Genomic DNA, 110,119 nt, shown 5'->3' on the forward strand with positions numbered 1-110,119 from the left:
TCGCTGTAGCGGAACTGGATGTGGTTCACGTCCAGCCGCCCGCTCAACGTGCCCGGGTCAACCTTGTCAGCTGGTGACTTCCGGCTGCATGTCCAGGATGGGCTTGGCGCGTTCGTAGTAGGGAACCGCTTCCAACAACGCTGGTGAAGGCATTCACCTGCTTGATCGCCGCGTTCAGGAACTGGCCAAACGCGACATTGAAGGCGACGAACGTCCCGGTGGCGAACGTGCTGCCGCCCAACCAGTAGCCGATGGCGGCAAAGAGACAGATCGAACTCAGCAGCGGAAAGATCGACTCGAAGACCATGAGGCCATTGTCGATCGTGCCCGCCTTGTAGGTGTACATCTGCTGCTTGGCGTAGACATTCGACCAGACGCCCATGGCATTGGCTTCGGCCCCAGCCACGCGCAGCTTGGTGACGCCGTTCAGAAGCTGAAGTTCCACGCCCGACACCTCACCCTGCGCGTCACTCACCTTGCGCCGTGTCCGCAGTTGGAAGAAGCTGACGCTCAGCGTCACCATCAGGATGATCAGCGCCAGGACGACGGCGACCAGCGCCAGTTCCACGCTGTAGTAGAAGAGCAAGGCAAAATTGACCAGGGAGAAGAGGCCGCTGACCATGGCGGTTACGGTCGCATCGCTGAGCAACTGGCGAATACGGCTGACGCCATAGGCGCGATTGGCCAGATCGCCGGCGGTGTACTGGCGAAAGAAACCGGCCGGCAGCCCCAGCAGGCGGTCCCAGACAGCGGACGACAGTGCTGCTGTGCTCCGGGTTTGCATCCGCAGCACAGCGAACTGCTGGGCGATAGAAAAGAGCATGGCGGCAATGGATGCCGCCACCAGGACGACGCCCAACGCCAGCAGATCGCTGCGGCGCCCGCTGGGAATCACCGTGTCCACCAACCAACCGGTGGCAATCGGCACCAACAAGCCGAGCAGCGCCAGTGCCAGCCCAAAGACGAAGATGAGCGTGAGGTCTCTACCCAGACCGCGCAGGGAGAAACGGATCGTATCGCCGATGGTCACCGGTTCGTCGTGGAGCCGGCGGTAGAAGGTGTAGGCATCGTCCTGCAGCTTTTCGGCGAAGTCGGCATCGATGCGCGTGTGCTGCAGGGTGCGCGGGTCGACGGCGTCGTAGCTGGAGGTGGAGTGGGGCAGCAAGGCCACCGGCGAGCCATCTTTGAAGTAGCCGAGCAGCGGACCGCTGTCCCCGCGCCACCAGTCGGAGATCAAGCCGCACCCGGCGTGAACGGATGCGCGACGCAAAGGTAATCTGGGAGAGCGGGTCGCGGTTGGCCAGCACCCGCTCGGCCTGCGTCGGCGGTGAAAAGACAATGCCCAGGGTATCGCCGACCAGTTGGCAGGCTGTCAACAGCGCCGAGCCATCGGCGGCGGGGATCGCAGGGGCGACCGCAGGGGCGCTGACCTTGCTGCGGTGAGGCAGTCGCATGGCTTGGGCCAGTTCGTGCGCGGCCGCGGTAATTTTTGTCTGGACAAGGGCGGTGCGCTCGGCAAGCTGCGCCTGGGCATCGGCGAGGATCGCCAGGTGCCGGCGTTGAATGCCGCTGGCCAGGATTGGCTGGAAGGCCGCCAGCGCCGACGCAAGCGCAGCAGTGCGAATCAGGTCGAGCGTGCTGCAGACATGCAGAGTGGCTGCTGCGCTGGCGCGGATCCACACATCGCTTGTGCTGTCCAACTGGGCCAAGGGGAACCAGTTATCGGCGGGGAGGGCCGGCTGCGTGGCGTCGCCACCGATCTGTACGCTGCCCGTCTCAGTGCGCATCCACACAACGCGCGCACCGGGGACGGCATCCGCACCTGCCCGGAGCGTGACCGTGTTGCCAGCCTCCAGCGAGACCGCGGTGCTGGGCGGTACATCTTCGACGAACACACCAGAGAGCGCGCTGAGCCAGGCGTCGATGCCAGCCGCCAATTCCGCCTGCAAAGCGGGATCGGCTTGAACCGTCGTCAGCCAGGCCCGATCCAGTTTGCTGATCGTCGTGTTGACCGTCCCAACGGCCAGCACGGCGAAGGTCTGGGTCGCGTCGGCGGCCACCTGGGCAATGCCCATCAGCAGGCCACCGGCGGTTACTTGTCCGATAAACTCGCGGGCGCCGGCAACGGCATTGTCCTTGACCGGCACGGAGAAGAGGTCGACGGCGCCGTCGATCACGACCAACACCTGGTTCGGGTCGATGAGCAACACGGGACGATTGCCGCCCATGGCGATGGGCGCGCTGGCCTGCGCCGCCACCGCGGCCAGGGTGTTTTCTGTGGTCGATGACGTCACATCTGCCGGTGTGCTCATGCGTCACGCCCCTGGTCTGCTTCGGCAGGCGCCGGTGAATCCGCCGCCGCACTGTCTGCCGGTTCAGCCGGCGCGCCAGACGCCGGGACGCCGGCTGCGCCGGGCGGGTCGGATGCTGCGCCGGGCGGATCAGCCACACTGTCGGCGCCGGGTGCTGATGCAGCGGCTGCGCTCCCTGCTGCTTCGACCGCTGCACCTTGCGGATCAGCCGCACTGTCCGCACCGGGTGAAGCCGCATCCTGTTGGGTGTCCTCGGCGGTCTGGGCCTGGATCAGGTCACGGTAAGGACCGGCGATCTGGTACATCGCTTCGTGCGTGCCCCGCTGCACTACTTTGCCGTGCTGGAGCACGATGATTTCGTCACAGTCGCGAATCGTGCTCAGGCGGTGAGCGACGATCAGGCAGGTGCAACCGCGCCGGCGCAGGTAGTTGTCGATTTCTGCTTCGGTGGGCGGGTCGAGGGCACTGGTCGCTTCATCGAGGATCAAAATCGATGGATTGAAAACCAGCGACCGGGCGATCTCCAGGCGCTGCGCCTGACCACCGCTGAAGTTGGCGCCGCCTTCGGCCACGATGCTCTGGTAGGCGCCGGCCCGCGCCGAGACGGTGTCATGGATGCAGGCATCGCGCGCCGCTTGCAGCACGTGCTCCTGTGGTACGGTGGGATCCCAAAGGGTGAGATTATCGTGCACAGTACCTTCGAAGAGAAAGATGCTCTGGTCGACTTTGGCCAGCGAGTTGGTCATCACCTGGAGGGGAATGGCGCTGCGCGGCTGGCCGTCGAACAAGATGTCGCCCGACCAGGGCATGTACAGCCCCACCACGAGATTGGCGATGGTCGACTTGCCGCTGCCGGAACCGCCGATCAGGGCGACGCGGCTGCCGGGTTCCAGTGCGAGGTCCAGGTTCTCGATGAGGGCCGGTCCGAACGGGTCATAGCCAAAGGTGACATTGCGCAGTTCCAGCCGCCCGGTGAGCTTGGGCGTAACCGCGGCGGCCTGGGGGGCCTGGCTGCCGGTCACGGTGAGCATCTCATCGGCCGGGGTCTGCAGCATGTCGTCCAGGCGGAGGACGGCACTGGTTGCCTGCTGGTAGGTGCTGCCGAGATCCAGCAGGTCGCCCATCGGGGCAAGAAAACTGACGGCCAGTGACTGAAAGGCGACGAGCATACCGACCGTGAAGTCGCCGTCCATGATGCGCAGACCGCCGAGGACCAAAATCAGCGCCACGCTCAGCGACGAAAGCAGCGCCGGCACGGCGTTGAGAATCTGGATCGGGACTTGCAGCCCCTGCTGGGCATTGTACACATTGGCCTGCAGCCCAGTCCAGCGGGCAAAAAAGTCAGATTCGCGTCCGGTGGATTTGAGCGTCTCAATGGTCTGGATGCCGTTCATGGAGACGCCCTGCAGCTTGCCGCTTTGCTGGAGCAGCCGCTTGTTAGAGTCAGAAATCAGGCGTGAGATGAAACGCAGGATTACAATGTTCAACAAGCCGAAGGCGAGCACCACTGTCGTCAGCACAATATCGTAGTAGAGCATCATCCCCAGGTAGAAGACGGCCATGATGATGTTGACCGTGGCCATCGTCAGTTCTTGGGAAAGCACCGCGGCCACCGTATCGTTCAGGCTGATGCGCGAGCTGATCTCGCCACGGTAGCGCTGGGTAAAAAAGTCGATGGGCAGGCGCAGCACATGCCAGAAGAAGTCGGCCGACATGCCCAGCGAGAGTTTGGTCTGCAGCCGCAGCAGATACTGGGTCTGCAGCCAGGTCAGGGCGCCGCGCAGCAGCGCCGTAATCAACATGCCGGCCAACAACAAGATGAGCATGTTGTTGGTCTGGCTGCCCAGGAACTGGTCGATGAAGACCTGGGTGAAGAGCGGGGTGAGCAGCAGGGGCAGGATGAGGCCGATGCTCGCAAGCAGGACAAACGCCAATGAGATCTTGCTGCCGTGCAGGCGCGCCGTCAGCGCAGCCAGGTTATTCGGCGCTTTCCCACCCTTCTTGAAACCCGGTCCCGGCGCCAGGGTGATGGCCCGATTGTCGAACAGGCTCTTGAAATCGCGGCGAGTGTAGGTCTTGGCGCCGCTGGCAGGGTTGTTGACGTAGACTTCGCTGGCGCTGTACCCCTCCACGACTACGTACTGGCCGCCTTCACCGAGCGCAATCAGCGGCGCGGGCAGGGTGAGAACCTCGGCGGTGCTGATGTCGTTGTACAGTTCGGCCGTCATGCCGAAGCTGATGGCGGCCTTGACTACATTCTCCGGCGCAGCGCCATCGCGGCCAGTGCCGCAAGCCTTGCGCAGGATGTCCTGATCCATGTAGAGGCCGTAGGCGCCGAGGACGATGGCCAGGGCAACGGCGCCTGATTCCGTCGTCTCCATCTGAACGATGGTCGGCGTGCGGCGGCGTTTCTGCGTGCGGAGCGCGGGCGCCGGCTGAGCCGGCGCTTTGGTGCTGGTAGGTGGAGCAGGTGCGTTAGCCATAGCAGTACCCGGTTACTGGCCCAGCGGCAAGAAATACTCGATGGGGCGACTTTCGCCGATAATGATGCGAGCTTGAGTTGCCGTACCGTTGCGCAACTCGTAATTCGGCCCCTTCGACGATGACCAGTTGTACCCCGAAGGCGTGTCGGCAGTATCCAGGTTGACGATCAACCGCAGGACAGGGCCGCCTTCACCCAATTGTCGGGAAGCGGCGACCGCGGCCATGGCGCCGCCGAGCAGGTCATCCTGGGTGATCGGAAATTCGGAGATGGCATTCACAACGCCCGTCAAGTAGCCGTAATTGTCGGTATCCACCACCGAGGGCGCAAGCTGCACTTTCATGCCTGGCGTGATCTGCTTGCCGGTTGACAATGGCACATAGACAACGCCGAGCAGCGGCACCGAGGTATCCTCAATTGTCATGATCGCATCGCCTTGCTTCACGGGAAAGCCGGGCGGAATATTGATGCCGGTGACAAGGCCGTCCTGGGATGCCTTCAAATCCACGACAGCACCATCCGCGCTGAGCAGCGTTGCGACCACGTCGCCAGCCTTCACCTGTTGATCCTCAGTGACTGCAACCGTCTTGATGGAGCCGTCCGTCGGCGCCATGATTTTCTGCACGTCGGCGCGGAGGAGCATCCCATCGCCGGGTACAATCTGCGGGATGACGCCCACGATGCTCCAGACCAGGATGCCGACGACGACGGTCAGCAGGGCGAGCAATCCAATCCAGATACGCGGCCCCGTGACGCGGAGCAGGTCGTCGAGGCCCAGGGGCGACGCCGGCGCACCCGGCGGTTTTGATGGTTTCTGGTCAGACGGCTTTTGTGCCGGTGGCTTCTGCCCGGTCTGCGGCTGCACGCCAGCCGGCATGGATGGTGTCGCGCTCATACGCCCTCCCCCCTCAATCCTGCGGTTGCGCCGCACCTCATACGGGCGGCAATCATTCTATGCTGGTGTTGCGTGCGCCTTCGGTATAGGCAGAAAGTCAACCAGGCCGCGGCGATGCACCACGATGCCGAGCTCTCTCGGCGAAAGCGACGAGTTGCGCATAGCGGGCTTCGCGCAACGCCGGTGTGCTGTTTTCATTCTGCCAGTCGACCCTGCCGCCGACCAGCCCGTATGCCGCCTGTTTCTCGTCCAGCGTCGTGCCCTCGCCGATGTAGCAGATGCTGGGGAGAATCGAATCGATTGACGCATGATTGCGTTCCAGGAAGTCGAGTGACGCCTGAAAATCGGCTTCGGTTTCGGTCGGATAACCAACGAACATATAGCAGGTGACGTAAATGCCCGCGGCGTGCGTGTCCCGCAAATTCTGCTCGATGCGCGCCACGTCTGCAAGCTTCCGCATATCTTTCAGCACCGGTGACGAACCGCTCTCCAGTCCGTACCAGAGGCGCATGCAGCCGGCATCGCGCATGGTCTGCAGCAGCTCCGCGGTGTTCTTGGGGCTGAGAATTGCGTTGGCATGCCAGCGGATATCCAGCCCCTGTGCGATAACAGCCGTTGTCCAGCCGGTCAACTGCTTGATCTTGCCATTGATCAGCGAATCGACAAAGAGGAATTCACGGGCGCCGTAGGTCGCAATGTTGTGCTGCAGTTCGTCGACGATGCGCTGCGGGGACTTGGCAGCGGAAGCCGCCATGCAGAAAATGGCGCGAGCAGAACGTGCAGTTCTGAACGCAGCCGACGCTGCCCAGAATCGGCAGTTCGAGGCGCCCGTTGCGGGCATAGCGCGCCAGCGCCATCTTTGAAAACGCAGGATAGGGCAGCGCGTCCAGGTTATGATTGACAGCATTCTGCGGCGCAGCACCGTTTGACTGCTTCGTGACAACCGCCGGCATGTCGATCTGCTCACGCCCCTGATCCAGCGCCTGCAGCAACTCCACAAAGGGCTGTTCACCTTCACCCACCACGACAAAGTCCACGGACTTTTTGGCGATGAAGCGGGGCCAGCCCACAATGCATTCGGGGCCGCCGAAAACCGTCTTCACGGTTGGGTCGAGCCGCTTGACGGCCTTGGCAACGATCAGGCTGACCGCCGCCGAAACTGCCGTGACCGAGAAACCGACAACCGTCGGTGCATCGCGCAGGATGATCGCGGCCCATTCGTCCGCCAGTTCCTCCATGATGCACTCCCGCTCTGACTCCAGACCGTACCAGTTCAGCACATTCCAGAAGTCAGCCGGCACACCGCGCGCGTGCAGAATCTCCTGGAACTCCAGGTTCAGATCCCAGCAGGCAACCGGATAGCCGTGCAGTTCGGCATAGGCGGCAATGCTGGGCAACGCCAGCGGGATCGTGTTGCGCGAGGCAAGCGGACAGGCCACCAGGGCAACCCTTTGACGGCTGGCAACAGTTTGGAAATCCATCTGTGTTCCTTTCAGTAGAGCCTTGCCAGGGGTGTACACAGAACCTGATGTGATTGCCGACCGGCCCCGGACGCACGCGCACGGCCCGGTCAATGGTGGCACACGTGTAGTGTAACATACTCTGTCAAGCACGGACGCGGGCGCGGGGCAGTCTTTGCGCCGGGGGATCAATCCCCGGCGCTGCTCACCGCAGCAGTCTATACGGCGTCGCCTCTGCCGCCGGCGAGTTGCGCGTCGCGAGCACGGCTTTGCAGGCTGCACAACTCCGCCGCGTCAGGATAAGCCAGCACCGCTGCATCCAGGATGCTGGCGGCGATCCCCGGCTTCTTTCGTTTCAACATGGCTTTAGCCACATTGTACAGGTAGAGCACCGACTGCTTGCGCAGGGTCCGATGGTCGATAGTGGGAAAACCCCTGCCCTGCAGAACGGATTCCACCAGGGCGTTCAGACAGCCGATTTGCTGCAAATAAACGGGTGTCAAGTGACCTGAACCGCGCACTGGGTATTTCTGCACCGTGCAGGTCTCGACTGCTTCGTACATGGCAGTGTGGCGGCGATCCATCTTGTGGAAAGGGTCATAGACAATGTAATACTCGATATCACGTTGGCACATCTCCGCAGTAACCGCCCAATTGAATGTGATCGCTTGCGATTCGGCGAGATAGCGGCTATCGAAGTTATCGGCAATCGAATACTGCGGGGAGAAGGCGAGCACCCGCCTGCAACCTAGCAACTTGGCAAACTGCATGGCGCCATACCCCCCCATTGATGCGCCCAGTGCCACCCGCAACCGGTGGTGGGGCGCCGTCTGATGAAGGTAGGCATTGAGTTCATCCAACAGCACTGTGCTGATCGACTGAAACCAGTTGTTCTGCTTGGCCATGAAGGCCACGACATCAAATGCGTTTCTGGTCAGCCACGATTCAGCGTAGCCGGTGTCGGGAAGCGGCTCGTTGGTCTGCCGGTGATATGAAAAGACGAACGCCACCTGGTGGTTCGCGACCGTGGCGAGATTGACAGTTACGCGCAGTTCCTCATCTTCGTGAAAGACGATTCGCGTCATGCGATAGCCCGTGTAGAGTGAACAAGCGCACAGACCGCATCTACAGATAGCGCATGGACGATCAATGACGATCTCATCGCCCAACTACACCAGGATGCGCATAGTGTACCAGGTACATTGCACGAACTAAAAGTGCGCGTACACGACAGACCCACCGGCCTGAAGCACACCGCTTCATCTCAAGCTGCGGACGTCTTGCCCTGCAAGCGGGCGAAAATCCCTTGCCCGCGCGCCAAATGGACAAACCGTCGATGATCTGGTACCGTATCTGGTCTGGTGCATGGATTTAGCTTGACAAACAGGGAATATGAAGATGACGAATCAGAATGGAAAGCAGAATGGTCCCGGCAACGATGAAAAACTCACCGGCACCCTGGCGGTGAAGGCCGGACTGGCGCAGATGCTCAAGGGCGGCGTAATTATGGACGTCGTCACGGCGGAGCAGGCGCGGATTGCCGAAGAGGCCGGCGCCTGCGCGGTAATGGCGCTGGAGCGGGTGCCTGCCGACATTCGTCAGCGACGGCGGCGTGTCGCGCATGAGCGATCCGCAGATGATCAAGAGCATCATCGCTGCGGTCACGGTGCCGGTCATGGCTAAGGCGCGCATCGGCCACTTTGTCGAGGCGCAGATTCTCCAGGCGCTGGGCGTGGATTACATCGACGAAAGCGAAGTGCTGACCCCGGCAGATGAAGAGAACCACATCAACAAACACAAGTTCACCGTGCCCTTTGTCTGCGGCGCACGCAACCTGGGCGAGGCGCTCCGCCGCATCGCCGAAGGCGCGGCGATGATTCGCACCAAGGGCGAAGCGGGCACCGGCAATGTTGTCGAAGCGGTGCGCCACGCCCGCCAGATGAACCGCGACATCCGCCGCCTGCAGACCATGGACGAAGACGAAATGTTCACCTTCGCCAAAGAGATCCAGGCGCCCTATGAACTCGTGGCGCAGACCGCGGCGCTGGGCCGGCTGCCGGTGGTGAACTTTGCCGCAGGCGGCGTCGCCACACCGGCGGATGCCGCGTTGATGATGCAGTTGGGCGTGGACGGCGTCTTCGTCGGCTCTGGCATCTTCAAGAGCGGCGACCCGGCCAAGCGCGCCCGTGCCATCGTCATGGCCGTGACCCATTACAACGACCCGCAGGTGCTGGCCGAAGTGAGCGAAAACCTGGGCGAGCCGATGGTCGGCATCAACATCGACACGCTGGCTGACAATGAGAAGATGGCGGCGCCGCGGGTGGTGATTTGTGAGGGAGGGTGAGAGGGTGAGCGATTTTACCCTCTCACCCCCTCACTCTTTCCTCATCATGACAGAACAATGACCACGACGATCGGAGTACTCGCCCTCCAGGGGGCTTTTGCTGAACACGCCGCCATGATCCGCCAGGTGGGCGCACAGGCCGTTGAGGTGCGCAAGCCAGAGCAGTTGATCGGGCTGGACGGTTTGATCCTGCCCGGCGGCGAGAGCACGACCATGGGGCTGATCGCCGAGCGTCAAGGGCATGGTGGACCCGCTGCGCGCCTGGGTGCACGGCGGAAGGCCTACCTGGGGCACTTGCGCCGGGCTGATCCTCCTGGCCGATCGGGTGACCGACCAGAAAGCCGGGCGGTCAACCGCTGATCGGCGGGCTGGATGTTACTGTCAACCGCAACTACTTTGGCCGGCAAACGGAGAGCTTTGAGGCTTTGCTCGATGCGCCGCAACTCGGTGAGGAACCGTTTCATGCCGTCTTCATCCGCGCGCCGGCCATTGTCGCCTATGGACCTACTGTCGCCGTCCTGGCCACTGTGCCAGGCCGCGACGCTGCGGTGGTGGTGGCAGTGCGTCAGGACAAGATTCTGGCCACCGCTTTCCACCCCGAACTGACCAATGATCCGCGCTGGCATCGTCTGTTTCTAGCGATCGTTGCGGGCGACGCCCGCGGTGGCGCATTAGCGAACAGCGTGGACTTCGTGAACCTGCCGCTGCTTCCCCCGCTGACTCTGAATTCCTGCGGCAGGCAATCACGGAAAGGAGCCGTCAATCGTAAGTGTCGCGTTATCTTGTCCGTTTGATGTTCGCAGCCTGGCTCGCGTCTTACCCCACTGACAGCCCTGGCAGCAGCGCCATCACCCGGCGCCGGAGTGGAACAGGCGGGGGGGGACGATGAAGAACCGTCCGGCAGCACCGCCAACCCAGATCTGGAGGCGGGCGCGCCCCAGCCGGTCGTCGAAACTGTCGTTGTCACTGAATATGTCACCGAAACCCGCTATGTGACCGAAACCATCCCTGTCCAAGTCATTGTTCCCGTCACCCAGACCGTCTATGTGACCGAGACCGTCCGCGAGGTAATTCCCGTGGTCGAAACGATCTATGTCACCGAGACTGTCCAGGTTCAGGAGATCGTGCCGGTCGTCGCGACCGTCTACGTCACGGAGACAGTGCGCGTGGATGAGATCGTGCCCGTGACCCAGGTAATCACCGTGGAACAGATCGTGCCGGTGGAACAGACCGTGCTTGTGACCCAGGTTGTGCCGGTGGAGCAGGTGGTTCGGATCGAGCAGATCATGCCGGTGACTGAAACCGTGCGTGTCGAAGTCATCGTGCCGGTGACGCAGACGGTTGTTGTGACCGACGTCGTCAAGGTCGAGCAGGTCGTGCCGGTGACACAGACGGTTGTTGTGACCGACGTCGTCAAGGTGGAGCAGATCGTGCCGGTGACTGAAACCGTGCGCGTCGAAGTCATCGTGCCGGTGACGCAGACGGTTGTTGTGACCGACGTCATCCAGGTCGAACAGATCGTGCTGGTGACGGAGACCGTGCCAGCACCTGCACCCACGCCCACCGCTGCACCAACCGAAACGCCGACAGCTACACCTACCGAAACATCGACTTCCACGCCCACCGCCGCACCAACCGAAACACCGACAGCTACACCCACCGAAACATCGACTTCCACACCCATCCGCCACACCAACCGACGGCCCCGACAGCTACGCCTTCACCCACAACAACAATTACGCCGGCCGCCGGTGTGACGACGACGGTTAGCGCCGCCGCAACCGGGAAGCCGACTACTACGCCAGCGCCTGCTGCGGCGCGCACGCCGCTGGCCCACACCTATGCCCCGCTCATGCCTTACGTCGCCAACTGGCAGCACCTGGCGCCTGGCTATTTCGAGCAGACGCCGCTCCCAGCCGGCGGTCTGGCGATGTACTATGCACCCTACGTGATGGACCGGGTCGTCGACTACCGCGAGCGGGTGAACAACCTGCCAGAGTGCACCGAGTGCATCGGCCGCATAGCGCTGCTGCGCGCCGGCGACATCGGCCGCCGGGTCTGGATCCAGGTGGGCGACGGCGCAGTGGAAGGCCCCTACTTTGTGACCGACGTCGCCGCGCGCCACGATATTCCTGGTCTGCTGCGGCGGGGCTGGGTGGTGGACGTGGACTGGGAGACCGGACAGCGCTGGCAGATGCGCGGGCCAATTCCAGTGACGGTCTACAGCGACCCGCCGAGTGGGTGGACGCCAGTTCCGACCGCCCAGGCGACATCCACCGCTACGCCCGCCCCGCCCCAGGTCGGCGCCACGCCGAGCCAGGTGGCACTGGAGGCAGGCGGCGCTGCCGTGCGTTAATCCATAATCCATAGTCCACACTTCTTTGCGGCGGCAGGTGATGCACCTGCCGCCGTTTTCTATTTCTCTCCGTTTTCTGGCATGTGACTTTAGTCGCAGCGCAGTGCCGGCGCCACATGTACCCTGTTGCCATGCAGACAGACTTCGGCACAGGAACAGGCGCCATGAACCCTTCCATCCAACCACAAATCGTCGCCAGCCGCTGCACCGGCTGCGCCCGCTGTGTGGACATTTGCCCAACGCAGGCGCTGGCGCAAATCGAGGATAAGGCCGTCCTGCTCTACCCGGACCGCTGCACCTATTGCACGGCGTGCGAAGATGTCTGCCCCACGGATGCGATTGCGCTCCCTTTCTTGATTGTCTTTGCCGACAATGATTACCAGCGCGGCAGGCAGCAAGAACAGTTCGCTTTTTCGGTCATAGGAACATCCAACCAAACCAAAAGGAGAAATCTGTATGCGACGAGTATTGTCAGTGCTGTTCATTGCCGTCTTCCTTACTGGCCTCATTACGGCCTGTGGCGGCGAAGAGGAAACGCCTACACCCGAAGCGGTCAATGTGGAGGCCGGCATGCCCGCGGAGGCCATGGACATTGCGGCTGCGCGCGGACTGACGCCCGACGACATCAACGCTGCGCTCAAGACCTACGTACCCAGCGGCAAGCTGGACGACTACTATCTCTTTTCGTCCGGCGGCCAGTCGGGCAACGTCGTCGTGATCGGCGTGCCGTCGATGCGCATCCTCAAGAACATCGCCGTCTTCACGCCAGAGTCCTGGCAAGGCTACGGCTACGGCGATGTCGGCTCCGAGGCCGTGCTCGACGGCGGCAATGTGGATGGGACGAAGATCCGCATGGGCGACACCCATCACCCCGCGCTGAGCGAGACGGCCGGCGACTATGACGGCCAGTGGTTGTTCATCAACGACAAGGCCAGCGCCCGCGTCGCCGTGATCGACCTGCGCGACTTCGAGACCAAGCAGATCGTCAAGGACCCCAACCTGATCAGCAATCACGGTTCGTCCTTTGTGCCGCCCAACACCGAGTATGTGATCCAGACCAGCCAGTATGCTACGCCGCTGGGCTGGGAGTACGCGCCGATCAGCGAGTACAAGGAGAAGTACCGCGGCTTGATCACCATGTACAAGTTCGACCGCGAAAAGGGCCGCATCGACATGGAGAACTCCTTCAGCATCGAGATTCCGCCCTACTGGCAGGATCTCTGCGATGCTGGCAAGTTGGTCTCCGACGGCTGGGGCTTCTGCAACAGCTTCAACACAGAGATGGCGACCGGCGGCGTCGAGTCGGGCAACCCGCCCTTCGAGGCCGGCGTCAGCCAGCGCGACACCGACTACCTGCACATCTTCAACTGGAAGAAGGCGGCGGAAGTGGCCGAGCAGGCCGGCAAGACCGAGGTGATCAACGGCATGCGCGTGATTCGCATCCCCACCGCGGTGGAAGAAGGCATCCTCTTCCTGGCGCCGGAACCCAAAAGCCCGCACGGCGCGGACGTCACGCCTGACGGCAAATACATCACGGTCGCCGGCAAGCTCGACCCGCACGTGACGATCTACTCCTTCGACAAGATCATGAAGGCCATCGAGGGTGGCAACTGGACGACCGACGACTTCGGCATCCCGGTGCTGGACTTCGACGAAGTGATGCTGGCGCAGGTCGAACTTGGCCTGGGGCCGCTGCACACGCAATATGACGACAAGGGCAACGCCTACACGAGCCTCTTCCTGGACAGCGCGGTGGCCAAGTGGTCGCTGGGCGGCGAAGACCCGGCCGGCTACAAGCTGTTGGAGAAGCTGCCGGTGCAGTACAACATCGGCCATATCTCCGCCGCGGAAGGCGACACGGTCAGCCCGGATGGCCAGTACCTGGTGGCGCTCAACAAGTGGGCCGTGGATCGCTTCCTGCCCGTCGGCCCGCTGAAGCCGCAAAACGAGCAACTGCTGGACATCGGCGGCGACGCCATGAAGGTGATCTACGACATGCCCATGGGCATCGGCGAGCCGCACTACGCCCAGATGATCAAGGCCGACAAGATCAATGCGTGGGAAGTCTACCCGGAGACGGGCTGGGATCCGATCGCCCAGGCGCCGTCGGAATTCGCCACGGCAAGCCGGCGAAGAACGCATCGAGCGTGACGGCAACAACGTGACGATCTTCATGACCTCGATTCGGTCGCACCTGACGCCAGAGCATGTGAACCTGAAGAAGGGCGACAATGTCACCTGGCACATCACCAACATCGAGACGGCGCCGGACGCCACCCACGGCTTCGACCTGGGCGGCCAGAACCTGAGCCTGAGCATCGAGCCGGGCGAGACCGCCACCTTCCAGTTCGTCGCCGACCATGACGGCACCTACGCCTACTACTGCACCGAGTTCTGCTCGGCGCTGCACCTGGAGATGATGGGCTACATGATGGTGGAGCCGTAAGGAGTGAGATTAGGAGATTGAGAGATGGGAGATTGGCTGGCCGCCACGGCCGATCTCTAGTCTCAATCTCTCAATCTCCAGTCTCCAGTCAATCTCTAAGAGAGGACCTGACATGTCATCGGATATGGAAAAATTCATCGGGCCGCGTGTGCCGGCGGATGAATTCAAGGCGCATCGAGCACGCTACATCATGCCCACGTTGCTCTTTGTGGCGGCGGCCGTGCTGCTGATCATCTCGATCCAGCAGCCGTGGTGGCGGCTCAAGCTGAACGCGCCGCAGTACCCGGCGGGGCTGTTACGTCACCGCCTACGTGAACCAGATGACCGGCGACGTCGCCGAGATCGACGGGCTGAACCATTACATCGGCATGCGCCCGCTCAACGAAGCGGCTGTCTTCGAGCAGTCGATTTCGGTCTTCGGCATCATTGGCCCTGGCCGCTGCTGATCCTGGCGGCGGCCTTTGTGCACACCAAGTGGGTGACGCTGCTGGTGCTGCCGGCGCTCTTTCTGCCGGTCATCTTTCTGGCCGATCTGCAGTTCTGGCTCGCCAACTTCGGGCTGAATCTGGACCCGGCAGCGCCGCTCTCCAGCAGCGTCGATCCGTTTATCCCGCCGGTGCTCTGGGTGGGCAAGATCGCCCAGTTCAGCACTGTGCCGCGGCTGTTGACCGGCTTCTGGCTGGCAGTGACGGCGTCCGCGCTGATCCTGGTGGGGCTGTTCTTTCACCGGCGGGCGTATAAGCCGCTGGTGGAGGCGCAAGCAGAAGGGTGCAGCGGCAGGGTAAGTACGCTGGTTGATGTGAATTGTGAATGCTGAACTGTGAATTGTGAATGATGGACGGGGCGAGGCACGCAGTGAAGACAAAGATGGCAGATCGAGTGAGATGGGCGGGAATTGCGCTGATGAGCCGTGATCTTGATGTCCGCCTCTGCGTTTTCTCTGCCGCTCCGCGTCTCTGCGTCAGATCGGGTCGTCAACCAAACAACCACGGAGACGCCGCAGTGCGGCCACGCCACCCTGCAAGACCGCATCGACGCGGCCGCAGCCGGGCGACACGCTGGTCGTGCTGCCGGGAACCTACGCTGCGCCGCTCCTCATCGACAAGCCGCTCACGCTGGAAGGCCAGGGCTGGCCGGTGATCCAGGGTGACGGCAGCGGCGACGTGGTGCGCATCACCGCGCCGGACGTGACGGTGCGCGGCTTTGAGGTGCGCGGGTCGGGCAAGTCGCTCGACCGCGAGGACGCGGGCATTCGCTCCTCCGGCGCCAACACGGTGCTGGAGAACAACCGCATCGAGGACGCGCTCTTTGGCATCTACCTGGAGCAGGCGCCCGACAGCATCGTCCGCGGCAACACGATCCACGGCATGGACCTGCCGATTTCGCGGCGCGGCGACGGGCTGAAGATCTTCTACAGCCCGCGCACGCTGGTCGAGGCGAACGTGATGCGCGACACGCGCGACGCGCTGCTCTGGTACTCGCCCTACAGCATCGTGCGCGGCAACGACTTCGCCGAGGGCCGCTATGGCCTCCACATGATGCAGTCCGACCATCATGTGATCGAGGAGAATATTTTCCGCAACAACTCGGTCGGCATCTATGTGATGTACGGCACAGGGTTCACGCTGCTGCGCAACTTGCTCGCCGACAACCGCGGCCCCAGCGGCTATGGCATCGGCCTCAAGGAAGCCAGCGACGTGCTGCTGGAGGGCAACCGCATCGTCAACAACCGCGCCGGCGTCTATTCGGACAGTTCGCCGCTGCAACCGGGGACGACCGTCACCTATCGCAACAACCTGATCGCCTACAACGAGATCGGGCTGGAGACTGCTCGCCAATACCCAGGCAAATCACTTTCAGGACAACATCTTCCTGGACAACGGCGAGCAGATCGACGTGGCCGGCGGCGGCGACCTGACGCGCAACGCATGGGCCACGGCGGGCCGCGGCAACTACTGGAGCGACTACGCCGGCTACGACGCCGACGGCGACCAGATCGGCGACCTGCCCTACACGTCCAAGAGCCTCTTCGAGAACCTGGCCGGCGCCCATCCAGAGTTGCGCCTTTTCCAACTCGGCCCGGCGGCGGACGCCCTGGACCTGGCAGCCAAGGCCTTCCCGATTTTTGCGCCGCAGCCCAAGATGGCGGACCCGGCGCCGCTGACCGCGCCGCCGGGCCTGCCACCTGTGCCGGGCATTGCACCGGCGCCACTTGTAGCCAATCTGACGCTGTCGCTGGCGCTGGTTGCCGTGGCAATGATTGTGCTGCTGGCCGGTTTGCGGCTGCGCCCACGCTGAAGAAAGCTGGAACGAGCTATGATTGCATTTACGCATTTGCACAAAACCTATGGAAAGTTCGTCGCCGTGGACGATCTCACGCTGGACGTAGCGCCGCAGGAAGCGGTGGCCCTGTGGGGCGTCAACGGCGCGGGCAAGACCACGGTCATCAAGTGCCTGTTGGGGCTGCTGCGCTACCGCGGGCAGATCCAGGTCAACGGCTGCGACGTGCGCAAACAGGGGCGCGCCGCCCGCCGGCTGATCGGCTACGTGCCCCAGGAACTCGCCTTCTACAAGGAGATGAGCACGCTGGACATGGCGCACTTCTACGCCCGCCTCAAGGCCACGCCATCGGCGCGCATCGCCCCGATCCTGGAACAGGTCGGGCTGGCGGAGCACACGGCCAAGCCGGTGGGCGCGCTCTCCGGCGGCATGAAGCAGCGGCTGGCGCTGGGCCTGGCGCTGCTGGCCGACCCGCCCGTGCTGGTCATGGACGAGCCAACCTCCAACCTGGACACTGCGGCGCGCAGCCAGTTGCTGCAACTGCTGGTGCAGGTCAAGGAAGCTGGGAAGACGGTCGTCTTTACGTCGCACCGCATCGAAGAGGTGGAAGCACTGGCTGACCGGGTGGCGGTGATGGAACGAGGGCAGCTGCAGTATCACCTGCCCGGCGAGACGAACTGGCGCGGCGCGTGGGGCTGCGCACCCAGGTCAAGTTCATGGCGCCGGCTGGTCAGCTCGATCGCGCGCTCGAAGTGCTGCGCGCAGATGGCCTCAACGCCCGCCGCAACGGCGTCGGTGTGATCGTCGACGTGGCGCACGGCGAGAAGGCGCGGCCGATCCACACGCTGCGCCAGGCCGACATCCACGTGACCGATTTCGAGATGGAGTAGAAGCAATGAGTATCAGTGCATCATCTGGACATTGGCGCAGAAAGAGTTGCGCGATGCGCTGCACAACCGCTGGTTCGTGCTCTATACACTGGCCTTTATCGGGCTGGCGCTGGCGCTCTCCTATATGTCGCTGGCCGGCGCGGGGATTTCCGGCTTTGCCGGCTTTGGCCGCACCGCCGCCAGCCTGATCAACCTGGTGCTGCTGATCATCCCGTTGATGGCGCTGACCGTCGGCGCGCAGAGCCTGGCGCACGAGGCAGGAGCAGGGCACACTGGCTTATCTGCTGGCGCAGCCGGTCACCCGCGCCGAGGTCTTCACTGGCAAGTATCTGGGGCTGGCGTTGAGCCTGCTGGCCTCGCTGGCGCTGGGCTTTGGCATCGCCGGCGTGGTGCTGGCGCTCAACGGCGGGGCCGGCTCGCCCACCGCCTACGTGAGCCTGACAGGGCAGACCTTTCTGCTCAGCCTGACCATGCTCAGCGTCGGTTTTCTGATTTCGGCGCTGACCAAGCGCGCCGGCGTTGCGATTGGCATCGGCCTCTTCCTGTGGCTGGCCTTTGTCTTTTTGGGCGACCTGGGGCTGATGGGCACGGCCATCACCATGCGCCTGCCCATCGACCAACTGTTGTGGCTGTCGCTGGCCAACCCGTTGCAGACCTTCAAGATGGCGGCGATCCTGGACATCAACGCCACGCTGGACTTGCTGGGGCCGGCGGGCATCTACGCCATGCAGGAGTACGGGGCGCAGTTGCGCTTCCTCTTCCTGGCGATCATGGCGGCGTGGATTGCGTTGCCCGGCGGCGGCGGCGTATCTGCGGTTCAACCTCCGCGGGGATTTGTAGAGCACTACACAGAGGGCGCGGAGGGCGCACAGGAGCTCAGAGAGTTTGTACTCTGGGCGCAGCGAGCGATTCACAGGTTATCCGCAGATGACGCAGATTTTCGCAGAGTGGGACTGCATTCATCTGCGAAAATCTGCGTCATCTGCGGATACTGTTGTATCTGCAGACGCAAACGAAAGGAGTGTGTAGGATGAGAATGGTTCTGCGATGGTGGTTGATGGGGTTGCTCGTGGTCCTGCTGGCGGCTTGTACACCCACGCCAGCCGCGCCCGCACCGGCCAAGATTCACTACGGTGAGACAATGTGCGCCGACTGTGGCATGATCATCAACGAGCCGAAGTTCGCCGGTTCGATTGCCGTCGAAGAGAGTCCGGGGCGCTATCAGAGTCTCCCCTTCGACGACATTGGCGACATGCTGGCTTATCTGCGCAAACACGCCGAGATCATCCCGGCAGGCGTCTGGGTGCATGACTACACCAGCGAGGAGTGGATCGACGCGACGACGGCCTATTATGTCGAAAGCGAGCAGATCAAGACGCCGATGGGCCACGGGCTGGCTGCGTTTGCGACGCAAGCCGCCGCCGAGACTTTTGCCGCCGAGGTGGACGGCAAGGTACTCGACTGGGATCACATACGGATCGAGCACGCAATGGCGGAGCATCATCATTGAGGGAATTTGGAGATAAAGAGATGGAGAGACTGTGCGATTTCGTGGTATCGTGCCCCCATAATCGCCTAGTCTCTCAATCTCCTAATCCCTATTCACATAATCAGATTCTTTTAGGAGAGAAAGACAATGTCGAAAAAGCTTTACCTCATCACAATGGTAGTTCTGGCAGTCATGCTGGTGGCCGGCTGTGGCGGCGAAGAGCCGAAGGCTGAACCCACGGCGGCGCCGGCTGCGCAGGAAGTTGCCGCTGCCCCGGTCGGCGATGCGGCGAACGGCGGGAAGATCTTTTCCACAGCCTGCGTCGCCTGTCACGGCCCCGAAGCCAAAGGCGTCACTGGGCTGGGCAAAGACCTGACCACCAGCGAATGGGTGGGCCAACAGAGCGACGCGCAACTGGTCGAGTTCATCAAGAAAGGCCGCGATGCCGCCGACCCGCTCAACACGACCGGCGTGGCCATGCCGCCCAAGGGTGGCAACCCGGCCATGAGCGAGCAGGAGATCGCCGATATCGTGGCCTTTGTGCGTTCGATTCACCAGAACTGATATGCTGCAACCTGGTCAACTCAACATCTATAGTCTGCGCAATCCGCAAGTGCGCGAAGCGCAGTTGGTGCGGCTGTTCGAGGGCGAGGAGATTCACGCTTACATGCTCGTGGTGCCGCCCGGTGGACACATCGAACGCCACAGCCACGAGAACAAGCACGAGATCTTCGACGTGTTGGAGGGCAGCGGCGTCATCGAAGTGGCGGGGCGCCCGGTGACGAGCGGGCCAGGTCGCTGCGCCTTCGTGCCGGCCGGCGTTGCCCACAGCCTGCATAATGACGGCGACGCGCCGTGGACGCTGCGCATCACTTGCCAGGACCGCGTCTACCCGCGCCACCTCGGCAAGCTGATCGGCGCGCTATACGAAAGCGCTTGGCGTGGGGATGAGATTGGCTAGACCGCAGATTTGGCGGATGAGGCGGATTTACGCGGATAAATCAGAAAAAGAATCCGCGTAAATCCGCTGCATCCGCGGTCTATGGTGTGAAAGTGAGGTGTATCATGGATCCGTTTGCCGGTTTCAACGACGATGGCAAGCCGCAGCCCTGGCAGATCGGCGGGCTGGACCCGCTGCCTGAAGAGGAGTGGCAGCGCATGCGTGGCTTTGTCGCGCTCAACGATGCCGAAGTCGGCGCCATGCTCACCACGGTGGAGGCGCTCTTCCGCCGCGGCCACGAACTGGTGGTGGGCACCTACGACTATCTGCTGCACAACCCGGAAACCGCGGCGATCCTGGGCTGGGAAGATGGCGCCGACCAGACACACCTGGCCGAACGGCGCCGCTTCTTCACGATCTGGCTGGCGCGACTGCTGGGCATGGACTTCAGCACCGACCTGGCGCGCTATCTCTTCCGCGCCGGCAAACTGCACGCCGCGCACGGCCCGCGGCGCACGCACGTGCCGCCGGTCTATGTGACCGGTTCGATCAGCCTGGTCAACGCCATCCTTTGCCCGCTTCATCATGGAAGAGATGCCCGGCCATCCGCAGGCGCCGCTGGCGATGGCCGGCTGGAACAAGGTGCTCACCATGCACCTGCACCTGATGCAGATGGGCTATCAGGCGGCGCAGGCGCTCGACGCCGGCGACTTTGCCGTGCCCTTCGTCATGTTTGGGCGCATGCGCACAGTGACGGGCGCCCACGACCTGCCGGTGCACGTGGCCGACGGCGCCGATGTGCAGCACGCCCTGCGCAAGTTCTTCAACTATTATCCGCAGGCGCGGGCCGAGGTCTTCGATGTGGAATGGGCCGGCGGCGAGCGCGTGGACAGCCACGGCACCCCCTGGTTTACGACGGAACGGCGCTACGCCGTCAAGCCGATGTGGCGCGTACTGCTCAACGGCAAGGACCTGAGCTTTATCGGCGGGCCAGAACTGGCCCTGCACCCCGGCGATGAAGTGCATGTCTTCCCGCCGGGGCGGTGAGCATGTGACGCATGACGAGTGGGGAAGGGTAATCCAATGAAAGCGTATACGTTGCTGCCCAATGTGGCAGCAGTGACCACGGAGATCGCACCGGACAGCATTGTGAGCCGCACGATCTACAGTGGCGCCGGGCTGAAGGTCATCTGGTTTGGCTTTGCGCCCGGACAGGAGTTGTCCGAGCACACTTCGACGCATGAGGTGGTGATCCACGTGCTGGCGGGCAGCGGCGTCATCGGGCTGGATGGCGACGAGATTGCCGCCGGACCAGGCACGCTGGTGCGCATGGACCCGCGCCTGCCACACAGCGTCGTTGCCACGACCGAACTGCGGCTGCTGCTTTACATGTTGAACTGACAGGTGACAGGTGATGGGTGATGCATCACCTGTCACCCCATCACCTGTCAAATCGCGAGCCGCCATGAACATCACGACTTCAATCACCCCACGCATGCGCCTGTTGCGCGCTGCGCTGCTGATAGCAGCGGTGGCAGGGCTGCTGCTGGGGATGTGGGCTGGGCTGGTGCGGCTGGGCTGGCCGTGGCCACCGCTCGCCCCAGTGTTGCCCATGCTGCATGGCCCACTCATGGCTTGCGGCTTCCTCGGCACGTTGATCGGCGTCGAGCGGGCGGTGGGCACGGGCAAGCACTGGGCGTACCTGGGGCCGGCGTTGGTGGCCTTCGGTGTGTTGCTGGCGCTGCTGGGTATGCCCGGCAATGCTGGCCCGCTGCTGGTGACGTTGGGGAGCGCCATCGTGACGCTCGTGTTGGTCGGCCTGGCGCGGCTGCATCCGGCCAACTACACGGTGACGATGGCCGTGGGCGGCGGCGCCTGGGTGATTGGCAACTTGCTCTGGTGGCTGGGCTGGCCCCTGTACGTCGTGGCGCTCTGGTGGATCGGCTTTCTCGTGCTGACCATCGCCGGCGAACGGCTGGAGTTGAGCCGCATGCTCAAGCTGACGCCCACGGTGCAACGCGTCTTTATGGCTGCTGCGCTGCTGCTTTGCGGCGGCATCGGCCTGGGCCTGGTCAACTACGCGGCGGGTACGCTGGGGGTTGGGGTGGCGCTGATCGGCATCGCAGTGTGGCTTGGTGCCTACGACATCGCCCGCCGTCGGCTCAAGGCGGGCGGCCAGGCGCGCTTCATGGCCGCGGCGCTGCTTTCGGGCTATGTCTGGCTGGGCATCGGCGGCGCGCTCTTTCTCTGGCATCCCGGCCAGATGGCCGGCCCCTACTATGACGCGGCGCTGCACAGCATCTTTCTCGGCTTTGTCTTCGCCATGATCCTGGCCCACGCCCCCATCGTCTTCCCGGCAGTGCTGGGCATCCCGATGGTTTACTCGAACCGCTTCTATGCACCGTTGGTGCTGCTCCACCTGTCGCTGCTGCTGCGCGTCACGGGCGACCTGGCCGGGTGGTGGCCGGGGCGGCTGTGGGGCGGGCTGCTCAATGCCATTGTGCTGCTCGCCTTTCTTGTCATCACAGTGACCTCGCTGCGCCCGCGGGCAGCATCCCGTTGAACCTATGCCGCCGATCACACGCCTCTTTGTCAGAAGTAGCCTGCTCTACCTGGTGGCCGCCTTGCTGGCCGGGGTGCTGCTGGCGCTGCGGCCGGCAGTGACGCTGCCGGCGGTGGTGGGCGGTTTGATGCCTGTCTATTTTCATCTATTCATGGTCGGCTGGGTGACGCAGTTGATCGTCGGGCGTCGCCTACTGGATGTTCCCCAAGTGGAGCCAGCGACACAGCCACGCGGCTATGATGCGCTGGCGTTGGCCACCTATCTGGCTGCTCAACGTCGGCCTGCTGCTGCGCGTGCGTGGCCGAACCGGCACAGACAGTGAGCTGCATGGCCTGGCTGGGGTTGGCTGATCGTGGCTGGCGGCGCTGCTCCAGTGGCTGGCCGGGATGGCCTTTGTGGCCAACACCTGGCCGCGCGTCAAGGAGAAATGAGCATGCCGCGGCTAAGCGTCTGGTTTGTGCGCACCGCCGCTGCTGCTATCTGGCCCTCGGCTTCACCTTTGGCGCACTGCTGCTGGCCAACAAGGGCGTCCCGCTAGCATCCGCTGACCTGGCGGCTGCTGCCCGCGCACATCGAGTTTCTGCTCTTTGGCTGGACCGTGCAGTTGGCGTTTGGCGTGGCGTTCTGGATTCTGCCGCGCTGGCAGACGCAGCGTGGCGACGTGCGTCCGGCGTGGCTGGCATTCGTGTTGCTCAATGCGGGGATCTGGTTGGTTGTGTTGGCGAGTTGGCTGGCGGCGCCAGCAGGGATGCTGGCAACGGGGCGCGTGCTTCAGGCTGCGGCAATGGCCGCCTTTGCCCTGCATGCCTGGCCACGGGTCAAACCGTGGATGGAAGAACAGGGATAACTGGCGTTACCTTCAACAGCCCAGCTTCGGTCAGCACTTGCTGGATCGTCTCCAGTGTTTTTTCGCCATAGGTGCGATCCTGAGCATCGTCGGGCAGTTTGGTTTCCATGTCGAAATAGTTGCCCTTGCCGTTATGATTGACCGGGCCGAGTGGGATCAGGTCGATCTTGCCCGCGCGCATGGCGCGGTTCCACGGCGACTGCGGCTTGATCTGCCAGCGTCCGGCGAATAGCAAGTGCCCCAGCGCCTGCAATTTGTCCTTTTCACCATATAGATGCCAGAGATGTTTGACATTGTAAAAACCGGGGTCATCGGAGAGCATCCCGCCGACCGAAATCTCGTAGACATCACCGACCATGGGCGCGAGGAAGGCTGCGGAGCCAATCGCAATCTGGCCGCCGCCGCTCCAACCCAGCAGCACCACCGGCTTGCGTTTGATTGGTCGATAACCGTGGCGAATCAGGCCACGCATGATCTCGCCGGCGATGCCCAGATTGTAGATCGGGCCGTAGCGTCGGTCGGCTGACACGAAGAGTTGGAAGATGTTGCGCACGTTGACGATCATGGCCAGGGCGCTGTTCGGATTTTTGAGCCGCAGCTTTTCCACCTGGCGCCACAGGCCAGCAAAGGCGCGCTGGCCGGTCAGCCCGTTGTTGGTGACGGAGTAGGGATAGATGTCGCTGATCACTTCGCAGTTGGTCAGCCGCTCTTCCAGCCCGTGAATGAACGGGTACTCCTCGTCGGGAATCGACGTGCCGGAAATCGCGCCGATGCCGGATAGATAAACCAGGTAGAAATCCTTGTTGGGTTCCTCGACGCCCTGCGCTTCGGCCAGGGCCTCCAGGCTATCGGGATCGGCTGGTTTGCTGCCGCTCCATGCCCACCAGCCCAGAGATTCGAGCGGCGCCAGCGCGGCGGCGACAATGATCAGGGCGAAAACGCCAAAGAGCAACGTGATGATCATGCCTGGCCTCCCTCTGGCGCTTGGTCGGCCAAACCCTGCCCGCCGCTGAATTCGAGCAGAATGTCCTGCGTGGTCGATTCGAGATCGGAGCCGGTCACCTTCCGGTAAAGCGCGTTGCGCAGCCGCACGACCGGCCTGCCGATCGTGTTCGTCAGGAGCAGCATGAGCAGCCAACTCAAGCCGACGCAAGCGATCGCCGCAAAGAGGCCGACGCGCAAAGTGAACTCCACGACCGTGATCATGATCAGCAACTGCCAGACGTTGAGCAGCTTGCCGATCGCCGGTCCTGTATAAGGGATCAGGATCAGAAAACCGAAGACCAACGGCGCCGTGCTCAGGCCGATCAGCGCCGCCACAATGATGAGATCCTTCGCTTCGACGTCAAACATCAGCCAGCCGATAAAGGCGATGGCGAGGCCCCAGATCAAATAACTGACCAGGAAGACAACGCCATTCGTCAGCAAACTGAAGAAAAAGCGCCCGCGGCGCACCCGATTCACAAAGAGGATGACGCTCTGGCCCAGAAACATAGAGACGCCGGCCAGGAACACAATTCCCATGATAATCTCTACGCCACGCGGGTGGATCACGGCGGCGGCATAGACGCGCTCGTCGAGGCGCAGCGCATAACCGATCGCCGTGAAGACGAGCATAATGTACTCAATGATTCCCTGTATCATGCGCCCTCTACAAACCCCCAGATACGCCCATGCCGCCACAGAAAGTGCTTGCACTTTTAACTAAATGATGCATGCAATCCTACACCACTCTTGCGGAAACCCCAATCAAGGTGGCCAACTCAAGGGCGCCGGCCGGTGAGCAGGAGTGTGCGGCTGGCCCAGGCAACTTGCTGCCCTGCAATCTGTCGGTGGAAGAGGTCACGCACTTGGGCCACTTCGGCGGGCGCCAACAGCCGGCCCAGGTGGTCGGCGTAGCTGGGGCGGTCGGCGCCGGCGGGTGTGAACCAGCGCACCAGCATTGCGGGCGTGATCGGCGTTGGCGTCGTCTCGTTCTCGACGGTGACGGTAGCCGTGAGACCCGCCGCGGCACAGGCGGCGCGCAGCGTCTCCTCGTCCCAGTTGACCAGCGGGTCGGCGGCGGCGATGTAGATCGCCTCCTCGGCCGCGACCACGCGCTGCGCCAGCTCCTGCACCCAGCCCGGCCAGGTCAACCAGCCCGTGCAGCCGCTGCGTGTAGCGTGGCACGCGCTCTGCCAGGACGAGAACGCCCTGTGGCGCCAGCAGCGCGGCCAGCAGCGCCACAACCGCCGCTTTGTCCGCGCTGTCGAGCAGGGCGTTGTAGCCGACAATGGCGTCGAAAGTGAGGTGTGGGGCGGTCTCCGAACCGTGAGCGTGAGCGATCGAAGCATACCAACTTCCCCCGGCCAGTTTCAGCAGCAGCGGCAGTTCGTCGAGGCTGCCTTCCATCACGGTGGGGCGTTCGACGGCGGGCAGTTTGTCCGCTGTCTGGCGCAGAGCGTCGGCATCGCGGCGGCTGCGCGCCAGGGCATAGACGCCGCCTTCCGGCACGCGGCGCAGCGCCTCCCAGGTGAGCAGGCCCGGACCCGGCCTTGAGATCGAGCACGACGCTGTGCCGCGCCAGGTCGCGCGGCGGCGAAGATGCGGTCGCGCAGGTCGCCCAGCCGCTCGCCCGCGCCGGAGATGGTGCGCTGGAGCCAGCGCTCGCGCACCGGGTCGTCGGGCGAGAAGGTGAGGACGTCGCCGTGCTCGTCGTCACTCTCCAGCATGGCGGCCAACTGCGCCTCGCGGCGCCGCGCCACCTCGGTGCGAATCTGCGCCTCGTAGCCCTGGTCGGAGGGCTGGTAAAAGACCTTGCCCTTGCAGCGACGTGGGCAGATACTGCTGGGCGACCCAGTGGTCGCGGTAGGCGTGGGGATAGAGATAGCCTTCGCCGTGGCCAAAGCCTTCGCTGTCGCGGTTGCCATCCTTGAGGTGGTTGGGCACGCCGCTGTCGCCTTCCTCGGCTGACCTGCTCCAGCGCATCGAAAAAGGCGAAGGCGGTGTTGGATTTCTTGGCCGTGGCCAGATAGAGCGCAGCCGTAGCCAGGTGAAAGCGCCCTTCGGGCATGCCCACCTGCTCGAAGGCCTGGGCGCAGGCGTTGACCACCTGGATGGCGTTGGGGTCGGCCATGCCCACATCCTCGCCGGCAAAGATCAACATGCGGCGGAAGATGAAGCGCGGCGCCTCGCCGGCATAGACCATCTTGGCCATCCAGTACATCGCGGCGTCAGGGTCGCTGCCGCGCAAGCTCTTGATGAAGGCGCTGATCGTGTCGAAGTGATAGTCGCCCTCTTTGTCGTAGAGCACGGCGCGGCGCTGGATCGATTCTTCGGCGACGGCGAGCGTGATGTGGAGTTGAGGAGATTGAGCGATTGCGTGACTGGCATCAGCGGCGCCCGCTTCAATCTCCGATCTCCAGTCTCCAATCTCCGTCCCGCCGTCGTCTCCACCGCCAGTTCCAGCGCATTCAAGACCGCCCGCGCGTCGCCGTTGGCGACTTCCACCAGGTGGTCGAGCGCGTCGTCGTCGAGGGTGACGGCGCGGTCGCCGTAGCCGCGCTGCGGGTCGGCCAGCGCCTGGTGCACGATCTGGCGCAGGTGATCCTGCGGTCAGCGGTGTGAGTTGGAAGATGCGGCTGCGGCTGACGAGCGCCTTGTTGACCTCGAAGTAGGGGTTCTCGGTGGTGGCGCCGATAAAGATGACCGTGCCGTTCTCCACCCAGGGCAGCAGCGCGTCCTGCTGCGCCTTGTTAAAGCGATGTACCTCGTCGACAAAGAGGATGGTGCGTTGGCGGTAGAGGCGGGCGCGTTCCTGCGCCTCGGCCACGGCCTCGCGAATCTCCTTGACGCCGGAGAGCACCGCGTTGAGCGCGATGAAGTGGGCGCGGGTGGTGTTGGCGATGACCCGCGCCAGTGTCGTCTTGCCCGTGCCCGGTGGGCCATAGAAGATCAGGCTGCCCAGCTGGTCGGCCTCGATGGCGCGGCGCAGCAGCCGCCCAGGGCCGACGATGTGCTCCTGGCCGATGTACTCGGCCAGAGTGCGCGGGCGCATGCGTGCAGCCAGCGGCGCATCCTGCTCCATCCGTTCAGCGTTGGCCTGGTCGAAGAGGTCGGGTGCGGCGTTCATGGTAAGGTCAGATCGGCGTAGACCGGGCGGTGGTCGGAGACGCCGTCGGCGTCCGGCCAGATGGCGCAGGCGGTCACGTTGGGTACCAGCGCCTGGCTGGCAAAGATAAAGTCGACGCGCAGCGGCTGCGGCGAGGGCAGGAAGGTGCGCGCCTGCGGCGCGCCGAAACGCCGGTAGAGGTCCACGTAGCCGGCCTTCTCCATCTGCGGCACCGCCTGCAACTCCTCGATTGCGCAGAGCCGCGGCCCGTGGTCGACGGCGGCGATCTCCGCCAGCACCGACGGGTTGGCGGCAAAGTCCCACGGGCTGACGGTGTTGAAATCGCCCATAACCAGATGAGGCCGGTTGCGGTCGCGCACCAGCCAGGTGCGGGCGATGCGCAATTGGATGGCGCGGGTCGTCTCGCCGTGGTGGTCCAGGTGGGTCTGGTAGACGGTGAAAGTCTTGCCGTCCGGCAGCAGGATGCGCGCTTCCAGCAGTCCGCGCTGTTGCGCGCTGCAAGAGCAGACCCTGGGTATCTTCTTCTTTCGAGGTCAGGTGATGGGCCGCACTGGCGATGATAGGCCAGCGGCTGAGGATGGCGTTGCCGTAGGCGGTGGCGGGCATGTCGTCCTGTGCCGGCCACCGCAGACAGGGGCCGAAAACGTAGTGCATGCCCAGGTTCGCCGCGAGCACGGTCAGCGCGGGGCGGCTCTCCCCGGCGACGGCACGCGGGTAGAAGACTTCGTTGAGACCGACCACGTCGCCACCGAGGCAGCGCAGTGTATCAGTGAGTCCGTGCAAGTTCGGCGTGCCGTTCAGCGTGCGCCAGCCGCGGATGTTGTAGGTGACGATGCGCATAGAGGCGATTGTACCACAGGTGCGCGCAGGCAACCTCGCCTACGAAGCATCCGGGGGGAGCAGGTGTGGCGATCTAGCTGCGGAGCGCCAGGTCCGGCGTCTCTTGCAGCAGTTTCTCGCGCAGCCAGGCCTGGACAAGGACCTGATAGGGAACGCCGTGACGTCGAGCCTGCTACTTCGAGCGCGGCGTAAAGGTCGGCGCGCAGGCACACGTCCAGGGGAAGCGAAGCAAACTGTGTCCGCTTTACGGTGAAGGGTTCCTCGACGTCTTCCAGCTCATCCAGGTAAGGCGCTGTATCGTTGGTGTCGATCCAAGCCGCAAGTTCTTCGTCAGTTGAAAATGTAGGTAGGGTTGGCATTATTGTTTGTCTCGGAACACTGTCAACGTTGCCGAAAGCGGCGCTTTTCCGCGACCGTCATATCTCGTGCTGTCACGGGGCGCATGCGGTTGTATGCTTTTGGGGCAAGGACAACCAGCAGAAACCTTCCTGCATTCGTCTGCCCATATGCCAGATATTTGCCGTCGCTGGTGCGCTTGATCCACGGAGCGATTGATGACTACTTCCTCTACTTCATGGGGTTGAACGCCATGATCGGCAACATGCGCAATATTATTGTCATCCCACCAAAATTCGTACTCGCTCATCCGTGCCTCGGGGTTCTCACGATATGTGCACATAACTGTTCATGCATGTTATAGCACAACTGAGGTTGAGAGCACAACAGCGTATGGCCACGCTGGAGATGCGTCGAGCTATTGTGACAGAGGCAAGTTGGCGCGAGCCGACTGCAGATGCTACACTGCGAAGCCAAATTGACACCATGATCTGTGCAGTTTTCGCCGATGATTCCGTATGAGAGCCACCAACCATGGGGAGCGACGACTACGACAACCTGCCTGGTGGACGACTTCGACAACGTTGCCCAGATCCGGCTGCTCCCAGTCTTCCTTCATGCATGCAGTCGTGACGCCGTTACCCCACTAGCGCCTCGGATGAATACGCCTATCTGACTGGCGAGTGCTCGAACAGGTAATCGCATGCGTACCCTGACGACTGCGCGTTCTGGTTTTGGAAGGGCTGGGCGCTGCAATTCTATCAGCTGGGCGATCACGAAGGGCTATGCTGACGACCACCCGTCACTTCGAGATTGATTGAGAGGACACGTATGAACGTGTGCTGGAGCTGGACTCGGAGCGTGTTGAAGCACATTTTATGCTCGCATACCTCTACTGGGATAGCAGCCAGACGTGAGCGAGACAGCATTTTCTCTGAGAATTGATCCAGAAACATCCGAGCAGAATCAATACTTTTAGAAACTGCCGAATACGAAGCGGCGCGCCGGCACTGGCAACTGTTTCATCAACGGTGACAGTTTGGAACAAGTATTGCAGGGTTCCTGGTTTTACCTCTACCCATTTGAGCCGCCTGCATGGTCAAAGTTACTGAAACAGATGCTGCCGCAGGTAGCAACTGATAGGTTTCGGCTCCCTTTGCTCTATTATGGAATGGGGAGATTGCATGGGTTTATGTTCAGGCAAATGGTAGTGCACAAGATAGCGCCAAGAGTGCATATGAGCAGGCCAGGTGGGCATTCGCAATGGGTGCTAACGTCGAGCAGCGGAGATATGTATTTCAGGCGCAATGCTGTCAAGCACAACTTGTCTGAGCATCAATCCACGTCGTGTATGGCGGAGACCCGGCTCAGGGGCTGATTGAATTGCGCAGGTTTGCCGAAATGTTGAGAACTGCATGTTGAAACTGGCAGACACTCGCATTGGCGACGTGTAACCGCCTACGACGTCCCCAGACTACTATCCTGATGAGACCGAGAATTTTCTCTATAGATCATCCATTCTTGGTCGAGAAGTATCTGAAACAGCCGACATAATCTTGTCAATTGGAATCGTCGGGTTGGCTCGACCTGACGCAGTCGCGGGGCGGGCAAGACTTGAATTGGTATCTCGGTCGCTGCTATCTCCACAGACGAGAGTGGGACAAGGCGGAACGCTATTTGAGCCTGGCCTATCGCGAAATGCCGGTTGAATCCGATTTGATTCTTGATCTAGCAACAGCAAAGGAAGAGCAGGGCAAGTCAGATGAATCCGTGAGGCTCCTTCGCACATTGCCAGGGCAGACACAGAGAGACCTGCTCATCCGCAGGATTGGCAGAACGAGACCATGCGCGATCTGAAGTCTTGCGGAGTGTCGAGCGTCTACCGGCCTCCATAGACCGACTTGTAGGAAAGATCGACACTGTCTACGGGCTGGTAAACAATCTGGGCGAGACGCTGACCACTGCGCTCCAGAATCTGCAGATGCCCCATATCCCGCCATCCGGACAGGAAGGCCAGGACGCCGATGAGATCGCGTGCTCGGGTCGCAGAGGCAGTAAGCGACGCAGTTTTCTGCAGATCATTGGCAAGCAGACAGCCCTGCTGAATGACATTCAGCCGAAAATGCCAGATCGACTTGCACCGCATCTGGCCGCTGCTCCCGCCCCATGTGCAGGAGCAACTCGTAGTCGCTGAGACAATGAGCGTTCTTTTCTCTGAATACTCGATACCAGAGTACGGAATGCCGATAGTCCAGTGGGGCAAGATCACCGAGACCCTGCTGACCGCCAGTTTCCTGGCGCCGATGGCCAACTATCTTGATCGGATACATTGTACTTCGCCTATTGTATTCGTTAAGCCACCTTTCCGTGACAAGTCACAAACAGAGGATTTTGGGCCACCCTATCAGGGCAAGAAGTGGATCCAGTGCCTGGATGCTCTCAACTTCAGCAAATCGCTTGGGTTGCTCTTTGCTGTCCAGCAACTGCGCGATAAGCATGCGGTGTATGGCTTCTTGAAGGATCTTAAGATCGAGTCAGGCAGAATTGATGCGTGGTTGGTGCAGGTGCCGATCCATCTTGACGCAATCCGTATACTACGCAATGAGGCAGCGCATGGCCGTCAGCGATTCATGCTCTCTGACGCGCTTGAGACGCGCAGCATTCTGTTCACCCGCGGTCTGATCGCAGAAATGGCGTTTCTGCTGGAACGCGCTGCCTCTGCTGGGCTGGCGCCAAAGTGAACGCAGACGATGAATTCCGAAAGGCCCCTTTGCTGTCAGATGTGGAAGGTACAACTCTGTAGCTGGGCTCTGGAACGCAGGCAGCAATTGGTCAAACGCAGCAACCGTTAGCCCCGTTGCTGCCATAAACGTTGCTCGACGGTGCTTGAGCGCTGTGCCTATCAACATAAAGTTCAACTGGCAATCAGCACCCCCGCCGGATCCCAGCTTGTCTTGATCGCATTCACAACTTTCGCGCCATCCGCCCGATACCCCCACCGGTCGATCTCACCCAGCACCGCTGTCCGGCGCAGCCAGCACAACCGCATAGCCGCGCAAGGCCAGCGCGGGCTGGCGCATCTGCTCCACCCGCCGCTGCGTCATCTCCACGATCGTCGACCGGCCATGCGCACGATAGAGCAGCCCGGACGCCACGTCGACAAACCACGCACCGTCGACCGCGCACCTCCTCCGGCAGCATCTGCCAGTAGAGCGCCAGATGCTGCGGCGGCACGCCGGCGCGCACCAGCAGATCGCCGACGCCCGCGGCGGCGAGATGGTCGCACCAGCACGCCGTGGCCGTGCGTTCGCCCTTCGCGATGACCTGCGGCGCCGGCCTTGCGCAGTGCGGCTGTGATCTCCTCTGCCTCGGCGCGCACATCCTCCGCCAGCCCTTCCAGCGTGATCGTCAGCGCGATGCCGTCCGGTCGCGTCGCTGATCCACGACCACGCCCGCCGCCATCAGCCAGCACGGCGCGGTCGCCTGCGCCCAGCGGATGCCTTGCAGCACGTCGTCGACGGCAACGTGGATCGTCTGGCGCATGCGCGGCAGCGGCGTCAGCTTGAGCGTGAGCGTCCGTCATCACGCCCAGTGCTGCCTTGTGCGCCCACAAAGAGCTTAGCCAGGTCGTAGCCGGCCACATTCTTGACCACGGGCCGCCCGGCGCGGATCACGCGGCCGTCGGGCAGCGCCGCCTTGCACCGCCAGCACGTTGTCGCGCCAGCCGCCGTAGCGCATCCGCTGCGGCGCGTTGAGGTTGGTCGCCAGCAGCCCGCCCACGGTGGCGTCCGGCCAGGGCGCGGCGAGCGGCGCCTGGAAGCCGTGCCCGGCGAGGAAAGCGGCCAGTTCGGCGAAGGGCGTCCCCGCGCCCACGGTGACGTAGAGGTCGTCGGGCGCAAAGGTCGTGGATCGCCGCGGCAATTCGTGGGTGGAAAGCAGCAGCGCGGTCGGCGCCACAGCGACGGTGCAGATTCGTCGTGCAGAGAGGCGATCCGCACGCGTCTGCTGCTTCGGCGGTGCAAGCCGGCCAGGATCGCGGCAGCTTCCTCGGCAGAACGCGGGCGCCAATATCGCATCGCCAGTCGGTGCAGGACGCGGCGCAGCGTACACCGGTTGCGGCAGGTCGTCGGGCAGCACCTTGCCGGGGTTGAGCAGCCCGGCGGGGTCGAAGGCCAGCTTGACGTCGCGCATGGCGGCCAGTTCGGCGCGCGCTGTACATCGCCGGCATGTGCTGGCGCTTCTCGATGCCGACGCCGTGCTCGCCGGTGATGCTGCCGTCTTTGGCGATGCAGATCGCGACGATCTCGTGCGTGGCGGCGAAGACGCGTTCCATCTGCGCGGCGTCCTTCGGGTCGCAGAGAATGCAGGGATGCAGGTTGCCGTCGCCGGCGTGAAAGACGTGGCCGGTTTCCAGTTCGTAGCGCGCCAGCACCTGCGCCGATCTCGCGCAGCGTCGCCGCCAGGATGCGAGCGCGGCACCGTCACATCGACCAGGTAGAAGGCCGGCGCCAGCCGCGAGAACGCACCCGCCGCACTCTTGCGCCCGTACCAGATGCCCTGCCGCTCCTCCTCGCTCTGGGCGATGCGCAGGTCGTAGCCGCCGTGCGCGGTGAGGATGGCGGCGATCTCCGCGACCTGGCTGTCCAGGCTGGCAGGGTAGCCGTCCACCTCCACGATCAGCGCGGCCTGCGCGGTCACCGGCAGCCCCACCGGCACATACGCCTCGATCATGCCCATGACCGTCCGGTCCATCATCTCCAGCGTGGCGGGCACCAGCCCCGCGGCGATGATGGCGGAGACCGCCGCGCCCGCGGCTTCGTCGGACCGAAACGAGACCATCATCGTCTTGACCGCCGGCGGGTTGCGGATCAGCCGGATCGACGCCTCGGTGACGAGCGCCAGCGTGCCCTCGCTGCCGACGATCAGCCCGGTCAGGTCGAGTTCGGGGTAGTCGAACGCCTGCCCGCCGGTGCGGATGACGCGGCCGTCGGCCAGCACGGCTTCGACGCCGGTGATGTAGTTGGTGGTGACGCCGTACTTGAAGCAGTGCGGCCCGCCGGCATTCTCGCCGATGTTGCCGCCGAGCAGCGACGAGCGCCCGCTCGACGGGTCGGGCGGATAGTAGAAGGCCCAGCTGCTTTGGCCGCCGCGTCCAGCGTCAGGTTGACGACGCCGGTCTGCACGACGCCGTTGCGCCCGGTCGTGTTCAGTTCGACGATCTGCTTCATGCGCGCAAACTCGACGATCACGCCGCCGCGTTCGGGCACGGCGCCGCCCGACAGCCCGGTTCCCGCGCCGCGCGCCACGATAGGCAGGCCCTTGGTGCGCGCCCACTGCACGAGTTGGCTCACGTCGGCGGCGGACTCTGGGTAGAAGACGGCGTCGGGCTTGCCGCGGTCGAAGCCGGCGTCCACCTCGAAGGTGATCAGTTCGGCGGGGTCGGTGACAAGCTGGCGCGAGGTGAAAAGCTGGTCAAGCAGAGCAACGGACATAGCTCACTCCTTGGCAAACATCGGCGCCCGTACCCAGGCCATTTCCTGCAATTCCTGGGCGACATAGCGCAGCACCGCCTCTTCCAGCGTCAGCGGATAGGCGAAGCCGTGGCGCGCCGCGAGGATCCGGCCGTGCTTGCGGATCACGCCGGCCAGCGCCGAATGCGCCATGACCAGACTCGCGGTGTTCAGCCCCTGAAGCTGAAGCGCGGCTTCGATCTCGTCGCGGCGTTCGTCGCCAAGATAGGCGTTGAGCACCTTGACGCCACGATCACGCGGGCGACCGTAGCCCGTCATCAGGATGTCGGCGGCAAGGGTGACTTCCACATTGAGGCCGTAGAAGGAGACCGAATAACTCGCGCCGCCCGATGACCGTAGGCAGCAGCACAATGCAGCGCCAGAATTCCTCGATCTGGGCGAGCAGACCGGCGGCAAGCTGCGCGCTGTCCTGTATAGTCTCTGGAGTCGCTTCCAGCTGGATTTCCCCAGACCGGTCGGTCAGCACCTTGACTTTGGCCGGATCGAGCGTTTGGGCTTCATCGTGCAGCCACACATCGATGCGCAACCCGGCGTCGGTCAGGGCGTTGATCATCTGCCCATCGAAGATCACCTTGTAGAGCACCAGCGGACGCAGCGATTCTAGCCATGCCCGCGCGCCGCGCGGAATGCGGCGACATCGCGCAGCAGCAGATGCAGGTCGATGTCGGAATAGCGATCGGCAATGCCTCGGCCAAAGCTGCCGGCCAGCCACGCGGCCCGCACCTGCGGATCGGCGGCAAGCTGCGCCTGCAGGTCGCGCAAAAACTCATTTTGCATTTGCATAGGATCGCTCCAGAAGTTCTACCACGTGCATCACCGTGGCGTTGAGGCCGGCGCGCTTGACGCCGTAGACCATCTGCATGTAGCAGCCGGTGTTGGCGGTGACGATGATGCCGGGCGCCGCGGCGCGCACATCAGCCATCTTCCGGTCGAGCACTTCGTTCGCCATCGCCGGCTGCAGCAGGTTGTAGATGCCCGCGCTGCCGCAGCACATGTCGGGCTGATTCAACTCGACGAGTTCCAGGCCGGAAATGCCGCGCAGCAGCGCCCGCGGCTGCTTGCTGACCTTCTGCCCGTGGCGCAGATGACATGAATCAACGTAGGTGACGCGCGCCTGCACCCGGCCGGTGGGCGGATTGTGCAGGTGGTCGCAGAGAAATTCGCTGATATCGCTGCACCTTGTCCACAAAGGCCGCGGCACGCGCAGCATAGGCGGGGTCGTCGGCCAGCACGTGGGCGTATTCGTTGAGGGTTGCGCCGCAGCCGCCCGCGTTGTTGACGATAGCTACGAAGTCGTCACCGGCAAATGCATCGACGTTGCTGCCGCGCCAGGTCACGCGTGAACGCCAAGTCGCCGCTGTGGAGCGCGGCCGCGTCGCAGCAGGTCTGGCCGGACGGGAAGTGCACCTCGTAGCCATTGTGCTGCAAGACGCGGATCGTGGCGCGGTTGACATTGGCCAGGAAGGCATCCTGCACGCAGCCGGTGAAGAAGGCCACCTTGCCGCGGCGCTGCCGGTAAGCTGACGCCGGACGGCTGTAATCGGGATAATCGAGCCGGATCGGCGGCGCCATGCCCTTCCATCGTGCGTCAGGGCGGCGGGCAGCTTGGCAGCGCGCGTCGGCCACGGCGCTCAACCCCAGGCGTTGGTAAAGCCACAGCCCGCGCGCCAGCCAGCGCAGCCGGTCGCGGCTTGGCATCAGTGCGCGCAGGCCGAAGCGCTGAAGTGCGGAGGAGATGCGCGGGGCGAGGGGCGAGGGGCGATTCGCTCCGTTGTCTCTGCGAATCTCTGCATCTCCGCGTCTCTGCGTCGAGCAGTTGGTCGTTCCTCTGCCAGCGCAGCCTTGGCGGTTTCGAGCAGCAGCGCCGTACTGCACGCCCGATGGACAGGCGGTCTCGCAGGCGCGGCAGCCCAGGCAGAGGTCGATGTGCGCCTGAAACGCGCCCTCCAGCCCGATGCGCCCGTCGGCCGCGCCGCGCATCAGCGCAATGCGCCCGCGCGGGCTGTCCATCTCCAGTTGATTCACGGCATAGGTCGGGCAGGCGGAGAGACAGAGGCCGCAGTGGATGCACTGGTCCAGCTTGATGGCGGAAATCCGGGTGTGTCGAGCAGATCGATGTGGGACATGGATGCAATTATGGAGTTTCGTTCCTGAATTTGCAAGGATGGAGCGCTGCTCTACTCCATGCTTGACAAACCACGACCGCCCCTCGCAACTCGCAACTCATCCCATTTCCACAAAAAGACCCCATCGTTTCTTCATCAGCTTCTTCACAGCCCTCCGTCATCCTGTCGACATCTAGTGCAACACGTTGAACGCGCTGAGGAGGCAATCGTATGTGGCAGAAAATCATGATAGCGGTGTTGGTGGTAACGTTGATCGGCGCCGGCGTTGTGGCGGTGCTTGACGCACAGGGCAGAGCGGCGGCGACGGACGAGCCGGCAGCCAGACAGCCGCAGGCATACACCTGCCGACCCCGACGCCGCAGCCCGCCGCAATGAGCGGCAATGGCCAGGCGCAGCGTGGGCAGGGGCAGACTGGCGCCGCCGGCGCCCCGGTCGAGCAACAACTGAACCAGGCCGTCGACAGTGTCGGCGAAGCCTGGTCGGATACCGGCACGATCGTGGAAATCGGCGACGCGGGGCTGACGCTGGCGCTGGCCGACGGTGCGCAAATCTACGTGGAACTCGGGCCGTCCTTTTACTGGCAGGCGCAGGGAACGCTGGCGCCGGGCGAGACGGTCACGATCGACGGCTTCTTCAACGGCGAACAGTACCACGCGGCGCAATGTCAGCAAGCCTGACGACGTCGTGCTGGCGCTGCGTTCTGCGACGGGCCAGCCGCTCTGGTCGGGCGGAGCCAGCAGCGGCGCTGCGGGTACAGACGCCAGCGCCACGCATGGTGGGCAGGGCGGCGCAACCGGTCAGGTGCAGGTGGCGCCGGAAGATTGGGAGACGTTGGCGGCGACGGTGGTTGCCGTCAATCGCAACGGCCTGACCATCGAGACCGCTGCCGGCGAGGTGCTGGCGCTGACCTTTGGCAACGCTCGCTTCTGGCAGGAACAGGCCGTGCAGTTCACTGCGGGCGACGCCGTCGAGGTCAAAGGTTTCTGGCAGGACGGACAGTTCCAGACCGGCCAGGTGACGAACACGACGACGGGCGAACGCCTCCTCCTGCGCGACCCGAACGGTCGCCCGCTCTGGGGTGGCCCCGGCCGCCAGGGTGGTCAGCAGCGCAGCGCCGAGCAATGGATAACAATTGGCTCACGCAAAGGCGCAAAGACGCTAAGAAAAAGTATTCTTAGCGTCTTTGCGCCTTTGCGTGAGGTATTTCTGAGAATGCGATGTTCAACCGACAGAGGAGTAACCGATGAGCAGCGATCTTGATCCACGCCCCGAACCATTGCCGCAGCGTGTGTGGGAGTCGATCCAGCGCGATTCACTGCCGCCGACCGACGACCGGGAGCGCATGAAGCTGGTGATGAACAACCTGGTGCTGCATCTGCACCCGGCGAAGGTGGCCAAACCCACGCTGCGCTTCACCTACACCTGGGGCCTGGGCGGGCTGGCGCTGCTGTTGATCATGCTGCTGGCCGGCACGGGGGTGCTGCTGATGTTCGCCTACACCCCCTCGCCCGACCAGGCGTACAGCGACATGTTGACGCTGCAAAGCCAGGTCTGGTTCGGCCAGTTGATCCGCAACGTGCACCACTGGAGCGGCAACCTGCTCCTGATCGTGACCTTTCTGCACCTGCTGCGGGTCTTCTTCACCGGCGGCTTTCGCACCCCGCGTGAGTTCAACTGGGTGCTGGGTGTGGCGATGCTGCTGCTGGTAGTGGCGGAAAACTTCACCGGCTACCTGCTGCCCTGGGACCAACTGGCCTACTGGGCGGTGACGGTCGGCTCCAGCCTGTTAAGCTATCTGCCGCTGATCGGCGAGCCGCTGCGCAACTTCCTGCTGGGCGGGCCGGAGGTGAGCGGCGCCACGCTGACCAACTTCTACGGGCTGCATGTGGCGATCCTGCCGCTGACGCTGATCGGCATCGTCTCCTTCCACATCTGGCGCGTGCGCAAAGACACGCTGACGATCCCGCACAACGTGGACGGTACGCTGCCCGAACCCAACGTCAAAGTGACGACGCTGCCGCACCTGGTCTCCATCGAGTTCGTCTTTGCGCTGGTGATGACCGGGCTGATCCTGATGTGGTCGGTGTGGGTCAATGCCCCGCTGGAGGGCGCGGCCAACCCCGATCACAGCCCCAACCCGGCCAAAGCGGCATGGTACTTTATGGGCTTGCAGGAACTGCTGCTCCACTTTCATCCGACCTTTGGCGCCATCGTCATCCCGGCCCTGGCTCTGGTGGCGCTGGCGCTCATCCCCTACCAGCGCTTCGACCTTTCTGCCGAGGGCATCTGGTTCCGCTCCCGGCGCGGCCGGGTGATGGCCGTGGTGGCCGCGGTGCTGGCGCTGATCCTGACGCCCGCGCTGGTGCTGCTCGACGAATACTGGCTCGACCTGCCGGCGCTGCTGCCCAGCCTGCCGACGATCATCTCGAACGGCTGGGTGCCGCTGGCTGCCCTGCTGCTGGGGTTGGTGGCCATCTACGAACTACTGCGGCGCGCTGTTCCGCGCCACCGCGTGCGAGACGCGCCAGAGTCTCTTTGTCCTGCTGGTGGTGGGCTTCATGGTGTTGACGGTGATCGGCGTCGCCTTCCGCGGCGAAGGCATGGCCCTGATGTGGCCGTGGGAGGTGCTGCTGATGAGTGCGGTTACGTCGCGTCGCAATTTTCTCAAGCTGACCTGGGGCGTCCTCGGCGTGGCCGCGGTGGCCGAAGCCGGCGCCGTCGTCCTACATGCTTCCTCTCCCCGCGCACGATCGGCGGGCGAATTCGGCGGCGTCTTCACTGCCGGTGCGGTGGATGAGTTCCCGCCGGGCAGCGTGACGCCCTTCACAGCCGGGCGTTTCTACCTGGTGCGGGAGGATGACGGCGGCTTTGTGGCGCTCTATCGCAAATGCACGCACCTGGGCTGCGCCGTGCCCTGGGAGCCGGCGGACGGGACAGTTTGTCTGTCCCTGCCACGCTTCGGCCTTCGAGCGCGACGGCGAGCTGATCAATGCGCCGGCGCCCCGCCCGCTCGACCGCTTCGCCGTCACCATCGTGGATGGCGTCGTGCTGGTGGACACCGGCAACGCCATTCAACGCGACCACACGTCAACCGACGACCTGGTCTACGCCTAAGGGAGGCTGCCATGACACAGAGACAATCGCTGCTGGGTTTGCTGGGCATCATGCTGATCGTCGCCGCGCTGGCCATCGCCATTTTGCGTGAGCCGGCGCGCCAGGCCGCAGGCCGCCACCGACATTCGCACGGACGCGGTCGCCGAAGGCGTCGAACTGTACGCCACCAACTGCGTCGTCTGTCACGGCGCGACCGGTGAAGGGATGGGCGCATACCCACCGCTCGATAATGACGGCGTGCCGCGAGATGGATGCAGAAACGCTGCTGCACACCATCGAGCGCGGCCGCTACAACACGGCGATGGCAGCCTACGGCGTGGATGAGGGCGGCATCCTGACCAACATGCAGGTGCGCAGCCTGGTCGCCATGATCCAGGACGCGCCGTGGGATGTGGTGGCGACGCGCGTCGACGCCCTCGGCCTGACGCCGCCGCCGATGCCGGCCGCCACGCTCGACGATGCGATGCTGACCCAGGTGGCCGCGCTGCCCGAGGGCGATATCCTGGCCAGCGGGCTACAGATCTACGCGGCCAACTGCGTGGCCTGTCACGGCGCCAACGGTGAAGGGACGACGCTGGCGCCGGCGCTCAACAGCGACGAACTGCGCGGCTCGCCTGACCGACGCCGATATCACGCGCATCGTGGCGCAAGGTGTCGCCGGGCACGCTCATGGCCGGCTGGGAGCGCGCGCTCACGCCCGACGACATTGCCGCCGTGACGATGTTGGTGCGCCGCTGGCCAGAAATTGGCGCCGCCGGCCTGACGATGCCGGTGGTCGAGGCAGCGCCGCTGGACATGAGTCCTGAGGCAATCGCCGCGGGCAGCCAGCTTTACGGCCTGCTTTGCACGCAGTGTCACGGCGGCGAGCGGCTACGGCACGCCGTTGGCGCCCGCGCTCAACAACCAGACTTTCTTGAGCCAGACCGAGGACGCCGCCATCCAGCAGATCATCGCTGGCGGCGTGCCCGGCACGACGATGCCGGCCTGGGGCGGCTACCTGAGCGAGGCGGACATTGCCGCCATCACCGCGTTCCTGCGCAGCCTGGAGGAGAATGCGCCGGCGATGGCCGCGCCGTAAATGCGCCGGTTTTGCGCGGCTGAACTTCTCTGCTACCATGCCTTCATTGCATTCAAATTAGCCAGGACTTACGCCGGCTGAGCTTGTCGAGGCCGGCTTCGACAAGCTCAGCCGGCGTAAGTGCTATCAGCCTTTATGCCCTTCCGGGGCCACAATCGCCTATGAAAATCGCTTTGCGTCGCTTGCGCCTTGCGCCTTTGCGTTGAAGCATTTTCGGCTCAGGACGACGCCATGAATTGCCCAAACTGCAACACCTGGAATCCAGACGACAAGGATGTCTGCTGGCGCTGCCAGACGCCGATGCCCAAACCTAAGCCAACCAAGAAGAAACGGACGACCGGCTTTCCGCCCTGGTTTTGGGTGGTCATGGCCATGCTCTTTGCGCTGGCCATGCTCGCCCAGTGCTACTTCTTCCCGGTCACACTCTGACCACCGCGCCGCGCCTGAAACCGACAGCATGACCGTACCCACCCGCCCCAGCGAGGAGATCGCGCGCCGGCTGGTGGCGTGGCACGCCGTCGCACCAACGCGTCCTGCCCTGGCGCGACGCGCCCGCGGGCGGGCGCGACCCCTACCGCGTCTGGATCAGCGAGATCATGTTGCAACAGACGCGGCGTCGAAACGGTGATCGACTACTTTATGCGCTGGATGGCGAGCTTTCCCAGCGTAGCAGCGCTGGCCGCCGCCGACCTGCAGACCGTGCTCAAGGTGTGGGAAGGACTCGGCTACTATGCGCACGCGCGCGCAACGCCCACGCCGCCGCGCAGCAGCTCGTCGCCGAACATGGCGGCCAGTTGCCGGCCGATCGCCGCCAGTTGCTGCGGCTGCCGGGCATCGGCGAATATACCGTCGGCGCGATCCTGAGCATGGCCTTCAACCAACCGGAGCCGATCCTCGACGGCAATGTGAAGCGGGTGCTGGCGCGGCTCTGCGACATCGGCGATCCGGTGGACGCGCCGGCGACGCTGCGCGAACTGTGGCGTCTGGCAAGGCTGTTGGTGGAGACGGCGCCGCCCGATGCCGCCGGCGCCTGCAACGAGGCGCTCATGGAACTGGGCGCCACCGTCTGCACGCCGCAAAGCCCGCGCTGCCTGCTCTGCCCGCTGGTTGACCTCTGCCTGGCTGCCGCCCGCGGCACACAGGCAGACCGGCCCGTCATGCCGCCACGCAAGACAACGCCGCATTACGACGTCGCCGCGGGCGTGATCTGGCAGGGTGAACCCTTTGCGTCGCCGTTGCTGATTGCCCAGCGACCACACAAGGGGCTATTGGGCGGATTGTGGGAGTTCCCCGGCGGCAAACAGGAGGCGACGGATGTCGATCTGCCGGCCTGTCTGCGCCGCGAGATCATGGAGGAACTGGGCATCGCCATTGAGGTCGGGCGCGCCGGTGACGGTGGTGCGTCACGCCTACACCCACTTTCGAATTACGCTGCACGCGTTTCACACCAGACATGTCGGCGGCGAACCGCAGGCGCTCGGCTGCGCTGACTGGCGTTGGGTGGCGTTCGACGACCTCGCCGCCTACCCATTCCCGGTAACGGATCAGAAGATCATCGCCGCACTGCTCAACGAAATCTGATTTTAGGACTACGCAGGCTGAGCTTGTCGCAGCCGGCTGCGACAAGCTCAGCCTGCGTAAGTCCTGATTTGTCACATGAGAAAGGACGATTGTGCGATGCAGAGGTCATTGGACGATGGTCTGCGTCCAGTTTACGATCATTGGTTGCGCGTTTTCGGGGATACGCTGAAATGCTTCGGTAAGCGGCGCCCCGGCTGCCGCACAAAGGACTACGCCCAGCGCCAGGCCGTGTGACACAATCAAGATTCTCTGCTCCAGGTGACGCTGCGCAACATCGCGCACACTCTCCAGGACACGCGCCGCCACTTGCGCCAGTGACTCACCGCCGGGCGGCGCGGTGTGGAGCCGATCTTGCTGGCGCGCCGCCCATTGTTCAGCGTAGCGCTGCTGAATGTTGGCGGTAAGCAGCCCCTCCCACTCGCCCTGGTTGACCTCACGCAGCCGGCGGTCCACCTGCACCGGCAGCCCCAGTTGCCCGGCAATGATCTCCGCGGTGACGCGGCGCGCTGCAGATCGCTGCTATAGATGGCGGCAAAGCGCATGCCCTGCAACTGTGCAGCAGCTGCTTCAGCCTGCGCCAGCCCAACGGCATTGAGCGGCCGGTCGGCCTGGCCTTGATAGCGGCCCTCGACATTCCAGTCCGTCTGGCCGTGGCGTACAATCCAGATTTCGGTCATATCCTGGTGAACCAAAACAAAAGAGGCGAACACCATGGCTGGTTCGCCTCTTATATGCTGCTGCGCATCGATCGGAAGCCGATCACACGGCCTATGCGGCCGTGCGCAGTTCTTTGCTCAGATGCACTAACTGACCCTGGGCGTTGAAAAGCAGCGGCGGTTTGTGCTGGGTGAACACATCCTTGTTCACGACACAGCAGCGCAATATCGTTGCGGCTGGGGATCTCGAACATCGCGTCGAGCAGCGCATCTTCGACAATGCTGCGCAGGCCGCGCGCGCGCCGGTGCGGCGCAGGAACGCCTCGGTTGCCACGGTTTCCAGCGCGTCCGGCTCAAACTCCAGCGCGCACGTTGTCCATGGCAAAGAGGCGCTGGATACTGGCGCACGACGCTGTCTTTGCGGCTCGGTGAGGATGCGCACCAGGGTCTGGCGGTCGAGCGCTTCCAGGCTGACGAGCCACCGGCAGGCGGCCGATGAACTCCGGGATCAAGCCGAAGCTGAGCAGATCGTCCGGCATCACCTGGCGCAGCAGCGCGCTTTCCTCGCGGCTCTCCTTTTCCATGCGGCGGATGCGCTGCTCGCGCTGGCGTTCGGTCGGGTCGTCCGGGCAGCGGCTGCTCTGGCTTTCGGTCGGCGCTGGTCAGTCGCCTGCGGCCGGAGCAGCTGCGTCTTCGTCCACAAAGCCCAGCGCGCCTTTGCGCTGCACCCGGCGCGCGCACTACCTCATCCAGGCGGGCAAAAGCGCCGCCGCAGATGAAGAGCATGTTGCGCGTGTCGAGCTGGATGAACTCCTGCTGCGGGTGCTTGCGCCCTGACCCCGGCGGCACGTTGACGACGTTGCCTTCGATGATCTTGAGCAGCGCCTGCTGCACGCCTTCGCCGCTCACGTCGCGGGTGATGCTGGGGTTGTCGCCGCTCTTGCGTGCAATTTTGTCGATCTCGTCGATGTAGATGATGCCGTAGGCGGCGCGCGTGCGGCGTCCCAATTGGCATTCTGCAAGCAGCCCAACCAGGATCGTCTCCACATCTTCGCCGACGTAGCCCGCTTCGGTGAGCGTGGTGGCGTCGGCGATGGTGAAGGGCACGTCGAGCATACTTGCGCCAGCGTCTGCGCCAGCAGCGTCTTGCCGCTGCCGGTCGGGCCGATCAGCAGCACGTTGCTCTTGGCCAGTTCGACATCGCCGTGTCCGGCATCTCGACGGGCGTGCGTTCGGCGTCACGGCGGCGCGCGCGCCAAAGACGCGCTTGTAGTGGTTGTACACGGCCACGGAGAGCACCTTTTTGGCGCGCTCCTGGCCGATCACATACTGGTCCAGATGCTGCGACGATTGCGCGCGGGCTGGGAATGGCGCGCGGCGCCTGGCTTGCGCGCCGCTGGTCGGGCACGCGGCGCGGCGCCTGTCACCAGCCCCTCTTCGGCCAGGATCTCGGCGCCGAGCAGCACGCAGTCGTCGCAGATATAGACGCCATCCTGCGCCTTCGATCAGCCGGCGCACTTCGCGTGCGCTCTTTGCCGCAGAAGGAACAATGTGGACTGCTGATCGGATGTCGCCATGTGTCTACCGTCAGGTTAGCGGCATGGTACGTGACGTGCTTGCCGTCCAACCAGTTGCGACCGTGAAGCTCGCTATGTCGATTGGCTGCATGAGCGCCGTCGATCAACGCCGCACAGCCGATGCGTGATCTGACCGTTCCTTCGATAATCACGACGATGTCGCTGGTGTCGCCCAGCACTTCGTCGATCAGACCGTAGTTCCTGGCCTCCACCGCGTTCATGTAGCGGTCGCGGATGAACATCTCTTCGATCTCGCGCCAGTCGTGGCCGGTGTGCTTGCCGACCAGATGGAAGAGCTGCGTCTGCACGCGCTCTTGCTCGCGGAAGGCGATGCGCACGTCTTCGGTATAGCCCTGGGCGCCGCTGCTGGCCGGGTGCATGTGGATGGTGGCGTGGGGCAGCGCATAGCGCTTGCCCTTGGCGCCTGCCGCCAGCAGCACGGTGCCCATGCTGGCGGTCACGCCCACGGCATAGGTGGCGACCGGCGCCTGGATCATCTGCATGGTGTCGTAGATGGCCAGGCCGGCATAGATGCTGCCGCCGGGGCTGTTGATGTACATGTTGATCGGCTGGTTGGGATCCTCGCCGTTGAGGTAGAGCAACTGGGCGACGATCAGGTTGGCCACCTGGTCGTTGATCGGCATGCCGAGAAAGACGATGCGCTCTTTGAGCAGCAGGCTGTAGATGTCATACGCCCGCTCGCCGCGGCCAGAGTTGTCGATGACCATCGGAATTACATTGCTGGGGTTGATCATAAAGGTGCTCCCTTGCTGATACACAGATTCAATAGACGACGTTATCACGATACGCCGTCACCGTGCTGTGCAATGTAAGCGGTCTCCAGTTGCACGTTTGCGTTAGGTTAGCGCGTGGCGAGCGCGCGACGATTACGCCGCCTCAGCGTCCGCGCGCGGCGCGTCCACAGCACTGACGTCGCCGGATTCGCTGTTGATCAGGGCCGGAGACTTCCTCACCACTCACAATCGCCGTAAGTCGCGTGAAGGCCTTTTCGGTCAGCAACTGGCTCGCCAGCATGGTGCGGCCGCCGCCCTGGGTGAAGAACTCCACCAGCCCCTTGATTTCGGCCGTGTGGTCGTGCTGGTGTTCTTCGCCAGCCTCATCCGCCTCGGCATCATGCTCGGCATAATCCTGGGTGGCAATGCGCGTGGCGCGCTCAGCCAGCTCTTCTTCGCTTACGGTCAACTGTTCGGCCCGGATCAGTTCCGAGAGCACCAGGTTGCGCAGGGCAATGCTCTTGGCCTGGTCGGCGATGCCGGCGCGGTACTGTGCGATCGTCCTGACCCTGGCGCTGGAGCAGCGCATCGATCCCGTCAAGCCCATAGCGGCGCAACTGCTGATCCAGGTCTTGCACCATGCCGTCGATCTGATCCTCGACCACAACCGGCGGATAGTTCAACTCGCTCATCACCACGATGGCGTCGAGCACGTCGGTGAGAAATTTGTTCTGAGCGGAGCTTTCCTGCTCGGATGCCAGGCTGGCGCGGATGCTGGCCTTCAAATCGTCGAGCGTGGCAAAATCCGGGCCAACCAATTCCGCGAAACTGTCGTCCAGCGCGGGCTTGGCATACGCTTCGACCTGTTTCACGGTGATAGTGAAGTTGGCGGACTTGCCGGCATAGATGCTCTGGCTGTCTGCGGGCCAGGGCAGGACGAACTGCTTCGTATCCCCTGAGACCAGGCCAAGCAACTCCTGGTCGAAACCGGGCGGCTCCATCGGATTCTCCAGATCAGGCGTCACGTCCCAGTCGGTCTCGTCGAGGACGACAATCTCTTCCTCGCCAGCGGCGCTCGCGGGAATGACGCTGCGCACATCGATCGTCATCATGTCACCATAGGCGCTGGGTCGCTCGATCGGTCCCCAACTTGCGTATTCGTCAAGCAGTTGATTGATGCGCGCATCGACCGCGGCCTCATCCACCTCCGGCGCCGGCTTCGCCATGCGCAGGCTGCGGTAGTCACCCAGCTTGACCTCCGGCTCCAGCGGCACCAGCAGTTGATAGGTCAGCGGTTCGAGCTTGATGTCTTCCAGGCTGGATTGGGCGTAGGGATTGATGCCTTCTCGCTCGATCGCTTCGGAAAAGAGCTTCTGCCCCAGGTCGTCGACAAACTCGCCGTAGAGGTTGGCCAGGCCAAACTGCTGTACGACGATGTGATAGGGGGCCTTGCCTTTGCGAAAGCCAGGGATGCGGTACTGGCTGGCCACCTTGTTGGCGGCCTTGCGCAACTCGCGCTGCACCTCTTCCGGCGCCACCTCGATGGTAACCGCCAGTTGGCGGTCCGGGCGCTGTTCGGTTGTGACTGTAAATGACGACATGGTTTTCCCTCGTTCAATTGGTTCGCTCATTCCATGTCCCGGCCACGACCTCGAAGCTGCGGCTGGCAGGCCACCTATCAGTAGCCCGCCGCCACATGCGGCGCCGATGACATGTTTGACGACATGTTTGATGACATGTTTGCTGTCAATCCATCAACTTGCCTATCCTATCATACAGATGACAAGTGGCCAAAGTCATGGCGCATGATTTGGTTTATGATTGTCGCGGGCAAACAGCGGGAGCGGGAGAGGGGCTGGAATTGACAGCGGCGGGCGATAAGATGTATGATTCGCTATGAAAAATATAGTGAGTAAAATATAAGGAGTCACGCGTATGAATATGACATCTGCACACGGCAACGGCGCAAACGGCGCACCCAAAGTAGAAAACGTGATCGTCATCGGCAGCGGGCCGGCGGGTTTCACCGCTGGACTTTACACTCGCGCGCGCCAACCTGAATCCGCTGCTGATCACCGGCAACGACTACGGCGGCCAGGTCAGCATCACCTATGACATCGAGAACTACCCCGGCTTCCCGGAGAGCCTGAGCGGGCCGGACCTGGTCGAGAAGATGAAGGCGCAGGCGGAAAAGTTCGGCACGCGCGTCGAGTTCGACTATGTCAGCGAGATCGTCGTCGACCGCCACCCCTTCGTCGTGCGCACCGCCAACGGCGCCGAATATCGCGCGCTGTCGCTGATCCTCTGCACCGGCGCGCGCCCGCGCTACCTGGAGATTCCCGGCGAAAAAGAGTACACCGGCAAAGGCATCAGCTATTGCGCCACCTGCGACGGCTTCTTCTTCCGCGGCAAAGATGTGCTTGGTGGTCGGTGGCGGCGACAGCGCAGCCGAGGAGGCGCTCTTCCTGACGCGCTACGCCAGCCGCGTGCGCATCCTGCACCGCCGCGACAAGTTCCGCGCCAGCAAAATCTTGCAGGATCGGGTCTTCGCCAATGAGAAGATCGAGGTGCTCTGGAACACGGCGCCGACCGCCATCGAAGGCGAAAACGGCAAGGTGGCCGGCGTGCGCACCCGCAACACCGTCACCGGCGAAGAGGGGCGGCTGGAGACCGACGGCGTCTTTATCTTCGTGGGCCACATCCCCAACAACGACCTGTATCCAGGCAAGTTTGACCTGGACGAGGACGGCCATCTGATCACCGACCGCACGCTGCGCACCAACGTACCTGGCATCTTCGCCGCCGGTGAAATTCAGGACAAGGTCTTCAAGCAGGTCGCCACCAGCGTCGGCCAGGGCTGCGCCGCGGCCATGTCTGCCACGCGCTTCCTGGAAGACCTGGAGGCCGGCAGCGCCATCAACCTGGCCGCGGATCCCCGCGAGTTCGCCGCGCCGCGGGTGCTCGCCTAGAAGAACACGATAGACCGCGGATTTGGCGGATAAGGCGGATTCTCACAGTTAAATTCAAAAATCAGCGCAAATCCGCGGTCTATTGCATTCACCCTACCTAATAGATTTCTGCGCAACGTAGACGTGCCACTCCGCGGCGTCAGGCAGCGGCAGGCCATCCCACGCCGGGTAGACATCTACCAGATCGCAGTCCGCCGCTTGCAGCAGACCGCACATCTCGTCCACGCCATACGTCTGGTCGCAGAGCAGCACCTCATCCAATTGGCCCGTTTCCAGGTGCAGCGTGTAGAAGCGTTCCAGCGACAGCGCCTGCTCGTCGTCCCAGAAACGTTCGCCCAGATGCACAAAAGGCGCATCGCCCCATAGGCCGCGGTCATCGGTGAACCACCAGGTGCTCTGTTTCTTGTCCACCCGGTCCTGATCCAGCAGTTCGATGCAGAGGCGACCGCCCGGCTGCAAGCTGGCTGCGGCGGTTTTCACCAGCGCCGCCGCTTCGGCCCGGGTAAAGACCGCCAACTGGCCATAGAGGATGAGCGCGGCGTCATAGCTTGCCGCGGGCGGGGTGACGGTGCGCACATCCTGTTCGATGAAATTGCAGGCTGCCGTAACCGCGTGCTCTGCGGCAAGCTGCCGCGCGTAGGCAATCGACGCCGGGCCGAAGTCGACGCCGGTGACCTGGCAGCCGCGGCGCGCCAGTGCCACGGCGTAGAGACCGGGGCCGCAGGTGAGGTCGAGGACGCGCTTGCCCGGCGCCAGGGCGAGCCTGGCCCACAGCCAGTCGATCTGTGCCGCACGTTCGGCGCTGCGCCGCGACGCTGCACCGTGTGATTCGTCCAGGTGCTCGCGCAGCATGCGCGCCGAAAAAGCCGGGTCGTTCCAGGGCAGGTTGCCGCCGCCCACCCACGCCTGGGGCCGTCCGGGCCGCCGGTGGATGCGCCAAAGGGCCGCGGCCAGGTCCGGGGCAGCGCCGGTGTCAACGTCGTTCACGGGTGAGTTCCTCCAGTAGGGTGCGCATTTCCGCCACCTCGCGGCGCAAGGCGGCAATGGTGTATTCTTCTTCGCGCCGCCGCCGCGCCTGAAACGCGGTCAACAAATAGCCGGTGAAGATGCTGAAGATGCCGATGCCGACAAACATGACCCCGATTGCGATGTTTCTACCGATGTCGGTCACCGGGTAGAAGTCGCCATAGCCGACCGTGGCCACGGTGACAAACGCCCACCACACCGCATCCTCACCGCTGCGAATATTGGCCAGCGGCGCGTTTGCCTCTACGGTGGCAATTGCAATGCTGCCGAAAATCAGCACCAGGACGCCGACAAAGAAGGCAATCAGAAAGCTGCTCTGGCCCAGTTTGCGGCGCGCCTCCGCAATAGTTTCGGCCTGGGTGGTACCGCGCAGCCGCCGCCAGGCCATCAGCACGCGGGCCAGACGCAGCAGGCGCAGAATCGGCAGGTAGGGAAAACTGCCAATCAGGTCCAGCCACCCCCAGGTCAGCAGGTAGCGCGTCTTGTGCTGGCTCCGGGCAAGGGTGCGGATGAAGTCAAAGAGCAGAATCGGTACGATGACGACGGTGTCGACGGCGATCAGCACCTGCTTGACCAATTCCGACGTCAGATGCAGGTAGTAGGCGGCGGTCATGGCGAGGGTGAGCAGCGTCACCGCCGTGATGAAGACTTCGTAGGTGAGGCTCTCATCGCGCTGGTGTGCGGCAGGCACAGCAGCCAACGCCGGTGAATCTGCGGACATGGTGGCATTCCTTCTGGTGCAGGTCAGGGTGCGCCGGTTGGGTTCTCCAGATACCAGCGCCGGTAGGTAATCAGGATCATAAGACTGAAAAACTCGAGCAGGGCGCCGTACATCGCGCCGAACTGGTCGAGATAAAACGTGAGCAGGACGACGGTGGTCAAGGAGAGCGTCACGGCAAAGATGGCGACGCCGATCGCCCGCGCCTCGCGCCGCATGAAAAGCAGCACGATGGCGCACATCGTCAGCAGTCCGGCGGTGCTCTCCAGCACCAGCCGCGCCACAAACCACGGCAACTCGTTCACGCTGCGCAGTTCACCCGTGCTGACCAATAGCGCCACGACCGATTCATCGAGCAAGTCCGGCGCCACGGCTACGGTGGTGAGGATCGCCACGTTGGCCAGCGCAGTGAGGCTGCCCCACAGCAGCATGATCACGATCACGATACGATGGTTGCGGCGGCCCAGGCGGCGCCCCCAACCCTCGATGCGCAGCGAGAGCCGCCTGGCCCAACCAGGCTGTGGGCGTTCCAGGTCATTCTCAACCTGCTGGACATAGGCGCGCAGTGTCCCGCCTAACTGCGCCAGGTTCGCGTCGGACGCCGCGGTCACGGCCTCCAGACGCGCCTCAAGCCGCTGCACCGCCCCCGTGTCGAGATTGCCGTCGACCAGGTCTTGCAGTTCTTCCAGCGCCCGGAACAGCTCGGCGCGCGGATCGCGCCGCCGTGTGCGGCGTAAGAGGACGAAGAGCAGCACGGTGAGCAAAAAGAAGGAGTAGACCAATGGCGCAGCCGGCGGATAGAAATAGTCGTTGTTGCGGGTGATGAACTTGCCGATCTCGTCGACAAACAGGCCAGCTCCCACGCCGTTCAAGATAGCGCTTGCCGTGAGCGCCCAGTTGTTGACGAAGATCAGCGGGAGCAGCGCAGCCACATAAAGCAGCAGGCCGCCCCAGATGGCGTGGGCGATGTGCAAATCGCCGCCGCCGATCTGCGGGTAGCCGGTCACTTCCAGATAGGTGCGCGTCACGATCACCGACGCTGCCAGCGCGACCAAGGTCCAGAGCAGGTAGCTCTTGGTGCGAGCACGCTGAACGGCGCGGCGCGCAGACGGCTGTGTGGCGGGTTGTGGAGGAGGGCTGGTTTTCGTTGGATTGTCGGGCATGGCACCTGTTCCTGGCATGATAGCTGCGTTACGTGGCGCTATTCTAGCACTGTCGCCGCCTACCGGCGAAAGCTATGCCGGTCACTGGCAACCTGCGACTTAGGCCCGCAGCCTCCCGGCAGGGTGTTCACAACAGGATCAATCCCACACGCGTCGCCCGCACCACCGCCTCAGTGCGGCTTTGCCGCGCCGAGTTTGCCCAACACGGCGTTGACGTGAAACTTCACCGTATGCTCGGAGATCTCCAGGTCGCGCGCAATCTGCTTGTTGGAGAGACCCTCGGCCATGCGCCGCAGCACATCCAACTCGCGCGCGCAGAGAGCGGCTCGACCGGTTCACTGTTGCCCACGGGCGCGGCGGGCAGCGTGACCAGATGCGCGCCGAAGACCATCAGCCCCTGCGCCACCGCACCGGCCGCCGCGGCGATCTGCGCGCCGTCCACCTCGCCGCGGCAACAGCCCGCGGACGCCGGCTGCGAGCACTGCGCCCGCCGCAGCCGGCGTCGCCAGCAGCGCGATCACCGGCATCGCACTGTTGTCGGCAAAGGTGCTCACTGCCCCGACAGCGGCGCTCCGGCTCCCAGCCCAAATCCCAGACCACCACGTCAGGCAGGAAGGCACGCAGCGCGGCGGCGAGATCGGCGCTGCCGGTCTGCCCGGCCACCGTCACCCCCGCCTGCCCGGCCAGGATCGCGCCCAGCCCCGCCCGCACCAGCGGGTCATCGGCGACGATCAGGATGCGGTTTGCCACTGCAGCGTATACAAATTGAAATAGCGCCCGCGGCTGCGCCAGCAGTTCGGCGTGGGAACCCATCCTCGACGATGCGCCCACGGTCCATCACCACGATCTTGTCGGCGTTGACGATGGTGCTCAGCCGGTGGGCGATGACAAAGGCGGTGCGCCCTTCCATCAGCGTGTCCATCGCCTGCTGCATGATCTTCTCGGTGGCCGTGTCGACGCTGCTGGTCGCCTCGTCCATGATCAAGATGCGCGGGTCGGCCAGGAAGCGCGCGGGCCAGGGCCAGGATGATCTGGCGCTGGCCGACGCTCAGGTTGGCCGCCGTTCTCCTCGCACCACGGTCTGATAGCCGTCGGGCAGCCGCGTGATAAACGCGTCAGCGCCCACCGCCTGCGCCGCGGCGATCACCTCTGCGTCGCTGGCGTCCAGCCGGCCATAGCGGATGTTGTCGGCAATGGTGCCGCCAAAGAGAAACGTATCCTGCAAGACGATTCCCATCTGCGAGCGCAGGCTGGCCATCGTCACCGTCGCGCACATCGTGGCCGTCCACGCGCACCGCGCCGCCGGTCACATCGAAGAAGCGGGCCAGCAGGCGGATGATCGTGCTCTTGCCGGCGCCCGTCTCGCCCACCAGGGCGATGCGCTGGCCCGGCGCCGCGGTCAGGTCGACACCGTCGAGCACCGGCTCATCTGGCTTTGTAGTGGAAGCGTGACGTTGTCGAAAGTCACCCGCCCCACAATCGGCGGCAGTTCGACTGCATCCGGCGCATCTTGCAAGTCGGGCTGGGTGTCGAGCAGAGCGAAGATGCGCTCGCTGGCGGCCATCGTGGCCTGGAAAGTGTTGTAGCGCTGCGCCAGTTCGCGGATCGGGTCGAAGAAGCGTTCGACGTAGAGCACAAAGGCGACCAGCGTGCCGGCAGTCAGCGCATCGCCCAGGACCAGCCAGCCGCCGACGCCCACGACCAGCGCCGTCGCCAGCGACCCCATGAAATCCACGCCGGGGAAGAAGATGGCGGCCAGCCAGCGCGGCGCCGACGTTGGCGTCAAAAAACGAGCGGTTCAGGTCGTCGAAGTGGGCAAAGTTGCGCACCGTCCGATGTGAAGCTCTGCGTGACCCGAATGCCCTGGATCGACTCGTTGAGATAGCCGTTGATCAGCGCCAGCCGCTGGCGGGTCGACCGGTAGGCGTCGCGGACGTGGCGCTCGCCAGTAGAGCGTCAGGCAGCACCATCAGCGGCAGCGACCAGCGTAGGTCGACCAGGGCAAGCTGCCAGTTCAACAGCAGCATGGCGACGGTGATGCCAAACAGGTTGAAGAGCGAACGCGCCAGCCCGGTGATCGACCAGGTGACAGAACTCCTGCAGGACGCCCACATCGCCGATCAGCCGGCTCATCAGGCGGCCGACGCTCATGTTGTTGTGGTAATTGAGCGAGAGCGCGTGCAGATGGCGAAAGAGCGCGCTGCGCATGTCGGCTGACGACGCGCGTGCCCACGTAGGCCATCAGGTAGATGCGCTGACGGTTGAAGAACCATTCAGCCAAGCGCGACGCCGCCAGAAGGTCAGCGTCCAGAAGCGCAGCGCGGCCGGGTCGGCGTGCTCCAGCCCGGCATCGACCGCGTGTCCGATCACCCACGGGCCGGCCACGCTCATCAGCGTGGCGACGGTCATGGCGGCGACGGCGAGCACGAATCTGGCTGCGGTAGGGCGCGGCAAACTGCCAGAGCCGGCGCACCAGCCGGGCGTCATAGGCGCGACCGAGAATCTCATCGTCGTCGTGCAGCAGGCTGCGCACCTTCTCCTCACGCCGCGCGCGATCCTCCGGTGTGTCTGGCCGGCGGGAAAGGATCGTCTGGGTCAAGGTCTCGCTCCCTCCAGATACGCTTCCTGATCCCGCAGTTGCATATCGTAAATCTGCCGGTACAGACCGCCCTGCGTCAATAGTTCCTTGTGCGTGCCGCGCTGGATGATGCGGCCGTACTCCAGGACGAGGATCAGGTCGGCGTTCTTCAGTGTCAGCAGCCGCTGGGCGATGATGAAGGTCGTGCGGTTGCGCATCAAGTTGGCCAGCGCCTGCTGGATCAGGTGCTCGGTTTCGGTGTCCACGCTGCTGGTCGAGTCGTCCAGGATCAAGATGCGCGGGTTGTAGAGCAGGGCGCGGGCGATGGCGATGCGCTGGCGCTGCCCGCCGCTCAGCGTTACGCCCCGCTCGCCGACGTGGGTCGCGTAGCCGTGCGGAAAGCGCAGGATAAAGTCGTGGGCGTTCGCCGCGCCGGCGGCAGCCTCGATGGCGGCCTGGTCGGCGTCGGTCACACCGTAGGCGATGTTCTCGGCGATGGTGGCGCTAAAGAGGAACGGGTTTTGCAGGACGACGCCGATGTGGCGGCGCAGGCTCTGCAGCGTCACCGTGCGCACGTCGACGCCGTCGATGCAGCACTGCACCTGCGGTCGGGTCGTAGAAGCGGGGCAGCAGCGTCGACGATCGACGACTTGCCCGACCCCGTGGGGCCGACCAGCGCCACCGTCTGTCCTGGCGTGACGGCGAAGTCAATATCGTGCAACACATGGCTGTCGCCGCCGTAGGCAAAGCTCACGTGCGCGAAGTGCACCGCGCCGTCGGACATCGTGCAGGGTCACGGCGCCTGGCTGGTTCGACGATAGTCGTTCGGCGTGTCGACGATCTCGAAGACGCGTTGGGAACTGGCGCCGGCGTTGGCGGCCAGGTTGATCAGGTTGCCCAACTGCTGCGCCGGCGCGTTGAGCATCAGCAGGTAGGAGATCATGGCAAACAGCGTGCCGGCGGTGATCGCGCCGGAGAGCGCCCACGGGCCGCCCACCCAGAGCAGCAGGAAGACACCGAGCGGCCAGGATCAACGTGAAACTGGGCCAGTAGTTGCCCCAGGTGCGGATCACATCGACGCGGCGGCGCAGCCAATCCTCGTTTTCGGCGTCGAACTTGGCGAACTCGTGCGGCTCGCGGGCAAAGGCCTTGACCAGGTTGATGCCGGTCAGGCTCTCCTGCATGATGGTGGAGACCACGCCCATCTGCTGCTGAATCGTCCTGAAACTTCGGCTTGACGACGCGGCCAAAGCGCACCGCCAGGAAGAGCAGCAGCAGCACCGACGGCAGCGCCAGCAGCGCCAGTTGCGCATTCATCAGGAACATGGCCACCAGCACGCCACCGCCCAACGCCACCACTGCGACGCAGTTCCATCAGGCCGATGCCCACAAAGCGCTCCGTCTCGCCGATGTCGCCGGTGGCGCGGCTCATCAGGTCGCCGGTGTGGGCGCGGTCGTGGAAGGCGAAGGAGAGATGTTGCACCGCCTGGTAGAAGTCGTTGCGCAGGTCATAGGCGACGCGGAAGGTGAGCCACTCGCCATAGAAGCGCTGCAAATAGCCGGCGCCGGCGCGCACCAGGGCGATCAGCATAATCGCACCGCCGGCCCAGAAGAGGGCGCTGGGGTCGTCGGCCGCCAACCCCTGATCGATGGCGAACTTGAGCAGTTGGGGCACGGCCAGATTGAGCAGCGTCGCCACCAGCATCCCGCCATAGCCAAGGGCGACGGCGCCAGGGTAGGGTCGCAAATAGCCGAGCAGGCGGCGATAGATGGAGAATTTCCCGTGCATAAACGCTACCCTCAGCCCTGTGCGTCGATGAGCCAAATCCAGGGCGAACACCTATTGTAGCACACCTGCCCGTGACGCTTGTTTGCAGACGAAGCGCGGCAAAACCATGCCTAGGGGAACGGCGCACGCGGCCTGGAGTCGTGTATAATGCAATTGCGGAATCCCGCCAGCTTCGATGGACACTTCACAAGGAGTAAGCGATGTACACCTTTTTCAAGATTGCTCTGGTCTGGCTGGCCGTGGCCGCCGGGCTGTTGGCGGCGCAACCGGCCCTGGCACAGGATGGGGAGACGCCGGCAGCGCCTGCGGCTAACCCCACGGTCACCATCGGCCATTTTGCGCCCTTTGCCGCCGACGTTGCCAGCACGGCAGTGGACGTGCGCGTAAACGGCACGGCGATCCTCACCGGCATGGTCTACGGGAACTACGTGGACAACGTCGAGTTTCCCGTTGGCAGTGTGGTAATCGATCTGCTGACGCCGGGCACGGAGACAGTGATCGTGTCCGCCACGGCACAATTCAATGCCGACACCAGCTACTATCTGCTGGCCATCGGCGGCGCCAACGGTTTCCCATCCAAATTGATCCAGACGCCGGTAATTACGGCAATCCCAGCGGGCAAAGCGTTGGTCACCCTGGGGCACCTTGCGCCTGTCACCGGGTTGACCGCCGTCAACATCTGCACCGATGACGGCGACCTTGTAGTCACTGTGAACTATGGCGAGCCGGCCGCCAATCTGCCCCTCGACCCTGGTTTCCATGACTGGAAGATCTGGGTGCTGGGCTGTTCACTCATCGAAGTTTTCGATATGCCGCCCTTCTTTATCGCCGCGGGCGATTATCGCGACGCCTTTGCCATCGGGCTGCGCGACAGCCTCGCCTTCCCGCCCAACATCGTCACGACGACGGGGCTGCTGACGCTCTTCAACTACCTGCCGACGATCCACTCCAGCACGTCCGCAAGGTCCCAACCATGACGGCACTCGGTGCGATTTCGACATTGACGGTGCGCGACGCTGTAGCGCGCATCGGCGACGACAACCACTGCCAAGCTGGCGGCGCCACTGCGTTGAGCGGTGCGCTGGCTGCTGCGCTGGCGCAGGCCACCGCCAACAGCACCCTCATCGAAAACCCAGCGCGCGGTCAGGCGGACGCCGCCCGCGCCATGCAGGCTACAATGGCCGCCGCCCGCGCCGACTTCCTGCGCCTGGCCGACCAGGACGCCAACGCGATCCTCGAATATGTGGCGCTTGAAGCGCGGGGCGCAGCGCTCACTGGCTACGCGCTGCTCTGCGATGGCCCGCGTGACATGGCGGCGGTGGCCGTCGCCGCCGCCCAGGCTATGCAGGCGTTCCGCGTCCACGTCGGCGCACGTTCGCCGCGACGATCTTGAGTTCGCGATCACGCTGATGACCGGCGTGGCGCGCAGCGCGCTGCTCCTCCTCGACAGCAACCTGCGCATCTGGCCGCTGCCGGAGCTGCTGGCGGCCTATGAGCCAGAGGTTGCGCATCTGCTGGCGGGTTTGGCTACGCTGCAGCCGGTAGCGCGCATCCGGATAGAGGATGCCGTCGAAGCATAGCCACAGAGACGCAAAGAACACGAAGGTGCACAAAGAAAACGCTCTTTGCGTCTTGTGGTTTGGCTGTTTGTGCCGCCTGGTTAGTCCAGCCGCGCCAGGCCGCGCTTCAGGGCGTAGATCGCGGCTTGGGTGCGGTCGTTGGCGTGCAGTTTGGCCATGATCGTGCTCACGTAGTTCTTGACCGTGCCCTCAGCCAGAAAGAGCGTCGCCGCGATCTCCTGGTTGCTCTTGCCCTGCGCCAGTTCCTGCAAGACCGCCAGTTCCCGCTCGCTCAAGGTTTCATAAAGCGGTTCAAGCAGCATTGGCGCCGTCGGTCTGGCCGGTGGCAGAGGCTGGTTTGCGGCGGCGACGCGGTTGAACTCGTGCAGCACCTTGCCGGCCACGTGCGGGTCCAGGTGCACTTCCCCGGCCACCGCGCCACGGATCGCCGCGACGATGGCATCACTGTCGCTGTCCTTGAGCAGATAGCCACACGCACCGGCGCGCAGCGCGTCGAAGAGCCATTCGTCGCCGTCGTAGGTCGTGAGCACCAGCACCTTCACCGCGGGCAGTTCCTGGGTGATGCGCCGCGTGGCGTGGATGCCATTCATCTTCGGCATCTTGAGATCCATCAACACGACATCCGGCTGCAACGCAGCGGCGAGCGCCACCGCCTCCCCGCCGTTTGCCGCTGCGCCGACCACGTGCAGGTCAGGCTCGAGGCCCAGGATCACCTCCAGCCCCTGACGGACGATGGCCTGGTCGTCGGCGATAAGAATGCGAATGCCGGATTGTGTCAGCATGGTCTATGTCCCTGTATCCAGCACAATTTCCGTCCCGCGCCCCGGCGCGCTGTGCACTGTCAGCGTCGCCCCGACCGGCAGCGGCACGTTCGCGCATGCCCGCCAGCCCGTAGCGATCCGCCGCCACCTGCGCCGGGTCGAAGCCGGCGCCGTCGTCGCGCACAACCAGGCGCAACACAGCATCCTGCCGCGTCAAGGTAACGGTGATGTTGCCGGCGTTGGCGTGCTGCTCCACATTAGCCAGCGCCGCCTCGGCCGTACGGTAGATCGCCTGCGCAACCGCCGGCTCCAGTGGGTCCGTATCCTCGATCCGGCAGTCGAACGCAATGCCTGATCGCTCCGCAAAGCCACGGCAGAGTTGGCGCAGCGCTTCGCTCAGCCCCAGGTCCGCCAGGGGCGTTGCCCGCAGCGCCTGGATCGCACGCCGCGCTTCGCCGATGCCGTCGCGCACGGTCGCTTGCGCCGCCTTGAGTTGTACTTGCGCCGCCGCAGGATCCGTCGCCATCAACTTGCCCAGCGCCTGCAATTGCACGCTCAACCCGGTCAGCGTGTGGGCCAACGTGTCGTGCAGTTCGCGCGCCAGCCGGTTGCGCTCACGGCTCTCGGTCAACTGCTCTACCGTAGCGGCGCGTGCGGGCAAGCTGGCGATCGGCCGCCTCCAGCGCCGCCTGTTCACGTCGCTGCGCCGCGGCCAGCCGCTCCACGACGATTGCCACCAGCCCGATGATCGCCAGCCGGCCTGCCAGTATCCACGACGAGCGCCGCCCGCGCCGCCGCACTGTTCTCCGGCAGCAACGCCCCCAGCAGATTGCCAGCTACGACCACGGTCATCGTGATGACCAGCCCCCGGCGGCCGTACTGCCAGGTTGCCAACACCACCGGCACAGCCAGCCAGGCCAGATTGAAACTGGCATCGACAAAGAGATCGTAGTCGGTCAGGCCGCCGGGCAGCTCTGCGCCGGGCAGCCCTGTCTGCGCTAAATCGCCCAGCAGCAAGCCGCGCACCAGCAGGGGACTGAGCAGCGCCCAGGCCAGCATGGCCGGCAGGAACCCGCGCCCCAGCAATCGTTGCAGCCGCGGCCAACTCAGCGCCGCCAGCAGCAGCACGCTCTCCACCAGCACTGCCAGCGCCAACGCCTGGCCGGAGATGGGCAGGGTCAACGCTAACGCCACCACCAGCAGCATGAAGCCCAGCCGAATCCCGGCAGCCAGGCGAAAGACGGGCAGCAGGCCGGGGGCGATGGTGGCTTGGCGTTCTGGCGTTTTGGGGTTTTGGCGTGACAGCGCCTGAATGCTCATGGTCGAGATTTCCAACCCGCAGCCGAAAAGAATCCGCGTATATCCCTTCGGCACGCTCAGGACACCGCCGCCAAATCCGCGTCATCCGCGGTCTATTGCTGCTTACTCACTGCGGCGGACATGCCCCAGCGCAGGCCAGCGGCTGCGGCGCTCTCGCCTGTGACATCCAGCGCAATCGTCGCCGTGAAAGTGACGTCGCCGCGCTTGAAATCGCTTGCTGGCTGGATGTGCTCTACTGTACCGCGGAAGTTCGCACCGGGCAAGGCATCGAAGGTCACCATGACGGCCTCGCCCTCGTGCAGGTTGACGACCTCCAGTTCGCTCAGCGTGTCGGTCTCCACGGCCCACTGCCGTGTATCGCCCAACTTCACTACCGGCGCGCCGGGCGCCACAAACTCGCCGACAGCGACCGCGATGCTGCTGACTTCCCCGGCGAAGGGCGCTGTGAGGATCGTCGCGTCCAGCGCAGCCTGCGCCTGCGCGACCGCCGCCTGAGCGGCCTGCACCTGCGCGGTTGCCACAGCGATCTCTTCGGGGCGCGCCCCTGCCTTGAGCAGGTCTAGTGCCGCAGTCGCGGAACGCACATTCGCCTGCGCCCGCGCCACGTCGGCCGGATGTGCGTCAGCGATCACCTCGTCCCTGGCTGCCTGCGCCTGCGCAACCTGCGCCCTGGCAACTTGAATGTCTTCCGGCGTGGCGCCGCTGGCCACGTTGTCATACTGCGCTTTTGCCCGTTCGTACTCAAAAGTCGCCTGCTCCAGCCGCAGCGACTCGGGCCGGGCGCCAATGTCGTTGGCCCACGCCACCTGATCATACGCCGACTGAGCGTTGCGCCGCGCGGCTTCGGCCTGGCGCAGCGTCGCCTCCGCGGCGGTGAGTTCCTGCGGGCGCCGCGCCGGCCTGCACCCGTGCCAGGCTCGCCTGCGCCGCCGCGATGGCGCGATCGGCGCTGGCCACCTGCTCCAGCGTGGCGCCATCCGCCAAGCGGTAGAGGTTCATGGTGGCGACCTCGGCGGCGGCCTCAGCCTGGGCGATCTCCTCGGGGCGGGCGCCGGCCCGCACGGTTGCCAGGTGCGCCTGCGCCTGGCCGAGATTCGCTGTGGCTTGCGCCAGCGCCGCCTGCTGTGCGCGATTTTCGAGGGTGATCAACGCGCGCCGGCCGCCGCCCAGTCGCCCTCTTGCACGTGGATCGTCGCCACGGTGTTGGACGCGGCAAAGCTCGAGCAGGGCGTAGTGGGTTGGCGCCAGGTAGCCGTCGGCGGTGACGCTGGGCTGGCTGGCTGACTCCGGCGCGGCTGCGGCGACTTCTGCTGTTGTGGCGCCATCATCGACGCGGACAATGCCGCGCAGGACAGATTGGTCGATCAGGAACCAGGCAGCCGTCGCCAGCAGCGCAGCGATCAGCAGGATGATCCAGCGTCTGCGGGTTGTCTTGGGTTTTGTTTGGGTGGTCATTGCGCTTGCCTCCTGATGACATGCTGTGTGACAACGGATCCGTCGTCATCAAGAGTGTCGCGCTGACGGGGCTCGAGGTGTAGTCACTGCGGTCATGCGGTCGGGTGACGGTGGCCACTGCATTCGCCGCTGCTTGTTGCACAAGAGTCTACGCGGGCTGTTCATCGCTCGGCTTTGGCGGTGGCTGGACAGCAATGTACTGAACGCCAGACCTCAAACTCATTCATAGCTCAAACTCTCCCGCACGCTCAGCCTCGCCGCGTTGCGCGCCGGGCAGAATGCTCGCCAGCGTCCCGATGAGCAGCACGATGACCAGCCAGTAGCCGATGCCGTTGGTCGCATAGGCAAAATCCAGCGGACGGTCCAGGAACGACCGGCCGATCAGCGTCGTCAGAAGCCGCGCCAGCGGGAAACTGGCCGCCACTGCCAGCACAAAGCTCACAAGCGTCACCACCATGCTCTCACCCCAGAAGATTCTGGAGAATGGCGCGCGTGTCCGCGCCCGATGGCGCGCATTACGCCGATCTCCTTGCTGCGCTCCAGCACGTTGATGCTCATCATCCCCATCAGCCCAAGCCCGCCCACCAGTGCGATCAGGATTGCCATTGCCAGCAGAAAGGTGACGAGCACGCCAAACAACTCGAAGATGCGCTCCTTGATCGTGGCGATCGCCAGCGTCGAGAAGACGTCGACGCCGCGTGCATCCAGGTAGGCGACCAGCGCCTGGGTCTGGGCGAGCTGCTGCGCCGGCTCCTGGTTCACAAAGCGCACTTGCAGGCTCTGCGTGTGGTCGAAACGATGCAGAGCGCGGTCGAGGTCGCCCAGATCAACGTAGACGCCCGTCTCTTCGGCGCGCTTGTCCTGGTTGAAGCCGACCACCGTCCACGCGATCGCTTCGCCGTCGAGGCGCAGCGTGACCGTATCGCCCAGTTCCACGCCGGCGGTCCTGGCCCAGTTGCTGGTTGAGGACGATCTCTTTGCCGGCGCCGGGCGTGTACCAGCGCCCCGTGACGAGCTCCGGCGTGTACAACTGCGTATCCGCCGGCCCGGCAATGACGGTCACTTTCACCTCCTGGCCACCGAGGCGCGCCCATCACCGTCTCCTCGAAGTGCCAGGGTTCGGCCAGTGCCACGGCTGGATGCGCCGCCACGATGGGCAGCACCGCGCTGGTGCGCTCCTCCCACCCCAGGACGAGGAGCACATCCATGCTGCTCTGCACTTCCACCATCTGGTCGAGGCTGACGTTGCAGCGAGCGATTGGTAGTGAGCACCGCCATGAAGATGCCGCCACCCAGGCTGAGAGTGAGCAGCGTCAAGCGCCAGCCGTGACGGGTTGCGCACGCTGTTGCGCAGCGCCAGCGCCCATACCCGCGCCAGCCCGTGGATGCGGCCCAGCCACCGCACCAGGACGTTGCTCTGGTCGGCCAGGCCGTAGTCGGCGATGGCCGCGCGCACGGTGATGGCCGCGCCCCGGCGCAGCGGCCACGCCGCCGCCAGAAAGGGCACGGCCAGCCCGACGACGAGCATCACGCCCAGCGCCAGCCAGGAAGCGCCGCGGCGGGTAGAGGTCGAAGTTGAGATTCGCCGCCAGGAAGGCCTGCCAGCCGATAGCCCAGCCGGCTGGCCAACGGCGCACCGACGGCCAGGCCCAGCAGCCCGTAGGCCAGCACCGTCTGGTTGTAGATGCGCCGGATCAGCCGCGCGTCGGCGCCGATGGCCTTCATCATGCCGATCTGGTCGATCTGCTGCGCCACCAGCGCACTCATGGTGTTGGTGACCAGCGCGCCGCTCAACACCAACGCCAGCACGCCCAGCGCGCCCATGATCAGCAGCAGCACGTCGATCGTCTCTTGCAGCGGATGGACCGGTCGGATCTTTGACCGTGACGCGGCTTACGGTGTAGCCGGCGCGCTCCAGCCGGTCACGCGCCGCGTCAGCCACAAACCGGGTTTCTTGAAGAAACCCGGTTTGTTTGCCTTGTTCGTCCACCGTCAGGTAGAGCGTGTCGATGCGGTCGTGCCCGCGCAGCAGAAGCATCGTGTCCAGGTCGACGACGGCCACAGCCAGCCCACGCACGTTGACATTGAGGCTGTCCTGCTGATGCACTTGCCCGACGATGGGCAGGTCGAACTCGCGCCCGTCGGCCTCCACGTGAAGCATGTCGCCCACGGCCAGCCCCAGCGGCGTCGAGCGACGCGCGCTCGACCGCGGTCTCCCGGCGGCGATCCGGCCACTCGCCCGCTTCAAGCTGCACCAGGTTGACAGTCTGCGCCGCGGTCACAGGAAACGCGATGAACTCGATGCTCTGCCAGTCGCCGGCGCCATCTCGATAGCGCGCCAGGTAGGTGGCGCGGCCCCTGCACCGCGTCCACGCCGGGCAGGGCCGCCAGCCCCTTGCAGATCCTCCTGCTGTACGCCGCCCACGATGATCACCTCGACCTCGGCCGGGTTGATCGCATCATAGCGCCGGTAGAGGTCGGTGACGAGCACGTCGTAGGTCGTCACGATCAGCCCGACGCCGAGCACGCCAATCGCCACACTCAGCGCAACCATCACCGTGCGCCCACGGTTGCGCCACAACTCGCGCAGACTTTTCTTGTAAACCGTTCGCAGTGCGTTCATGGGTCACCAAAGTTGGAATGGAACGCTATTTGTTCTACCGTCCGCCCGTCGATCACCTGGATCACCCGCGGCGCCCGCTGTGCGATCTCCCGGTCGTGGGTGACCATCACCAGCGTCTTGCCCTGCGCCCACCAGATCTGCGAAGAGGCTGAAGATGCGGTCGGCGGTCTTGCTGTCGAGGTTGCCGGTCGGTTCGTCGCCCACCAGCAGCGGCGGGTCGTTGGCCAGCGCACGGGCGATGGCGGCGCGCTGCTTCTGCCCGCCGCTCACCGCGCCGGGCAGCTTGTGCGCCTGATCGGCCATTTCGACCTGTTCAAGCAGATGCATGCGCGCGCGCGGTGCGTTCGTGCGCCGGCCACATGTGGCAGAAATCCATGGGCAGGATCACGTTTTCGAGGATCGGTCAGCGCCGGCAGCAGTTGGAAGAACTGGAAGATCACGCCCACGTGCCGCCCGCGCCAGCGCGCCATCTGATTCTCGTCGAGATCGTTGAGCCGGTTGCCTGCCACGCTGACCGTCGCCGCCCGTGGGTCGGTCGATGCCGGTGATCATGTTGATCAACGTCGACTTGCCCGACCCGCTGGCGCCGACCACGGCCACGAACTCACCCGGCCAAACCGTGAGTGCAGCTTCGTGCAGCACGCGCAGCGGCCCCGCGCCGGTGTCATACTCTTTGACCAGGTGGTCGATCTGGATCAGTGGCGCTGGCTTGGCGACACCGTTCGTGCTGCTCGCCATTGCGTACACCGGCTGGCCCCACGCCGGGCTGGTTTGCGGTTTATGCTTTGGTTGTCTGCTGAAGATTGCCAGCATCGTTGCGCCTCCATCCTGTTTGGACTCACTCTGTGATGAGCGTAACAGGATGGGGGCGCGTGAGCTAGTGGCTGGCGGCACTTTGCGCCATGACCGGGGTCATATCACGGCACAGGAACGCCGCGTGACCGCGTTGACGCAAAATTTGGCGTCTACAGCGCCCGCATGCGATTGTTGCGCGCATTGTGCTCGACTTCGGCCAGACCAAGCGCCTCCAGCAGCGGCGGCAGATACATCCCAAAGCGGCCGCGCAGCCCCTTTTTCAGGCCATACCAGCCGCCGACGGGATTGTCGGGCGAGCGGCCCCATGCTTCCACCGTGCCTTCTGCTGCCGGTTTCTGCTCGTCGGCGCTGCCCAGCAACATCCAGTCGCCGTGCGCTGCGAGCATCGCGTGCAGATCCTCGATACAACGCAGGTGATAGCGCAGTTCCGTCTTGCCCACCACACAGACCAACGCCGGAGGATTGGCCGTCTCGTCCCGATACATCTGGTACTCTGAAGAGCCGCTGGGCGTCTTCAAGCACCAGGGGTCAGCGCGTGTTCCGGCGCCGCGTGCATCGTGCTCTGTCATGATTCTTCTCCTTGAATTTGTCTATCGTTCGCCACGCACCAGACCATCCGGCGCGAGCGGCATCGTACACAGCCGCCGGCCCTGTCGCGTGGAAGATGGCATTGCCGATGGCAGGCGCGACTGCAATGATGGGCGTCTCGCCTGCACCCACCGACGGAATATCCTTGCGGTCGAGCAGCACCACCTCGATCACGCGGGATGTCGGCGAAGCGCGGGACACGATAGCCCGCAAAGTCCGGGTTGAGGATGCGGCCATTGGCAAAGCGCACGCGTTCGAAGAGCGCGCCGCCCAGCCCCTGGATGACGGCGCCTTCCACCTGGGCGCGCACGTTGTCCGGGTTGATGAGCGCGCCGCACTCGAACGCTTCCACCACATGCAGCACCTGCACGGCGCCGGTCGCTGGCATCGACGCAGACCTCCGCACACGCCGCCACATAGGAGCCTTTGTCGGAGCCGCACAGCGATGCCAAAGCCGTGGTGTTGCGGCCGGTGTACGTGCGCCCCAGCCAAACGGCAGCGGCCGCCGCTTCCAAGACGGCGCGCAGCCGCGGGTCCGTGATATGGCGCAGACGGAACGCAAGCGGGTCTTCACCCAGCCGGTGCGCCCAGCCGTCGATATGCGACTCGCGGGCAAAGTTGTTGGCGGTGGCGGCCAGCGCGCGATACGCGCCCTGGCGCAACGGCGGGTCGGCGGGCAAATAGGTGATGCGCCGGTTGGGAATGGCGTAAAGCGGCTCGATGCCGGCCGCGCCCGAGTTGTAGTTGACCATCTCCAGCGCGGTCAACTGCCCCTGCGCATCGACGCCGCTGGCAATCTCGATCAGGCCGGCGGGCCGGAAGTAGGCCCAGGTGAATTCCTCCGCGCGCGTCCAGACAACCCTGACCGGCTGCCCTACCGCCTTCGCCAGCCGCGCCGCTTCGATGGCCGCATCGCCGGCGTGTTTGCCGCCATAGCCGGCGCCGGTCTCCGGCGCGATCACGCGCACTTGCGACTTGTCAAGCCCAAACGCGGTCACCAACTGGTCGCGCACGCCAAAGGGGCGCTGGGTCCCTGTCCACACCGTGAGACCGGTCGTCGCCCCACTGCGCCAGCGCGGCCCGCGGTTCCAGCGGGACGTGGGCAATGTAGTCAACTGTGTAGCGTTCCTCTGCAGTCTGGGCTGCGACTGCGAGCGCCGCGCCGGCGTCACCTGCGGCGGAGAAATAGGGCCCGATCCAGCCGTCGGCAGGCGTGTCGGGCGTGCGCCGGCTCTCCCGTTCCAGCGCGCTTGCCTTGAGGTAGTCGAAAAGCTCCGGCTGCGACACCTGCAGTTCTGTCTGCCAGCGCGCACGGATGGCCGCGACGGCACGCGTGGCGGTCAGTTCGTCCGGCGCCACCACGCCGACGAAATCACCGTCGCTGGACAACCGTGACATCGGCCATTGCGGCGGCGGCGCTGGCGTCCAATTCCTGCAACGTGGCGCGGAAGGCCGGCGGTCGCAGCACCTTGCCCACCAGCATGCCCGGCAGCGCTATATCGGCTACGAAACGATGCTGCCCGGTGACAAACGCCTGGCCGTTGGCTTTGCGCATCGGCTGGCCAGCGATCGTCCAGTCCGCCGGCGGCGTGACCGGCTGCTCCGGGTCGACGATGCGCACGATGCGGCGGTCGCGGGCAAGATCGCCGTAGGTTGCCGCGCGGTTCGTCGCCGGATGCACGACCGCGCCATTCTCCACACGCAGCGCATGGCGGTCCACGTGCCAGGCAGCGGCGGCCAGGTCCAACAGCAGATCACGCATCGCCGCGCCCGCGCGCAGGACCTGCGGGCCGGTGACAGGCGTCGAGCGGCTGCCGAAGGTGCCGACATCGTAGGGCACGCGGCCCGTGTCGCCGGCAACCACGGTGACCTGTTCGGGCGCGATCGCGCAACTCTTCCGCCACCAACTGTGCAACCTGGGCGCGCATGTTCTGGCCGACCTCGGCCTTGCCCACATAGACGCGCACGGCGCCATCTTCGGCAATGTGCACCAGCGGTCCGATCTGGGTCAACGGGCGCTGATCGGGCGCTGGGGCATCGTCACCAAATTCCGCCGCGGTGACATCAGGGTCGGGATAGGCGACGAGCAGGCCCTCTTCGAAGGTTTCCACCGCTTCCCACGGGGCTGATACAACTTCCGGCGCCAGGGCGATGTCGGGTATGTTGCCTTCAACCAGCCACCTGGCGGCCGTGCGCACCGCCGCCAGGATGCGCGGATGGGCGCCGCAGCGGCAGAGATTGTCCTGCAGCGCATGGATGATCGCGCCATCCGTCGGGCTGGGGTTTTCCGCCAGCAACGCGACCGCCGCCATGATCATGCCGGGCGTGCAATAGCCGCACTGCAGCGCGCCGACATCCAGAAAGGCGGCCTGCAACGCGTGCAGCCGGCCGTGCTGCGCCAACCCTTCAATCGTGGTGATGCGATTGCCCGCGGCTGCGCCCACGGTGATGCTGCACGCCTGGACCGGCTTGCCGTCGACGTGTACGGTGCAGGCCCCGCACTTGCCGTCGCCGCAGCCATACTTCGCCCCGGTGAGACCCAGTTCGTCGCGCAGGACGCTGAGCAAGGTGCGCGCGGGATCGACCGTAACGGAATGCACGGTGTCGTTGACGACGAGCGTGATTGGCGTGTGCATCAGTTGACCCTCTCTGTTCAAATGGCAAGCAATCTGGAACCGATTTGCCAGTGTACCCTGTACGTTGACCGTTGCCAAAAGACAGCAAAACCATGCGCAGTCCGCCCGCGAAAAGAGCCAACCGGAGCCCCGGTCTGGCACAGTTGGTTCAGCCAAGTTTGACGAATTCGCAAAGCTGTCTACACTACATCTGCAGCGCAATTCCAACCGGCCATCTGATAACAGGAGCAGCTTGTGTCCACGAATCCAGCCGGCGATCCACTGAACACGCCAAGCAACAGCACGTGGCTGAAGGAAAATCTGGGGCCACTGGTGGGGCTGGCGATCCTGGGCGCCGTCGCTTATGCCGGGCTGAACGGCTGGGGCACCAACCCACCCGCTGCGCCGGTGACGCCAGCCGGCGTTGCGTCACCGGCAGCCACCAGCACGGTCAGTGCGACGATGGCCGCGCCAAGCATCGCCACAGCGGGAGTTGCACCCGAAGCGGATGCGCCGCCACCAGCAGCCAACGGTGCGATCACCGTAACCTCTGCCGCACCGGACGCAGCCGCCACAGCCGGTGCCACGCCAGAAGCAGTTACGGCGAAGCCGGAAGCAACCAGTGCAGTCACCGAGACTGTTGCCGCGCCAGGCGCAACCGCGGCGGCAGGCGCCACACCGGAAGCAAGCGCGGCGCAATCCACCGAAACCGCCGCTGCGCCAGGCGCAACCTAGCCGCAACACCCGCAGGCGCGGCGAAGCCGGAGCCACCGGTGCGATCACCGAAACCGCTGCTGCAGCCAGGCGCAACACCCGAAGCAGGCGCGGCGAAGCCGGGAGCCACCGGTGCAATCACCGAAACCGCTGCCGGACCGGGCGCAACTGGCGCCAACACCGGAAGCAGGCGCGGCGAAGCCGGAAGCCACCGGTGCGATCACCGCGACTGCTGACCGCACCAGGCGCAACACGCCGAAGCAGGCGCGGCGAAGCCGGAAGCCACCGGTGCGATCACCGAGACTGCCGCCGCACCAGGCGCAACCGCTGAAGCTGGCGCAACACCGGAAGCAGGCGCGGCGAAGCCGGAAGCCACCGGTGCAGTCACCGAAACCGCTGCTGCACCGGGTGCAACTGCCGAACCCAGGGCCACGCCGGAAGCAGGCGTGGCGAAGCCGGGAGCCACCGGCGCGATCACCGAAACCACTGCTGCATCGCACCGGACAGCAACTGCCGAAGCAGGCGCGGCAGCCGGAAGCCACCGGCGCAATCACCGAGACCGCTGCCGCACCAGCGCAACGCGCACCAGGCAGCGACGCGAACCGGAAGCCACCGGTGCAATCACCGCGACTGCCACCGCACCAGGCGCAACATGCCGAAGCAGGCGCGGCGAGGCCGGAAGCCACCGGCGCAATCACCGAAACCGCTGCTGCACCAGGCGCAACACCCGAAGCAGGCGCAGCGAAGCCGGGAGCCACCGGCGCGATCGCCGAAACCGCTGCCGCACCGGGTGCAACTGCCGAAGCAGGCGCGGCGAAGCCAGGAGCCACCGGCGCGATCACCGCGACTGCCGCTGCACCAGGCGCAACACCCGAAGCAGTCGCGGCGAAGCCGGAAGCCACCGGTGCAGTCACCGAGACTGTTGCCGCGCCAGGCGCAACCGCTGCAGCCGAGCTGCAACTGCCGGAAGCAGGCGCGGCGAAGCCGGGAGCCACCGGCGCGGTCACCGAAACCGCTGCCGCACCGGGTGCAACTGCCGAAGCAGGCGCGGCGCAGCCAGGAGCCACCGGCGCGGTCACTGCGACTGCCGCTGCACCGGGCGCAACCGCCGATGCCGGGGCCACACCGGAAGCAGGCGCGGCGAAGCCGGAAGCCACCGGTGCAATCACCGCGACTGCCGCCGACCGGCGCAACCGCTGCCGGTGCCACCCGAAGCAGGCGCGGCGAACCGGAAGCCACCGGTGCAATCACCGAAACCGCCGCTGCACCGGGCGCAACACCCGGAAGCAGGCGCGGCGAAGCCGGGAGCCACCGGCGCGATCACCGAAACCACTGTCGCGCCAGGCGCAACACGCCGAAGCAGGCGCGGCGAAGCCGGAGCCACCGGCGCGTCACCGAAGCCGTGCAGCCGACCGGCGCCACACCGAAGCCGTGGCGAAGCCGGAAGCCACCGCTGCGATCACCGAAACCGCCGCCGCCAGGCGCAACACCCGAAGCAGGCGCGGCGAAGCCGGGAGCCACCGGTGCGATCACCGAAACCACTGCTCGCGCCAGGCGCAACACCCGAAAGCAGGCGCGGCGAAGCCGGGAGCCACCGGCGCGATCACCGAGACTGCCGCCGAACCGAGCGCAACCGCTGCCGCAGGTGCAACACCCGAAGCAGGCGCAGGCGGAACCGGAAGCCACCGGAGCGATCACCGAAACCGCCGCTCGCGCACGCGAGGCGCAACACCCGAAGCAGGCGCGGCGAAGCCGGGAGCCACCGGCGCGATCACCGAAACCGCTGTCGCGCCAGGCGCAACTGCACGCGAAGCAGGCGCGGCGAAGCCGGAAGCCACCGGTGCGATCACCGAAACCGCTGCCGCACCGGGCGCAACCGCTGAGCGGGCGCAACACCCGAAGCAGGCGCGGCGAAGCCGGGAGCCACCGGCGCGATCACCGAAACCGCTGCCGCACCGGGTGCAACCGCCGAACTGGTGCCACTGCCCGAAGCAGGCGCAGGCGAAGCCGGGAGCCACCGGCGCGATCACCGCGACTGCCGCCGCGAGCCAGGCGCTACACCCGAGGCAGGTGCGACGAAACCGGAAGCCACCGGTGCAATCACCGAAACCGCCGCCGCACCAGGTGCAACACCCGAAGCAGTCACGGCGAAGCCAGGAGCCACCGGTGCGATCACCGAAACCACTGTCGCGCCAGGTGCAACTGCCGAAGCAGGCGCGGCGAAGCCGGGAGCCACCGGCGCGATCACCGCGACTGCCGCCGAACCGAGCGCAACCGTTGCCGCGGGTGCAACACCCGAAGCAGGCCCAGGGGAACCGGGAGCTACTGGAGCAGTCACCGAAACCGCCGCTGCACCGGGTGCAACACCCGAAGCAGGCGCGGCGCAGCCGGGAGCCACCGGCGCGATCACCGAAACCGCTGTCGCGCCAGGCGCAACTGCCGAAGCAGGCGCGGCGCAGCCGGGAGCCACCGGCGCGATCACCGAAACCGTTGTCATGCCAGGTAAAACACCTGAAGCAGGCACAGCAAAACCGGGAGCCACCGGCGAGATCACCGAAACCACCATTGCGCCAGGCGCAACCGTTGCCGCCGGCGCTACGCCCGAAGCGGGTGCGGCGAAGCCGGAAGCCACCGGCGCGATCACCGAAGCCGCTGCTGCACCGGGCGCAACTGCTGAACCCGGGCCTACGCCCGAAGCAGGCGCGGCAAAGCCGGAAGCCACCGGTGCGATCACTGAGACTGTTGCTGCCCAAGACGCAGCCGCTGCGGCGGGCGCCACGCCGGAAGCAGGCGCGGCGAAGCCGGAAATCTTGGGGACGATCGCTGCTACCCCGACGCCAAAAGCTGCTGCCACATCTGCCGCAACGGCTGGCGCAGCGCCGACTGCCGCCATGCCCGACTTGGGCTGGATCACGAAAAACGTCCTGGTCTTCACCCTGGTGCAGAGATTGATGGAGTCTCTGGCCGGGGCCACACCAGCCACTGAACCGACAACTGAAGCATCCGCAACAGCCGTGGTGTCTGCCACACCGGCAGCACCTGCAATCGCAGCAACAGCGGCTGCGCCCGGCGCGACTTCCACACCTGCGCCGGCACAAACTGCCGGCGCCAGACCGGAAAGCCCGGAACCAACGCCAACCACACCGCCGGCTGCACCGGTTGCTGCTGCCACGCTTGCGCCAGCGACAACTGACGGGCCGGGCGCTGCGACCACGCCAACCGACGTCCCGGGAGGCAGCGTTGCGGAAACGGCAACCCCGGCTGCTCAGCCGATCGCGACAAATGTGGCGACACCAGCCAGTGCAGTAACAGCGGCAACGCCGCCCTCATCGACGCCAGCGGCTGCGGCTGAAGCTGGCGCGGCAGCGAATGCCGGGGCTGACATTTACCCCTACAAGGTGCTGCCCAATGAAAGCTGGACCATCGTCTCTGGTCGCACCGGTGTCGCCATCGCCGACCTGCAGGCTGCCAACCCACAAGCTATTCGCGACAACGAATGGCTGCTCACGAATGAGGTGCTGCAGATTCCTGTGCTGCCGCAACCCGATTGGCCGCGGTCGTCTATCGTCATCTACATCGTGCAACCTGGTGAATCATGGTACAGCATCGCCGCCGACTTCGAGATCAGCCAGACGCTGCTCTGGGCCGTCAACTGGCACTTGCGCCGGCCGTGGGGAGTGTTGATTACGGGCGACGAGATGATCGTGCCGCCCGCACCGGCGCAATAGCGGGGTGATGTCTTAAGGTTGCGGGGTATGAAGCCGCGTGAAGCTGTCGTGATTGCGCCTCACGCAACAGAGAAACCACCTTTGCGTCGTGGCGTCTTTGCGTGAGACTTCCGATCGCCAATCGAGCCTAGTTTTCCACGAAGCGCTGCTCGCCCCATTCGAGCAGTTTGACCAGATAGCGGCTGCGCATCTGTTGGCTGGCCATCGCCTGCTGGAGTGGCGGCAGGCGCAAAATGCCACCCAGGATCGCGGCCATCACGCGGTGGCTGGCCAGCGCCTGGTTGTCGAAGATCAGGTTGGGCAGCATCCCACGCTCGACGGCCATCAGCACGGTCTTGTGCACCGAATCGACCGGCGTGATGACGCGCTGCGGCCGCGCCCGTCAGCTGCAAGCCGCCGCGGCTGCACTGCTTGACGCAGACGCCGCAGCCCAGGCAAAGGTCCGTGTTGACGTGTGCCTTGCGCAGCTTGGGGTGATTGGGATCGTTGGCCGAAACCAGCGCCATCGCCTCCACCGGGCAGGCGTTGACACATTTGCCGCAGCCGTTGCACAGGCTCTCGTCCACCTCCGGCAGGAAGTTGGTCGTCTGGACGGCATGGGTGAAGCCGAGGCGTCGCGCCGCGATCATCGCCTCGCAGCAACAGCCGCAGCAGTTGCAGATGAAGTTGACGCCGCGCTGGCTGTTCTCGCCGAACTGCACCAGCCCGCGGTCGCGCGCCTCCTGCAGCAGGTCCAGCCCTTCCGCAACGTCCATCTCCCGCGCATAGCTCATGGCGCACGAGCGAGCGCGGCGGAGACGTTGAAGGTCATGCAGATTTCCATGGGCGCATCACAGGCGCGGTGCATGTGCATCATCTTGTGGCGGCAGTAGCAGATGCCGATGGCACGGTGGCTGGCGCTGCGCATGACCTCACTGGCGCGCTCGTAGTCGAGCACGGTCAGCGTGTGTTCGGGCAGAAGTACGTCCTCGTTGACAAACGCGCGGCCGAGCTGCGTCTGGCTCATGAAGAGCGCGGTGATGAAATCTTCCTCGACGTTGATGTACTGGTAGAAGAGTTCGGCCAGCAGCTTCTGGTCCACGTCGCCGCGCAGCCGCATCATCGAGAACTCGAAGAAGCCGGCCATGGGTGGCGGCAGCACGTACGTTGTGGCGCCATCGGGGGCGACGATATCGAGCAGGATGGCGCGGCCCGCCAACGCGTCGAGCACCTTCTGCGCCTCAGCCAGGTTCATCTTCCAGACTTTGGCGGCGTGGCTGGCCGTGAAGGCGCGGATGGGCAGTTGCGCCACCAGCCCAGCCTCCTTTTCGCTGAAAAGCAGCTTGAGAATGGCGTAGAGCGTATCGGACGGTGGCGCACCCTGGGGCAAACGATTCAGCCGCTCGACCAGGGACTCATAACCGGAACGGACGGTATGATGAGCCATGGTATCTCTCCTTCTTCGCAAGTAGACGACTGCACGAACACAGCGTGACAGCCATTGGGTTGTTTCCCTGTGAAAGAGCTCAGTTATCGCATCTTCGCGCGGGTTTGTTCCTGGCCAGTTGTTTTGGCGCGATGGCGCCACAGTGTGCCGCCACTATGAGGCAAGCGTGCGAGGCGGCATTGTGCTACAATCACCTTCATGTCTGCCAGCTATGCCAGAGGTTGACCATGACGACTGCACAATTCCAGCCCTACACTACCTACCAGGAATATCCTGAAGCAGAGATGCACCGCCGCGCCGAAGAGTTCTACGCCGAGATGCGCCGGCGGCGCAGCGTGCGCGCCTTCGCCGACCGGCCGGTGCCGCGGGCAATCATCGAGCGCTGCCTGGCCGCAGCGGGCACGGCGCCCAACGGCGCCAACCTGCAACCCTGGCACTTCGTCGCCGTGAGCGACCCGGTCGTCAAGCAGCGCATCCGCCTGGCGGCGGAGGAAGAGGAACGCGCCTTCTACCAGGAACGGGCGCCGCAGGATTGGCTGGACACGCTGGCGCCCCTGGGCACGGATGAACACAAGCCATTCCTGGAGATCGCGCCCTACCTGATCGCAATCTTTGCGCAGCCCTACGGTGTGGCCGAGGATGGACGCAAGGTCAAGCACTACTATGTGACCGAATCGGTCGGCATCGCCACCGGTTTCCTGATCGCAGCGCTGCACCATGCCGGGCTGGCCACGCTGACCCATACACCCAGCCCGATGGGCTTCCTCAATACGATTTTGGGCCGCCCGGAGCACGAGCGCCCTTTTCTGCTGCTCGTGGTCGGCTACCCCGCCGCAGATGTGCAGGTGCCGGTGATCACCAAGAAGCCGCTGGCTGCGATTGCGACCTTTGTGTAAGGCGACATTCTGCACACGCACGACCCGCCATTCTGCGGGCCAACACGACCGCAATGGCGTACAATCAGTCACAAATAAACAGCCGTAAACCGCCAACATTGAAAGACTACGGTGCATCAAAACGAACTTGGCCATCCAATCCGCAGAGCCGAAGGCTCAACCGGCACGTTCACTCACCCCCGCCCATCTCTGGCTGCTCACCGTGGGCGGCTTCTACGCGTTTTTCGTCTTCGGGTTCGTCGATAACCTGAAAGGCCCCACGCTGCCGGCGCTGCTGCGCGATCTGGACTTCAGCTACAGCCAGGGCGGCGCCATTCTCTTTGCTGCCTATCTCGGCTTCATGGTGGCGACGCTGCTGACCGGCGTGCTGGCCGATGCCGCCGGCATCAAAACGGTGCTGCTGCTGGCCGGCGTCAGTCTGGTCGTCGGTCTGACGGCCTTCAGTCTCGTCAGTTCATTCTGGCTGCTGGCCGCGGCGTTGTTCGTGGTTGGGCTGGGGCTGGGCGCCATCGAGGTGGGGGGCAACGGGCTGATCGTCGACCTGCACAGCTCGAACCGCGGGCGCTATCTGAACTTGCTGGCAGTGTTTCACGGCGTCGGTTCGCTGGTCGTGCCGCTCTTTGCCGCGCAGTTGTTGGCCGCGGCGTTCACCTGGCGCCAGGTCTACCAGTTGTCGATCATCCTGGCTGTCGGCATGGCGGCGTTCTTTCTCTTCGTCCGTTACCCGCGCCGCCCGCGCACGAGCAGTGAGCGCTTCAACCTGCGCACCCTGTTTGCCGCCGGTTTCACCTGGCGCATGAGTTGGTATTATCTGCTGGTTGCGGTCTACGTGGCCGCCGAGATCGGGATCGCAGCCTGGATCGTTGAGTACTTGCAACAGGTGCGCGGCTTCGACATTGGCGTCAGTTCGCTCTACCTGTCGCTCTTTTTCGCCATGATCATGGTCGGCCGGCTGGCGGGCAGCTTTGTCGTCGAGCGGATCGGCTATCTCACGGTGATGTTGGCGGCCACCGTGGCTGCCATCGCCTGTCTGAGCGCCGGCATCTTCGGTCCACCGGCGTTGACGATCCTGGTGCCGCTCACCGGGTTGTTCTTTTCGATCATGTTTCCCACGGCCACGGCATCGGTTTCCGCCCTGCAGGTTGCCAACATGGGCGCGATTCTGGGCGTGCTCTTCACCTTTGGCGGTTTGGGTGGTGCGCTGGGTCCCTGGTTGATCGGCGCGGCCGCCGACGTGGTCGGCATCGAACTGGCTTTTGCCCTGAATATCGTCTTCTGCCTGGTGATGCTGGTCGCGCTGCTGGCGCTGCGCCGCATGGCGCGCGCGGCAGGGTGCTTGAGGTTGCACAGCAAGAAGGATTTGCGACTCACACCTCGCCACGCGTGCGCAACTCGGCGCGTTTCTCCATCTCTCGCAGCAACGCGTTGATGGCGAAGGCCAGCAGCGATACTGCCGATCGCGCCGGCCACGATCTTGTCATAGTTGCTGGTGCGCACCCCCTCGAAGAGCAGCACGCCCAGCCCGCCGGCGCTGATAAAGGCGGCCACCGTGCCGATGCCGATGGTGGCAATCGTCGCCAGGCGCACCCCCGCCAGGATCACCGGCGCGGCCAGCGGCAGTTCCACCCGCCAGAGCCGCTGCCAGCCGTTCATGCCCATGCCCCGCGCCGCTTCGATGATATGCGGATCGACGCCACTAAGCCCCGCCAGCGTGTTGCGCACCAGCACCAGTTGCGCGTAGGCCACCAGTACGATGATGGCGGTGGTTGGCGACAGCCCGGTCAACGGGATGAGCAGGATGAGCAGCGACAGGCTGGGGATGGTGTAGATGATGCCCAGCACGCTCAGCACCGGGCCGCGCAGCCAGCGCACCTGGTAGATCAGGACACCCAACGGGATGCCCAGCACGACGGCGATGAGCAGCGCCGTCACCGTCAAATAGAGATGTTGCCCAAAGAGGATGCCGACCCGCGGCAGGTTGTTGATGAAGTATTGCATCGGCTACGGCGCACCTGCTGCTGCGTCTGGCTGGCTCAACAGCGTACGGATGTCGGCAAAGGTGAGATCGCCCAGCGGCCGGCCTTGCGCATCCACCACGGTGATCGCGTCGGCGCCGCTTTGCAGGAGCAGGCTCAGCGCCGTGCGCAGGTTGCTGCTGCTGGGGATCGACTGTTGCGTTGGGTGGGGCGCGGCACCGCTGGGGCGCAGTGCCGCTGCTGCCACCGGCAGCAGCCCCAGCCGGCGCAGCATATCGTCGGCGCCGATTAACTCGCGCACGAAGTCGTCGACGGGCGCGGTTGCCAGCGCCAGCGGTGCATCCACCTGCACGATCTTGCCGGCGCGCATGATGACAACCCGGTCACCCAGCTTAAACGCTTCTTCGACGTCGTGCGTGACGAAAAGAATGGTCTTGTGAAGCTTAGTCTGGATCGAGATCAGCTCGTCCTGCAAGCGCGCGCGGTTGATCGCGTCGATCGCACCGAAGGGTTCGTCCATCAGCACGATGGGCGGGTCGGCAGCCAGGGCGCGCGCCACGCCGACCCGCTGCTGCTCGCCGCCGGAAAGCTGGCGCGGGAAGCGGCTGCGGTATCTCACCGGCAGACCCACCAGGGCCAGCATTTCGTCGACGCGGGCGTCGCTGCGCGCTTTCTCCCAGCCCAGCAGGCGCGGCACTGCGGCGATGTTGTCCTCGACGTGCATGTGGGGAAAGAGGCCGGTCTGCTGGATCACATAGCCGATGTGGCGGCGCAGATGGGTAGGCGAGACCGTGGCTGTATCTTCGCCGTTGACAAAGATGCGTCCGGCCGTTCGGCTCATAGAGCCGGTTGATCATCTTGAGCAGCGTCGTCTTGCCGCAGCCCGACGGCCCCAGCAGCGTGACAAAGCTGCCCTGCTCCACGGTCAGGCTCACGTCGTCCACAGCCGGCGCGGCAGCCTGGCTGAACTGGCGGCTGACGTGGTCGATGAGGATGGCGCTCATAAAAGAGGAGATTGGGAGATTAAGCGATTATGGGATTAGGCGATTGAGTGCCCGACGGGCCACCTGGCCGCGCAATCTCTCAATCTCCTAATCCCATAATCGCTTTGTTACTGGCCGTTCTCCGCCAGGAACGCGCTCGATCACCTCACCCGGCTCCTTCTTGTCGGGGCCGTCCACCTGGAAGTTCAGGCCGGACATGACGTCGTCGGTGAGCAGCGGCGCCAGGGCGTTGAGTGCATCGGCGATAGCTGGGTTGGCGGCGAGGGTGTCCATGCGCACGACCGGCGCAATGTTGTAGATGGGATAGAAGCTCTTGTCATCCTGCAGCAGCACCAGGTTGTCGCCCTTGATGCGGCTCGTCGGTGCCAAAGGCGACAATGAGATTGACGTCGCCGCTCTGCAGCGCATCGTAGCGCAGGGTGCCGGTGCCCAGCGGCTTGAACTCCTTGAAGTTGGCGAGGAAGCCACCGTAGGCTTCGTCCAGCCCCTGGGTATCGACGCGGTCAGGGAATTCCGCCGGGCCGCCCAGCCGCAAATTGGCGGCATTAGCGGCCACGTCGCTGTAGGTCTTCAGCCCATACTGGTCGGCGATCGCCTGCGTGGTGGCGAAGGCGTTGGTATCGTTGAAGGGCGAGGCGGCGAGCCAGGTCGCCTGGAACTGCGCCTCGTAGCCGGCGCGGCACCGCGTCGAGAATGGCCCCGGCGCTGTCGTAGCGCGCCGTGTCCTTGAGCACCTCCTGCAACCCAGTAGAAGTGTATTCCGGGTAGAGGTCGATGTCACCCTTGAGCAGCGCTTCGTGGGCAATCGGCGTCGCGCCCAGGTTGAACTTGCGCTCCACCTGGAAGCCCGTTTTTTCGAGCACCTGGGCGTAGAGTTCGGCGACCAGAATGGCCTCGGTGAAATCTTTCGAGCCGATCTTGATGGGGCCTGCTGCCGGTGCGGCGGCGGTGTCATCGGACGCTGCCGGTGCAGCCGCCGGGCCACTGACCGATGCACAGCCGGCGACGAGCAGCGCAAATACCAGCAACATTCCCACCAGCAGCGTCAGCATGCTGGAACGACCTTGCGCATTCGATAACATGGTTTTTGTCCTTTCGGTTGAGCCTGTTTCAAGTAGGAAACAATCGAAGCAAACCAATCCTGTCACAAAGCAACAGGAGTTGCGTCTGCCAATAGACAGAGATCAGCGGTAAATGAGCAGCGATAGACCGCGGATTTGCACGGATTTACACGGATAGAAGCAAAAGAAAATCCATGTAAATCCGCCTCATCCGCTTAATCCGCGGTCAATTCCTCCGTGTACCCCAGCAGCCGCGGCGCGCGTTGCAGCATGACGAAGAGCGCCTCTGAGACCAGTGCCAGCAGGGCTACGGCAATCGCGCCGACCAGCATGATCTTTGTGTCGTTGAGCGCAAAGCCGCGCTGTCACATATTCGCCCAGCCCGCCGCCGGCGATGAACGCCGCCAGTGTGGCGCTGGCGATCACCTCCACGGCGGCGATGCGCACGCCGGTCATGATCACCGGGTAGGCCAGCGGCAGTTCGACGCGCAGCAGCGCCTGCCAGGGTGACATGCCGATGCCCAGCGCCGCCTCGCGTGTGGCGGCATCGACGTTGCGCAGACCGGCGTAGGTGTTGACGAGCACGGGCGGGCAGGCCAGCACCGTGAGCGCCACCAGCGACGGCCAGAAACCCAGCCCCAGGTAGGGCAGGGCCAGGAAGAGAGTGACCAGGCTGGGCAGCACGCGGAGGCTGTTGAAGAAATTGATTACTGGTTGGGCGATGCGCCCGCGGTGGGCGATGACGCTGCGCTAGCGGCAGGCAGATCGCCACGGCAATGGCCAGCGCGGGCCAGACTCAGCACCAGATGCTGGCCTAGCAACCGGAGGAAGCGCTCTTGGTCTTGCAGGAAATAGTTCCAGGTTTCTGTGAGCAGCGCCATGCCAATGATTGTGCCACAAAATGGGGACTGCGCCGATCGGGGGAATGAGGTGAGCCTGGACTTGATATGTCTACGCAGAATAAAAGCCACCTGCTTACTGCGCAAAGAGTGCGTTCACCTGGTCGTTCGCCGCCGGCAATACGCTGGCTGGGTCAGCTTCCCCGCGCAGGATCGCCTCAATCACGGGCTGCATGATGGCGACAATTTCGGTGGCGTGCTCTGTCACCGGGAAGAAAAAGAGGCCGTCCTCCTCCAGCACCTGCGCCGTGTACGCACTCACGTCGATGCCTTGTGCGGCGTAGTGCGCGATCATCCGGTCAACGCCAGATTGCAGCGCCGGAAACGTCACCGCATGGTCGCCGACGGTCAACTGGCAGGCGACGGAACCCAGGTGCTGCACCCAGAGCCAGGCCTCCTCAGGATGGGCCGTGCCCGACCAGATGGAATCCGCCAGCCCATTGAACATGCTCTTGCGCCCCTGGGGGCCGACCGGCAGCCGGGCAAAGCCAACCTCGAACGGGGCATCGTTCACATATTGGCTGATCATCCAAGAACCGTCGGCGATCACCGCCGCCTTGCCCTCCAGAAACAACTGGCGCCCATCCTGCTCGGCAATCTGGGCGAAGGGCGTGTGAAAACCTTGCTCGTTGATCAGGCGCTGATACCACGCCAGCGTTGCGATCAGCGTCGGGTCGTCATAATGGTAGCGGTCGGCATACAGATAGTCGATGAACCGGAAACCATTACTGGCGGCAAGATAGCTCCACTGCTGGTGGCCGTAGGCGCCGCCGCCATCGCTGTCGGCCATGGTCAGGCCATAGTGGGCAACGTGCTGCGCGTCGAAGGTGGGACTGAGGGCGTTGGCGCCCGCCGTGTCCACCGTCAAGCGCGCCAGCATCTGCTCGAAGGAACCGCCGTCGTCCGGGTTCCAGTCAAGCGCGTTCATCTCTGCCGCCGTGACGCCAGCCGCGTCCAGCAACTGCTTGTTATAGACCAGGGCGATGGCGTCCCAGTCCTTCGGGAGACCGAACCGCTGCCCGGCGCGTATCCACAGGCGCGGCAGCCGGCGCAGGTAGATCGTGTCGTCGATGCCGTCACGTTCCACCAGGGGCTGGATGTCGACCAGATGGCCGCCAGCCGCCAGGTCGGGCAGGCGCGTCGTGTGATTGACAAAGACATCCGGCCCGGCAGTGGCGGCCAGGTCGGCCGCCAATTTATCCCAGTATTCCGGCCAGTCCGTTTGTTCGATGACCACGGTGATGTGCGGATGCTGCGCCATGAACTGCTCAGCGCAGGCGGCATAGGCCGGCGCCTGCCGTGCATCCCAGAAGGCGTAACGCAGGGTGACCGGCGCGGGCGTCGGCGTTGCCGCCGCCGTTGCTGCGGCAGGCGGGGCGCTGGTCGGCGGACCTGCCTGCACAGGAATTGGCGCCGGCAGGTCAGGGGTCGTGCAGCCCGCCAGCATGGCGCCAAACATGACAAACGCCAGCCCCACCAGGGTGCGGGGGCGGGCGAACCAACGGCGTCTATGGAATATCGTCTTCATGCGACCACGCCTCCGTTTGCCCGGCAGCGACCGCAGCGCCATCCCCTGCCGGTGGCAACAGGCCACTGCGGATGTGCAGATCTTGCTGCGGATAAGGAATTTCGATTCCGTTCGCCTTGAGGACATCCCAGATACCCATGCGCAGTTCTGCGGTCACCTTGCCCTTGATCCTGGCGTCGTCCACCCACGCCAACACGACGAAATCCACGCTGGAGGCGCCGAAATCGACCAACGGCGCCGCGGGTGATGGCTCGTGCAGAACATCCGGGTGCGCCCTGGCGGTTTCGATCAACAGCTTCTGCACAAAGTGGGGATCGGCATCATAACTGACGCCGACGGGTACGCGCGCCCGCACGCGCCGGCTGTTGCGCGTGTAGGTTGTCACGATCGAATTAAGCCAATTCTGGTTGGGCACGATGTACTCGACATTGTCGGCAGTGCGGACGATCGTGGAGCGGATGCTGAGCTTGTCAACCACGCCCTCGGCGCCGGAGACCTCGACCATGTCACCCGGGCGCACCGAACCTTCAAAGAGCAGAATGATGCCGCCCAGGAAGTTCTTCAACACATCCTGAAGCGCAAAGCCGACGCCGATGGAGAGACCACCGGTGATCGCCGCAATCGTCGTCGTGTTGAACTCAAGGAGTTGGAGGACGCCGAAGAGACCGAGGGCAATCAGGCCATATTGCACCAGCGTCAACGCTGCATCCAGCGAGCCGGTATTGACGTTGGTCTGCCGGCCAAAGAAGGCCGCGACCAGATCCTTGAGCAGGCTGACGCCCATAATCCAGAAATAGAAGCCAACGGTGGCAACAAAGATCGACCCCAGCGTCAACCATGTGTTTTCCACTTGAAAGACCGTGGCCGCGGCCAGTGTGTCGATGTCGGTGATGGTATTGGCGATGAGCAGCAGCACGAACACCCCGAAGAGGGGGCCGAAAAGGCGCTGGTGGTAATAATGCACGCGGCCAGGGCTGCCAAAGGCGTACGCCAATCCCAAGGCCAGGCGAAAGACAAAATAGATGACGAACAGGGTGATCAGGTTGACGAGCAGACCGCTGTACCAGTCCTGCGCCACAAAGTAGACATACAAACCATAGAGAAAGAGAACGGCCAGCACCGGAAAGACAAGCTGCACGACCAGCAGCGAGAAACGACTGCCGGCGCCCAGCCGCTTGTCAACAGCCTTGTTCAATGCGTCTTCGTCGAGCGGCGGTGCACCGCCCGCGCCATCGTCGTCGGCATCGGCGTCGGCGGCAACTTCCGTGCACAGGCGGGCCTGTTCCTCGGCAACCATCAACGTGCGCAGCCGTCGCCGGTGCACGGCCTGACGGCGCCGCAGCGCACCGACGATCCAGCGCGCCAGCAGCCAGGCCAGCAGCACGGCGCCGGCTGCGGCCAGCAACTGCATCTGCACGGCAGGCCGGCCCAGCAGTTTGATGAGGCTTAGCCAGAAGTTGACGAACACGTGGAATACGGTCGGTGCGGTATCCATGCCCTGCTCCTTTGGCTCACCTATTTGCCGGTGGTGGCAGCGTGTACAGCTTCGACGAATGCTGGCACGGCGACGGTCGGGTCCGCACCCGTGCCAAGCACGTCGCGGTAGAGTTGATCGCCGAGGTCCTCCAGCAGCACGAAATTGCTGTTCTCGACTACCAGCGCGGCTGCTTTTGCCTGCTCGCGGAAACTTTCAAGATTCGGATAGTCGGTCAGGTCCACCGTAACACTGGCCGTGACGTGGCTTTCGGTGGGCAGGAAACGCTCCTGGCTTTCAGGCAAATTGATGAACTGGCCAAAAGCCAATGCCACGTCGATCGCCAGCGTGCTTGCATTGCCGTTGATCATGGTGCCCTGCACCTGCAACATGGGGCTGCCCGGCCCTACCGGGCCATTGGGCAGGGGTGTTACCTGGAAGTTGTCAAGGCCGACTGTCTGGCGCAGCCGCGGCAGTGACCAAGGGCCACTCACCAGGTAGGCGGCCTCCTCATAGGCGAAAGCATCTTCCGCCGCACCAAAGTCAAAATAGAGTTCGACGCCCGGCATAGGATCGACGTGCTGCAAAGCCTGGAGCCAGGCGACAAGACCTGCCGACTCCAGAATTTTGCCGGAGTAGCTGTCGAAGGTGAAGCCGCCGAAGGGATCCATGCCCCAATAACCCCAGAAGAAACCCACCGGCAGCGCCAGGCGCTGGGTGGCGCTGACGCCTAGCGCCAACATCTGCACGTCGATGGGTGGTTCGCTCACGGCAGTGTTGTTGTAAAAGAGCGCCAGCACCGTGACCGATTCTGGAATGCCGTACAGCCGCCCACGGTAGCGCATGGTCGCGACTGTGTTGGGCATGAACTGCTGGAGAAAACGGGGCGCCACCCGCTCGGTCAGGTCCAGCAACAGACCTTCCTCGGCCAGCGGCGCCATCCACCGGCTAGACTCGAAGAGCACGTCCGGGCCGCCGCCTGCCCGCGCGGCGGCGGCAAACCGGTCGGCAATCTCGTCGTAGGGCGCCTGGGCGATGTCGATCTTGGCGCCGGGACAGGTCGCCTCGAACCGGCGCGCCAGTTCCTCGAAGACGCGTGCCTCGTCGGCGTGCAGCGCGTGCCAGATGATGATGCTACCCGGCTGCCTGGGACAGAGTTCTGCCGGTTCGATGACGCGCGGGCTCCATCCCATAGGTTGCATTAAAGGCTGCTGTGGCCTGCTCGACCATTTTGCGCGGGGTCAGAATCCCGTCGCTGACCTGGCGATAGTTGTCGAAGAAACCCGTGGTCCCGGCGTTCAAGTCTTTCCAAAGCTGGCGATTGGCATAGAGGATCGGCTCCACGGAGCGCGTCTGGCGCGCCACGGTGAGCGTGTCGGCCGGCAGGCTGGGGGTCAGGCGGATCTGGCTGTTGACCGGCACGCTGCCCAGATTCTCGGTTGCCATGAAGAGTTGGTTCTGCGCGCCACCCAGAAACTGGGCAAGATCGAGCGCCAGGCTGAATTCAGCCTCGCTGGCAACCTGGCTGAAGGCCAGAGCATCGAGCCCCAGGAAAGGTCGCGGCACGCCGCCATTGGGGCCGGATGGCAGCAGGGCAACGCCGAGCTTGTCGGCGCCTATCGCCGCTGACAGATCGGGGATCTCATCTGAATCGGCCACGTAGTAGGCAGCTTTGCCGTCGATGAAGGCTTGTTGCAGCACTGCCGGGTCAGCGTCGAGCATGAAGCCGGGCATAGCGCGGGCGGCGGCAAGAAAATCGAGCCAGTTGGTGAAGCCGCCCAGCCCAAAGAGCAGGCGCCCGCGGCTGTCGATAATCCCGCCATCATAGGCGCCGACACCCCAGTAAGAATCGACAAAACGCGTGCCCTGGGCGAAGGTCTCGCCGGCGGCGACGCGGTCCAACAACTCGGCAATCGTCGTCGGCGGTGTCTGCGCCAGGTCCTTGTTGTAGTAGAGCACCTCGGTGTGGCCGGAGAAGGGCAAGGCGTAGAGGTGATCGTCATCGGCGACCATGCGCACCGGCCGTGGCCAGGTAGCTGGAGAGATCGAGATCCAGCGGCGCCAGATCGCGGATCAGGTCACGTTCGGTCAATTCGTAGATGATGCCGGCGTCGGCGAGGATCAGGTCGGGGCCAAGGCCACCTTTGCTGCGATCGGCGAAGCGGTCGACAAACGCGGCGGCATCCGTACCGATGCTGATGATCTCGATGCCTGGATTGAGTTCCTGATACCTGGCGAGCATCTTGTCCAGGGCGCCACCCTCGGCGCCGGTCCAGGTGTGCCAGAGCAGGATGCGGCCAGTGCGGGGCGCTTCCTCCGCCGGTTCAGCCGGCAGTCCGGCGCTGCAAGCCACAGCCAGGAGCATGACCGTGCAGAGCCACAGCAGTTGCCAAAAGCGATTCAACATGGGGCGCCTCATTTACTATCGATCCGCACATCGCGCCGGCCATACACCACCTGCTGGCTGCTGACCAGCCACGGGTGCGGCGGGCCGGCAGGACTGCTGCGCAGGATGCGCCGCCACCAACGGTTGGCGGTCACGTTGCTGGCGACCACCGCCTCACTGTAGGGAGCGCCGGCAAGCCAACGGCGCAGAAAGACGGAGAGGCTCGGTTCTGGGAACCAGTTGACGCCGAAAGCGCCGTTGACGACCTGGGCGCCCAATGCCAGCCAGGTCGGCGCCAGCGTGACGCCGTAGCAGTTCAGCCCGTAGACCATGCGCAAAGCGAGCGCTGTCGGGTCGGCGGCACAGCGTGCCAGCAGAGGCGCAAAAGTCTCGGCGCCGACGGTGTGCTGCCCGCGATGGCCGACCAGCATGCCGGCGTGGCCGTGCACCAGCAGGAGCACATCGACGGTATGGGTGCGGCTGACCGCGAGCAGCGCGGCGGCCAGCTCCGGCCCCGTTGCCCGCGCATCTTCCAGAATGATGACACGGTCATAGCGGCGATAGGCGCCGTAGAGTTGCAGCAGAATCTTGGCGTACTCTTCGGTGAGAAAATCGACGGACGCCATGACCCAGCGGGGCAGGCGCAACGACGCCACGTGACCGACGTTTTCGAGGAAGACGACCAGCGCCAGCGGTTTCGGCGCTGACAACAATGAGCCGGGCTGGTGTGCGCCCGGCTCATTCAGGTCTGGTTGCAGCAGTGGTTCAGTTATCGGCATCGCCAGCGGTGACGCGCACCTTGAAATTCTCGGTGAACGGCTCTATGCCGCTGGCGAGTTTGTTCCAGGTGCTGGACAGGAAGATGGTGCGCGCCTTGTCCAGGTCATCGAGTTCCCCGCCGCCGAGGATTTCCGGCGAGTTGCCCCAGACCGTGTACCAGAGATCAGAGAACTGAAACCCCAGGCGCGCCAGCCCAGGCGCCAGCTTGTTCACCAGGTAATCCTGGCATTCCTGTTCTTTGCCCTGCAGCATGTCGTAGCTAATGATAACTTTTACCATAATCGCCTCCTGTTGCTCTATGCGAGTGTATCATAGCCACAACATGCTGCTGCAAGCAAGTTTCCGAAGCGGGTTGTCTTTCAGTCGCCGGCGATGGCCAGTACGTCCGGCAAACTAACCGCTGCCTCCTCTTGGAACTCCGCCACGCTGATGGTGCGGAAGATGAGCATGGCGACAACCAGGCCGGCAATCTCCAACCCAAAGACGATCACGTAGCCAAAAATGGCGCTGCCCGTGACGTTGTAGGCCACGTCGCGGATCAGCCCGCTGGAGATGTTGCCGAGCGACTGGCCGGCGAAGTTGGCGACGCCCCAGGCGCCCATGTAGAGACCCGCCGCGCCGGTCACCGTCATATCGAGCATGAAGCTCAAATTGCTGACCGTCATCAGCCCGCCGCCCAGACCCAGGACAAAGACGGCCACTAAAAACAGATTGACTTGTTGCAGCAGTCCGGTCACGATGATTGCGCCAAAGCCGATGGCTGCCACCACCGCACCGATGTTGGCGGCGCGCTTCTTGCCGGCGCGGCGCACCAGCGGCAGCCCACCGACCATCGTCAGCAGCACGCCGACGCCCCAGATTGCCGTCAGCCGTGAGGTGGCGGAAACAGACATGCCGAGCACCTCGGCGCCATACGGCTCCAGCAGCACATCCTGGGCGTGGATGCTGATCAGCACCAACAGCAGATAGACAAAGAAGCGCTGCGCAGTGGCATTATTGGCCAGCGCCCGCAGTGCTGTCGCCGGATTGTCGGCGCTGTTCTGCCGCGCCTGGTCCGGTGCGGCCGGTTCGATGCCAGCGGCGCCGAAGATGACAAAGAAGGTGGCAATGAACCAGATCACGCCGAAGGCCGTGTAGAGCGCCGCCTCGCTGAACGGGTCGAGTATGCGCGACAGGCCGATGCTGGTGACGATGGTGGTGAGGATCATGGTTGTGAACATGATGCTGACCGTGCGGCTGCGCCAGCCGGTATGGCCCTGGCTCTCTTCGCTAAGCAGCGAGAGGTAGCTGACCGAAGCGACGTTGACGCCCACGCCCCAGACTGTAAAGGTAAGCAGCGCCGCGGCCACCCCCAGCGCGTAGTTATCGGGAATCAAGAAGACCGCATGTGCGGCGGCATAGCAGCCGAACGAGGCCATCAACCCGCCGAGCAGAATCCACGGCGAGCGGTGGTAGCCCCAAACCGGACGATGGTCAGCCCAGTTGCCGACCAGGATCTGCAGCGGCGAGAGCAGATAGGGCATGGCCACCAGGAAGCCGACCAGCAGCGCTGAAAGCTGCATATCGGCAATCATGATACGGTTGAGTGTGCTGCTGATCGGCACCGCCGTAATCGCAACGCCGACGTGGACCAAGGTAAATTGGATGACTTTGCGCCAGTTCATGGGCCATACTCTAGCATAGATTTACATAGATTCAAACCCGAATGAGTATGTGGCGAAGTCCACCTCGTCGTGTTCTCCTAAGCCTACATTTGTCGGATGATCTCTATACAGATTGCTGGTAATATTAACCTTACGAATCGTTATGTATCCACCATTATTTATTGCTTGCTTTCAAAGCGTGACTGTTCGGATTATATTGTATACTCCAGACTCGTTGCTTGTCCTTCACCTGGGTTTCTATGTCAGATTTCGTTCGGCAGTTATGAAAGGATTACACAATGTCGCTTCATCGCACTCTCATTGATCGTGTAACCCGTGTACTCGCCATTGTGTTGGCTGTGGCTCCACTCGCGCTCTTCCTGTTCTCCCCAAGCGCCTACGCCCAGGAGCCACCCGACGAACCGGGCGTGCCAATCCCGCCTGTGAACCTGCCCTTTCTCCGCACGCTTCCCGTTACGGCGCCCCCTGAACACGCCAGCGCCAATGGGAATCAGCGGCACAACAGCGTTCCGCTTCAACTCCTGGTTGACACCGATCCAGGCGTTGACGATGCCATCGCCCTGACATGGCTGCTCAGTCAGAGAAAGGTTCCCGTGCAACTGCTCGGCGTTGTGACCGTGGCGGGCAACACCGACGTCTATAACGCCACCAACAATGTGCTCAACGTGCTGACGCGGCTGCAAATAGGCGATGTGCCCGTGGTCGTGGGTGCAGCGATGCCGATCACGCAAACGTTAAGCAAGACCAGTTGGTTCATCCATGGTCCAGACGGGCTTTGGTTCCACGGGGCAAATAGCCCGATATTTCCCAACGGTGTGTCGTCATACGATGCAGTCACATTCTATTGCACCACCATTGCCGCGCACCCCGGGGCGACGCTGCTTGCACTGGGGCCGCTAACGAACGTTGCCAATGCCATCAGATCCTGCCCACCGGGTACGATGGAGACGCTGGGCAGTGTCATCGTGTTGGGTGGCGCCAAGTTCGGTGGCAACAAAACGCCGGTCGCGGAATTCAATTTCTGGCAAGATCCGGAAGCGGCGCACATCGTGCTTTCCGCCGGTCTGCCGCTGAACATCGTCCCGCTGGATTCGTTCACTACACCCACCGTCGATCTCAAGGATGTCGAAAAACTCTTCGGCAGCCGCAATCCGGCAGTCAGTTTCCTGGCGCCGGCGCTGCAACAGTATGTCACCGTCCAGTTGCAAAACACAGGCAAAGCGACGATCCCCGATGCCGTGGCCGCGGCCTACACCCTCGATCCGGGGATTGGTACGGCGCAGGAAGCCCTGGTCAAGATGGTTTTGGAGCCGGGCCAGACGCGTGGCGCGTCGGTGGTGGGGATAAGCTTCTCGGAGCGTATATCGATGATCGCCGACGATGCCGAACTGAGTGCACTAGCCGCGAGCGCTTTCACTGTTCCTGGTTTCAACCTGGATGCCGCACTCGGCACAATCTATGTGCGGGAACCTGCCAATGCATTCATCGTGACCGGAACATCCAAGAAGTTGCTCACCAAGCTCATCTTGCCCGACTTGCGCAAATAACAAGCCATGATCACCCAAGCATGATCACCCAAGAAGCAAGGTCGCCAATGACTTCTTCACTGTCGCCACGTGAGCGAACTGAACAACAAGATGGCATTCACCCCTTCAACGGCGGCAGGCTGGCGCGCGCCAGCCTGCCGCAGACGGCGCCGGCAGGGCACCGCACATTCAACATGCCCGACCCGACGATGACGCTGGACGAATTCCTGGCTGCGCCACGCAGTGAGGTCATGCGGGTGGCGCCGGCAACGATGGTCTACGCAGCATCGGGCACGCGACGCCAGGCCGCGCTGGCCGGGATTGACGCCGATAGTGACGCCTATGTCATGTGGTCGCATGTGCAAGCACTCAATGCCGTGCAACTGCTCTTTGACCACGGCGTTCGCCACGTCTTTACGCTGCTTGCCGGGCCAGGCCAGTTCAACGAGGTCGGCGCCTACCGCGCGCGATTGCTGGACTGGATCGACTGGGGCATTGCCAGCCGGGAAGCCCTGGCAGAATTCCGCCGGCGCAACTGGCGGGTGCGCCTGCTGTGCGACGAAGGCATTCCGCAGCTTGACCGGGCGCAGCGCGCGCTGGCAGCCACGACCGGCGCGGTCACGGTGTGGTTTCAGGTCATCCCCGATGCGGAAGCACCGTGGCGCTGGATGTTCCAGGCAATAGAACGCTGCCACCCGCACAGCCGGGCGGAGCTGGTGACGGCGCTCTACGGCGAAAAAGTGCCGCTGGTGAGCCTCTACCTTGCCTTCGGCAAACCGACGATAGCACCGGAATTGCTCCCGCCATTGTTGACGGGCGACGTACAGTGCTACTGGTCGCAGCGGCCAGGGTACGCATTGAGCGAGGACGAACTGCGGCGGATTCTGTACGACTACGCGTTTTTGCGCCCGACCTGGCAGGCCGACAAAACCGGCCGCTGCCGAAGCAGCGCTGGCCAATGCCGATGTCTGGCAGAACGGGTCAATTCTCGGCCTCGGACAGCGGCTTGGTCCCTTCTGGTATCCGCAGCCCTTCGCCGCGCCACAGCCTGCTGGCGATCCCTGTCTGCAAGCTCCGTGCACGGAAGGGAACTGGCAAGAACGTGTATGGTCATCCGCGCCGTAGTCTTTGACCGCGATGGGGTGTTGACCTACTTCGACGTAGCCGCGGCGACCGACTATCTGCGTCAGGCGCCGCCGCTGACACCCTATGATCTATTGCAGCAATGGGAAATGCACGGGCGCGAGTACGGCTTTCCAACGTCGCTCGCCCAGGAAACAGAGTTCTTTCGCACCTACTGGCCGCGCGTGTTCACGGCATACGCGATCCCGCCGGCGCGGCAAGCAGCGCTTTATGCCATGCGCTACACCGACTACGTGCGCGCCTTCCCCGATACACGGATGACGCTGGCGGAACTGCACGCAGCCGGGCTGCGTATCGGGGTGCTTTCCAACTTCTCGCTGGCCAGCCTCGACGACTCACTGGAGGCTGCCGGGCTTGGCGCATGGATCGACGCCACCGCAGCGGCCACGGTCATTGGCGCCTCCAAGCCGGAGGCAGCAGCCTATCATGCGATCCTGGAGCGGTTAGGGGTGACCGCCGCCGAGACGCTCTTTTTTGACGACGAACCGGTCTGCGTAGCGGGTGCGCAACAAGTTGGCATGCACGCCTTTCATGTCGACCGCCGCCGCACGCAATGCGACTTGTCGGCGCGCATCGTCACGAGTGTGGCCGACGCACCGGCAGCCATCGCGTGGCTGCGCGCATCACGCATTGGGTGATGCGGCGGATGACGACAGGTGTCGCGAGAGCGCCGCTGATATCTGCTCTATGCCAGCGGGCTTCGCAAGAAACCCATCCATGCCGGCATCGGCACATGCCTGCTGATCCTCGTCGGTCACGGCCGCTGTCATGGCAAGAATGATCGGGCGGGCCGCAAGGTGTGTCATCGCCCGGATGGCACGGGTGGCGGCCAACCCATCCATCACCGGCATCTGCAAGTCCATGAACACCAGGTCGAAACATTGATTGCCAAAGGCGTCCACGGCCAATTGTCCGTCGGCGGCGAGGTCCGGCTGATAGCCAAGTTTGCCCAGGATCCGCAGCAGCACCTTCTGATTGACCAGGTTATCCTCGACGACAAGAATGCGCGCCGGGTGCGTAACGGCGAAGGGCGTATCGCTCTGAGCCGTCGGCGGCGCCAGGGCCGCCAGCTTTGGCGCCAGCAAACGCTCCAGGGCGCCGGCCAACTCGCGCGGCTTCACGGGCTTGAAGAGAAATTCGCAACGTTCCACCCCCGCGGTGTGCGCCCTGAACTGAATGTCGCTGACAGTGGCATAGAAAAGCAGGGCCAGATTTGGTCGGTCCTTACGCAGGGCGCTAATCAGACCGGGCAGATCGATGTCAGCCGCGGACAGCACAATGATCAGCAGATCGATCGGTTCGGGGTGTTGCAAGTCTGGCAGCGGGTGCATGATTGATCCGAGCGTGCTGACCTGCATCTGCCAGGTGCGCAGATAGTTCTGCAAGATCTCCCGCCCGACGGCATTGGGTTCAAAAATCGCCACCCGTCTTCCAGCAAATTGCTGGAGAGTTGAGGACGTCGCTCCATCGTCAGGGTTCACGCCGAGCCGGAGCGTCGTATGGAAGATCGAGCCGGCATGTTCGCGGCTTTCAACCCAGATCCTGCCGCCCATCTGCTCGCTGATCTGTTTGCAGATGGCCAGCCCCAGCCCCGTGCCGCCGTGGCTGCGCGTATAAGATGTGTCCACCTGGCTGAAAGAACGAAAGATCAGGTCGATCTTGTCCGCCGGAATACCAATGCCCGTATCGCGCACGGTGATGTGCAGGTTGGCGGTGCGCATGTCGGCGGGGTGATGGCTGCCATCACCCCACTGCTCGGAACGGTCCGGTGCTGTGTCCGGCTCGACGCTCACCGTCACTGCGATCTCACCTTCCGTCGTAAATTTGACCGCGTTAGAGAGCAGATTGACCAGAACTTGCCGCAGGCGCTGTTGGTCGCCAATCACCGCGGCCGGCACGTCAGGTGCAAATTGGTACAGAAGTTCCAGCCGTTTTTCGCTGGCTGCGGCTACGATCACATCGAGGGCATCTTCGACGCACCGGCGCAGGTCAAAAGGTTCGCTGCGCAGTTGCGCGGTGCCTGCGGCCAACTTAGAAAAGTCGAGAATATCGCTGATGATGGCGAGCATGCTGCGCGAACTCTGCTGCACGGTGTCCACAAAATCGCGCTGCTCGGTGGTCAGCGGCGTACCCAGCAACAGGTCGGTCATGCCAATGACGCCGTTCATCGGCGTGCGGATTTCGTGGCTGATATTGGCGAGAAACTCACTCTTGGCCCTGTCTGCTGCTTCAGCCTGTTCCTTGGCTGCGCGCAACTCTGCTTCGCGCGCTTTGAGCGCCGTGATGTCGGTCAGGGTAATCAACAACAGACCACGCTGGTAGGATTCCTCATGTGATAACGCCGTCGCGTGGCTTTGCAGCCATATTGTGTCGCCATCGTTGTCCAGCAGCCGAAACTCGATACTCGGCGGGAATGCGCTGGCATCTGGCAGCGCCTGCCAATGCTCCTGCACCAATGCCCGGTCTTCTGGCACGATCAGGGGAAGCACCTCAGCCACACTGGCAAAGTGCGCGGCAGTGTGGCCAAAGAGCGTGTCGCGATTGGTGTATGTCCACCTGTTTGTCGCCGTGTCCAGGATGAAGATGAAGTCCGGCGAGCGCTCTGCCAGCGAGCGGAAGCGCTGCTCACTGCGGTTGCGTTCGGCGATCTCGATGCGCAACTGTCGATTGGCCTCATCCAGTTGCGCGGTGCGCTGCTGGACCCGATGCTCCAACTCGTCGCGCGCCTCTTCTAGCTGCGCCTGGCTCCGTGTCAACTCGGCGTTGCGCTGCGCCAATTCGTTGGCAGCCACGCGTGCCTGTTCTGCGCTGGTTTCGCTTTCGCGCAGCGTCAGGCGCAGCATGACCGTGTTGATCGCAATCGCCAGTATCACAGCTATGAAATAGTCAAACCCGGCCTGACTCTCACTTTGCGCGGGCAGCAACTGCAGCCATTCAAGCAAATAGAGTAACGTGAGGGTAATCAGGCTGATGCCCGCGTAGCGCGTCATCATCTTGCGACCGAGCAGCAAACCTGCCACGGGACTAAGCACGATCAACCCCATTGTATTGGGGGCATAGATAGAACCGTAGACAAAAACAGTAGGGTAGATACTGGCTGCAAATAGCAGCAGAGTCGTCAGGTGAGCAGCCGGTGTGACATGACCCTGGCGGGTCAACCAGAGTATGAAAAGGCACAGGAGCAGAACGGCAAGATCGACGGCAAACAGTACGGTCTTGACGCCCGTGGCACTTTTGCTGAAGACCAGCGACACCGCCAGCGCTGCAACCCCGGCAATAAAAATGCAGTTCGCCACGTACAGCACGTAGATTCTGCGTTGTTGGATCGGCGCCGCGCCGTCAGGCGCCTGCAGTGCCTTGCGCAATATTGCCCGCATCGTTGCCCGCTCACCTCAATCCACCTTGCAACCACGACAATGAACAACGGGGACCTGGCACATGGCCAAAGCGCAACGAACGATACGCAGTTGTTGCATTAGCAGAGACCCTCCGGAGGCTGCGCAAAACCATCGCGCACTGTCCGCAGGCAACACAATCATAGCATAGATTCTGGTTGAACAAACCGGGCAAGGTCCCAGAGCGTCTACACCAGGGCTTACGCAGGGATCCGGGGGATATGGGCATCTTGCCGGCAGCGACCAAGATGTTCGCACTCCCAGCCGCACAGGTCCTGCAGCGGGGCACGCATACCGTCACCCGGCTAGAACAAAGCGGCGTTGTCTAGCGGCCAGTAGCGGAGCCAGACGCGACCCATGATCTGGTCGCGCGTGATGGGGCCAAAGGAACGGCTGTCGTTGCTATTGCCGCGGTTATCGCCGAGCACGAAATAGGAGAGTGGCCCCAGCGTCAACGGGGGCATGTCGTACTCGACTGTGTCGTGCGCAAAAGGCTCGTAGAGCGGCGCGTCGTTGACATAGACGACGCCGCGCTGGATTTCCACCTGTTCGCCGGGCAGCGCCACGATGCGTTTGACCAGCATCTCCTCCATCGACGGCATGTCCACCACGACGATGTCGCCGCGTGCCGGAGCGCGCACGCGATAGCTGAGCTTGTCGACAATCAGTCGCTCGTTTTGATGGAGATTTGGCTCCATGCTCTGACCGAAAACAATGGTCGCCTGGGCCAGGAAGAGGTGGACAATCAAGGCCAGCACCAGTGCCGGCGCTATAATCTGCAAGGCCTCCTGGACGGCGGTGCGCAGCGCGTCCCAGAAGCCGGCATTCTCTTGCGGCTGGGGCTGATTTTCTGGCGGCCCGGCAGGAGCCGGCGTCAAATCATAGTCGGACATGGGCAACTGCATACCTGCTGAACATTGCGCCCAGTATAACCAGTTCGTCGGAAGCTGTCCAACCGCGGCCCTGCCAGCCGCCGGCTAGATAACAGGAGTTCTTTGACGCAGAGGAACTGCATAGCGCCGTCCGCAGTGGCAAGCGTGACTTTCTGGCAGGGGCGCGGCATGTCGCGCCCCTGCCAGAAAGTCACGCCTCACAGATTACTGGGAGTTGCTCAGTGACAGCGCCAAACCGGCAATGCCGAAGATGAAACACATGGCCAGCACAATCACCACCAGCAGCGGGATCAAGATTACCATGATCGCGCGCCCGCTGGAGAGCTGATGTTCGACCTTGACGGCAAAGTAGGAGAGCACCAGCATGTAGATGCCGATCAGCGGCGTGACACAGCCGGCCAGTGGAATCAGCGACAGCAACGTCATCAGGATGCCCAAAGGTGCGTTGAAGGCGGCGCTCAGGTAGGCCAGGCGGCCATACTCGCCGGTTCCACCCAACAGCTTGGCGATCAGGTGGTAGATGCCCACGCCGATCAGGAACCAGACCGGAATCCACAGAATGTTGGCCAGGCTGGAGAGACCGGCGCCCGCAGCCAGATTGCCTGGCAGGAAGCGCAACGCCTGCTCCGCCTGCGCCATCTCTTCGGGCGACAGATTCAACTGGTTGAGCATGGAAGGCAAGGCGCTTTGCATCGTGCCGGCGAAGATGAACGACGAAATCAAGCCGGCGATCGCAGCAGACGGCGCCGTAGATGGCCATCCAGATCACGGCGGTTGCAACGGTGGCGTTGGGCTTCTGGCGCAGGTCGGCAAAGGTCGCGTCGCTTGGACTGGTGGATGCTTTGAGCCAGGTCTGCCATATTTCCGAGAAGTTCATGTTGTCCCTCCGTTTGCTACTGTTTGCGCGCCCGCTGGCGGCCGATGACTGCCCCAAACGCCATACCGAGAATGATCCCGATCACGATTCCGACGATGATGTTGTTGATGGCGACCCCGATGGCGACGCCCACAGCCACCCCGACGCCCAGGCCGATGCCGATGGGGCTGCGCTTGATATCGGGCGGTGGTTTGTTGGCGGGCGGCTGGCTGGGTGAGTTGCTCATGGTCATGCCTCCTTGTCTGCTGTCAATGGCTTCATAATGGTTGCGCTGTATCCTGGCTGCGCGATAATAGCTCACTCACGCGCAATCAGTGCCTACATCATGCAAGTGTAGCAGGGTGAACCCGATTGCGCTAGGGGTTATTTTCAAACCACCACCATTCGTTATTCCAGGAGAGCGCCAGTGGCACGTATTGAGACACTCTATTTTATCCATCACAGCCACACCGACATCGGCTACACCCACGACCAGCCGATCGTCTTCGATCTGCATGAACGTTTCATCTCACAGGCGCTGGCGCTGGCCGAACGCCATGCCGGCAGCGACAGCGACGGCGCGTTTCGATGGACGGTGGAGAACACCTATGTCCTGCTGCGCTGGCTGGAACATGCCAGCCCAAGCGAGATCGCGCGCTTCCAGGCAATGGAAAAGGCGGGGCGGATCGAAGTCACAGGCATGTTCGCCAACCTTACACCCCTGCTCGACGCCGACCAGTTGATCGAGACCTTCGCACCGCTGCGCACCCTGCGCGATGATTACGGCTTCACCATTACGTCCGCCATGAATTGCGATGTCAACGGCGAATCGTGGTCTTTGCCCGACCTGTTGCTGGACGCCGGCATCGAAGGCTTCACGATGGCGATCAACACCCATTTCGGCGGCGCACCGCTGGCGCGCCCGGATCTCTTCCACTGGCAGGGGCCGAGCGGTCGCACTGTGCTGGCCTACAGCGGCTGGCCCTATGACCAGGGCTGGCGCTACGGCATTGGCCGCAGCCACGACGATTTCGAGCAAGTCTGGTGGCCGCGCGTGCTGGCACGCCTGGACGAAATCGACTATCCGCTGCCGGTGGTCATGGTGCAGAGCTACCACCCGTTCGGCGACAACGGGTCGGCCTTCGACGGCTTTGTCGCCTGGATCGACGCGTGGAACGCCCAGGGCAAGACGCCGCACATCAAGTTCGCCACCCCGCGCCAGTGGTGGGCGGCGGTCAAGCCCTATGCGCAGCAACTGCCCGTCTACAGCGGGGACTGGACCGATTACTGGAACTTCGGCTGCGGCAGCAGTGCGCGCGAACAGACCATCAACCGCCAGAGCCGCGCCCGGCTGCGCAATGCCGACGCGTTCGCGGCGGCGATGCTGGCCACCGACGCGCCGCCGTCCGCCGACCCCTGGCTGGCGCGCAGCCTCGCCCTGCATCGGACGGAAGCCTGGGACAATCTCCACCTCTGGGATGAACATACCTGGGGCGCGGACCTCGCCGTTTCCCAACCGGACAGCGAGGACACGGCGAGCCAGTGGAACGCCAAGGCCGGCTTTGCCTACAAAGCGCGCAGTTTGAGCCTCATGCTGCAACGCGACGCCCTTGCTGCGCTGGCCCGACGCGTCGGCGGCGCCAAACCGGAAGACTTGCTGCTGGTGAATCCACTGCCCTGGCCGCAGACAATGACCTTCACCGCGCCCGGCCATCTGCTCAAGCCGCGCGGTACGGCCGACGACACGACGGCGGGGCGTCACTTCCAGGACCGCCGGACCAAGGAGGTGGGGCGCCATGTCTTTGCCAGTGACGATCCGGCAGCCGTGCAGACCATCATTCCGCCGACCACGGTGCCCGCCTTCGGCTATGTAGTCGTGGAGCGCGCCGCGTTGGCCGAGTTTGCGCCGGCGGCGCACACCAGCGAAGCGGCCGTCGTCGCGACCGCACGCCACCGGCTCGTGTTCGACCGCGAGCAGGGCGGCGTCGTTTCCTGGCAGGATCGCGCGCTCAACCACGAGTGGGTGGATGCCACGGCCGGTTACCCCATCAACGGCTTCGTCCACGAAGAAGTCGCAGACCGCGACACGCTGCCACCGCGCCATCGCCTCTTCCACATGAAATGGGATTCGGAGCAGGTCGAACGGGCACGCGGCTGGAAACCTGATTGGCGCGCCCGCCGCCGCACACCGACGACGGTGGTCAGCCACCGCGTCTGTCACACGCCGCTGGGCATCGAAGTCGTACAGGTGCTGAACGGCGCCTGGCATTGCTTCGCCGCTGACCCAGACCGTCTTCCTGCCCAACTACGCCGACTGGGTGGAATTCCGCGCGCAGTGGCGCATGGGGCTGGACGATCACCCGGAAGCAACCTACCTGCTCTTCCCGTTCAATCTGCCCGGCGCGCAAGCCCGGCTGGATCTCGGCCCGCAGGCGATGCGCGTCGAAGCCGACCAGATTCCCGGCGTCTGCCGCGACTATTTCACGGTGCAGAACTGGGTGGACTTCTCCAATGAACAGATGGGCGTCACGGTGGCAACGCCGGAAAACCCCATGGTCCAGCTTGGCGGTTTTCATTTCGCCGCCAACCAATCCACCTTCGAACTGGAACGGCCCATGTTGCTGGGTTGGGTGACCAACACCTACTGGGAGACCAACTTCCGCTCCCACCAACCGGGGCTGGTGACGGCGCGCTACCGGGTGCAACCCCACGCCGGCGCCTTCGACGAGAGCCAGGCGCATCGCACGGGCCTGGAGGCAATGTACGACGCGCCGCTGTTCCAGCACATGGGAGAGGAGTCAGACGCGCGCTCTTGGCCGGCCAGCGGTTCGCTGCTGGCCTTGCCGCAGCCGCCTGTGATGGTCTTGCATGTAAAGCCGGCCACCGGCAATCAACTCTATGTGCGGCTGCTCAACGCCAGCGATACGGAACAAGTGGCAACGGTCGGGTCCGGCCTGCTGCGGATTACGGCTGCCGCCACCTGCGATATGCTGGAACGCGTCGAAGGCGAAGCGCCGGTGCAGGATGGCGCGGTCAGCCTGTCGCTGGCGCCGCGGCGTGTGGCAACGCTGCTGCTGACCGTTGCGTGAACGGGTTTGTATGCCTGACTGTTCGGGCATACAAACTTTGGGGACACGAATTGCACGAATTCTGACGAATTGAAACCGAAGACTCGTGTGCATCCGTCAAAATTCGTGACAAAGGTGAAGGGTCACTGCTTGAGGGGGTGCGAGGGTGTATTCATCACCCTCGCACCCCCTCACCCCTTATGTACGGTTACGCCGGCACGATCCGGAACGTGGCGATCTCATACGGGCGGACGGCATAGCTCACCGTGTTGCCGGCGACGGCCAGCTCGGCCTGCGCCTCTTCCAGCAGGTTCGTGCGCCAGGCCGCGCGCACAGGGAAGCCCGCCGTCACCTTGATCTCACCGCGGCGGCGCTGGCTTTCGTAGAGCCGGACGATCACGCCATTGCCATCTTCCGCCTGCTTCACCGTCTCGATGACGACATTGGACGCGTCCACCGCCACCAGACTGCCGTCTGCCATCGGCGCGCTGGAACCGGTCGTCCCGGCGACCTGGCGCACCAGCAGCGGGTCGTTCAAGGCGTAGGCTGCGGCCACGGTGCCCTCGTTCCAGCGCCCGCGATGGGGCAGCAGGCTGTAGGCAAAGCGATGCTGGCCCAGGTCGGCGGTGGGGTCGGGCATCCCCGGCCCGCGCAGCAGGCTGAGCCGGATCACGTTGTCCTTGATGTCGTGGCCATACTTGCAGTCGTTGAGCAGACTGACGCCGTAGTCGCCTTCGCTCAGGTCCACCCACTTCTGCGCGCAGGTCTCGAAGCGCGCCCAGTCCCAACTGGTGTTGCGGTGGGTGGGGCGCTCGGTGTTGCCCCACTGAATCTCGTAGGTGGCGGCCGGGGTGAAGACATCCACGGGGAAGGCCACTTTGAGGAAGATGTGGCGGTCCTGCCAGTCGATGTCGGTCGTCACGTCGATCTGCGCGCGGTTGTAGGCCAGGGCGATGCGCTGCACATAGCTGCTGTTGAGAATGCGCCGGCGAATCTCCACCGCGGCGTGCAGCGGGCCACTTTCCACGACGGTGATCGCATCCGCCGGCTCGGCCAGCCAGCACTTGTCGCCCAGGTAGATGTCCACATCCCACGCATCCCAGTTCAGGGGCCGGTCCTCGAACGCCTGGAACTGGTTGGCGATAGCGCCGGCGGGCAGCACCTCACGGCCATTCGCCTTGTCGAAGATGCGCGTGATGTCGCCCGCCGCGTTCAGCTCGACCCGCACCAGGTCGTTTTCCAGCAGGTCCAGCGTCGGCGATCAGCCCGGTGGGTAGTGCAGCATTGGCGCTCGCACCAGTGGCCCAGCGCCAGCGCGGTAACCGAGTACGGTTCGAGCAGCCCGGCGTCGATCCAGACACCGTCCGCCGTGGCCTGGGCCGTCACTGGCTGGCCGCCACGGGTGAGTTGTTGGCCGACCGGCAGTGAGCCGGGCATGAAGGCCAGATCGCGGCGCGCATAGCTGCCCGGGTTGACGATCATCACAGCCGCGCCAGCAGGCGCCACCGCGGCGATGGCGCCGTCGATCACCTCCGCTGCCATGCTGCGCACCTCGGCATATTGCTCCTGCGACTCCACGTAGACCGGCCCAATGCTGCTGCCGGGGATGATGTCGTGGAACTGGTTGAGGCAGACGAGTTCCCAGGCTTTGTTGAGCGTGGCCTGCGGATAGGCGTAGCCGCCGGCTAATGCGGCCAGCGTCGCCAGGAATTCGGCGTCGTGGAGCAGGAACTCGCTCTTGCGGTTGGCGCGTTTATTGCGGCTCTGCGTGGTGTAGGTGCCGCGGTGCAGTTCCAGATAAAGCTCGCCGTTCCAGGTGGGCAGGCTGGCGCCGGACTCCGCTTCCAGCGTCTGGTAGAACTCCTTGACCGAGCCGTTGCGCATGTGCGGCAGCGCTGGGAAATCGCCGCATGGCTTCGATGTTTTCCAGCATCTCGCGCGTCGGGCCGCCGCCGCCATCACCATAACCGAAGGCCATCAGCAGCGTCTGTTGATGTTCCTTTTGCAGGAAGTTGGTCCACGTGCCCAGGTTTTGTTCTGGCGTGGCCATCGCATTGTAGGTGCTGGCGTAGGCGCCGAAGTCGGGCGTGGTGCTGAAGTGGGTGAGCACCTTGGTGCCGTCCAACCCCTGCCACCAGAAGGAGTCGTAGGGCAGGCGGTTGTACTGGCTCCAGCCGATCTTGATGGTGAAGAAATACTCCAGCCCCGCCTCCTTGATCAACTGCGGCAGATTCCAGGCATAGCCGAAAACGTCGGGCAGCCAGAGCACCGGCGATTCCACGTCTGCGCCGAAGTGCTGGCGAAAGAAGTTGCGGCCCAGCAAGAACTGGCGCGCCAGCGATTCGGAGCCGCTCAGGTTGCAGTCCGCCTCGACCCACATGCCGCCGATGGGTTCCCAGCGCCCTTCCTGGATGCGCGCCTTGATGGCGTCGAACAGGGCCGGGTAGTCCTGACGTACATAATCGTATAGCTGCGGTTGGCTCTGGGTGAAATGATAATTCGGGAATTGCTCCATCAGCCGCATCACGGTATGGAAGGTGCGACCGGCCTTGCGCCGGGTCTGGCCCAGCGTCCACTTCCAGGCAACATCGATGTGGGCGTGACCGGATCCGATCACTTCGACGCCGAGCGCCGGGCCGGCTTTGGCGATGCCGGCGGCCAGCGCCGCATGGGCGGCGGGCACGCTGGCGTAGAAGCCAGCGCCGAACGGCTCGCGCGTGTCCAGCACCTTGAACGCGGCGTCGAGCGCGTTGAGCAGCGCCCCCTTGGCCGGCTCGTTGTCGTCGATGATATTGGCGGTCTCCAGTGCGACCCGCGCCATGCACCAAAAAGTCGCGCGTGGGCTGGTCCACCTGGACCACGAAGCACGCACGCATATAGAGCGCCTCCTGGTTGGGGATCAATGTCGTCGCCGAAGAGACCCGTCCAACCGTGCAGGTCTAGCTCGTGCGGCTGCCCGTCGCACCAACGTCGGTCAAGGCGGATCTCCTGGTGATGGCGATCGCCCGCCGCGTAGGGGACGCCGTCGATATAGGCCAGCGTCTCCGGGTGGCTGAAGTCGCCCGCCTCGCCCAGGGGCAGATAGAGCGCGGCCTGGGCATCGGCATCCCAGCCCTCTGGTACGGTGAAGGTCGTGTGCAGCATGAAATTGGTGAAGCGGCTGCCCCAGTAGGCGGGCGGCTGGATCGGGGTCCACGCCGACCGGTCCACATCGCCGCCGATGGGCGGCGGCGTCATGGGGTCCGGCAACGTCTGGTAGAGAAAGGCTGGCAGCGGCGCCTGCTGGCGATAGACCAGTTGCGCCTGCTCGATCAGGCGGAGGCGGCTGGCGATTTTGTCTGCGGTCCAATAGGTCTTGTGATACACGAATTCCTCCTGGCGAATAGCTCAATAAACGTCGATGGTCGACTTGTCTGTGAATCATGACTATTTATCCGCAGATTGCGCAGATTTTCACGCCTTTCATCTGCGCAATCTGCGTCATCTGCGGATAATAACAACCGAGTTAGGATTATGGCGATATCAGTAATGTCGCCCCTTCCAGGTTTGCGCCGTCGAGTTGCGCTCCGTCCAGCACGGCATCTCTGAGATTGGCGCGTTGCAGGTTCGCGCCGGTCAGGTTTGCGCCCGACAGATCGCTGTTGCGCAGGTCAGCTCCCGCCAGGTTCGCACCGGCGAAGTCGACGCCGGCGAAATCGCTCCAGACCAGGAAGGCGCCGCGCGAGATCGCGCCCGGCGCCGCCGTTGTTCACCAGGTCGAAGGCCAGCCGCTGATGGTCTGACATTTGCGTCGTCGCGTCCACCTGCGCGCCGCGCAGATCGGTCAAGCGCAGGTCCGCCAGGGTGAGATTGGCGCCGCGCAGGTCGGCGTTGCGCAGCGAACCTTCCTGGATGCTGGCATGGGTCAAGTCCGCGCCCCGGAGGTCGGCGCCCTCCAGCGTGGCGAAGCGCAGGTCGGCCTCCTGGAGATTGGCGCCGTCGAGTTGGGCGCCCGTGAGGTCTGCGGCGCGCAGATAGGCGCCGGCCAGATCGGCCTGGGCCAGGTCGGCGCCAGCCAGGTCGCGCTGGCGTCTGGTCGTGTTGACGAGTTCCCACACCAACCGCCATTTGGGCGCCAATTGGGTGGATTCGTCCAGCGCCGTTTGTTGAAGTCTGGCGCCTTCCAACCGGGCGTCGGTCAAATCGGCGCCGATCAGGAGGGCGCCGCGCAGGTCAGCACCCGTAAGGTCAGCGCGCCTGAGATCAGCCTGGGTCAGGTTGGCGTCGCGCAAGTCTGCGCCGGCGAGCGTGCGGCCAGGCTGCGGCTGGTTGACGATCGCCCATGCGGTGCGCCATCGCTCGTCGAGTTGGGTCGTGTCGTCGACGATAGCCCCATGCAGATTTGCGCCGGCAAGCAGCGTCGCCCGGATGTCGGCGCCGCGCAGGTCTGCCCCGGCCAGATCGGCGTCTTGCAGGCGCGCGCCGCCCAGATCGGCGCCACGGAGGTCCGCCCGGTCGAAGATGGCGCCGGTCAATGCCGCGCCGGTCAGATTGGCGCCCTGCAAATTGGCGCGCGTCAAATCTGCACCGGCCAGGTTGGCAAAGGAGAGGTCGGCGTTGGCGAAGTTGGTGCGGAAGAGATTGACATGCGTCAGGTTGGCCGCGCGCAAATCTGCGCCCTGATAGTCCTCCTGGAACATGGACTGCGCCGTCAGATCGCGGTCGCGGCAGGCGGGCGGACAGGAGCCGATGCGCTCGCGCAGGAAGAAGACAAAGACAAAGTACGCGATCATCGCCAGCAGCGGGATGCCGATCACCAGAATCAGATAGAGGCGCTCAGCGCGCGCTGTGACGTACTTTGGGCGTTGTGCATACTGTCTACCCGAAAATTCGTGCGCCAGCCATTCTGCAGCGATCATGCCCCTCGAATCACCAATCGGATGCACGCAAAAAGGGCGTCCATCCCTGGTTTGGCGGGGCTGTCTCGATCAGATATTATGGTAGCGATACTTTCCTAATCACGCAGGCTGAGCTTGTCGAGGCTGGCCTCGACAAGCTCAGCCTGCGTAAGTCCTACTATTGTAATCCGTGCAACCAGAATAGGAGAAAAATACCATGAGCAAGCGCCTCAAGGTGGGCGTCATCGGCGCGGGCGGCATCTCACGCACGCATATGCCGGGGTGGCAGGCCTCCGAACACGCCGAAGTCGTCGCCGCTTCAGATATCTATGAACCCGGCCTCCAGGATTGGGGGAAGACTTTTGGCGTCACGCGCCTCACCACCGACTGGCGCGAGTTGCTGGCCGACCCGGCAATCGACATCATCGACATCTGCACCCCCAACATGCTCCACGCCGACCAGGTGATCGCCGCCCTGGAAGCGGGCAAACATGTGATCTGCGAGAAACCGCTGGCCCCCACGCCGGACGAGATTCGCCGCATGATCGCCGCCCGCGACCGCGCCGGCAAGCTGCTGATGACCGCCCAGCACTTCCGCTTCAAGGGCAATTCCCAGGCGCTGAAGAAAGAGATCGCAGCCGGCGCGCTGGGCGAGATTTACCATGCGCGCAGCCTGGATGCTGCGGCGCAACGGGCTGATCCCCACACCGACGTTTATCAGGCAGGAACTGAGCGGCGGCGGCCCCTGCATCGACATCGGCGTGCACATCCTGGACCTGACGCTGTGGATGATGGGCAACCCCAAGCCGGTGGCAGTGACCGGCGTGGCCGCGGCGCCCCTGGCGCACGCTGCCCGGCCAGTGGGCCACCTGGCGCGACGCGCCCATCCCTCAGGACTTCGACGTAGAGGATTTTGCGGCGGCCTTTGTGCGCTTCGAGAACGGGGCGACGTTGGTCCTGGAGGTGAGTTGGCTGCTGCATCACGATGTCGAAGGCGAGGACATGCAGATGTGGCTCTACGGTGTGGAGGGCGGCTCCCACTGGCCCAAGTGCGAGGTCTATTCTTCCAACTACGAAACCCGCCAACTCTACAACAAGACGCTCAAACTGACCAAGGATCCGATGGAACCCCATGCGCTGGAATGCGTCGAGTTTGCCAGAGCCATCGCCGAAGGCCGCCCCTCGCCGGTGCCGCCGGAACACTCGCTGCAGGTTCTGGCCATTCTCGACGGCATCTACCGCAGCCAGCGGGCAGGCGGCGAAGTGAAAATTGAGGCGTGAGGCGTGTTGCGTGGTACGTGTTACGTGTTACGGCAGCCAGTCACGACACGTAACACGCAACACGCAATACCTTCTATTTCGGCTCCTTCTCATAGAGGGCGCCGATCTGGTTGTCGGTGCGGATCTCGGCGTTGGCGGGCGTGGGCGCCACGTCATCGGGCGATGGCGCAGCCATGTGCTCCTGGTCATAGAGATAACAGGCTGCCACATGATGCGCCGGTCCCGACCGTCGTACATGGGCGGCAGCTTGGTCAGGCAGACATCCATGCGGTGCTTGCAGCGACCGTAGAAGCGGCAGCCGCTCGTGACGCTGACCCGGGACTGCTCGTCGTCCAGGGTGAGCACATCCTCGCCGCCCCACTTTATCTCTGGATCCGGCACTGGTATCGAATCGATCAGCAACTGCACATAGGGATGCTTGGGATGCTCGATCACCTCGCCCGTGCCGCCGGCCTCTGCCACTGCGCCCTGGTAGAGCATGTAGATCTGGTCGCCGATCTGATAGGCCGTGGAGAGATCGTGGGTGATGTACAGGAACGAGATGTTGTGCTCGTCGCGCAGGCGCAGCATGATGTCCAGGATCATGGCGCGCAACGAGGCATCGACCATGGAGACCGGCTCGTCGGCTACGATCAGCCGCGGCTTGAGCAGGTAGGCGCGGGCCACCATCATGCGCTGGCGCTGGCCGCCGGAGAGCTGGTGCGGGTACTTCTCCAGCACCTCTTCGCCGCGCATGCCGACGACGTTGAGGGCAGCTTCGACCAATGCCCGCCCTTCCTCTTTGTTGCGCGCCAGCTTGAAGTTCTTGAGCACCATGTCGAAGATGTGCTTGACGCGGTAGAAGGGGTTGTAGACGGCGTAGGGGTCCTGAAAGACCGCCTGCACCTCGCGCCGGTAGTCCATGAGCTGCGCTTTGTTCATGGTGCCCACGTCGACGCCCTTGTAGATGATCTGGCCGGTGGTGATCTTGGTGAAGCCCAATACCAGGTTGGCCAGCGTCGTCTTGCCGCTGCCGCTCTCGCCGGCAATGGTGGTGATGGTCGCGGGGCGATCGTCGATCGTCAGGTCGAAGTCCTGCAGAGCGACAGTCACGCTTTTGGCGTGAAAGAAGCCACCGCCGTAGATCTTGGTTGCGCTCTTGATTTCAAGTAGTGGAGCCATCGTCTTGACTGTCCTGACTCACTTGATGGGGCCGAAGTCCTCGCGGCTGATCCCCAACTGGCGAATGATGCTGCGTACGGTGCCCGGCGCCAAATCCTTTGCACCCCAGTCCGGCGTCGCTGTGACTTGATTAGTGGCAGGATTGCGCCAGAAGCGGTGACTACCCTTGGCCTGGCGAAGCTCTTCGCAACCCAACTCACGCAGGCGTCGTGCAAGCTGCTGGTATCTCATGCCGCGACAAGTACGTCAACTGTTTTGGGCAGGGTAGATTGTGCGCGCCGCAGCGTCGCCGGCGGTTCCATGCCCAGTTCAGCCCATACCTCGATCAGTCCTTGCAGCGCCTCTTCGACATTCCGGTTGATTTCGTCGGGGGTCGCGCCTTCGGTCACCAGGCCAGGTACGTCCGGACTCGTGACGGTGTACACGCCGCTCTCCTCGTTCAGTTCAAGCGCCAACCGAATCTTGTACATCGAACCTGATTTTTCCATAGCGCTACAGTACCGCCGGGTCTTCAATCATACAAATGACACGCCACTTGATGGTCCAGTTTGATCTCCTCCAGGGGCGGCTTAACCTGCCGGCAGATGTCCATCACCTTGGGGCAGCTGCGCCTGGAAGATGCAGCCGGGCGGCGGGTTGCGCAGGTCATGGGTGAGCCCCTCGGTCAGCTTTAGTGGCTTCTTCTCCTTGATGGAAGGAATCGACTCGATGAGCAGTTGGGTGTACGGGTGGAGCGGCTCTTTGAAAATGGTCGCCACCGGTGAAATCTCCACCATGTGGCCGGCGTACATGACGGCCAGCCGGTCCACCAACTGCGCCTGGAGGCCCATGTCGTGGCCGATCAGGATCATGGAGACGCCGAGGCGCTCCTTCACGTCCAGCAGCGTCTGCCCCACTACGCGCTGCACCACCACATCCAGCGCACTGGTCGGCTCGTCGGCGATGATCAGGGAGGGGTTGAGGACGATGGCCATGGCGATGCAGACGCGCTGCTTCATGCCGCCGCTCAATTCATGAGGATACATGTCGTAGATGCGTGAGGGCAGCCCAACCAGGGTGAACAGGTTGAGAATTCGCTCCCTGAGTTTCTGCTTATTCTGTTTGCCCTCGTGCGTCTCGATAGCCTCCTTGATTTGGGTGCTGATCCGCATGACTGGGTTCAGCGAGTTCATGGCGCCTTGCGGCACCAACGCCAGGGTATTCCAGCGGACATCGCGCAGTTCGGCCTCGCCCAACGGCACCAGGTCCATACCATCTAGCATGATTGCGCCGCCCACGATGCCGCCCGGCGGCTGCACCATGCGCAGGATGGCCATCGCGGTCGTCGTCTTGCCGCAGCCTGATTCGCCGACCAGGCCGAGGATTTCGCCTTGATAGACCTTGAAACTTACATCGTCCACGGCGCGTACAGCGCCCAGCGGCGTAGAGTAATAGACCTTGAGGTTGCGGACATCCAGTACAACCTCGCGGCTGCCGTCGCTGGGGCTGCCAGCAGCCAGAACTTGCTGCGCGCTGCTCGATGATAGATGCTGTCATGCTGCTGCCGCCTTCTTCCGCCCACGCAGGCGCGGGTTAGCGATTTCGTCGAGGCCCGTCGTCATGAGGAACAGGCCGGAAAAGACCACGACCAACGCGGCAATGGGAATGCCCCACCACCACCACATGCCGCGCAAGATCGCCGCGGCGCGAATGGCGTAAAAGATGGTCATGCCCAAAGTAGGGATGCGGGTTGGTCCCAGCCCCAGCACTTCAAGACTCGTGGCGGCCAGAATCGCGCCCGAGACATTGCCCGTGTAGGATGCCGCCAGGTAAGGCAACATATTGGGCATCATCTCTTTGAACATGATGTCAAATGAACTGGCGCCGGAGATGCGCGCCATGTTCACATAACCCCGTTCGCGCATGCTCAGCACCTGGGCGCGGATAAAGCGCGTCGGCGCCGGCCAGGCAAAGAGCGCCAGGAGGAGCGCCATGCTCTCGATATTGATCGTCTTCACGTAGGCGCCGATGACGATCAGCACTGCCAGGGCGGGGATGACGACCACCGAATCGGAGATGGTGCGGATCACGGCGTCCACCCAGCCGCCCATAAAGCCGGCCGTGAAGCCCAGAATGATGCCGATGAACATGCCGATGGTGGCGGCAATCAGGCCGATGTAAAGCGAGCGCGGCGCGCCGACCAGCAGCACCGCCAACATGTCGCGTCCGTTGCTTTCGGTGCCCAGGGGGTGTTCCCAGGTAGGCTCCCCAAAGCGCGAAGCCGCGGCCACGCCGACGAAGCGCGGTTTGGGCGCGCCCACCGCCGTAGCCTGTGCTGTGGGTCTGGTCAGGGGATTGTCACCCGTGAGCGATGTGCCACCCGCCTGTGCGGTAGGCTTGGCGAAGGGGTTGCCGCCAGTCATCGATGTGCCCCCTTTTGTTGCTGCAGGCGTAGCCAGTGGTGTGCCTGCAACCGGCGTCGCAGCGCTGGCTGTGGGACCACCTGTCACCGGTGCGCCTGTCCCCTGGTCCGGTGCGCCAGAGATGTCGCGCACCCATACCGGCGGCAGGTTCAACGGCGACGAGGCCGGGTAGGAGAGTTCCACCCGCCAGAAAAGCTGGCCGACCACGCCCATGAGCATGACGGAACCCACCATGCAGAGGCCGACGATGAACTTTGCATTCAGCCAGGGGCTGTCGAAGCGGTTGATCTTGGCTTTTTTGCGGGCTTGCGGTTGGCTCCCCGCGGGCAGTGAACTTGCAGATGAGGTCGCCATACTCAGCCCTTCCCGTAGGTGATACGCGGGTCGATCAGCGGGTAGATCAGATCCAGAATCAAGACCAGCGTGGCGGTGGTAAAGATGATCATGAACACAATGCCCTGAATCAGCGTGTAGTCGGCGGTGACGATGCCTTGATAGAGCAGATAGCCGACGCCGGGATAAGCGAAGATATATTCGACCAGCACGGCGCCGCCGACGATAGCGCCAAGACTCAAGGCCAGGGCCGTCACCTGGGGCAGAATCGAATTGCGCACACCGTACATCCAGAAGATGCGGCTCGGCTTCAAGCCCTTTGCTTCCGCCAGGATCACGTAATCTTCGCCGGTGGTCGTGATCATCATGCCACGCATACCCAGCGCCCAGAAGCCCATGGACGCCACCACGATCGCAAGCGCTGGCAAGATGGCATGATAGGCCACGCTGGTCATGAAGGGCAGGTTGAAGCCCTGGACCAGCCCGCGCCCAAAGGCGCCCGACGGCGGAAACCAGCGCAAGCCAAAGGAGAAGACATAGATGAACAAGATGCCCAACATGAAAAAGGGAATCGAGGTAAATGTGAGCGATATGGGCAAGATGGATTTGAGTGCGCCCGGCGTCTTCTCCCAGGCCATGAGCGCCCCGATAGTGTTGCCCAGCGCAAACGAAATGAGGGTCGCCACCAGGAGCAGGCCGACCGTCCAGGGTAGCGACTGCGCCACCATCGACTCGACGCGGCTAGGGAAGTTCGCCAGCGAATACCCAAGATCGAAACGCAGCGAGTTGCCTACGAACTTGATGTACTGGATGGGAAGCGGCTCGTCAAGGCCAAAGCGCGCGCGCCAGACTGCAATCAATTGGTCGCTGTTTTCTACATAGCCGGATTGTGCGCTCATCCGAGCCACCATCGCGGCCACCGGGTCACCGGGCGCCAGGCGGGGGATGATAAAGATGATCGAGGTGCCCAGCCAGATGGTGAGCGCCCACATGCCAATGCGCTTCAGGACATAGCCCCAAGTGAGTCCACCCATAAAGTGTTCCTATCGGCTCTGGATTCTTACGTTGCAGGTAAATTCGCTTGGTGAAGGGACACGATGCGTTGTGTCCCTCCGTAACTTGCGTGTGACACGGGTGGGAGTGGAAGAAGCAGCATTCGGTGCTTCTTCCACTCCTCCTTCAAAGTAGTACTGAACTCGCCAGATCTACTGGGCGCCCGTCGCCTGCAGGTTCTGCATGATCACATGGAAGTGCTGCCACCATGTGGGCGGATGGATGTACTGGTTGTCGTAGGTCGGCCAGCCAGTCCAGTAGGTGGTGTCGAACGGAATGATCTTCTTGGCCTGGGTGATCGGAATCACGGGCAGTTCTTCTTCCCAGAGGGTCATCGCCTGATTGAACAGATCCTGGACCTTCGGGTCGCCCAACGGCAGGGTGCCCATCTCGTCCACAAGTGCGCTGTAGGCTTCGGCCTTCTCGCCCGACCAGCGCCATGAGTTCTGGGCGTCGGCCGCACGCTCGCCGATCGGCTTCAGCCAGCGGGTATTGAAGGTGTCCATGGAGGCCCAGGGCTCGTTGACGGAGCCACAAGTCTGCCAACCCATCTTGACCTCGAAGTTACCCATCCAGAAGTCCTCGGCCCAGGTGCCGCCCGCTTCGTTGCGCGTGCTGGCGTTGATGCCGATGCGCTGGAGCTGTTCGACCACCACCGCCGCGATACGCTGCTTCTCGATGAAGGCCTCGTGGGTGATGATGTCCATGGAAAGCTGCTTGCCGTCCTTGGCATAGTAACCATCGTCGCCCTTGACCCAGCCCTTGGACTGGATGATCTCCTCCGCCATGGCCGGGTCAGATGTCAACAGCTTGTCTGCGTCATAGGCACCGGCCGCGATGGCGTTGTCAATGTAGGCATCCAGCGGCGGATAGGCCGGGAAGAAGTGGCGGGAGGGCAGCGTGGTGCCTTCATAGGCAATGTTCACGATCTCATTGCGGTCGATGGCATAGTTGACAGCCCAACGCATTTCGGGATCGTTCCATGGCTCCACGAGGGTATTGAACTCCATGGTGCGGGAGCAAGGATCGGGCACCCAGGCGTACGGCGCATCGGTAAACCACGTGATGACGTTCGGATTCGCGGTCTGCAAGGCCTGCAGCGCGCCCAGCGTGATGTCCATCAGGCTGTCCAACTGGCCGTCGGCCATGAGCGCAGCGCGGGTCTCTTCGGGGCCGGCCCAGGTCCAGATGAACTTCTCGGGTTCGGGCAGCTTGAACACGCCGGTCTTGGCGCCCCACCAGTTGTCGTCGCGCTCCCAGGTGACTTCGGTCTGGGTGGTGCCGGCCAGTTTGTACGGGCCGGTGCACATGGGCAGACCCTTCTCCGGGTCGTAGTTCGTGAAGGTGACCGGGTCGACATCCTTCCAGATGTGCTCGGGCGCAATGTTCGGGCCGCCCCAAATCTTGACCGACCAGTAGTCCAGCGGGTAGCGCGGATTCGGCGCGGTCAGGTTGAACTGAACGGTCAGGTCATCGATTTTCTCGACGCCCTTCACCCACTGCACCTGTGGCCGCCGGATGGCTCGAGTTCGGGCGTGTTCAGGAACATGTTCATGGTGAACACGACGTCGTCGGCATTGAAGGCCTCGCCGTCCTGCCAGGTGAC

The 110,119-nt window shown here is 63.8% G+C and carries 126 protein-coding genes and 27 pseudogenes (1 of these 153 cut by a window edge); 51 read left to right on the forward strand and 102 right to left on the reverse strand.

The genetic code is table 11. From position 1 onward, the window contains the following. Positions 1–43: 43 nt before the first annotated feature. The 7 genes from V9G19_RS10760 to V9G19_RS10790 all read right to left on the reverse strand — a co-directional run bounded on the left by V9G19_RS10760 (position 44) and on the right by V9G19_RS10790 (position 8,318). The gene (locus V9G19_RS10760) at positions 44–1,030 is read right to left on the reverse strand and encodes an ABC transporter transmembrane domain-containing protein (RefSeq protein WP_462285463.1); all 987 of its coding nucleotides are present in this window, start codon (positions 1,028–1,030) and stop codon (positions 44–46) included. Further along, positions 984–2,312, reverse strand: a complete 1,329-nt coding sequence (locus V9G19_RS10765; protein ID WP_462285464.1) for a hypothetical protein — start codon at positions 2,310–2,312, stop codon at positions 984–986. Before V9G19_RS10765 ends, V9G19_RS10760 begins: the two co-directional genes overlap by 47 nt. Continuing rightward, a complete protein-coding gene (locus V9G19_RS10770; protein ID WP_462285465.1) occupies positions 2,309–4,795 on the reverse strand; it encodes an NHLP family bacteriocin export ABC transporter peptidase/permease/ATPase subunit in 2,487 nt (828 codons plus the stop codon). Before V9G19_RS10770 ends, V9G19_RS10765 begins: the two co-directional genes overlap by 4 nt. 12 nt (positions 4,796–4,807) lie before the next feature. Next, entirely contained in the window at positions 4,808–5,689 is an 882-nt protein-coding gene (locus V9G19_RS10775) for a biotin/lipoyl-binding protein (protein ID WP_462285466.1), read from the reverse strand. 97 nt (positions 5,690–5,786) lie between these two features. Continuing rightward, the gene (locus V9G19_RS10780; protein ID WP_462285467.1) at positions 5,787–6,443 is read right to left on the reverse strand and encodes a B12-binding domain-containing radical SAM protein; all 657 of its coding nucleotides are present in this window, start codon (positions 6,441–6,443) and stop codon (positions 5,787–5,789) included. Next, a complete protein-coding gene (locus tag V9G19_RS10785; protein WP_462285468.1) occupies positions 6,364–7,170 on the reverse strand; it encodes a B12-binding domain-containing radical SAM protein in 807 nt (268 codons plus the stop codon). The genes V9G19_RS10780 and V9G19_RS10785 overlap by 80 nt, the downstream gene beginning before the upstream one ends. Before the next feature lie 197 nt (positions 7,171–7,367). Next, a complete protein-coding gene (locus V9G19_RS10790) occupies positions 7,368–8,318 on the reverse strand; it encodes an alpha/beta hydrolase-fold protein (protein WP_462285469.1) in 951 nt (316 codons plus the stop codon). Between the two features lie 229 nt (positions 8,319–8,547). On the opposite strand from V9G19_RS10790, the pseudogene pdxS reads away from it, so the two are divergent. From pdxS to V9G19_RS10895, 21 genes and pseudogenes are all read left to right on the forward strand, one after another. Beyond that, positions 8,548–9,476 (forward strand): annotated as a pseudogene (gene pdxS / locus V9G19_RS10795) (pyridoxal 5'-phosphate synthase lyase subunit PdxS). A gap of 74 nt (positions 9,477–9,550) precedes the next feature. Next, positions 9,551–10,152: pseudogene (gene pdxT, locus V9G19_RS10800) on the forward strand (pyridoxal 5'-phosphate synthase glutaminase subunit PdxT); the annotation flags it as partial. Between the two features lie 204 nt (positions 10,153–10,356). Then, the gene (locus tag V9G19_RS10805; RefSeq protein ID WP_462285470.1) at positions 10,357–11,250 is read left to right on the forward strand and encodes a hypothetical protein; all 894 of its coding nucleotides are present in this window, start codon (positions 10,357–10,359) and stop codon (positions 11,248–11,250) included. A gap of 95 nt (positions 11,251–11,345) precedes the next feature. Continuing rightward, on the forward strand, positions 11,346–11,849 hold the full coding sequence (locus V9G19_RS10810; RefSeq protein WP_462285471.1) for a hypothetical protein: 504 nt from the start codon (positions 11,346–11,348) through the stop codon (positions 11,847–11,849). A gap of 164 nt (positions 11,850–12,013) precedes the next feature. Next, positions 12,014–12,163, forward strand: a pseudogene (locus V9G19_RS10815) (ATP-binding protein); the annotation flags it as partial. Between the two features lie 160 nt (positions 12,164–12,323). Next, positions 12,324–14,000, forward strand: coding sequence for a Sec-dependent nitrous-oxide reductase (gene nosZ / locus V9G19_RS10820; RefSeq protein ID WP_462285472.1), 1,677 nt, complete (start codon positions 12,324–12,326; stop codon positions 13,998–14,000). A 10-nt stretch (positions 14,001–14,010) separates the two neighbouring features. Then, the gene (locus V9G19_RS10825) at positions 14,011–14,295 is read left to right on the forward strand and encodes a cupredoxin domain-containing protein (protein ID WP_462285473.1); all 285 of its coding nucleotides are present in this window, start codon (positions 14,011–14,013) and stop codon (positions 14,293–14,295) included. A 112-nt stretch (positions 14,296–14,407) separates the two neighbouring features. Continuing rightward, complete coding sequence (locus V9G19_RS10830; RefSeq protein WP_462285474.1) at positions 14,408–15,112, forward strand: hypothetical protein; 705 nt, start codon at positions 14,408–14,410, stop codon at positions 15,110–15,112. A 391-nt stretch (positions 15,113–15,503) separates the two neighbouring features. After that, positions 15,504–16,049, forward strand: a pseudogene (locus V9G19_RS10835) (NosD domain-containing protein); the annotation flags it as partial. 73 nt (positions 16,050–16,122) lie between these two features. Further along, on the forward strand, positions 16,123–16,593 hold the full coding sequence (locus tag V9G19_RS10840; RefSeq protein ID WP_462286217.1) for a NosD domain-containing protein: 471 nt from the start codon (positions 16,123–16,125) through the stop codon (positions 16,591–16,593). Positions 16,594–16,629: 36 nt separating this feature from the next. Continuing rightward, positions 16,630–17,376, forward strand: coding sequence for an ABC transporter ATP-binding protein (locus V9G19_RS10845; RefSeq protein ID WP_462285475.1), 747 nt, complete (start codon positions 16,630–16,632; stop codon positions 17,374–17,376). A gap of 361 nt (positions 17,377–17,737) precedes the next feature. Beyond that, complete coding sequence (locus tag V9G19_RS10850; protein WP_462286218.1) at positions 17,738–18,499, forward strand: ABC transporter permease; 762 nt, start codon at positions 17,738–17,740, stop codon at positions 18,497–18,499. Next, positions 18,496–18,975, forward strand: coding sequence for a nitrous oxide reductase accessory protein NosL (locus tag V9G19_RS10855; protein WP_462285476.1), 480 nt, complete (start codon positions 18,496–18,498; stop codon positions 18,973–18,975). The genes V9G19_RS10850 and V9G19_RS10855 overlap by 4 nt, the downstream gene beginning before the upstream one ends. A 126-nt stretch (positions 18,976–19,101) precedes the next feature. Next, entirely contained in the window at positions 19,102–19,518 is a 417-nt protein-coding gene (locus V9G19_RS10860) for a c-type cytochrome (protein ID WP_462285477.1), read from the forward strand. Between the two features lies 1 nt (position 19,519). Next, on the forward strand, positions 19,520–19,915 hold the full coding sequence (locus V9G19_RS10865) for a cupin domain-containing protein (protein WP_462285478.1): 396 nt from the start codon (positions 19,520–19,522) through the stop codon (positions 19,913–19,915). A gap of 239 nt (positions 19,916–20,154) precedes the next feature. Continuing rightward, positions 20,155–20,412, forward strand: a pseudogene (locus tag V9G19_RS10870) (globin family protein); the annotation flags it as partial. 133 nt (positions 20,413–20,545) lie between these two features. Next, positions 20,546–20,941 carry a MoaD/ThiS family protein gene (locus V9G19_RS10875; RefSeq protein WP_462286259.1) on the forward strand — a complete coding sequence of 132 codons (396 nt, stop codon included), beginning with the start codon at positions 20,546–20,548 and terminating at the stop codon, positions 20,939–20,941. A 72-nt stretch (positions 20,942–21,013) separates the two neighbouring features. Then, positions 21,014–21,295, forward strand: a complete 282-nt coding sequence (locus tag V9G19_RS10880) for a cupin domain-containing protein (protein WP_462285479.1) — start codon at positions 21,014–21,016, stop codon at positions 21,293–21,295. Positions 21,296–21,359: 64 nt separating this feature from the next. After that, entirely contained in the window at positions 21,360–22,457 is a 1,098-nt protein-coding gene (locus V9G19_RS10885) for a hypothetical protein (RefSeq protein WP_462285480.1), read from the forward strand. A gap of 4 nt (positions 22,458–22,461) precedes the next feature. Then, the gene (locus V9G19_RS10890) at positions 22,462–22,779 is read left to right on the forward strand and encodes a hypothetical protein (protein WP_462285481.1); all 318 of its coding nucleotides are present in this window, start codon (positions 22,462–22,464) and stop codon (positions 22,777–22,779) included. A 294-nt stretch (positions 22,780–23,073) separates the two neighbouring features. After that, positions 23,074–23,304 (forward strand): hypothetical protein, encoded by a 231-nt coding sequence (locus V9G19_RS10895; protein WP_462285482.1) that lies wholly within the window; start codon positions 23,074–23,076, stop codon positions 23,302–23,304. On the opposite strand, the gene V9G19_RS10900 is transcribed toward V9G19_RS10895, so the two are convergent. From V9G19_RS10900 to V9G19_RS10910, 3 genes are all read right to left on the reverse strand, one after another. Continuing rightward, entirely contained in the window at positions 23,276–24,268 is a 993-nt protein-coding gene (locus tag V9G19_RS10900; protein ID WP_462285483.1) for a hypothetical protein, read from the reverse strand. The genes V9G19_RS10895 and V9G19_RS10900 overlap by 29 nt on opposite strands. Beyond that, the gene (locus tag V9G19_RS10905) at positions 24,265–24,921 is read right to left on the reverse strand and encodes a hypothetical protein (RefSeq protein ID WP_462285484.1); all 657 of its coding nucleotides are present in this window, start codon (positions 24,919–24,921) and stop codon (positions 24,265–24,267) included. The genes V9G19_RS10900 and V9G19_RS10905 overlap by 4 nt, the downstream gene beginning before the upstream one ends. 146 nt (positions 24,922–25,067) lie before the next feature. Then, on the reverse strand, positions 25,068–25,439 hold the full coding sequence (locus tag V9G19_RS10910; RefSeq protein ID WP_462285485.1) for a hypothetical protein: 372 nt from the start codon (positions 25,437–25,439) through the stop codon (positions 25,068–25,070). A gap of 7 nt (positions 25,440–25,446) precedes the next feature. Between V9G19_RS10910 and V9G19_RS10915 the strand changes: the two genes are divergently transcribed. Further along, positions 25,447–25,842 (forward strand): hypothetical protein, encoded by a 396-nt coding sequence (locus V9G19_RS10915; protein WP_462285486.1) that lies wholly within the window; start codon positions 25,447–25,449, stop codon positions 25,840–25,842. Between the two features lie 159 nt (positions 25,843–26,001). Here V9G19_RS10915 and V9G19_RS10920 read toward each other — a convergent pair whose 3' ends face one another. From V9G19_RS10920 to V9G19_RS10945, 6 genes and pseudogenes are all read right to left on the reverse strand, one after another. Next, on the reverse strand, positions 26,002–26,271 hold the full coding sequence (locus tag V9G19_RS10920; protein ID WP_462285487.1) for an AAA family ATPase: 270 nt from the start codon (positions 26,269–26,271) through the stop codon (positions 26,002–26,004). Between the two features lie 28 nt (positions 26,272–26,299). Then, positions 26,300–26,596: pseudogene (locus V9G19_RS10925) on the reverse strand (AAA family ATPase); the annotation flags it as partial. Positions 26,597–26,721: 125 nt separating this feature from the next. Next, a pseudogene (locus tag V9G19_RS10930) lies at positions 26,722–26,874 on the reverse strand (replication-associated recombination protein A); the annotation flags it as partial. An 82-nt stretch (positions 26,875–26,956) separates the two neighbouring features. Further along, positions 26,957–27,415 (reverse strand): annotated as a pseudogene (locus V9G19_RS10935) (AAA family ATPase); the annotation flags it as partial. Beyond that, entirely contained in the window at positions 27,412–27,933 is a 522-nt protein-coding gene (locus V9G19_RS10940) for an endonuclease/exonuclease/phosphatase family protein (RefSeq protein WP_462286219.1), read from the reverse strand. The pseudogene V9G19_RS10935 and the gene V9G19_RS10940, both read right to left, overlap by 4 nt. Before the next feature lie 2,537 nt (positions 27,934–30,470). Then, positions 30,471–30,737, reverse strand: a complete 267-nt coding sequence (locus tag V9G19_RS10945; protein ID WP_462285488.1) for a hypothetical protein — start codon at positions 30,735–30,737, stop codon at positions 30,471–30,473. A 52-nt stretch (positions 30,738–30,789) separates the two neighbouring features. Between V9G19_RS10945 and V9G19_RS10950 the strand changes: the two genes are divergently transcribed. Continuing rightward, complete coding sequence (locus tag V9G19_RS10950) at positions 30,790–31,332, forward strand: hypothetical protein (RefSeq protein WP_462285489.1); 543 nt, start codon at positions 30,790–30,792, stop codon at positions 31,330–31,332. A gap of 267 nt (positions 31,333–31,599) precedes the next feature. On the opposite strand, the gene V9G19_RS10955 is transcribed toward V9G19_RS10950, so the two are convergent. From V9G19_RS10955 to V9G19_RS11005, 11 genes and pseudogenes are all read right to left on the reverse strand, one after another. Beyond that, the gene (locus V9G19_RS10955; RefSeq protein WP_462285490.1) at positions 31,600–31,746 is read right to left on the reverse strand and encodes a hypothetical protein; all 147 of its coding nucleotides are present in this window, start codon (positions 31,744–31,746) and stop codon (positions 31,600–31,602) included. A 253-nt stretch (positions 31,747–31,999) separates the two neighbouring features. Further along, positions 32,000–32,134: a hypothetical protein gene (locus V9G19_RS10960; RefSeq protein WP_462285491.1), complete on the reverse strand. Its 135-nt coding sequence runs from the start codon at positions 32,132–32,134 to the stop codon at positions 32,000–32,002. 75 nt (positions 32,135–32,209) lie between these two features. After that, positions 32,210–32,791 (reverse strand): FAD-binding protein, encoded by a 582-nt coding sequence (locus tag V9G19_RS10965; RefSeq protein WP_462286220.1) that lies wholly within the window; start codon positions 32,789–32,791, stop codon positions 32,210–32,212. A 64-nt stretch (positions 32,792–32,855) separates the two neighbouring features. Continuing rightward, positions 32,856–33,023: pseudogene (locus V9G19_RS10970) on the reverse strand (FAD-linked oxidase C-terminal domain-containing protein); the annotation flags it as partial. Between the two features lie 44 nt (positions 33,024–33,067). Next, a pseudogene (locus V9G19_RS10975) lies at positions 33,068–33,679 on the reverse strand (FAD-binding oxidoreductase); the annotation flags it as partial. A gap of 53 nt (positions 33,680–33,732) precedes the next feature. Continuing rightward, positions 33,733–34,083: pseudogene (locus V9G19_RS10980) on the reverse strand (FAD-binding oxidoreductase); the annotation flags it as partial. Positions 34,084–34,086: 3 nt separating this feature from the next. Then, positions 34,087–34,410 (reverse strand): hypothetical protein, encoded by a 324-nt coding sequence (locus V9G19_RS10985; RefSeq protein WP_462285492.1) that lies wholly within the window; start codon positions 34,408–34,410, stop codon positions 34,087–34,089. Further along, the gene (locus tag V9G19_RS10990; RefSeq protein ID WP_462285493.1) at positions 34,355–34,675 is read right to left on the reverse strand and encodes a hypothetical protein; all 321 of its coding nucleotides are present in this window, start codon (positions 34,673–34,675) and stop codon (positions 34,355–34,357) included. The genes V9G19_RS10985 and V9G19_RS10990 overlap by 56 nt, the downstream gene beginning before the upstream one ends. Positions 34,676–34,722: 47 nt before the next feature. After that, complete coding sequence (locus V9G19_RS10995) at positions 34,723–34,884, reverse strand: nucleotidyltransferase domain-containing protein (protein ID WP_462285494.1); 162 nt, start codon at positions 34,882–34,884, stop codon at positions 34,723–34,725. 4 nt (positions 34,885–34,888) lie between these two features. Continuing rightward, positions 34,889–35,332 (reverse strand): (Fe-S)-binding protein, encoded by a 444-nt coding sequence (locus V9G19_RS11000; RefSeq protein WP_462285495.1) that lies wholly within the window; start codon positions 35,330–35,332, stop codon positions 34,889–34,891. A gap of 86 nt (positions 35,333–35,418) precedes the next feature. After that, positions 35,419–36,288: a 4Fe-4S dicluster domain-containing protein gene (locus V9G19_RS11005; RefSeq protein ID WP_462286221.1), complete on the reverse strand. Its 870-nt coding sequence runs from the start codon at positions 36,286–36,288 to the stop codon at positions 35,419–35,421. Between the two features lie 331 nt (positions 36,289–36,619). Here V9G19_RS11005 and V9G19_RS11010 point away from each other — a divergent pair, with 331 nt between their 5' ends. The 10 genes from V9G19_RS11010 (at position 36,620) to V9G19_RS11055 (ending at position 42,021) form a co-directional block, all read left to right on the forward strand. After that, positions 36,620–36,925, forward strand: coding sequence for a hypothetical protein (locus V9G19_RS11010; RefSeq protein WP_462285496.1), 306 nt, complete (start codon positions 36,620–36,622; stop codon positions 36,923–36,925). A 7-nt stretch (positions 36,926–36,932) separates the two neighbouring features. Further along, a complete protein-coding gene (locus V9G19_RS11015) occupies positions 36,933–37,508 on the forward strand; it encodes a hypothetical protein (RefSeq protein ID WP_462285497.1) in 576 nt (191 codons plus the stop codon). Further along, positions 37,492–39,045, forward strand: a complete 1,554-nt coding sequence (locus V9G19_RS11020; protein ID WP_462285498.1) for a cytochrome b N-terminal domain-containing protein — start codon at positions 37,492–37,494, stop codon at positions 39,043–39,045. Before V9G19_RS11015 ends, V9G19_RS11020 begins: the two co-directional genes overlap by 17 nt. 59 nt (positions 39,046–39,104) lie before the next feature. Next, positions 39,105–39,362, forward strand: coding sequence for a QcrA and Rieske domain-containing protein (locus V9G19_RS11025; protein ID WP_462285499.1), 258 nt, complete (start codon positions 39,105–39,107; stop codon positions 39,360–39,362). Between the two features lie 87 nt (positions 39,363–39,449). Next, positions 39,450–39,686 carry a c-type cytochrome gene (locus V9G19_RS11030; protein ID WP_462285500.1) on the forward strand — a complete coding sequence of 79 codons (237 nt, stop codon included), beginning with the start codon at positions 39,450–39,452 and terminating at the stop codon, positions 39,684–39,686. Beyond that, positions 39,610–40,080: a c-type cytochrome gene (locus V9G19_RS11035; RefSeq protein ID WP_462285501.1), complete on the forward strand. Its 471-nt coding sequence runs from the start codon at positions 39,610–39,612 to the stop codon at positions 40,078–40,080. The genes V9G19_RS11030 and V9G19_RS11035 overlap by 77 nt, the downstream gene beginning before the upstream one ends. A 165-nt stretch (positions 40,081–40,245) precedes the next feature. Then, a complete protein-coding gene (locus V9G19_RS11040; RefSeq protein ID WP_462285502.1) occupies positions 40,246–40,440 on the forward strand; it encodes a c-type cytochrome in 195 nt (64 codons plus the stop codon). A 231-nt stretch (positions 40,441–40,671) separates the two neighbouring features. Further along, entirely contained in the window at positions 40,672–40,869 is a 198-nt protein-coding gene (locus V9G19_RS11045) for a hypothetical protein (RefSeq protein ID WP_462285503.1), read from the forward strand. Between the two features lie 167 nt (positions 40,870–41,036). After that, positions 41,037–41,930 (forward strand): NUDIX domain-containing protein, encoded by an 894-nt coding sequence (locus V9G19_RS11050; RefSeq protein WP_462285504.1) that lies wholly within the window; start codon positions 41,037–41,039, stop codon positions 41,928–41,930. Next, entirely contained in the window at positions 41,872–42,021 is a 150-nt protein-coding gene (locus tag V9G19_RS11055; RefSeq protein ID WP_462286222.1) for an NUDIX hydrolase, read from the forward strand. Before V9G19_RS11050 ends, V9G19_RS11055 begins: the two co-directional genes overlap by 59 nt. Positions 42,022–42,126: 105 nt before the next feature. Here the strand turns inward: V9G19_RS11055 and V9G19_RS11060 are convergent. The 5 genes and pseudogenes from V9G19_RS11060 to tig form a co-directional block, all read right to left on the reverse strand. After that, positions 42,127–42,734, reverse strand: a pseudogene (locus V9G19_RS11060) (histidine phosphatase family protein). A 639-nt stretch (positions 42,735–43,373) separates the two neighbouring features. Further along, positions 43,374–44,241: pseudogene (clpX, locus tag V9G19_RS11065) on the reverse strand (ATP-dependent Clp protease ATP-binding subunit ClpX); the annotation flags it as partial. A 189-nt stretch (positions 44,242–44,430) separates the two neighbouring features. Next, a pseudogene (locus V9G19_RS11070) lies at positions 44,431–45,009 on the reverse strand (ClpP family protease); the annotation flags it as partial. A gap of 142 nt (positions 45,010–45,151) precedes the next feature. Continuing rightward, a complete protein-coding gene (locus V9G19_RS11075) occupies positions 45,152–45,547 on the reverse strand; it encodes a hypothetical protein (protein ID WP_462286223.1) in 396 nt (131 codons plus the stop codon). Further along, positions 45,429–46,619 carry a trigger factor gene (gene tig, locus V9G19_RS11080; protein WP_462285505.1) on the reverse strand — a complete coding sequence of 397 codons (1,191 nt, stop codon included), beginning with the start codon at positions 46,617–46,619 and terminating at the stop codon, positions 45,429–45,431. The genes V9G19_RS11075 and tig overlap by 119 nt, the downstream gene beginning before the upstream one ends. 440 nt (positions 46,620–47,059) lie before the next feature. Between tig and V9G19_RS11085 the strand changes: the two are divergent. Further along, positions 47,060–47,957 (forward strand): annotated as a pseudogene (locus V9G19_RS11085) (NAD(P)/FAD-dependent oxidoreductase). A 93-nt stretch (positions 47,958–48,050) separates the two neighbouring features. Here V9G19_RS11085 and V9G19_RS11090 read toward each other — a convergent pair. The 17 genes and pseudogenes from V9G19_RS11090 to V9G19_RS11170 all read right to left on the reverse strand — a co-directional run bounded on the left by V9G19_RS11090 (position 48,051) and on the right by V9G19_RS11170 (position 55,231). Beyond that, positions 48,051–48,944, reverse strand: a complete 894-nt coding sequence (locus V9G19_RS11090; RefSeq protein ID WP_462285506.1) for an SAM-dependent methyltransferase — start codon at positions 48,942–48,944, stop codon at positions 48,051–48,053. Beyond that, complete coding sequence (locus tag V9G19_RS11095) at positions 48,931–49,704, reverse strand: potassium channel family protein (protein ID WP_462285507.1); 774 nt, start codon at positions 49,702–49,704, stop codon at positions 48,931–48,933. Before V9G19_RS11095 ends, V9G19_RS11090 begins: the two co-directional genes overlap by 14 nt. A gap of 23 nt (positions 49,705–49,727) precedes the next feature. Continuing rightward, on the reverse strand, positions 49,728–50,864 hold the full coding sequence (locus V9G19_RS11100; protein ID WP_462285508.1) for a hypothetical protein: 1,137 nt from the start codon (positions 50,862–50,864) through the stop codon (positions 49,728–49,730). Between the two features lie 170 nt (positions 50,865–51,034). Continuing rightward, a pseudogene (locus tag V9G19_RS11105) lies at positions 51,035–51,175 on the reverse strand (response regulator transcription factor); the annotation flags it as partial. A 79-nt stretch (positions 51,176–51,254) separates the two neighbouring features. Beyond that, complete coding sequence (locus V9G19_RS11110) at positions 51,255–51,614, reverse strand: response regulator transcription factor (RefSeq protein WP_462285509.1); 360 nt, start codon at positions 51,612–51,614, stop codon at positions 51,255–51,257. Beyond that, positions 51,583–51,843, reverse strand: a complete 261-nt coding sequence (locus tag V9G19_RS11115) for a hypothetical protein (protein ID WP_462285510.1) — start codon at positions 51,841–51,843, stop codon at positions 51,583–51,585. The genes V9G19_RS11110 and V9G19_RS11115 overlap by 32 nt, the downstream gene beginning before the upstream one ends. A gap of 69 nt (positions 51,844–51,912) precedes the next feature. Then, a complete protein-coding gene (locus V9G19_RS11120; protein WP_462286260.1) occupies positions 51,913–52,128 on the reverse strand; it encodes a hypothetical protein in 216 nt (71 codons plus the stop codon). 55 nt (positions 52,129–52,183) lie between these two features. Further along, positions 52,184–52,285, reverse strand: a pseudogene (locus V9G19_RS11125) (ATP-binding cassette domain-containing protein); the annotation flags it as partial. Then, positions 52,264–52,650, reverse strand: a complete 387-nt coding sequence (locus V9G19_RS11130; RefSeq protein ID WP_462285511.1) for a hypothetical protein — start codon at positions 52,648–52,650, stop codon at positions 52,264–52,266. The pseudogene V9G19_RS11125 and the gene V9G19_RS11130, both read right to left, overlap by 22 nt. A gap of 106 nt (positions 52,651–52,756) precedes the next feature. Continuing rightward, complete coding sequence (locus V9G19_RS11135) at positions 52,757–52,891, reverse strand: hypothetical protein (protein ID WP_462286261.1); 135 nt, start codon at positions 52,889–52,891, stop codon at positions 52,757–52,759. Positions 52,892–53,015: 124 nt separating this feature from the next. After that, positions 53,016–53,072: pseudogene (locus V9G19_RS11140) on the reverse strand (hypothetical protein); the annotation flags it as partial. Between the two features lie 33 nt (positions 53,073–53,105). Next, positions 53,106–53,291 (reverse strand): hypothetical protein, encoded by a 186-nt coding sequence (locus V9G19_RS11145; RefSeq protein WP_462285512.1) that lies wholly within the window; start codon positions 53,289–53,291, stop codon positions 53,106–53,108. Between the two features lie 168 nt (positions 53,292–53,459). Next, complete coding sequence (locus V9G19_RS11150; protein WP_462285513.1) at positions 53,460–54,044, reverse strand: ABC transporter ATP-binding protein; 585 nt, start codon at positions 54,042–54,044, stop codon at positions 53,460–53,462. Beyond that, positions 54,005–54,226 (reverse strand): ATP-binding protein, encoded by a 222-nt coding sequence (locus tag V9G19_RS11155; protein WP_462285514.1) that lies wholly within the window; start codon positions 54,224–54,226, stop codon positions 54,005–54,007. Before V9G19_RS11155 ends, V9G19_RS11150 begins: the two co-directional genes overlap by 40 nt. Before the next feature lie 9 nt (positions 54,227–54,235). After that, on the reverse strand, positions 54,236–54,439 hold the full coding sequence (locus tag V9G19_RS11160; RefSeq protein ID WP_462286262.1) for a hypothetical protein: 204 nt from the start codon (positions 54,437–54,439) through the stop codon (positions 54,236–54,238). A gap of 106 nt (positions 54,440–54,545) precedes the next feature. Continuing rightward, positions 54,546–54,647: pseudogene (locus V9G19_RS11165) on the reverse strand (hypothetical protein); the annotation flags it as partial. Then, positions 54,611–55,231, reverse strand: a complete 621-nt coding sequence (locus V9G19_RS11170) for an ABC transporter transmembrane domain-containing protein (RefSeq protein ID WP_462285515.1) — start codon at positions 55,229–55,231, stop codon at positions 54,611–54,613. The gene V9G19_RS11170 and the pseudogene V9G19_RS11165, both read right to left, overlap by 37 nt. A 200-nt stretch (positions 55,232–55,431) precedes the next feature. Here V9G19_RS11170 and V9G19_RS11175 point away from each other — a divergent pair, with 200 nt between their 5' ends. From V9G19_RS11175 to V9G19_RS11185, 3 genes are read left to right on the forward strand one after another with little or no spacing between them, the layout of a single operon-like run. Beyond that, on the forward strand, positions 55,432–56,208 hold the full coding sequence (locus V9G19_RS11175) for a DUF4397 domain-containing protein (RefSeq protein WP_462285516.1): 777 nt from the start codon (positions 55,432–55,434) through the stop codon (positions 56,206–56,208). Next, positions 56,205–56,624: a cyclodeaminase/cyclohydrolase family protein gene (locus V9G19_RS11180; RefSeq protein WP_462285517.1), complete on the forward strand. Its 420-nt coding sequence runs from the start codon at positions 56,205–56,207 to the stop codon at positions 56,622–56,624. Before V9G19_RS11175 ends, V9G19_RS11180 begins: the two co-directional genes overlap by 4 nt. Before the next feature lie 16 nt (positions 56,625–56,640). Then, the gene (locus tag V9G19_RS11185) at positions 56,641–56,811 is read left to right on the forward strand and encodes a hypothetical protein (RefSeq protein ID WP_462285518.1); all 171 of its coding nucleotides are present in this window, start codon (positions 56,641–56,643) and stop codon (positions 56,809–56,811) included. A gap of 80 nt (positions 56,812–56,891) precedes the next feature. Here the strand turns inward: V9G19_RS11185 and V9G19_RS11190 are convergent, their stop codons facing one another. The 8 genes from V9G19_RS11190 to V9G19_RS11225 all read right to left on the reverse strand — a co-directional run bounded on the left by V9G19_RS11190 (position 56,892) and on the right by V9G19_RS11225 (position 62,186). Continuing rightward, positions 56,892–57,593 carry a response regulator transcription factor gene (locus tag V9G19_RS11190; RefSeq protein WP_462285519.1) on the reverse strand — a complete coding sequence of 234 codons (702 nt, stop codon included), beginning with the start codon at positions 57,591–57,593 and terminating at the stop codon, positions 56,892–56,894. After that, complete coding sequence (locus V9G19_RS11195) at positions 57,502–58,203, reverse strand: sensor histidine kinase (RefSeq protein ID WP_462285520.1); 702 nt, start codon at positions 58,201–58,203, stop codon at positions 57,502–57,504. Before V9G19_RS11195 ends, V9G19_RS11190 begins: the two co-directional genes overlap by 92 nt. Positions 58,204–58,265: 62 nt before the next feature. Next, complete coding sequence (locus V9G19_RS11200; protein ID WP_462285521.1) at positions 58,266–58,946, reverse strand: hypothetical protein; 681 nt, start codon at positions 58,944–58,946, stop codon at positions 58,266–58,268. Between the two features lie 38 nt (positions 58,947–58,984). Beyond that, positions 58,985–59,698, reverse strand: coding sequence for an HlyD family secretion protein (locus V9G19_RS11205; protein ID WP_462285522.1), 714 nt, complete (start codon positions 59,696–59,698; stop codon positions 58,985–58,987). A gap of 4 nt (positions 59,699–59,702) precedes the next feature. Beyond that, positions 59,703–60,347, reverse strand: a complete 645-nt coding sequence (locus V9G19_RS11210) for a hypothetical protein (protein WP_462285523.1) — start codon at positions 60,345–60,347, stop codon at positions 59,703–59,705. A gap of 223 nt (positions 60,348–60,570) precedes the next feature. Next, positions 60,571–60,804 carry a hypothetical protein gene (locus V9G19_RS11215; RefSeq protein ID WP_462285524.1) on the reverse strand — a complete coding sequence of 78 codons (234 nt, stop codon included), beginning with the start codon at positions 60,802–60,804 and terminating at the stop codon, positions 60,571–60,573. Continuing rightward, positions 60,795–61,283, reverse strand: coding sequence for an ABC transporter permease (locus tag V9G19_RS11220; RefSeq protein ID WP_462285525.1), 489 nt, complete (start codon positions 61,281–61,283; stop codon positions 60,795–60,797). The genes V9G19_RS11215 and V9G19_RS11220 overlap by 10 nt, the downstream gene beginning before the upstream one ends. A 591-nt stretch (positions 61,284–61,874) precedes the next feature. Continuing rightward, a complete protein-coding gene (locus V9G19_RS11225; RefSeq protein ID WP_462285526.1) occupies positions 61,875–62,186 on the reverse strand; it encodes an FtsX-like permease family protein in 312 nt (103 codons plus the stop codon). Between V9G19_RS11225 and V9G19_RS11230 the strand changes: the two genes are divergently transcribed. Then, on the forward strand, positions 62,170–62,610 hold the full coding sequence (locus V9G19_RS11230; RefSeq protein ID WP_462285527.1) for a hypothetical protein: 441 nt from the start codon (positions 62,170–62,172) through the stop codon (positions 62,608–62,610). The two genes, V9G19_RS11225 and V9G19_RS11230, sit on opposite strands and share 17 nt — an antisense overlap. A gap of 15 nt (positions 62,611–62,625) precedes the next feature. On the opposite strand, the gene V9G19_RS11235 is transcribed toward V9G19_RS11230, so the two are convergent. The 10 genes and pseudogenes from V9G19_RS11235 to V9G19_RS11280 form a co-directional block, all read right to left on the reverse strand. After that, the gene (locus V9G19_RS11235; protein WP_462285528.1) at positions 62,626–62,970 is read right to left on the reverse strand and encodes a hypothetical protein; all 345 of its coding nucleotides are present in this window, start codon (positions 62,968–62,970) and stop codon (positions 62,626–62,628) included. Positions 62,971–62,973: 3 nt separating this feature from the next. Continuing rightward, the gene (locus V9G19_RS11240; RefSeq protein WP_462285529.1) at positions 62,974–63,297 is read right to left on the reverse strand and encodes an ATP-binding cassette domain-containing protein; all 324 of its coding nucleotides are present in this window, start codon (positions 63,295–63,297) and stop codon (positions 62,974–62,976) included. A 57-nt stretch (positions 63,298–63,354) separates the two neighbouring features. Further along, positions 63,355–63,783 (reverse strand): ATP-binding cassette domain-containing protein, encoded by a 429-nt coding sequence (locus tag V9G19_RS11245; protein WP_462285530.1) that lies wholly within the window; start codon positions 63,781–63,783, stop codon positions 63,355–63,357. Positions 63,784–63,935: 152 nt separating this feature from the next. Continuing rightward, positions 63,936–64,355, reverse strand: a complete 420-nt coding sequence (locus tag V9G19_RS11250; protein WP_462285531.1) for a DUF6855 family protein — start codon at positions 64,353–64,355, stop codon at positions 63,936–63,938. Continuing rightward, positions 64,315–64,548 carry a hypothetical protein gene (locus V9G19_RS11255; protein WP_462286263.1) on the reverse strand — a complete coding sequence of 78 codons (234 nt, stop codon included), beginning with the start codon at positions 64,546–64,548 and terminating at the stop codon, positions 64,315–64,317. Before V9G19_RS11255 ends, V9G19_RS11250 begins: the two co-directional genes overlap by 41 nt. A 61-nt stretch (positions 64,549–64,609) precedes the next feature. Then, positions 64,610–64,792 (reverse strand): annotated as a pseudogene (locus V9G19_RS11260) (molybdopterin cofactor-binding domain-containing protein); the annotation flags it as partial. A 187-nt stretch (positions 64,793–64,979) separates the two neighbouring features. Beyond that, positions 64,980–65,417: pseudogene (locus V9G19_RS11265) on the reverse strand (molybdopterin cofactor-binding domain-containing protein); the annotation flags it as partial. Continuing rightward, positions 65,353–65,763: a hypothetical protein gene (locus tag V9G19_RS11270; protein ID WP_462285532.1), complete on the reverse strand. Its 411-nt coding sequence runs from the start codon at positions 65,761–65,763 to the stop codon at positions 65,353–65,355. The pseudogene V9G19_RS11265 and the gene V9G19_RS11270, both read right to left, overlap by 65 nt. After that, positions 65,747–66,238, reverse strand: coding sequence for a molybdopterin cofactor-binding domain-containing protein (locus V9G19_RS11275; RefSeq protein WP_462285533.1), 492 nt, complete (start codon positions 66,236–66,238; stop codon positions 65,747–65,749). Before V9G19_RS11275 ends, V9G19_RS11270 begins: the two co-directional genes overlap by 17 nt. Next, positions 66,129–67,010, reverse strand: a complete 882-nt coding sequence (locus tag V9G19_RS11280) for a (2Fe-2S)-binding protein (RefSeq protein WP_462285534.1) — start codon at positions 67,008–67,010, stop codon at positions 66,129–66,131. The genes V9G19_RS11275 and V9G19_RS11280 overlap by 110 nt, the downstream gene beginning before the upstream one ends. 234 nt (positions 67,011–67,244) lie before the next feature. Here V9G19_RS11280 and V9G19_RS11285 point away from each other — a divergent pair, with 234 nt between their 5' ends. Further along, the gene (locus tag V9G19_RS11285; protein WP_462285535.1) at positions 67,245–67,724 is read left to right on the forward strand and encodes a hypothetical protein; all 480 of its coding nucleotides are present in this window, start codon (positions 67,245–67,247) and stop codon (positions 67,722–67,724) included. A 1,955-nt stretch (positions 67,725–69,679) separates the two neighbouring features. Further along, positions 69,680–71,431 carry a LysM peptidoglycan-binding domain-containing protein gene (locus V9G19_RS11290; protein WP_462285536.1) on the forward strand — a complete coding sequence of 584 codons (1,752 nt, stop codon included), beginning with the start codon at positions 69,680–69,682 and terminating at the stop codon, positions 71,429–71,431. 127 nt (positions 71,432–71,558) lie between these two features. Here the strand turns inward: V9G19_RS11290 and V9G19_RS11295 are convergent, their stop codons facing one another. From V9G19_RS11295 to V9G19_RS11305, 3 genes and pseudogenes are all read right to left on the reverse strand, one after another. Further along, complete coding sequence (locus V9G19_RS11295) at positions 71,559–71,774, reverse strand: hypothetical protein (protein WP_462286264.1); 216 nt, start codon at positions 71,772–71,774, stop codon at positions 71,559–71,561. Between the two features lie 55 nt (positions 71,775–71,829). After that, positions 71,830–72,204: pseudogene (locus tag V9G19_RS11300) on the reverse strand (4Fe-4S binding protein); the annotation flags it as partial. Beyond that, entirely contained in the window at positions 72,201–72,857 is a 657-nt protein-coding gene (locus tag V9G19_RS11305) for a hypothetical protein (RefSeq protein WP_462285537.1), read from the reverse strand. The pseudogene V9G19_RS11300 and the gene V9G19_RS11305, both read right to left, overlap by 4 nt. Before the next feature lie 227 nt (positions 72,858–73,084). Between V9G19_RS11305 and V9G19_RS11310 the strand changes: the two genes are divergently transcribed. Together V9G19_RS11310 and V9G19_RS11315 are read left to right on the forward strand one after the other, a co-directional pair. Next, a complete protein-coding gene (locus V9G19_RS11310; RefSeq protein WP_462285538.1) occupies positions 73,085–73,753 on the forward strand; it encodes a nitroreductase family protein in 669 nt (222 codons plus the stop codon). A 127-nt stretch (positions 73,754–73,880) separates the two neighbouring features. Next, entirely contained in the window at positions 73,881–75,182 is a 1,302-nt protein-coding gene (locus V9G19_RS11315) for an MFS transporter (protein ID WP_462285539.1), read from the forward strand. A 32-nt stretch (positions 75,183–75,214) separates the two neighbouring features. Here the strand turns inward: V9G19_RS11315 and V9G19_RS11320 are convergent. From V9G19_RS11320 to V9G19_RS11395, 16 genes and pseudogenes are all read right to left on the reverse strand, one after another. After that, positions 75,215–75,751, reverse strand: a pseudogene (locus tag V9G19_RS11320) (ABC transporter permease); the annotation flags it as partial. Positions 75,752–75,754: 3 nt separating this feature from the next. Then, entirely contained in the window at positions 75,755–76,570 is an 816-nt protein-coding gene (locus V9G19_RS11325) for an ABC transporter ATP-binding protein (RefSeq protein WP_462285540.1), read from the reverse strand. A 37-nt stretch (positions 76,571–76,607) separates the two neighbouring features. After that, positions 76,608–76,733: pseudogene (locus tag V9G19_RS11330) on the reverse strand (sugar ABC transporter ATP-binding protein); the annotation flags it as partial. Positions 76,734–76,820: 87 nt separating this feature from the next. After that, complete coding sequence (locus V9G19_RS11335; protein ID WP_462285541.1) at positions 76,821–77,066, reverse strand: glycine betaine ABC transporter substrate-binding protein; 246 nt, start codon at positions 77,064–77,066, stop codon at positions 76,821–76,823. Then, positions 77,050–77,514 carry a glycine betaine ABC transporter substrate-binding protein gene (locus tag V9G19_RS11340; RefSeq protein WP_462285542.1) on the reverse strand — a complete coding sequence of 155 codons (465 nt, stop codon included), beginning with the start codon at positions 77,512–77,514 and terminating at the stop codon, positions 77,050–77,052. The genes V9G19_RS11335 and V9G19_RS11340 overlap by 17 nt, the downstream gene beginning before the upstream one ends. Further along, positions 77,465–77,815, reverse strand: a pseudogene (locus tag V9G19_RS11345) (glycine betaine ABC transporter substrate-binding protein); the annotation flags it as partial. The pseudogene V9G19_RS11345 and the gene V9G19_RS11340, both read right to left, overlap by 50 nt. A 186-nt stretch (positions 77,816–78,001) precedes the next feature. After that, entirely contained in the window at positions 78,002–78,478 is a 477-nt protein-coding gene (locus V9G19_RS11350; protein WP_462285543.1) for an ABC transporter permease, read from the reverse strand. A 23-nt stretch (positions 78,479–78,501) separates the two neighbouring features. Further along, positions 78,502–78,675 (reverse strand): hypothetical protein, encoded by a 174-nt coding sequence (locus tag V9G19_RS11355; protein ID WP_462285544.1) that lies wholly within the window; start codon positions 78,673–78,675, stop codon positions 78,502–78,504. A 94-nt stretch (positions 78,676–78,769) separates the two neighbouring features. Next, positions 78,770–80,221: an ABC transporter substrate-binding protein gene (locus tag V9G19_RS11360; RefSeq protein WP_462285545.1), complete on the reverse strand. Its 1,452-nt coding sequence runs from the start codon at positions 80,219–80,221 to the stop codon at positions 78,770–78,772. Further along, the gene (locus V9G19_RS11365) at positions 80,202–81,716 is read right to left on the reverse strand and encodes a mechanosensitive ion channel family protein (protein ID WP_462285546.1); all 1,515 of its coding nucleotides are present in this window, start codon (positions 81,714–81,716) and stop codon (positions 80,202–80,204) included. The genes V9G19_RS11360 and V9G19_RS11365 overlap by 20 nt, the downstream gene beginning before the upstream one ends. Before the next feature lie 20 nt (positions 81,717–81,736). Then, a complete protein-coding gene (locus tag V9G19_RS11370) occupies positions 81,737–82,888 on the reverse strand; it encodes a sugar ABC transporter substrate-binding protein (protein ID WP_462285547.1) in 1,152 nt (383 codons plus the stop codon). Then, positions 82,830–83,708 (reverse strand): extracellular solute-binding protein, encoded by an 879-nt coding sequence (locus tag V9G19_RS11375; RefSeq protein ID WP_462285548.1) that lies wholly within the window; start codon positions 83,706–83,708, stop codon positions 82,830–82,832. Before V9G19_RS11375 ends, V9G19_RS11370 begins: the two co-directional genes overlap by 59 nt. Further along, complete coding sequence (locus V9G19_RS11380) at positions 83,695–84,102, reverse strand: hypothetical protein (protein ID WP_462285549.1); 408 nt, start codon at positions 84,100–84,102, stop codon at positions 83,695–83,697. The genes V9G19_RS11375 and V9G19_RS11380 overlap by 14 nt, the downstream gene beginning before the upstream one ends. Before the next feature lie 8 nt (positions 84,103–84,110). Further along, a complete protein-coding gene (locus tag V9G19_RS11385) occupies positions 84,111–84,860 on the reverse strand; it encodes a hypothetical protein (protein WP_462285550.1) in 750 nt (249 codons plus the stop codon). Then, on the reverse strand, positions 84,847–85,113 hold the full coding sequence (locus V9G19_RS11390; RefSeq protein ID WP_462285551.1) for a hypothetical protein: 267 nt from the start codon (positions 85,111–85,113) through the stop codon (positions 84,847–84,849). Before V9G19_RS11390 ends, V9G19_RS11385 begins: the two co-directional genes overlap by 14 nt. Before the next feature lie 107 nt (positions 85,114–85,220). Further along, a complete protein-coding gene (locus tag V9G19_RS11395; RefSeq protein ID WP_462285552.1) occupies positions 85,221–86,525 on the reverse strand; it encodes a BCD family MFS transporter in 1,305 nt (434 codons plus the stop codon). A gap of 278 nt (positions 86,526–86,803) precedes the next feature. Between V9G19_RS11395 and V9G19_RS11400 the strand changes: the two genes are divergently transcribed. Both V9G19_RS11400 and V9G19_RS11405 read left to right on the forward strand, forming a co-directional pair. After that, a complete protein-coding gene (locus tag V9G19_RS11400; RefSeq protein ID WP_462285553.1) occupies positions 86,804–88,072 on the forward strand; it encodes a nucleoside hydrolase in 1,269 nt (422 codons plus the stop codon). A 20-nt stretch (positions 88,073–88,092) separates the two neighbouring features. Then, positions 88,093–89,832, forward strand: coding sequence for an HAD family hydrolase (locus V9G19_RS11405; RefSeq protein ID WP_462285554.1), 1,740 nt, complete (start codon positions 88,093–88,095; stop codon positions 89,830–89,832). Here V9G19_RS11405 and V9G19_RS11410 read toward each other — a convergent pair. The 3 genes from V9G19_RS11410 to V9G19_RS11420 form a co-directional block, all read right to left on the reverse strand. Next, entirely contained in the window at positions 89,818–92,559 is a 2,742-nt protein-coding gene (locus tag V9G19_RS11410) for an ATP-binding protein (RefSeq protein WP_462285555.1), read from the reverse strand. The genes V9G19_RS11405 and V9G19_RS11410 overlap by 15 nt on opposite strands. Positions 92,560–92,894: 335 nt before the next feature. Then, complete coding sequence (gene lepB, locus V9G19_RS11415; RefSeq protein ID WP_462285556.1) at positions 92,895–93,482, reverse strand: signal peptidase I; 588 nt, start codon at positions 93,480–93,482, stop codon at positions 92,895–92,897. 204 nt (positions 93,483–93,686) lie between these two features. Then, complete coding sequence (locus V9G19_RS11420) at positions 93,687–94,205, reverse strand: YIP1 family protein (RefSeq protein ID WP_462285557.1); 519 nt, start codon at positions 94,203–94,205, stop codon at positions 93,687–93,689. A 29-nt stretch (positions 94,206–94,234) separates the two neighbouring features. Here V9G19_RS11420 and V9G19_RS11425 point away from each other — a divergent pair, with 29 nt between their 5' ends. The 3 genes from V9G19_RS11425 (at position 94,235) to V9G19_RS11435 (ending at position 97,427) form a co-directional block, all read left to right on the forward strand. After that, the gene (locus V9G19_RS11425) at positions 94,235–94,576 is read left to right on the forward strand and encodes a hypothetical protein (protein WP_462285558.1); all 342 of its coding nucleotides are present in this window, start codon (positions 94,235–94,237) and stop codon (positions 94,574–94,576) included. Between the two features lie 189 nt (positions 94,577–94,765). Further along, the gene (locus tag V9G19_RS11430) at positions 94,766–96,853 is read left to right on the forward strand and encodes a glycoside hydrolase family 38 N-terminal domain-containing protein (protein WP_462285559.1); all 2,088 of its coding nucleotides are present in this window, start codon (positions 94,766–94,768) and stop codon (positions 96,851–96,853) included. Then, positions 96,774–97,427, forward strand: coding sequence for a glycosyl hydrolase-related protein (locus V9G19_RS11435; RefSeq protein WP_462285560.1), 654 nt, complete (start codon positions 96,774–96,776; stop codon positions 97,425–97,427). Before V9G19_RS11430 ends, V9G19_RS11435 begins: the two co-directional genes overlap by 80 nt. Positions 97,428–97,614: 187 nt before the next feature. On the opposite strand, the gene V9G19_RS11440 is transcribed toward V9G19_RS11435, so the two are convergent. Genes V9G19_RS11440 through V9G19_RS11450 form a run of 3 tightly spaced genes read right to left on the reverse strand, consistent with a single transcriptional unit; the run spans position 97,615 to position 100,227 of the window. Next, the gene (locus V9G19_RS11440) at positions 97,615–98,634 is read right to left on the reverse strand and encodes a glycoside hydrolase family 38 C-terminal domain-containing protein (protein ID WP_462285561.1); all 1,020 of its coding nucleotides are present in this window, start codon (positions 98,632–98,634) and stop codon (positions 97,615–97,617) included. Further along, on the reverse strand, positions 98,619–99,254 hold the full coding sequence (locus V9G19_RS11445) for a hypothetical protein (RefSeq protein WP_462286224.1): 636 nt from the start codon (positions 99,252–99,254) through the stop codon (positions 98,619–98,621). Before V9G19_RS11445 ends, V9G19_RS11440 begins: the two co-directional genes overlap by 16 nt. After that, complete coding sequence (locus V9G19_RS11450) at positions 99,160–100,227, reverse strand: glycoside hydrolase family 38 N-terminal domain-containing protein (protein ID WP_462285562.1); 1,068 nt, start codon at positions 100,225–100,227, stop codon at positions 99,160–99,162. The genes V9G19_RS11445 and V9G19_RS11450 overlap by 95 nt, the downstream gene beginning before the upstream one ends. Positions 100,228–100,352: 125 nt before the next feature. On the opposite strand from V9G19_RS11450, the gene V9G19_RS11455 reads away from it, so the two are divergent. Beyond that, the gene (locus V9G19_RS11455) at positions 100,353–100,832 is read left to right on the forward strand and encodes a hypothetical protein (protein ID WP_462285563.1); all 480 of its coding nucleotides are present in this window, start codon (positions 100,353–100,355) and stop codon (positions 100,830–100,832) included. Between the two features lie 85 nt (positions 100,833–100,917). Here the strand turns inward: V9G19_RS11455 and V9G19_RS11460 are convergent, their stop codons facing one another. Next, positions 100,918–101,133: a pentapeptide repeat-containing protein gene (locus V9G19_RS11460; RefSeq protein ID WP_462286225.1), complete on the reverse strand. Its 216-nt coding sequence runs from the start codon at positions 101,131–101,133 to the stop codon at positions 100,918–100,920. Further along, positions 101,057–102,304: a pentapeptide repeat-containing protein gene (locus V9G19_RS11465; protein WP_462285564.1), complete on the reverse strand. Its 1,248-nt coding sequence runs from the start codon at positions 102,302–102,304 to the stop codon at positions 101,057–101,059. Before V9G19_RS11465 ends, V9G19_RS11460 begins: the two co-directional genes overlap by 77 nt. A gap of 196 nt (positions 102,305–102,500) precedes the next feature. On the opposite strand from V9G19_RS11465, the pseudogene V9G19_RS11470 reads away from it, so the two are divergent. The 3 genes and pseudogenes from V9G19_RS11470 to V9G19_RS11480 form a co-directional block, all read left to right on the forward strand. Then, positions 102,501–102,854: pseudogene (locus tag V9G19_RS11470) on the forward strand (Gfo/Idh/MocA family protein); the annotation flags it as partial. 106 nt (positions 102,855–102,960) lie between these two features. After that, positions 102,961–103,053, forward strand: a pseudogene (locus V9G19_RS11475) (hypothetical protein); the annotation flags it as partial. 157 nt (positions 103,054–103,210) lie between these two features. Continuing rightward, positions 103,211–103,564 carry a Gfo/Idh/MocA family oxidoreductase gene (locus V9G19_RS11480; RefSeq protein WP_462285565.1) on the forward strand — a complete coding sequence of 118 codons (354 nt, stop codon included), beginning with the start codon at positions 103,211–103,213 and terminating at the stop codon, positions 103,562–103,564. Positions 103,565–103,591: 27 nt separating this feature from the next. Here the strand turns inward: V9G19_RS11480 and V9G19_RS11485 are convergent, their stop codons facing one another. The 8 genes from V9G19_RS11485 to V9G19_RS11520 all read right to left on the reverse strand — a co-directional run. Further along, positions 103,592–104,725, reverse strand: a complete 1,134-nt coding sequence (locus V9G19_RS11485) for an ABC transporter ATP-binding protein (RefSeq protein ID WP_462285566.1) — start codon at positions 104,723–104,725, stop codon at positions 103,592–103,594. Between the two features lie 18 nt (positions 104,726–104,743). Further along, positions 104,744–104,956, reverse strand: coding sequence for a type II toxin-antitoxin system HicA family toxin (locus V9G19_RS11490; protein ID WP_462285567.1), 213 nt, complete (start codon positions 104,954–104,956; stop codon positions 104,744–104,746). After that, on the reverse strand, positions 104,953–105,213 hold the full coding sequence (locus V9G19_RS11495; protein ID WP_462285568.1) for a type II toxin-antitoxin system HicB family antitoxin: 261 nt from the start codon (positions 105,211–105,213) through the stop codon (positions 104,953–104,955). The genes V9G19_RS11490 and V9G19_RS11495 overlap by 4 nt, the downstream gene beginning before the upstream one ends. An 81-nt stretch (positions 105,214–105,294) precedes the next feature. Next, positions 105,295–106,125 carry an ABC transporter ATP-binding protein gene (locus V9G19_RS11500; RefSeq protein WP_462285569.1) on the reverse strand — a complete coding sequence of 277 codons (831 nt, stop codon included), beginning with the start codon at positions 106,123–106,125 and terminating at the stop codon, positions 105,295–105,297. 132 nt (positions 106,126–106,257) lie between these two features. Next, on the reverse strand, positions 106,258–107,481 hold the full coding sequence (locus V9G19_RS11505) for an ABC transporter permease (RefSeq protein WP_462285570.1): 1,224 nt from the start codon (positions 107,479–107,481) through the stop codon (positions 106,258–106,260). A gap of 2 nt (positions 107,482–107,483) precedes the next feature. Continuing rightward, the gene (locus V9G19_RS11510; protein ID WP_462285571.1) at positions 107,484–108,494 is read right to left on the reverse strand and encodes an ABC transporter permease; all 1,011 of its coding nucleotides are present in this window, start codon (positions 108,492–108,494) and stop codon (positions 107,484–107,486) included. A 171-nt stretch (positions 108,495–108,665) separates the two neighbouring features. Further along, positions 108,666–110,009 (reverse strand): ABC transporter substrate-binding protein, encoded by a 1,344-nt coding sequence (locus V9G19_RS11515; protein ID WP_462285572.1) that lies wholly within the window; start codon positions 110,007–110,009, stop codon positions 108,666–108,668. After that, on the reverse strand, positions 110,006–110,119 hold the 3' end of the coding sequence (locus V9G19_RS11520; protein WP_462285573.1) for an ABC transporter substrate-binding protein. It continues 474 nt past the right edge of the window; the window shows 114 of its 588 coding nt (coding positions 475–588); its start codon lies off the right edge, out of view; it ends in the stop codon at positions 110,006–110,008. Before V9G19_RS11520 ends, V9G19_RS11515 begins: the two co-directional genes overlap by 4 nt.

The sequence above is a fragment of the Nostocoides sp. genome, from assembly GCF_037045025.1.
GTDB lineage: Bacteria > Actinomycetota > Actinomycetes > Actinomycetales > Dermatophilaceae > Nostocoides_A.

Coding starts and splice junctions, on each gene's coding strand:
- V9G19_RS10765 (WP_462285464.1), bottom strand. CDS start 2,312: ATGAGCACACCGGCAGATGTGACGTCATCGACCACAGAAAACACCCTG.
- V9G19_RS10770 (WP_462285465.1), bottom strand. CDS start 4,795: ATGGCTAACGCACCTGCTCCACCTACCAGCACCAAAGCGCCGGCTCAG.
- V9G19_RS10775 (WP_462285466.1), bottom strand. CDS start 5,689: ATGAGCGCGACACCATCCATGCCGGCTGGCGTGCAGCCGCAGACCGGG.
- V9G19_RS10780 (WP_462285467.1), bottom strand. CDS start 6,443: ATGGCGGCTTCCGCTGCCAAGTCCCCGCAGCGCATCGTCGACGAACTG.
- V9G19_RS10785 (WP_462285468.1), bottom strand. CDS start 7,170: ATGGATTTCCAAACTGTTGCCAGCCGTCAAAGGGTTGCCCTGGTGGCC.
- V9G19_RS10810 (WP_462285471.1), top strand. CDS start 11,346: ATGCCTTACGTCGCCAACTGGCAGCACCTGGCGCCTGGCTATTTCGAG.
- V9G19_RS10830 (WP_462285474.1), top strand. CDS start 14,408: ATGTCATCGGATATGGAAAAATTCATCGGGCCGCGTGTGCCGGCGGAT.
- V9G19_RS10855 (WP_462285476.1), top strand. CDS start 18,496: ATGAGAATGGTTCTGCGATGGTGGTTGATGGGGTTGCTCGTGGTCCTG.
- V9G19_RS10860 (WP_462285477.1), top strand. CDS start 19,102: ATGTCGAAAAAGCTTTACCTCATCACAATGGTAGTTCTGGCAGTCATG.
- V9G19_RS10865 (WP_462285478.1), top strand. CDS start 19,520: ATGCTGCAACCTGGTCAACTCAACATCTATAGTCTGCGCAATCCGCAA.
- V9G19_RS10875 (WP_462286259.1), top strand. CDS start 20,546: ATGCACCTGCACCTGATGCAGATGGGCTATCAGGCGGCGCAGGCGCTC.
- V9G19_RS10885 (WP_462285480.1), top strand. CDS start 21,360: ATGAACATCACGACTTCAATCACCCCACGCATGCGCCTGTTGCGCGCT.
- V9G19_RS10890 (WP_462285481.1), top strand. CDS start 22,462: ATGCCGCCGATCACACGCCTCTTTGTCAGAAGTAGCCTGCTCTACCTG.
- V9G19_RS10900 (WP_462285483.1), bottom strand. CDS start 24,268: ATGATCATCACGTTGCTCTTTGGCGTTTTCGCCCTGATCATTGTCGCC.
- V9G19_RS10905 (WP_462285484.1), bottom strand. CDS start 24,921: ATGCTCGTCTTCACGGCGATCGGTTATGCGCTGCGCCTCGACGAGCGC.
- V9G19_RS10920 (WP_462285487.1), bottom strand. CDS start 26,271: ATGCGCTGGAGCAGGTCAGCCGAGGAAGGCGACAGCGGCGTGCCCAAC.
- V9G19_RS10945 (WP_462285488.1), bottom strand. CDS start 30,737: ATGCGGTGCAAGTCGATCTGGCATTTTCGGCTGAATGTCATTCAGCAG.
- V9G19_RS10950 (WP_462285489.1), top strand. CDS start 30,790: ATGAGCGTTCTTTTCTCTGAATACTCGATACCAGAGTACGGAATGCCG.
- V9G19_RS10960 (WP_462285491.1), bottom strand. CDS start 32,134: ATGCGCCAGACGATCCACGTTGCCGTCGACGACGTGCTGCAAGGCATC.
- V9G19_RS10990 (WP_462285493.1), bottom strand. CDS start 34,675: ATGATCAACGCCCTGACCGACGCCGGGTTGCGCATCGATGTGTGGCTG.
- V9G19_RS11000 (WP_462285495.1), bottom strand. CDS start 35,332: ATGCTGCGCGTGCCGCGGCCTTTGTGGACAAGGTGCAGCGATATCAGC.
- V9G19_RS11010 (WP_462285496.1), top strand. CDS start 36,620: ATGAGCGGCAATGGCCAGGCGCAGCGTGGGCAGGGGCAGACTGGCGCC.
- V9G19_RS11020 (WP_462285498.1), top strand. CDS start 37,492: ATGAGCAGCGATCTTGATCCACGCCCCGAACCATTGCCGCAGCGTGTG.
- V9G19_RS11025 (WP_462285499.1), top strand. CDS start 39,105: ATGACGGCGGCTTTGTGGCGCTCTATCGCAAATGCACGCACCTGGGCT.
- V9G19_RS11035 (WP_462285501.1), top strand. CDS start 39,610: ATGGATGCAGAAACGCTGCTGCACACCATCGAGCGCGGCCGCTACAAC.
- V9G19_RS11045 (WP_462285503.1), top strand. CDS start 40,672: ATGAATTGCCCAAACTGCAACACCTGGAATCCAGACGACAAGGATGTC.
- V9G19_RS11050 (WP_462285504.1), top strand. CDS start 41,037: ATGTTGCAACAGACGCGGCGTCGAAACGGTGATCGACTACTTTATGCG.
- tig (WP_462285505.1), bottom strand. CDS start 46,619: ATGAGCGAACCAATTGAACGAGGGAAAACCATGTCGTCATTTACAGTC.
- V9G19_RS11095 (WP_462285507.1), bottom strand. CDS start 49,704: ATGTCCGCAGATTCACCGGCGTTGGCTGCTGTGCCTGCCGCACACCAG.
- V9G19_RS11100 (WP_462285508.1), bottom strand. CDS start 50,864: ATGCCCGACAATCCAACGAAAACCAGCCCTCCTCCACAACCCGCCACA.
- V9G19_RS11115 (WP_462285510.1), bottom strand. CDS start 51,843: ATGGACGAGGCGACCAGCAGCGTCGACACGGCCACCGAGAAGATCATG.
- V9G19_RS11135 (WP_462286261.1), bottom strand. CDS start 52,891: ATGCTGCTGTTGAACTGGCAGCTTGCCCTGGTCGACCTACGCTGGTCG.
- V9G19_RS11155 (WP_462285514.1), bottom strand. CDS start 54,226: ATGTCCGACGGCGCGGTGCACTTCGCGCACGTGAGCTTTGCCTACGGC.
- V9G19_RS11170 (WP_462285515.1), bottom strand. CDS start 55,231: ATGCACGGGAAATTCTCCATCTATCGCCGCCTGCTCGGCTATTTGCGA.
- V9G19_RS11175 (WP_462285516.1), top strand. CDS start 55,432: ATGTACACCTTTTTCAAGATTGCTCTGGTCTGGCTGGCCGTGGCCGCC.
- V9G19_RS11180 (WP_462285517.1), top strand. CDS start 56,205: ATGACGGCACTCGGTGCGATTTCGACATTGACGGTGCGCGACGCTGTA.
- V9G19_RS11185 (WP_462285518.1), top strand. CDS start 56,641: ATGACCGGCGTGGCGCGCAGCGCGCTGCTCCTCCTCGACAGCAACCTG.
- V9G19_RS11190 (WP_462285519.1), bottom strand. CDS start 57,593: ATGCTGACACAATCCGGCATTCGCATTCTTATCGCCGACGACCAGGCC.
- V9G19_RS11210 (WP_462285523.1), bottom strand. CDS start 60,347: ATGACCACCCAAACAAAACCCAAGACAACCCGCAGACGCTGGATCATC.
- V9G19_RS11215 (WP_462285524.1), bottom strand. CDS start 60,804: ATGGTGGTGACGCTTGTGAGCTTTGTGCTGGCAGTGGCGGCCAGTTTC.
- V9G19_RS11230 (WP_462285527.1), top strand. CDS start 62,170: ATGATCAGCAGCAGCACGTCGATCGTCTCTTGCAGCGGATGGACCGGT.
- V9G19_RS11235 (WP_462285528.1), bottom strand. CDS start 62,970: ATGAACGCACTGCGAACGGTTTACAAGAAAAGTCTGCGCGAGTTGTGG.
- V9G19_RS11240 (WP_462285529.1), bottom strand. CDS start 63,297: ATGCATCTGCTTGAACAGGTCGAAATGGCCGATCAGGCGCACAAGCTG.
- V9G19_RS11245 (WP_462285530.1), bottom strand. CDS start 63,783: ATGCTGGCAATCTTCAGCAGACAACCAAAGCATAAACCGCAAACCAGC.
- V9G19_RS11250 (WP_462285531.1), bottom strand. CDS start 64,355: ATGACAGAGCACGATGCACGCGGCGCCGGAACACGCGCTGACCCCTGG.
- V9G19_RS11280 (WP_462285534.1), bottom strand. CDS start 67,010: ATGCACACGCCAATCACGCTCGTCGTCAACGACACCGTGCATTCCGTT.
- V9G19_RS11305 (WP_462285537.1), bottom strand. CDS start 72,857: ATGGCTCATCATACCGTCCGTTCCGGTTATGAGTCCCTGGTCGAGCGG.
- V9G19_RS11310 (WP_462285538.1), top strand. CDS start 73,085: ATGACGACTGCACAATTCCAGCCCTACACTACCTACCAGGAATATCCT.
- V9G19_RS11325 (WP_462285540.1), bottom strand. CDS start 76,570: ATGAGCCGAACGGCCGGACGCATCTTTGTCAACGGCGAAGATACAGCC.
- V9G19_RS11355 (WP_462285544.1), bottom strand. CDS start 78,675: ATGGCGCTGCTCACAGAAACCTGGAACTATTTCCTGCAAGACCAAGAG.
- V9G19_RS11360 (WP_462285545.1), bottom strand. CDS start 80,221: ATGAAGACGATATTCCATAGACGCCGTTGGTTCGCCCGCCCCCGCACC.
- V9G19_RS11365 (WP_462285546.1), bottom strand. CDS start 81,716: ATGGATACCGCACCGACCGTATTCCACGTGTTCGTCAACTTCTGGCTA.
- V9G19_RS11370 (WP_462285547.1), bottom strand. CDS start 82,888: ATGGGATGGAGCCCGCGCGTCATCGAACCGGCAGAACTCTGTCCCAGG.
- V9G19_RS11375 (WP_462285548.1), bottom strand. CDS start 83,708: ATGGTCGCCGATGACGATCACCTCTACGCCTTGCCCTTCTCCGGCCAC.
- V9G19_RS11380 (WP_462285549.1), bottom strand. CDS start 84,102: ATGTTGAATCGCTTTTGGCAACTGCTGTGGCTCTGCACGGTCATGCTC.
- V9G19_RS11385 (WP_462285550.1), bottom strand. CDS start 84,860: ATGCCGATAACTGAACCACTGCTGCAACCAGACCTGAATGAGCCGGGC.
- V9G19_RS11390 (WP_462285551.1), bottom strand. CDS start 85,113: ATGCTGCAGGGCAAAGAACAGGAATGCCAGGATTACCTGGTGAACAAG.
- V9G19_RS11395 (WP_462285552.1), bottom strand. CDS start 86,525: ATGAACTGGCGCAAAGTCATCCAATTTACCTTGGTCCACGTCGGCGTT.
- V9G19_RS11400 (WP_462285553.1), top strand. CDS start 86,804: ATGTCGCTTCATCGCACTCTCATTGATCGTGTAACCCGTGTACTCGCC.
- V9G19_RS11405 (WP_462285554.1), top strand. CDS start 88,093: ATGATCACCCAAGAAGCAAGGTCGCCAATGACTTCTTCACTGTCGCCA.
- lepB (WP_462285556.1), bottom strand. CDS start 93,482: ATGTCCGACTATGATTTGACGCCGGCTCCTGCCGGGCCGCCAGAAAAT.
- V9G19_RS11425 (WP_462285558.1), top strand. CDS start 94,235: ATGGCCATCCAGATCACGGCGGTTGCAACGGTGGCGTTGGGCTTCTGG.
- V9G19_RS11435 (WP_462285560.1), top strand. CDS start 96,774: ATGCGCGTCGAAGCCGACCAGATTCCCGGCGTCTGCCGCGACTATTTC.
- V9G19_RS11450 (WP_462285562.1), bottom strand. CDS start 100,227: ATGGCGCGGGTCGCACTGGAGACCGCCAATATCATCGACGACAACGAG.
- V9G19_RS11465 (WP_462285564.1), bottom strand. CDS start 102,304: ATGATCGCTGCAGAATGGCTGGCGCACGAATTTTCGGGTAGACAGTAT.
- V9G19_RS11485 (WP_462285566.1), bottom strand. CDS start 104,725: ATGGCTCCACTACTTGAAATCAAGAGCGCAACCAAGATCTACGGCGGT.
- V9G19_RS11490 (WP_462285567.1), bottom strand. CDS start 104,956: ATGAGATACCAGCAGCTTGCACGACGCCTGCGTGAGTTGGGTTGCGAA.
- V9G19_RS11495 (WP_462285568.1), bottom strand. CDS start 105,213: ATGGAAAAATCAGGTTCGATGTACAAGATTCGGTTGGCGCTTGAACTG.
- V9G19_RS11505 (WP_462285570.1), bottom strand. CDS start 107,481: ATGGCGACCTCATCTGCAAGTTCACTGCCCGCGGGGAGCCAACCGCAA.
- V9G19_RS11510 (WP_462285571.1), bottom strand. CDS start 108,494: ATGGGTGGACTCACTTGGGGCTATGTCCTGAAGCGCATTGGCATGTGG.